This window comes from Acidianus brierleyi, assembly GCF_003201835.2.
In the GTDB taxonomy this organism is placed as follows: domain Archaea; phylum Thermoproteota; class Thermoprotei_A; order Sulfolobales; family Sulfolobaceae; genus Aramenus; species Aramenus brierleyi.
The window spans coordinates 2,853,374-2,947,244 of record NZ_CP029289.2; the positions used below are offsets into that span (position 1 = coordinate 2,853,374).

Consider the following 93,871-nt stretch of genomic DNA (forward strand, 5'->3'; position numbering starts at 1 on the left):
GATGTATAGGTGAATAAACGGCCTCAATAGTAATATGATCTATATCTATATCCTTTATTAATTTCTGTAGATTCTTATCAATTATTTTAAAAGTTCCTAAATTATTTCGAAATATTCTAGCTTTATCATTTATATTTTCAGGACCGTCTAAACTAACTACAATATCAAACTTATTTTTATTTAAAAATTTTATTATCTTATCATTAACTAAGGTTAAATTAGTTATTATAATATATTTAGGTAAGTACTTAATTTTATTATTTTCTTTTAACTCTTTAAAGTAATTTACGACTTTTTCAATCAACTTAAAATTGAGTATAGGTTCTCCTCCAAAAAATTTTACTAATAATCTAGAATCATTATAATTGTATTTATTAATAATTTCGTCTATTGCTTTCTTAGTATCTTCGAAATTCATATTTTCTAATTTACTATAACTATAATGACCTGCTGACGCGAAGCAATATCTACATGCTAGATTGCAATCACTGGATACATTAAGTGTTATTTCTGTAATATATACGATAGAAGTATTCAAAAAATCTAATTTAATATCTTTTGTTAGATAATAAAAAAGCTTAGTAGCTTCTTTAGTCCTAAACTTAGGCATTACTCTATGCACCTAAATTATAGTTATCCTTACCCCCATCCGCATAGTCCAATACTGCATTTGATTAACGATTCTATATTCTCTTGAGGCAATATAGCCCTTAGTTCATTTAATCTTTTTTCTCTTTTTGATTCTAATATGTTTATACTCATTTTTTCTCCCTTATTACAGTTTTCGTTAAACGTGTTTTTTTTTAACTACTGATTACCATAAACGTTTTTCATTAGTAACATTATTATTGATTAAGTTAGATTAAACATTTTTATAATTTCTATCTTATTTTAATGAAGACTATAAAATTAATTATAATTTAAGATACGATAAATTACTAGCAATCCGTATTTATAAAGACCATTTTGAATATATTAAAACAGGTATCTAGTCCTATTTTGATTTTATTTTGATTAATGCCGAATGGAATCTCTTAAGGATATAATCTTCAAAATTTCATTTAGAAAATATTTCAAAATTTTAAAATTTATTTATATAATTTAGTTTTTATTTATAATACTTAAATATGATAATATAACCCATACGTCTATAGCTGAAATTCCCCACGCCTCAATAGTTGCAGCAGAAGGCCATGGAACTACTATTGCTACTAAAGTAGCAATTATGAATAAGAGTATCATAGAAATACCTAGTTTCTTTATCTTCATTAATAGTCCTATTCCATACGTTAAAATTGCTATGTCAAATTGAATGAAAAACCATGTGGAAACAAAAACATGAGGATATGTTCCCTCATGATATATTCCTATTAAGGAAAGAAAAATTGCTGCGACCATAACGAATGATGAGCCTACAATTTCCACTTTTCCTTCATTAACAATCACTAAATATATACCATATAGGAAAGTAAATATCGCAACTATTATAAGTCCATAGTTGTATAACCACGGATCTTTAGCTATAGGTCCTCCTAGATCACTAAATGCGTTTCGAGTAAAAACAAACCATGGATTAATAAATATACTAAGAAATATGACTAGCCATGCTAATATGGCAGCTATAATACCAGAGTATTTTAAGAAGTTTATATTCATATGAAGATTTTCTCTTGATTTGTATTTATACTATTCTCCACTAAATTTTGGCTCTCTCTTTTCCTTAAATGAAGATATTCCTTCTTTATGATCCTTAGTCTTCCCTAAATAGCCTTGAATTAAAGATTCGTATTCTAAGAACTCGTTAAGGTCTGAGAAAAGCACCTTATTAACAAGTTTCTTTCCTGCTACATAAGATTGGTAAGGTCCATTAACTATGTTTTCTGCTAGTTTTATAGAATCTTGAATAGGATCATCTACAACTTTGAGTAAACCCCAATTTTCAGCATCTACCGCAGTAAATTCTCCGCCTAATATTAAAAGTGGAACTGCTTTAGGGCCTAAAAATTTACTCAGGAAATAAGCTACACCAGTATCTGAAGTTAAACCGATTCTCTGAAAAGCGGTAACAAATCTTACTTCTTTTTTGGCAAATCTAAAGTCTGAGGCTAATGTTATTCCTATACAAGCTCCTGCAGTAACTCCGTTTATTGCTGCAATGTATATCTTGTCAGAGAATCTGATTTCTGTAATAATTGGATAGAAAGTCTCTCTTAGATCTTTTGTTATATCTTGAGGAATTTCATTGACGTCAGCTCCAACACAAAATCCCTTACCCTCTCCAGTAATTATAACAGCCCTAACTTTAGGGTCCGAGTTAATTTTCTTAAGAGTTGAAATAAAATCTACCCTAGCCTCAAGATTTAATGCGTTAAGTTTTTCTGGCCTATTTAGTTTAATTATTGAATATCCTTGATGATTTTCAACTATCATTTTCCCACTTTGGTTTTCTTCTTTCAATAAAAGCCTTCATTCCTTCTTTAGCACTTTCTGAAGATAAACTAACATAAAAATCTCTTCTTTCTACGTCTAACCCTTGCTGTAATGTAGTTTCTAAGGCTCTAGTTACTGCGTCTTTTGCAAGAACTATAGATAAAAGAGGCTTAGATGCTATATCCTCAGCTATCCTAAACGCTTCGTCCATTAAAGATGCGTCTGGAACTACTTTAGCTACCAAACCCATTTTTTCTGCTTCCCAAGCAGAAATTAATTTTCCTGTTAATACCATTTCCATAGCCTTGTATTTTCCTATAGTTCTAGTTAATCTTTGAGTACCTCCTGCTCCAGGTATTATGCCTAGATTTATTTCTGGCTGCCCAAGTTTTGCACTTTCTGAAGCTATTATGATATCGCATGCCATAGCTAATTCTAGCCCTCCTCCCGCAGTTATTCCGTTTAATGCTGCAATTATAGGTTTTTTGAAACTTCTCATTCTATCCCATAATGGCATATGTCCTTTCATTATTATGTCATTTAATGGCGTTTCATACATTTCTTTGACGTCAGCGCCTGCTGAAAATGCTCTCCCATTGCCAGTTATTATTACTACCTTATTTTTGCTATCTTCTATTTTATTGAAAGCATCGACAAGTTCGTTCACCATCTTAAAATTAATTGCATTAAGCTTATCTGGTCTATTAAGCCTTAATATCCCTATTTTTCCCTTATCTTCAAACTGGATAGTTTCGTACATTTTTCATTCACCTTCAAATATAGGAATATAATGAAAGTTTATATTATTTGGTACAATATTAATCATAATGAAAGTTGCAATAATAGGAGTAGGGAATTCAAAATTTGGTAAAAGAGACGATGTAAGCGTTCAAGAGTTAGCCTGGGAATCTATAAGAGAAGCTTTTAACGATGCGGGAATAACTCAAAAAGACATAGACTATACTGTTGTTGGAAGCACCGCTTACAGAGGGGTTGAACTTTATCCTGCTCCACTAGTTGCGGAATATTCAGGGATTACCAATGTTCCTATGAGAGTAGAGGCTATGTGTGCTACTGGATTAGCTGCGGCTCTCTCTGCATATACTGCTGTAGCGTCGGGATTAGCAGATATAGCTATGGCAGTGGGAGTAGACAAAATGACTGAAGTAGATACTGCAACTTCATTGGCAATAGGAGGAAGAGGAGGAAATTATCAATGGGAATATAATTTTTACGGCACAACTTTCCCTACATACTATGCTCTCTACGCTACTCGTCACATGGCTGTTTATGGTACTACTGAAGAACAAATGGCGATGGTTGCAGTTAAAGCTCATGAAAATGCTTCGTTGAATCCTAAGGCTCATTTTCAAAAGAAGGTCAGTATAGAAGAAGTTCTAAAATCTAGAGTAATTTCCTGGCCTATAAAGCTTCTGGATTCGTCCCCAATAACAGATGGCTCTGCTACAGCAATATTTGCATCAGAATCTAAAGTTAAGGAGTTAAAAATAGAGACACCAATTTGGGTTACTGGAATAGGCTATGCTAACGACTATGCCTACGTAGCTAAAAGAGGAGAATGGACAGGATTTAAGGCTACAGTAGACGCTTCTAGACAAGCGTACAAAATGGCTAAAATATCCCCAAAAGATGTCGAAGTTGCTACTGTACACGACGCATTCACAATAGCTGAAATTATGGGATATGAAGATTTAGGATTCGTAGAAAAAGGTCAAGGAGGAAAATTTGTAGAAGAAGGTCAAAGCAAGAAAGGAGGCAAAATAGGAGTAAATCTTTATGGAGGTTTAAAAGCTAAAGGGCATCCTCTGGGAGCAACTGGTCTTTCAATGATTTACGAAATAACTAAAGAATTAAGAGATGAGTCAGGAAATTTACAGCATCCGTTAAAGAATTACATAGGTTTAGTGCATAATGTAGGTGGAACCGGACACTATGCATATGTAATGGTTATGAGGAGATGAGAAAAATGAAAATAGACGCCATACCTTTAAATCTGAATTATAAAATAAATTATCCTGATGAGTTTTTAAATAAATTGAAAGAAGGGGAAATAGTAGCTAGTAAGTGTAATAATTGTGGAGCGATATATTTTCCTCCTCAAAAAGATTGTTATAATTGCGGTAAAAGTGAGATGAGCAGTATCATATTGCCGAAAGAAGGGGAAATAATGACGTTTAGTAAAGTTGTTCAGAAGCCCCAAGGATTTGAGAAATATCCTGATTATGTTATTGGAATAATAAAAGTCGGAGACGTTAATTTGATGGCTTGGATAGTAGGAGAACCTAAAGTAGGTAAAAAAGTCAAGATAACTACCGACGGTATTAGAGTAATTGGTAAGGTGATAGAATGATAGCCTATGATGAAACTGATCCTAAATCTTTGAATTTAGATGAAATAAAGGAAGTTCAAGTATATAGATTAAGACAAGTAGTAAAGAGAGCATATGAAAATTCGCGTTATTATAGAAAAATTTTCAAAGAAAAAGGGATAACACCAGAAGATATAAGATCTCCACAAGATCTAACAAGATTGCCTTTTACTACTAAAGATAGTTTAAGAGAGAACGCTTATCCTCATGGTGGTGATTTTCTAGCAGTACCTTTCGATGAAATTGTAGGTTGGCATATGACTTCTGGAACAACTGGAATTCCTACAGTAAATGCGTATACAAGAAAAGATATAGAAACGTGGTCACAGTTAGTTGCAAGATGTTTAAGGGCAGCTGGGGTAAATAAAAACGACATAGTTATGAATATTTACGGATATGGACTTTTTACTGGAGGAATAGGACTTCATCAAGGTATACAGAGACTTGGAGCTAAGGTTATTCCATGGAGTGTTGGAAGAACCGAAGCTTTAGTAAAGGCATTAAAAGATTTCGAGGCAACTGTTATTACCGGAACTCCCTCTTATGAGTTATTAATAGCTGAAACTATGAAGAAACTTAATGTAGATCCAGATAGTTTAAAATTAAGACTAGCTATTCCGGGAGCAGAAGCCATGAACAATGAAACGCTTGAAAGAATAGAAGAAGAATTTATGCTTAAAAATAAAGGGGGAGGAGCTAGAGAAATTTACGGTCTAACAGAAGCTTTAGGACCAGGTGTAGCTCAAGAATGTCCTTATGATAATCATTATTGGATGCATATTTGGACTGATCATTATCTAGTAGAAATAATTGATCCAGATACTGGAGAAGTCCTTGATAATGGAGAAGAAGGAGAAATGGTTATTACGACGCTTACAAAAGAGGGAATGCCTTTAATACGGTATAGGACTAGGGATATAACTTCAATGATAGAAAGTGATGATGAAATTCCTTACCCTAAAATAAAAATAATAAAAGGGAGGGTAGATGATGTTATTTTCTATAAAGGTGTGAAGCTTTATCCTAATGCAATAAGCTCAGTCATAATGGGGCATCCAGAAATATATGAGTTTCAAATAGTGATAGATAGGAGAGAAAGAAACCATAGGCTACTTTTAAGAATAGAAGTTGATCAACCGTCTGATACCATAAAGAAAAAATTGATAGAGGAAATAAGGACAGTGTCTTTCGTGACTCCAGAAATAGAGTTTGTTAAGATAGGAACGTTACCTAGATTTGAAGGTAAGAGTAAAAGAGTTATTAAGCTGGAGTAAAAGTAACACTCAGCCGTTTTTCTCTTTTTATACAAATTACGAAAAATATATCTTAGGTATGCAATATCTTGTAGTTAACATTAATTTATGAGTAGACTTTATTAGGAAAATCCTTACATTTTCTCCTAGCGTTAAAAATACTTTAATGTTTTAGAAGGTAAGTTAAAAAATTATAGAAGAGCCTAAAGATCACCAATATTGAATAGAAAATCTCTAGTTTAATGTATAAAAAATTAGCTATATTTCAGACGATGAAATTTACGTAAAACTGTTATACTAGATTAATTAATACATTTAATAAGAGATTTCTATAACATAATTGTATTTTAGAGTTCTTAAAAATTTAATATAATTAAAAGATTTACAATATATTCTTTTCATTTTATTTTCTGTGAGTTTTAAGTATAGATAAGAAACTTTCTAATTCCAATAAATACTATTAACTAATACTTTTAGCTTACTTAAAAATTGAGTGAATATTTTTCATGTGTTTTTTATCTATTGTTGCAAAAATTATTGCGCCTTAATTATTACATATCGTTTCTAATTAGATAAATTGTGAAAATAATAGAAATATTTAAATTTCCAAAATCTAAAGGATTATTGGTGATAAAAATATTTAAGAAGATATTAGTTGGTTTTGATGGCTCAGAACACTCAAAAAAGGCATTAGAAACTGCAATTCTTTTAGCCAAAATACATGACGCTAAGATTAAGGTAATAGAGGCTATAGACCATCCTCCACCTGCAGTAGAGGTTTATGTAAAAGACGATATAAGGGATAGAGAAAGAATAATAAAACATAAGGAAATGATAGGAATATTATCCCAAGAGAGAGGAGTTGATATTGAGTACCAAGCTATGAGAGGAGATCCAGCTACTGTTATTTCAAAACTTGCAGAAACAGAAAACTTCGATTTGATTGTTGTCGGAAATAGAGGAATAAAGGGATTCAAAAAATTATTTATTGAAAGTGTTTCTTCAAAAGTTGTTCAAAATTCCAATAGATCCATTTTAGTTGTTAAAAACTGATTTTAAAATATCGGCACAAAATCGTCCTCATTTATATCTTTTATTTCCTCTCCAGTTATTCCTAATTCTGGCATAGCTGGCATTGAAATTCCATATCTTTTTAACGATGCTCCAACTCTTAGTACGGCTTGTCTCCAAGCTTCTTCTTTTTCTTTCTCATTAGGTATATAAAATCCTGCATTTCTTGCAATATCTTCCATTTTTTCATGCACTTCCGTGAACCATGGGGGCAATTTCCAAAAATCTTTAGGAGGTTTATAAGTTATTAATGAGAGAAATACAAATCCTGCTCGTATTTGTTTGGTAACTAACTTTCTTTTTTCCTCATTCATGTTTTTCGCACTGTCAATCATAATCAGATGAGTAAACGCGTAATGTCTTGTCTCATCAACCGCTGTATTTTTAAATACTTTGGAAAATTCTTCATTCTTTGCTCCTTTGCTCATAGTGGTAAATACAGTAGTAGCTGCGGCTTCTCCCATCATAAAGGAAGTAAATAATACATCAAACGTATACTTTTTGTATGCTTCTAGATATGCATTCCAATATCTTGAACCATTCCACCACACCCACTGAGCATTTAACATTGCTTTTCTCTCTAAATCGTCTTGTGGCTTCAGATCTAACGGAAAACCAGGAAGAGTGTTTTGTATTGATAATCCGCATACCATATTATGTCTATTTTCATCATACGTTATTGTTGTAAGAATTCCTCTCACTGCAGTATCTAAGTGAAATTCAAAAGATTTTATTACTGCATAAGCAAAAACAGGCGTTGCATTATCAAAACAAGAAAGTAAGCTAAACCAATAAGCTATAGCCATTCTTTCCTTTCTATCTAAACCAGATGCCCATTCTTTTACTTTATCCCACGATATCTGATCTTCGTCCCATTGCTCTCTTTTAGCTCTTCTATAGATCTGCCACGCTTTATCGTTATCAAAATTCCATTTTGGAGGATAAACGTTTACTTCTGGAAATTGAGGAGATTCGTTAAAATTTAAGTTAGAATACTTATCCATTGTCATCATTATATTATTTATTTTTAAACTTTATAAATCTTTATCAAGATACTTATCTTTCGTTTGATTTATTTAAATGTATATTAAAGTGTTTAAATTAAAGATTTTTTTCTATTTCTACAGGATTACTCAATTTTCCGATTTTTTCAACTTCGACTTCCATTAATCCGTTTATAGCATCAATCTTATATTCTGATGCCTCAGAAGCTTCCCTATAACCTACAGTACCGGTACTTACTATTGAAAATTTAGGAATTGTAACTATTTTAGAAAGCTCAGAAATTATCTCTTCGATAGAAAACACAAATTCGTCAGTAGTACCTTCTTGAATAACATTACCTGCATAGTAACTTCTCATTTTTAACCCTTCTATTTTCACGTCTTCCGGAGTAACTATAATAGATCCCAATGGAGCGAAGGTATCCCTGTTCTTATTTCTAAAGTGATTTCCTCTTATTAACATCTTCTTGATTTCACCGTCATTTGGATCTCTTCTCTTAGCATAATACCAATCCTTCTTAAATTCGCCTGGAGCTGTAACGTCGTTAAACACTACATAACCTAAAATATAGTCTTTAACTTGATTTTTATCTATATTCTTGGTATTTTCTTTTATTACGACACCTATTTCTACTTCTGGCCTAATACCGCTTTTAGGAGCATATATCGTATCTTTATTTCCTATTACTATTGATGGTAACTTTAAGAAGAACTTTGGTGAACCTAACATTTCTCTAGCTTCCTCTTTACTTTCTGCCCCAGTCATAATGTAAGAATTTGTAAGCGTACATATAATAGCTGAGGGAAGAAATGGTACTTGCTTTATCTCATTTATCTGATAGCTTTCCCCTTTTGGTTCAGAGAAATAATTCTCCATCTCTGTTACATAGTCACCTATGACCTCGCCTATTTTTCTCTTTCCATTTACTTCAAAATGAATAATTTTCAATCTTTTTCACCAATTTAGTTCCAATAGTTTTGAAATAATAATCATATGAGTATCCAGCTACTACCTTTTTTGGAATGAAGAATTCTAATTCATCATTTATACCTTCCCTAATATTTACTTCAGCATCGCCTTCCCAAATATCATCTATCCTTGAATCTACTTTCTCTATAGTAACCAATTCATTTATCTCTCCCTCTTTTTCTCCAGTTTTCGGGAAATATCTAATTGTGAGTGTCTTTCCGAAATTACTTAATGGAATACTACTCACTTTTTTCTTTAATGTTACTCTTAACTCAATTAATTTACTATCTCTAAGTAAATATCCACCTAATGTTAAATTTTCTTTTCTAGTGTTATATTCTGGAAGAAGTTTATTAAGCTTAGTTAAATAAATGGTGGCTAGTTTCTTAGGATATCCATTTATCCAACCCCTGACTAAAGCCCAATCCTTATCTACCCACATAAATGGAAAATATAGAAAATTCTGACCTTCGAAATTTACTTTAAGCGCAATTGCGGCTTCTTTATACTGAGTAAAGCTAGGATCTTCATACATCAAATTCCACTTGTCATTGCTAACTGTCACAAAATCCGCTAGGTATATCCATCCTTCTCCATCAGTATTAAGAAAACTTGGCAATATACCTTTCAATTTCTCATTATCAAAATATACATGTGCTCCTAAGTATTCTACGCCATAGTAATAGGGAGGTGGTGGAACTATTTGCGAATTCCCAGATTTGGAAAAAGGATGTGAATACAAGAAAATCACTTTCTCGGATCTGGCATTTGATCTAAAATATCTTTTACTAACTTTATATATTGTTCTTTCTTTTCCTTGAATACCTCAGAATACATTTGAGCCCATCTTAATGTAGGATCTCCTCTACTAAACCTATCATACTGTTCATATCTTATTCCACTTTCTGAACCTATTACATCCCACAGTAAATTAAATAGTTTAACTCTATCTAAGGCAGACAATCCTTTAGATGCCATATATTTATCTAACATTTTCCTTTCCTCTGGATTTTCAAAGTCTTTTATACCAGCAGGAATAGGAATTGATGATCCTCCAGGTATAAGTCGCAATAATTCATGAATTCTAGGTAGTGCATGCATGTTAAAGTTACTAGCAGCTATAGATATGAAAGGATTAGGTCTATATATATTAGGCAAACTTTCGCCAGCTTCTTCTGCTCCTATAAGCGCGCCTTCGTTCATAGATAGATACAATAAAATTTCGCCAAGCTTTTCCTGAACATTTATGAAGTTATTAATTCCTACAGCTTCTGCCATAGCCATGGCTAATCCTGCATAAAACTTCATCCTACAATAATGTTGAATTACAAAATGCCAATTAAACCATGTTCTTAATTGGACTTTATGCCACATAAAGTCTTCTATTTCTTCAGGTTTCTTGTAAAATATTATCCTATCCCAAGGTATTAGAACATCATCAAATATAAGTATAGAGTCAGATTCTTCAAATTTTGAACTTATGGGATATTCAAACTCACTATATTCCTTGGGATAAAATCCTCTTCTAGCTATAAACTTAACACCTTTAGTATTAGTAGGTATTGAGAAATAGATGGCATACCTAGGATCAGTATCTCTCCTAATATTTGGCATATACCAAAGCATTTCCGCATACGGACCTGCCGTACATATCATGGCGGCTCCCTTAACTATAACGCCTTCAGGAGTTTCCTTAACTACACCTACCTGAATATACGGATCTTCCCATTGAGACGGTGGCCTTGATCTATCATACATGGGCGCTACTATTGCATGGGTATAGAAATGATCTTTTGAAGTAGATTCCTTATATATGTTTATTACATTCTCCATAATTTTGTTTCCAAAAGCTTTTCCAAAATAGTCTTCAGAATGCGCATAAAATACTGTTGTCCATAAATTAAGATAGTCTGGACTCCTTCCAAAATATCCATGATAATAGTCATAAATCTTTACTAGTCCTTCTCTTAATTTTCTAAGATCTTCCTTACTTTTTGGTCTAAAAAAGCTAATACTAGTCTCTTGACCAACATCTGTGTTATAAACTCTTAATGTGTCTTCTTTCCAATGAAGATCATAATAATTAGCTACAGTTCTTATTGGTACTTTAAACGCTGGATGATCAACTAAGTCTTCAACTTTCTCTCCATTATAATACACTTCTCCATGATTTCCTTCTTTTAGACTTTTAATATAGTCTGATCCTTTTCTTATCATTTAACTCCACCCCCTTAATTTACCCGTGGCTACATCCTCCACGGGAACCCATTCCTTTAACCAAGATTCTGGTATAGGTCTTCCCCAGAAGTCGCTTCTAAACCTAAGCTGATCATAAGTCCAGGTCTTAACATTCCATTTATCTTGATCAAGAACTATATAATCTGCAGTGAAAAATTCGATTCTGTTTTTATCTAAGTCTCTGAGATATATATAGAGTCCCTGAGTTACACCGTGTCTACCTGGGCCTCTCTCAATTGAATCCCAAAGTTCGGCTGAAGCTAATATGTCAGCAGCACGTATTATATCTCTGACATCGTGAACGTAATAAGTTTCATGATGGAAACCTGGAACTTTAGAACTAGATCTGGCTATCGCAATATCGTGTGACTGGCCTATTCTAGTCATCCATATAACTGAAAGTTTACCATCCTTATCCAAGAACTGTTCTGTTTCATAAAATCCTAAGCGTTTATAGAATTCTATTTCATTTTCTAGATTTTTAACCATTAAATTTACATGAGCTAATCTAACTGGAGACACTCCCTTATGCATGTAGAACTTCATCCTAATATCGTCTACATATTCCATATTAGTATAGTATAATGTAGGAATACCCTCAGGATCATTAAATATTACTGCGTCCTCAACTCCCTCTTCTTTAAATTTTAATGCGTGTATTCCCAAGGATTCTAATTCTTCCTTTGCCTTATCTAGATCTTTTACTCTATAAGCTATATAAGCTAGCCCAGGAGAACCAGCTTTTTTCAGTATTAGACTATGATGTTGTAGCTCTTCATTACCTCTCAAATAAAGATAGTCTCCTTTTTTATCACTTTCTTTAAATCCTAGGAGGTCTTCATAAAAATAAGAAGCCTTCTCTATATCAGTAACTCTTACACATACATGTGAAAGTCTTAATACATCCATATATAAATGTTTGCAACTATATAGAAAAACAATAAATTAAACAAGTTATAGATACTTCATTACCCTAATGATCTACGATATCCTTAAATTATCTGATGAAATTATTTAAAAATAACAAAATGCTATCTAACCTTCTATTCCTACGGTAACTTAACTACTATTAGTATTTTCATTGAGAAGAAATATCTTATATTTTCTTAGACATTAAAGTGCAAGGACGTTCAATGTGATAACCATCTACAATGGGCTATATTAGATATCGTCTCTTGACCTTTAGAGTCTAGGGAAGCATAGCAAAATGATTGCAATATCATATAATGTAGCACCGTTTTGTTAAAAATATATCTAAAATTATCTTTAGGTTAAGGACTGAATAACGTTTTACTTATCTCCTCCTATGCTAACTATTTTTGCCTAATACATGATTAGTTGTAATTTTATAGCTAACTTCACTATTAAATTATAAAATATATAGATTTAAATGATAATTTCTAATAAACGCAGTTAATAACGAGAATTAGGTAAATATACAAGCTAATATGATAACATTTAAAGATTTAATAATGAATGACTTAAACTACAAAACTATATATTAAACAATATACTTAATACCGTTTTATCATGATCAGGGGTTCAAAGGGGGCGGAAGACTCCATGGAGATGGATAGCCCCCCTTTGTAAGGCTTATATACTTCTTTTTCAAATATTCTATTATGCCCGACGTAGGGTTACGCTTCAGAGCTTACGCTGACGAACAAACATTGAGGGCGTTAAAAGCCCAGTTGAGGTTATCATGTGAAGCATATAATACCCTACGTTGAGCAGATGCGTATTTTCATGAAAGAGACGGAAAAGGACTCACTAAGACGGAGTTGAGGCAACTATCCCTTGACTTGAGAAAACAGGATGAACAGTATCAACAAATATATTCCCAAACATTGCAACAGATCGCAGACAGATTCTACGACGCTAGACAGAGGTTCTTCGATGGGTTAGCACGTTACCCAAAAGAAAGCACACAAGTGGTACTCCCTAGTGTATCCCCAGTCAGGTTGGAAAATCATGAAAGTGAAGGAGATCAGGACGAAAAGCAAGAAGAACAAGAAGAAGGTAATGACGTTAAAACTGTCAAACCTAGGGATCTTCAACGTTATTGTTCATAGGGATTTCCCGCTGGAAAAAGTAAAGAGGGTAGTAATCAAGTTAACACCATCAGGGAGAGTGTACATTACTTTCGTCGTGGATCAAGAGTACCCTCAACTCCCAAAGACAAACAAAGTAGTTGCTGTGGACGTTGGTGTAGAGAAACTTCTCACTACCTCTGACGGGGAATATGTCCCCAACCAGAGGCCTTATGAGAAGGCGCTCAATAAGACAAGGAGACTTCATAAAGCTCTTTCAAGGAAGAAGTTCTTGTCACACAACTGGTTTAAGGCAAAGATTAAGCTTGCAAGGGCTTATGAGCACTTGAAGAACCTTAGGATGGACATGTATATGAAACTGGGGAAGTATTTTGCTGAGCATTATGACGTCTTGGTCATGGAGGACATTCGCGTTAAGCAAATTGTTGGTAAGTCTCTTCGAAGGCTGAGGATGAGGCTTCATGATGTTGCTTTTCATGAGCTTAGAAGTGTCATGGAGTATCAACTTGGGAAATATGGTAAGGAGATTCGTTTTGTTAATCCTGCTTTTACTTCAATGACTTGTGCTAGGTGCGGGCATGTTAAGAAGGACTTAACTTTGGCTGATCGTGTATTTGTCCTAATTGTGGTTGGACTGTAGATCGTGACTATAATGCTTCTCTCAACATCCTGAAGAGATCGGGGTCGGAACGACCCTCACTGTGGAGCTGAGACCTCTACCTTTGGCAAGCCTCGGCTATGAAGCAGGAAGCCACGTCTGTTAGGGCGTGGCAGTTCATCTTTTCTCTATCGATAATTCTCTCTATCGATAATTTGAATTAATTCGTCCTTAGTTATACTTCCATTATAGTACATTTCTATAGCATTTATAATATCGTCCGGTAAATACTTACTTGATCTACGTCTAGTTGCGAAATAGACTGGAATAATAAGTCCCCAGCCTAACACTAGTATTCCTCCTATTATTTCGCCATAGATATCGGTGATATTCATAACACCTTCAAATACTAGTTTACCCTCGATGATGGAGAAGTATAGTCCAAGAATAATAATCGCTATGAATACAGAAATTAGTATAGAGAGAAGTATTAAGATAACCCGAATTAAAGGATCTTTAATTGCATAACTCATGTTTAATCAATAGTCTATCCTAAGTAATAAGATAAAGAATCCGTTCATTCTATGAACTCGATATATCTAAAAATTATTGTTATTATACTATGATTTACTTAATCTTATTTTTATAAATCTTAATATTTCCAGAATAATTCCAATAAATATAATAATTATTGAGAAATTAATATAGGTTTTGTTATAAAATATTTTTAAACCAGTAAAAGTTACGGTAGCATTTCCCTTTCCTACTAAAGTAAAATTATTAAGAGAAATACTCTGACCTTTTGTTAAGTTTTGCAAATCTACAAATAAATCAGAAATATTGGAATAGACAGAGAAGTTTCCTTTGTTTACATAAATTTTACCTAAAGTAAACCATGGCGGAGAAGTAAAATTTGATTTTACAGTAATAGTAGTAGTGAAGGGGAAAGTTATTTCACCTAATACTAGAATCAAAATTCCTATTGATAGTAAAATTAGACCGAGTCTCATACTGAAGCACCTTTGAATGAATAATAACTTATGGCTAGAAGAATGATATCAGATAATAATAAAACAGGATAATTAAATATGCCCATAAATTCTAGACCCAAAAATAGTAAGATGATAACTACTGAAAGGAAGAAGGCTCTAAATGGTCTCTTTGTTAGAATTGTAATAATATAGGAAATATTGCATAAAAATAAGTATGATGATAAAAATTCCAGAATCCAAACTAAATTTGTATTAAAAGATGCCAGATAAAATATTATAAGAGAGGAGAATATAAAGAAAATTCCAGGCAAAATTACGTCCACAACATATGAGTAAAAGAAAACCTTTTTCCTACCTTTCATTTGTAGGAAAGTAATTATTGTACCGTCATAAAAATCTTGTCCAATACCAAAAGGTATATTTCTTAATACCAATACTACTAAGATTATTGATACTAAAGTTATTGTTAAGTTGAATACAAATTGTTGCCTAGGAAGAATAACGTTCCTCGTTGCTGGAAAAAATATGTTATAAGATAGTACTATTCCTATACTTAGAGCGAATTCCAAATCTAAATAAGTTAAAAGACCATATACTCCATATCTGTGTTTTATTAATAAGCCAACTAACCCCAACCTATTTCCCCTTGCACGCTTTTATCCAGCAAAGAATTTCTAATGTAGAATATTCTGATTCCTTCCTTGATTAACTCTGAAACTATTTCCATCAAGTTACCTCTTACTTTCAATTGGTTCCCAGAGACTTCTATAGTGAAAGATCGTAAAACCGAAACAGCTCTTTCTACATTATCTACGACAATATAGAATTCTTCTAAGAGATCTTTTCTTATCATTTTTGATACTTCGCCGTTATATCTTAATATACCATTGTTTATCCCAAGAAGATGCGTAGATATTGCTATTAATTCAGGGGCTATATGCGAAGATATTAAAATCGTAGTATTCATTTTTTTTCTTAACTTTAAAAATATATTATATACCTCAAATCTAGAAACTATATCAAGATTTGCGGTGGGTTCGTCTGCTACAATAATTTCTGGATTCTTTATGAGAGAAAATATTATTTGAACCTTTTGCCTAGTTCCAGTTGACAAATCTTTAACTTTATTCTTAATAAAATATGATAAATTGAGTTCATCCATAAGCGATATGGCATCGGAGAAGCTAGAGTTAAACTCTAAGACAGTTTCTTTTATTATATCTTCTATTGTAAGAAAAGGAGGTAAGAAAGGCTTATCTAAAATAACAGATAATTTTCTTGGTAAATATTCGCTTTTCCAAGGATCTTCACCCATCACAAGAATTTTCCCTGAAGTCCTATTTATCAATCCAGAAATTATTCTTAGCAATGTGGATTTTCCTGCACCGTTTGGACCAACAATAGCCGTTATACTACCTTCCTCTATTGAAAAACTTAAACCATGTAAAGCCTCAAAATCTCCAAACCGTTTAGTTAAATTCCTTGCCTCAATAACAATCATTGCTAAGCTATAATCTAAGATAGTATCATTAAAAATTTTTGAACATATTGAACATATATTAGTGATCTAAGACTCTTGTTTAATCATTTCCTCGTTTTCGTCAATAATCATGACCTCATCGTTAATTCTTGTATATTTAACCTTCTTAGCAGTTACAAGTAAAATGATTTTTCTCCGAGAATCGATATTATATGGCAATTTTTCTCTAGAGAAGCATTAACTTGGAAAATATATTACATATTCTTTTGACATATTTTCTATTTCTTCATCACTATAACCTAAGTTACTTAGTATTTCTCTAGTATTCTCTCCAACTTTAGGCTCTCTCTTTCCTTCCAAAGAACCTATTAATGGTAACTTAGGGATTAAAATGTTATTGAGTTTCTCCCATTCTACTAATTCAGAATTAATTAAATTTGGTATACTATTTACTTCTGAAACAGGTATATCATTCTCTCTAAGTAATTTGACTATATCATTTATCTTCATCTTGCTAAATTTATCTTGCAATATTTTATGTAAAATATCCCTATTCCCAACTCTATCAGCATTATTTTTAAACATATTATCATTTAAGAGGTTCTCCATTCCTATTGCCTTGCATAATCTAATCCATTTATTGTTATCATTTACCGCTAAGTAGAACTCTTTCCCCTCAGAACTAACAAATAGTTCGTAAGGGGACCAAAAAGGTAATTCATCCTTTCCTCCTTCAAATATTTTACCGTACTTCTGATAAGCAATTAAATAGTATCCTAACCAAGCCAGATCAGCTTGAACTATATTTATTCTGTAATGTCCAGGTTTTTTAGTTAGCAATGCCCATAGTATTGTAATTACACAGTAAGTCGATGCGTTCATGTCAGTTATTGAGGCTGGCAATCTGGCTTTACCGTTAGCTTCCATAATTCCACTTACTGCCTCAATTATTGTTCCAAAAGCAGGTGAATTTTCATACTTACCTTTAGGATATCCTTTTATTGAGCAGTATACCAATGACGGATTTACGGAAAATATTACATTATCGCTAAATCCTAATTTATCCATAGTATTGGGCGATAAGTTCTCAATAAGAACATTAGATTCTCTTATAAGTCTTAAAAGTATTTCCTTCCCCTTATTTTTCTTCAGATCTATTGCGATTGATTTTTTTCCTCTATTATTAAATAGAAACATGGAATCCCCCATAATGTCATCTATTCTAGTAGGATCTCCTTGTATAGGCTCTATCTTTATAACGTCTAAACCTAAATGAGCTAAAATTTCTCCAGCATAGGGTGCAGAAATTATATGTCCTATTTCAATTGCTCGATACATTGTATTAATAGTTATTAATAACTATTAAAAGTTTAATCAGTTAAATTTCAAAAGAAACAAAGTTTATTAAAACATTAGACCATGATATTTTTATGGAAATAGATTTAAGAGAGCTTCAATTTTCAACATATGAGGAACTGATAAACAAATTCAATTGGAATATACCGCAAAACTTTAACATAGGAGAAGCTATACTGGACAGGAACAACGAAGATAGTACCGCAATATATTATGAAGACGAAGAAGGAAATAAAGCCTCTTATACCTTTAAGGAATTAAAGTCCTTCTCTGATTCATTAATTAAATTACTTACAGAAAAAATAGGGATAAAAAAAGGAGATGTATTAGGAGTTTTCCTACAACCAAGAGTCGAGACAATATTAACAATTCTTTCAATATATAGGCTTGGAGGAATTACATTATCTATTTCTCCATTGATGGGAACTGAAGCTGTAGAATATAGGATTAAACATAGTGAGGCTAAGGCTATTGTGATGGAAGGTTCAAAAAAGGATATTAGAGAAAAATTAAATAATATTAAAATTATTCTAGTTAATGATGAAGCTAAGCGGGACAATGAAATAGAATTTGACGAAATAAAAAGAGAAGCCGGAAATTATAGTGCTGTAAAGACAAAAAGTGATGATCCGGCTCAGTTATTCTATACCTCTGGTAGCACTGGGGCTCCTAAAGGTGTACTGCATGCTCATAGATTTCTTTTAGGACATATTCCAGCATATCAGCTTTATTTCGAAATGGCACCAAAAGATAATGATGTATTTTATACTCCTGCAGATTGGGGTTGGATAGGAGCTATAGGTGACGTAATTCTTCCTAGTTTATATTTCAAGAAGCCTATTGTTGCTTATAGAAGAGAAGGAAAATTTGATCCTAGCAGTAACCTTTCAATTATGCAGAAGTATAGGGTAACATGTAGTTTTATTCCGCCTACTGCATTAAGGATAATAAGGAGGGAGATTGAACATCCTGCAAAAGAATACAATTTAAGTTTAAGGGCTATTAGCGCTGCTGGGGAAGCAGTAGGAGAAGACTTAATTAATTGGGCTATGAAAGAATTGAGTCCTAACGTAAATGAGTTTTATGGATGTACTGAGGCCAATTTAGTTACTGTAAATAATTCCCTCTGGCGTAAAATAGGTTCCTTAGGCAAACCATCAGCAGGACATAAGGTAGCGGTAATAGATGAAGACGGTAAGATAATAATTGGCAAGATTGGAGAAATAGCTGTTAAGATTAAAGATCCAGTAGTATTTTTAGGTTACTGGAAAAACCCAGAAGCTACTGAGAGAAAATTTAGAGGAGAGTGGTTCTTAATGGGAGATCTTGGAATAATGGATGAAAATGGATATATCTGGTTTAAAGGTAGAGCAGACGATGTGATTAAAGTCTCTGGCTATAGATTGGGACCGGAAGAAATAGAGAAAATAATATTACAACATCCTTCTGTGCAAGACGTCGCAGTTATAGGAAAACCAGATAAGGTAAGAGGAAATATAATTAAAGCTTTCATAGTTCTAAAACCCGGTTATCATCCTTCAAATGAATTGAAAAACCAGATACAACAGTTAGTTAAGAATAAATTAGCATCTTATGCTTATCCTAGGGAGATAGAATTCGTTAATGAGCTCCCTAGAACTGAAACAGGAAAATTAAAAAGATTTGAATTGAGAAAAAAAGAAGAAATAAGATCTTAGTCTAGCTTTATTCCTACCTTATCTGGAGGAGATAACAGTACAATAATTCCTCCAATTATAGCAGCTAAAACGTCAAATGCAGATATACCAATAACTGGATTGTTAAACAAGATTCCTAGAGCAGTTACTATGTAAGGTGCAAAAGACGAAAATGCTACACCTAAATTTATGGAAAAGGCTATATACGAATACCTAACATTCGTTGATATATTTTCTGATAGCCATGCAGGAAATAGCGAATATTGAAATGCAAATAGAAAACCTAATAATAACCCTGCAAATATTGCGAAAACATACGATCCACTGTATAATAAATATACCATAGGATAAACTAAAATACCTATTATGAAGCCCGTTATTGCTATTAACTTTTTTCTAGCCTTAGTAACGTCACTTAGATATCCAGTTAATGGAGAAAGAAATAACCAAATTAAATTAGTAGCTAGTACAACATCATCTATTTCGTACGCTGTTAAATCTGTGTGAAGTTCCAAAAATGTAGGCATGTAGGCTATAATTCCGTAATAAATTGATCCACTAGCAAAAAGAACTATTGTTGCAATAATTACTAGCTTCCAATATTTTTTAAAAACAGTAATTATAGGAACTTTTTCTGGCTTATTGGCTACTTTAGATAACCATTCTACACTTTCACCCACTTTCCATCTCACAGTTAAAGCTATTATTAGAGGTATCGCACCAAACCAGAACATAATTCTCCAGCCTAAAGTTCCGAAGGCATTACCAGGAGCTAGGCTTAACGCTACTTCATTAGCTATTACTGCGAATATTAGGCCTAAAGCGGCTCCTCCTTGTTGAATTCCGCCAAATAGTCCCCTAAGACCGTCTGGAGAAAATTCTGAAACCAAAGTCATTCCTCCACCCCATTCTCCGGCTAAAAAGAAACCTTGCAGCATTCTTAACAATACTAATAACGCAGTAGCCAATACACCTATTTGATAGTAAGTAGGTAAAAATCCCATCATAATAGTGCCTATGCCCATGCCTAATAACGAAATAAACCATAACCTTTTCCTCCCTATTTTATCTCCAAAATGTCCGAAAAATAGGCCACCTATAGGTCTAGCAAAATAGCCTATTACTATGGTTAATAGGAAAAGCAGTAAACTCGCTATTCTACTCGACGAAGGGAAAAATAGCGGTGCTATTGTATTAGCCACATATAAATAAACTACTAAATCAAATAGCTCAAATCCCCATCCTAAATTGGCAGATAATGCAACCTTTAATGCAGTATTCTTATCTTTTCCACCATTATTTGCCATATCAATATAAGTAAAGAGATCTTATTAATAAATATTATTATATTATACTTTACGTAATACCTTTAATAAAATATCTGATTAAAATATTCAATAAATATCTTAGTTTAAAGCCTCAAAATCTCCAAACCGTTTAGTTAAATTCCTTGCCTCAATAACAATCATTGCTAAGCTATAATCTAAGATAGTATCATTAAAAATTTTTGAACATATTATCTTGCTTAATAGAGTTCATATCTTGTACCTCTTGACTTATTTCACTTAAACCTATTTGCGGAATTTAAACTGCTTAAAATAATAGAAAAATATATTTTCTTAAATATAATATAGATAACGATGTTATCCTTTGACAAAATATAAATAACGGTATATTATATCATTTTTATGCATAAAATGCATGGCAAACAAGTATACCTTGCTATCATAATTTCCATAATAGTAATATTGACAATAATTTACTATCCAGAAATCAATATTATAGTACAACAAAACGTTACGCTACCTAACTTCATAAAAATCTTCCTATACTCAAATGGAAAGCTAATAACAAATGGAAGTATAACAGTATTCGTATTCTACCCAACAGAACAAGGTACAGTATTTAAAAGAATATTCAATTCCTCACGACAAGAATACTATCAATTTCCTGTAAAAGATTTATTAAATTGGGCAAAAAATTGGTTAGCATATGATACTCAACACCGTACTTTAATATATCCTTCAATAATAGTTTTTGCATCTTATAGTATAAAAAATGAAACAACAATAGAAACATTAACGCAATCATTTTCTACATCATTAAACATTTCACAAATAATTAGAGGAATAGGAGGAAGAGATATACAAGTAATATTCAATCATCCAATAATAAAATATATCAAAACTAAAGATTTACAACAAAAAATAGACGTTGACACTACTACAATAACTACTACAATAACATCAACTATCAGACCAGGATACGAAACTATAACACTTAATCCTCATATACTAGGATGGTATCCTAGCAATTCATCAGTAGGTCCAATATCAATAGGAACAATAATAGGACCGACAAATATTACCGAATATCGTGCAAGTCTTTTTGAGGAGATAATTAATAAAGTAACGTCCTCAGAGAACGTTGGATTTTACATTTCTCAACCGCTATTAAAGCAACTTCCAGTAAGGGTTACTCTTCCAGGTCCCTCTTTAACGCTATACGATACTAACGACCTAGTAAAGTCTTATAATACTACTCCAATAGGTTCCAGTACTCCTTACGACGTTGGGCAATTATACATTATCGGTCAAGTAGCTTGGGTTAATTGGACTGAAATTTGTTATTATCCAAAGTTCGGTATAGAGCATGTTAATCATTTCATTCAAGTTATAATGACGTCAGTAGTAGCAGAGGAAAATGGTGACGCTTTTGCACCAAAAATAGATTCCCATTGCGTATATTCTATTTGTAATTCGTATAATGATTTGCCTAGAAACTCTTATTCATATTCTAAATCTTCTGTTCGCATTAAGGGAGGTGGTGGAGGCTTAGGGCTCATTGCTCCTGTTTACTTTAATAATTTAACTAACATTGGGTCTTCAAGTAATTTTCAACCATTCAGGTATGATACTCTTAATATTATTGGTGTTAATAACGACTATCAGATTGGAGTTAACGTTGGTGCTTTACTTTCTATTGCAATGCCAGAAGCTTCGCCAGAATTACTCGCTACTCTCGGCATGGTCAATATAGGAGTTACTTGGGAAAATAGTCAACTTTCGTTAACCCAAGCTACTGTATGTGCAGATAATTCCCTTATTACACCTCTCAATGTTTATTACTCAAATTATAGTGCTTTGTATTACATTAATGGTCAATATTATATTATACCTGATAATGTTTATTATTTGAATTATAGTTAATATTTATTGTGCATGAGCAATAATATAGTTCTTAAGAATTGGAGTTAGAGTTACCCATTACGATAATATTTTTATCTCACAAGATAATAAGGAGATTAGGGTGTTACAAGCAATTAGTGTATCAAAACGATATCATAAAGATTACGTGCTAAAAAATATTAACTTAACGTTAAATTCAGGAGATAAAGTTGGTATAGTTGGTTTGCACAATTCTGGTAAGACTGTACTTATGAAATTATTAGCAGGTGATGAAAAACCGTCTTCTGGGAAGATCCTCATAGATGGAAATAAGCTAGATAAAAGAAAGATTGCATATATTCCTCAAATTCCTCTCTTTGATCCTATACTTAAAGCTAAAGATATAATAAGGTATGTAGGTGATGAGGAATACTTGGAAAAAGTAAATATAGATAAGGAAAAAAAGATAAAAAACATGTCCCTTGGAGAAAAGAAGCGATTGTCACTAGCTTTGTCTTTATCGTTTTCGCCAGAGTATCTTTTAATCGATGATATCACGATGGACGAAGAGTCAAAAGAATTTTTTCTAGATTTTATTAGAAAATTTCACGGAGGAGTAGCAGTTTCTTACCATAATTTGAAGGACGTATGGGAAGTTATAGATAAGATTATAATACTCTCTAAAGGATCTATATCATTTATAGGGAAAAAAGATGATATAAAATTCAAAATAATTAAGATAAGAAATTCAGCCGATGTTCTAAGATTTTTTACTAAATACTATATGAAAGAAGGAGAGTATGTAGAAATATGGGAAGAATTTAGTGATAATAGCGTAGAAGAAAAACTAAAGGCTTTAGGAATAAATTACGATACCATAGAGGCTTCTCCAGATGAGATTTTTCTCCGTTTTTTCGCTTGAAATTAAAAGACTGTTTTCACTATTTTTTCTTATAGCAATCTCTATATTAGTTGCTGTAAGTCTTGCTCAGTTACATTCTCCATCATTTAATATAGTTGGAGTAATTGCATGCTCTTCTGATGGCGTAGAAATAGTTGGATACGGATTTAACTTTGACGGACAAGGAGTTCCATTAACAGTAAATATTTCTATAGACGGTATACAAAAAACTGTAGTGAGCAATAATGGTACTTTTTTAACTTTTATTCCAATTTTTTTCCCAAATGGATCTAATATTACAATACATATTCATTCAAACAATGAAACCTACGTTATATCTAAAATATTATCAAATAACTTTACGACATTTGCGGAAACTTCAATAGATTATTCAAAACTCGAATATAATAATATTTCTATGGTTTATGTTAAAGGGATTACTGTTATTGCTGCTTCTCCTTCAATAAAATATGTTTATGTAAATGGAGAAAAAATGAACGTGAATTCAAACATATTTACTGTAGGTTCAGATAACGTTAAACCTCCATTTGGAAAAATGGATAACTTAAAAGATTCTCAGATAATTGGAAAAAATATATATTATATTTTATCTATTATTGGAACTAACATGGGTCTTGTTTCAATTATCGCATACTTCTATTTATCAGTATTTCCCCGTAGGCAATTGGATTTAATATTTAGAGTTGCTGGAGTTAGCAAAATTTATTTGAGTAAGCTGTTTTCGATGTTAATATTAACACTCTTGATATCGTTACCTTCAATAGCTATTTTCGCTGAGATTAAAGGGATATTTTTATCTTCAATAACACCATATTTGTTTATTATGATCATGTACTCTTTGGCAGTTTACGGTATTTCTCCTTTAATGAAAAGCAAGGAATTAGTATACACCACCGTTATAATTGCTGCATATTTATTAAATTTGGTATTTTATAATGCTGAAATTTTAAGTACAGTAGCCTTAATACTTCCGTTGATAGGCTTCATTAAACTATGGTGGGGGCACAAGTGAACAAGCTATCACTACTTATCATGGTAATATTTATATTATCAATAACAACTTACGTTCAAGGTCAATCAACAGAAATTCAATCGTCTGGTGCTGAAGATACAACCACTATCCATTACTCTATTATCACTCAAATAACATACGTTCCACTAAATAATACTTACGCCGTAATAGTTGAGAAGTATCTAAATAACGGAACGATTATAACAATATATGAAAACGGAAATTCTATTAGTTTATATTGTGAAAATATAAGTATTGGAAATATAACACACATAACGTTTCCTCAATTTAAATACGTATCAAATGCATCATCTATGGTTATTAATATTCACACTAAATTATTCGAATATAACCTACCTCCTATAGGAATATTTGTATATAAAGACTATATTATTGTAGAATTTTCACCATATTCTAGTTATTTTAAGTTCTATGTATTTAACTCTAAATTAATTGAGATAAATCAATTTACACTATTTACAAAAAATAATATAAAAAACGAGGGAATACTAGGAATATCTGGAAAATATCTTCTATATTATAAAGGGAAAATAACTTATAAGAATATTACGATAGAGGGAAATAATACAGGAAGTTTCTTAAATTCATTACTTTTACCACAAATAATATTTTTTACAACTAAAAACACTACATCCCTAATAGCAACTATCCCAGAAATATCAAACATAACTGTCTATATGTATAATTTGTTAAATGGAAATATTGAAAATAATATATACTTAAGAAATGTTACTATCTACGAGTATCCATCCCTTGTCTTAGTACATAATATCTCTGCTATTACTGCTAATGGAGTTTTTTTATATACTAGCCAAGAACTAATTCCTGCTATTGTTCAAGGAGTAATGTCTGTTAATGGAGAAACATTAAATTGTACATTAACTACATCTCTTTCAGATTTTATATATAAGGAAAAAATATTAGATTTAGAAACGTTATGCTACAATAATTTCAGTATTGTAAATAAGAGATTTTACGTTGTAAATCTTTATAACGGTAAAGTTAACTTGTCTCCAAAATATAATATATTAGAACAAATTATATATTGTAATGATTTAATAGTAGTAAAAAAGAATATTATTTACTTTTTCCCATTTAGCATTTATAAAAATACATATTTATATACACCTAATTTTACGTTTTTAGGAAAAACTAGCTTCATCCCAGCACAACCTATAAACACTATTTTTATAAATATGCCTCCTTCTTATATGGTACCTTATATTGTACCAAGAATATCGCAAATATTTTCGTCTTATAATCCTGAAACAAATTATATCTACTATCATGGATATATTTACTTAAGTAATTACTTAGATACGCTAATTATACATAATAATCGATCTATTCAATTAAATAATACTATGTTATATTTCTTTGGAAAGCCTATATTAATTGAGAAGGAATTAGGAGGATACAAAGTAATGGAACTTAACGGAGACAAAATCTTAAAATACGTATATGTGAAGGCAAACAATTTTTCTACATGGAATACAATTACAATCAATAAAGGAGAGATTATAAATCAGAATGAAAATAGTACTACAAATGTTACTTATTTTACAGATACTGTATTTTTAGGAGTAGGAGATTTTATAATATTTCACGACAATAACACGAATATATTACTTGAACTGTCTAATCTAACCGCTATTAATTTATTTAACACTAACCTTATAGGAGTTTATAAAACGAATCTTATTTTAGTTAACGAAAAGAATCTTCAATTAGCTAATAACTATAGTCTCACTAATAATTTAATCTATAATAATATTAACATTAATATTAAAACATTTTCAGATTTGACAAATTATTCATTATTTCTAATTCCTCTATCAGTGGCAATTATTATTATAGGACTTTTAAGGCTAAGGAAAATATTATGATATGAAATACTCATTTTCACTTTTTTCTCCCTTCTTCCGTCTTTCTTCTTCCATTTTTCTTAATTCGTTTCTCCTTATCTTACCGCTAATAGTTTTAGGTAACTCTGGAACAAATTCTATTATTCTAGGCGCTTTATACACCATTAGGAGTTTTTTGACGTGATTAGAGAGTTCTAAGGCTAATTCGTACGATGGTTTATATCCTTCTTTCAATACTACAAAAGCCTTTACAATTTGCCACCTATTAGGATCTGGAGATCCAACAACTGCTGCCTCAGCTACAGCTGGATGCTCTAGGAGAGCGCTTTCAACTTCGAATGGACCTACTCTATAATCTGAAGTTTTTATTATATCGTCAGCCCTTCCTACAAAATACCATCCTTTTTCAGTATAAAATGCCTTGTCTCCAGTATAGTAGTAGCCGTTTCTAAATGAAGCTTTATTTTTCTCATTGTCCGAATAACCCTTAAAAAGTCCTATAGGCCTTCTATCTAATTTGACTGCTATATGACCTACTAACCCTTCCTTCACTTCTTTACCTTCGTCATCCAATAATCTAACATCATACATGGGGGAAGGTTTTCCCATAGAACCTGGTTCGCTAGTATCCCAAGGAAAGTTCCCTATCATTGCAGTAGTTTCAGTTTGGCCGTAGAAATCTCTTATAGTCTTGCCAAATTTATCTTTCCATATTTTTATTACTTCAGGATTCAAAGGTTCTCCCGCAGACACAACTTCTCTTAATTTATCAAATTTATAATCCAGTTTTAATGTTATAAATTGTCTCCATGCAGTTGGAGGAGCACAAAAGGTATTTACTCCAAAACTTTCAATAGTATCTAAATATTTTTTAGGATCTAATTTACCGGAATAATTTATACCTAAAACAGTAGCTCCCATTATAAACGGAGAAAAGAACGAACTCCAGGCAAATTTAGCCCAACCAGGTGCACTTAGGTTAGCATGTATATCGTTGCTCTTAATGCCTATAAAAGACGCAGTAGATAAAGATCCTACTGGATAACTAACTGCTGTATGTATTACCCTCTTAGGTAAACCTGTAGTTCCAGAGGTAAAGTAATTCAAAATTTCATCATCAGGATAAGTAAGTTCTGGATATGCACTATCACTTTCGTCTAAAATGGAATCATAACTTATCCAACCTCCTTTTTTACCTATTACTATCTTTAAAGTGTCCACATTAATCTTTGTAGCACTAACTTCGTCTGCAATTATTGCTTTCGGTCTTAGGTCTTTGAATCTATAATTAAGCTCGTATTCTGTTAAGTTAATTGCTGTAGGAACACCTATGAATCCTCCTTTAATTACTGCCAATAATGAAATCCATTGCTCTGGAATTATAGGAGTCATTATATATACTGGATCTCCCTTTTTTAAACCTTCTTTTCTAAGAAAATTCAATAATTTATTAGTTTGAAGAGACAAATCTCTATAAGTTAATTTCTTTTCCTCGTTCTTATCCATATCCACCCAAATTAACGCAGTCTTTTCCTCAGTCTTTTCGAAGACTTCTGATACCCAATTAAAGTACTTCGGATTAAAGTTGTTTGCCTCACTAAGTATGGAATATATCTTTCCTATATCTCTTTCATTCATCGCTTTCCTAAACTCGTCGAAAAGATGTATCATAATATAAAATTGATTAATCATATAAATAAGCTTTTTTTAATAATTTATCAAATTAATTAAAATTAACTTTAAATATCTTCATAAAATTATCTCTCATAATTCCACTATCATAACCTAAAGAGGAAATTACCATTTTTGCATGACCTAATAATGTTTGACCCTTATAATTGGGAAAATCACTTCCATAAATAACCCTATCCCTAATTTCCTTTATGCCAGGTAAATAAGAAAGTATTTTTAATGGAGGTATCGATGAAATTTCAAGATATACGTTTGCATAATTTCTTGCCATGAAATAGGCGTTAGAGGTCCATAAAGGCCTTCCAGAATGGGCTAAAACTATTTTTAATCTAGGAAAATCCTTAATAACATCATCAATATATATGGGATCGCCGTATTTATTTCTGGACATCGATGTATTGCTTGTACCCGTATGAAAAACAATGGGTAATTTCATGTCTTCTGCAAAAGAATATATAATTTCAAGATTTTTCAAATTCCCTTCTTCTTGTCTATAGGCATTAGGCTTAAAATAATGATGAACTGGATGAAGCTTTATTCCAATTATGCCCTTAGAATATTGATTTTCCAATTCTTTCTTAACATCTATATTACAATTTGGATTTATAGTTCCCATCTGTAAATATACTGAACTAGTTTTCCTCAATTTAAGCTGAGAATAAAATCCATCGGTGCAGGATTTATTCCCACAAGGGAAAGAAGGAATTAATACTATATAATCAAGCTCTATTTCCTCATCAGCAATTATTACTTTTGGTTCATTTTCTAATCCTATACTTTTAAGAAAGTCGTAACAGTGCGAAGGCATATTTCCCATACCTAAATGAACATGAGAGTCAATAACATGATACATAGTAATCACTTCCTAATCTTCTATAGACTAAAACTCATTGCGTCTAAGAATTAAATATTTAACGTGTAAACTTTAATATTATTAATATATTTCTCTTTTTATGGATTACCGTTTAAGGACTTATATTATAGGGAATGGTTTCGGATCTTTTGGAATGCCATTAATGGATATGACATTATTATGGTTATTATACGAAATATTGAAAAATCCTATACTTTATATTCCAATTGCATCTGCTAGACCTATAGCCATTATTTTATTTTCTTCAATTTCTGGTTATATTTCAGATAAACTTGATAGAAGAATTATATTATTGGTATTTGGACTTTTGAATAGAATATTTGTAATAGCTACATTAATTTCCATTATTTTCAACCAACCTATACTTTCTATAGTATTTTTCTTAATAAGAACTATAGGTCAAGTTAATACTCAATTGGCAGGTTCTGCGGCGTTTTTGCAAATATTACCCAAAGATTACGTCCAAAGGGGAATGTTTTTTAATAGACTAGTAAAAGAGAGTTTAACAATAATAGGAATATTAATATGGCCTTTCGTTTTTTATAATATTGGCGGATTAGTAGCCGTAATAGGAGTAGTAGTTTCATTAATTAGGTCTATTAATTCAAATAAGAATAGATCTAGGCGGTAGAGGAAAAGAAATTCACTTTAGAGACGGTTTCATAGAATATTTAAAAAAGAAGAACATATTCTTCATAAGTATAGTAACTGCAATAACTCAAGGTGCTTTATCAATGGTTTATCTATATCCAGCAGCTTTAATTCAGATAATGCACGGTACTACTTTTCAATATACTATAGTTCAAATAGGATTTTATGGTTCATGGTTAGTAGGTAGTTGGATAATGATGAAATACAAAAGTCCAGTTAAGATAATTATTACTTCAATGTTCCTTAACTTTCTAGTATTTATTCTTCTAATTCCATTTAATCCATGGTTAATAGCACTTAGTGTAGCTTCAGTAGGTTTAGGAGACTCTATCCATGAATTATTATGGATTAAAATCTTCAGAACCGCCTCTGAAAAACTTCTCGGAAGTGTTTATGGCGTAGATGAATTTGTAACTAACTTATTCAGATTAGGTTACGATTCTATTGCGGGATATTTCTATACTGTAGATTTTACTATAGTACCTATAATTGGATTATTGACAATAACCGCCGTGAGTATTTCTTATGCGTTTTCAAAAAGTTGGAGAATAAAAATATGAGTAATTGCTAATTATTAATATGCTCTTAAACGTGATATTAATTTTTTTGTATTAAGAATGAATTCCACTAAAATAGAAATTAAAAATATAAATATATTCAGATTATTGTAGTTCGTCATCTAAGTAATCTAAATAAAATTCAATTAATTTTCTTTCTGCAGCTCTTAAATGATATAGAAAAGTTATTTTACTTATATTTAATTTTTTAGCCAATTCCTCAGCGTCCATTATTCTAGGATAATCCAAATACCCATTACTTAGGGCATATCTTAATACTTTCAATTGAGATGAAGATAATTGAGGAATAAGTCTTGGACAATCCTTTATTTTTACGTCAACTATTTTACCCATGGAACTGAGTCCATTTATTATCTCATTAACCTTATTTTTAGTTGTAATAAAATCCCAGGTCTCCTTACCATTTCCTATCATATTCCCTAGGAAAAGAACTTCATTATCATAAAGGTAACCAGCTATCGAATCTTTATAAGTATTAAGAAAATCCACAAGTATTGTAGAATCAACAGAATGTATATGATTTATTTTCTTTATACTATCATAATTTTTCATTTTAAGAACTTCTTTCCTTAAACCTTTAGGAACTATAATTCTTGATCTTAAATATCCCTTTTCTGGATATACATTATAATTTATAGTATATATATCCCTAAGACTCGGTAAATTTGTCCAACAACCTTCATGAATAATCGTAACTTTAACTCTGTTTAAAAGATTCATATAATAATATACTGTAATATTTATAAAATATTTTTCGTATAAATTTCTAATTAAACATAAAAAAAATTTTTATATTCTAAATTTCATGGAGAAATCTCGTCCAATCTCTTTCCTGTAGTCATAAATCCTAATGCTAAGGCTATTATAGCGGCAATAACTAGAAAGCTAGCTATAACTACAAAAAGATCGAGAACAGGCAGAATTGTTGCAAGTATAGTTACTCCTACTACACCTAATCCTCCACCTAAATGTCCTAAACCGTCATTAAGTGCAAAACCACTTGTTCTAGCCCTTGTTGGAAAACTTTCCATAGTCCATGTATAGGCTATTGGAATCCATACATTAAAACCAAAGAAAAGAATTATAGCGCCTATAATATCTATAAACATGTTAGGAGTTAATGCTACTATCATTCCTCCAAACACAGTAAGTAATGCCCCGATTCCTAACCATATCTTTCTAGAAAAATGATCGCCGAAAATTGACGCGATGGGACCAACCAAGATAAAACCAATTACTCCCATAGCTGATATAATACCTGCTTCTGATACTCCATAACCTTCTGCAGTTAAAAGGGAAGTAAGACCTGAAGCAATACTATATACAGTAGTATAAGCTAAAAACCACATTGGAAGTAGAACAGCTAGTCTTTTCAGATACAATTTATTTGTCAATATCTCAGAGTAGGGTACAGATACTGATTTAGTAATTTGTGGTAAGACATTAGGAAGTGGAGGTAATTTCAAGCCTTTGCTAGTTACTTTTTCTTCCATTTTCTTTACAATATTTTCAGCATCAGATAATCTACCTTTAGAAATTAACCATCTTGGAGATTCTGGTAAATTAATCCTTAGAATTATACCAATAAAGGCCAATAATGCTCCTATAGCATACATTATTCTCCATCCTGCTGAGGCGAAAATTCCAGAAGCTCCTAATGCTATTGGCAGACCGTTTGGAAAAGGAGCTGGAGGAGTAGTTAAAAGGAGCCCAACCCATATCCCTAGGAATGCCCCTATGGTCGAGAAAATAAAAACTAAAGAAACATATCGGGCTCTATATTTAGTAGGAGCTACTTCTCCAATGTATGTATTTACTATAGCTAAATCTGCACCTATTCCTATTCCGGTTATTACCCTAGCTGCGAGAAAACTTAAGTAATTGAATGCTACTGCATTAAATGCTGAACCTATGGCTGTTATTAGCATTGTTATCACTAGCATGTCTCGCCTTCCTATTTTATCGGATAATGGAGATAAGGATAACGAACCTATTACATAACCTATTAGGTTCCCTAAAACTACTGGCCCCAATAGCGGTGCTGCTTGAGATGGAGTTACATGGAAAAGTGTTACAGCTGTTTGTACAAAACTTACATTTATATTGAAAATATCGAAAAAAGTAAATAATTCTCCTATTCCTATTATCCCTAAAAATATATAATTTAGTGCCCAGGTAGGAATTCTATCCATTCTTGCTATGATCTCTCCTGCTTTTAATTCACTTTCAGTCATAAAATTATGGTAAATATACGGGATTAAATAGAGAATATTAAACTAGTTAAAAAACTTAAGTTAATGATTCTTAGGTAAATTTACAGCTATAGTTTTTACATCAAAAAATCAGGATAATTCCTTTATTTTTTCTTCTATTTCACTATATGGTGGTTCTTTTCCAGGATCGTCTGATACCCATTTATAAGCTACTTTACCATCTTTGTCAATTATAAATACCGATCTTTTAGCTAATATATAACCTTTTAGATTAGGAAATTCCCAATCAATTCCTAGCTTTCTTACTGCCTCTCTATTGTAGTCACTTAAAATAGGGAAATTGATCTTATTATAGTCTTTGAAAGCTTTATTGCTAAATGGAGGGTCGACACTAACTCCTAAGACTACCGCGTTTATATCATTAAATTTTGCTAGGGAATCTCTAAACGTACACATTTCTTTTGTACATACTGAAGTAAATGCGGCAGGATAAAAAGCTAATACTACAACTTTTCCCTTAAAATCTGATATTTTAACTTTTTTCAAATCGGTATCTACTAATTCTAAATCAGGTATTTTTTCGCCTATTTCTACCATGATTATATAATAAGAAAGAGAAGCTATTTAAACTAAAGTATAATTTTATATAAACTTTATAAGTTTGTCATAACATTTTTATTAGATTATATTATTTAAAAAACTAAAACTGCCTTAGAATCAGAGCTTTTAAAAGCAAACTCTGAGACTCCACTAATCTTTACATTAGGTAAAAGATCACTTTCATAAATACCCTTTACCTTCATACCGAATTCGCAAGCAGCTAATTCCACTTCGCTTTCACCTAATTCTAGCAAATTGTCAATATAGTATTTTAATGGTTTAGCGTTCTGAAGTACTAATTTTTCCGATTCCTTCGTTACTCCCTTCAATGCATCCATTGTAAAGAACATGTATACCTTACTTCCAGCAGACACATACCCTATTGCAGTAATGAAACCCATATACAATTTTTCTAAATCTCCAGATATCATAAAGAAAGAATATTGGTCAGACAACGTTTTTCACCCTTACATATTTTACTAACGAATACCAAAACCACATTAGGCATGAACATACTGAAGCGTAACCAGCTAACCTAATAGGAATATTTCCGCCTATTATTGTGTTTCCTAGGAGAAATAGCACTATTATCTCAACAGCTATAACTATTGGAGAAACAACGTCTACAATACCATATGTTGGTTTAACGTTTTCCAATTGCTGAACAATTTTAACTAAATTATACCAAAATACTGATAATCCAGCAAATACTAGGAAATAACATATCCATAATGTAGCAGTTAAATAACCTTCTAATTGTTGAGGTACAACATAGACGGCATAATTACCGTGTGATAAGGCTATACTGTCTGAATTTACTAAGTATATTTTACTAAATTCATACCAACCTATTGCAAATAATGATAGGATTATTGGAGCTAAAAGTTTTCTTATATATACTGATTGCATCATTATAACCTCTCTTGTACTTTTACTGCAAGATACACTCCACCTAGCATACCAAACAAGAATATTATTCCGTCATACCCTATTTGCGCAAAGTTGGTCCACATTAAGCCTACATTGCAGCCTAATGCCATTCTTACGCCTATACCAACTAGAATTCCTCCTATAAATCCTATAAGGAGTCTTTTTCTTTCCTTAGGGATCCTTATCTTAAAGTCTCCACTAAGGTAAGATGAGAAGAAGGCTCCAACACATAGCATTACTACCATTAGCGTACTAGTGTCTACAATGGGTAAAGAATCGTTAAACCAAGGAGTAGTTATAAATAGATTTTGTCCAGCCATCATCATTATGTATTCAAAAAACCTGCCACCGTCTGAAGAAGTTATTACTAAGTAATTAAAAGTATAACCTGCACCAACAATGAAGACTAATAACATGTCCAAAGCTAGGATTACTGTCGTAAGGTTAGTTCCATAGGGTTTCTTTAGTAGTATAAGGTCTTTGGCTTCTTGACTCAGTTTAATTTTATTAGGAACAGAAGTTGGAGAAGGTAAATTTCCTCCTCCAAAAGATTTTACTGCAGATATTTTTGGTGCTAATGAGAAAAATGAACCAGAAGCTTTGTTCCATTTTTTCTTAGTATAATGCTGAAGATATAATCCTATACCTATTAATGGAAGAGAATAGATCAACGTAGTAACAAGAACTGAAGAATCTGAGACGTTATGAAAGAGTAAATAAGGTATATATTCAATGTAACCTCCTGACGTAGTGGACAAAATCCCTTTCTCCATTGTATAAAGCTGGAAAGGCCAAATTCCAATTGCAAATATGTAAGTACCTATCATCATACCAAATAATTCTATCCAGTTTTGTACGTAGCCTGAAGCTGCTCTATAAAGCATTGAAAGATTACATCCACCAGCTAACGCAGCTCCAAAACCGAAAATAAATGAGCCAACTAAAATATACCAACCGCCAAAGTAATTAAAATAATACTGATCGCTAGCAGGTATTATACCCAAACCTACCAATAGCCCAGCACCTAGAGCTGAAAGCCCAAAGAGTATCAATAGAGCACCGAATCTTTCAAAACTTCTAACGGTAAATATGGATGTCATTGCATTGACGAAACAGTAGTTTCCTCTTTGGGCAGACCAACCTAATATAAATCCAGAAAGACCAAAAACGGAAAAAACAATTGGCCAGCTATAGGAAAAAACTGGCTGTAATACCATAGCTGGCATTAACTCACCTTCATTATTCGAAACTTATATACTTCCCCATCCTTTAATATCTCAAATGGATACCCATGGGATTTACATAATGATGGTAACGTTACATCTACTGCTGGTTGATGATCCGTTAACACTTCTAAAATTTGACCAGTCTTCATTTTTTTGAGCTTTTTACTAGCCATCATTTCTGGAACTGGACAAGATTCCCCTCTTACATCAAGAGTTTCGTCTGGATTTCTTGTTTTTAGTTCCTCACTCATTTTTTACGCACCTATTCTAATAAACGAAAATTATTATATTTAAGACTTAACTCTTTATAAACCCTTTATAAAATTTTTCATAAATATTCTAAATAAAATAATATAAGTAAAATATTAACTTTCTATCTCCTGATTATGTAGATAGAGACTTCGCCACGTTCTGTTCTTTCTGAGCTGCATCCGAAGTAATTTAAGACTCTTACCACGTCAGCTTCTTGCGAGCTACCTTTTTCTACTATTATTTCCAAAATATCGCCTCTATTCATTTTTTTCAATTTTGAATATACAAGCATTTGTGGAACTGAGCAGCAAAGTCCTGTAAGATCTAACTTTGTCTGCATATTTTTCATTTAATACTTTAAGTTATAATCTTTTGCTTAATTATAAAAAAGATTAAATATATCATTATAAAATATCTTATGTGAGATGCTAGCTAAACTTAAGATAGAAAGCTTTGAACCATTACTTAATTTGGAAAAATTTGGAAGAATTTATTTATTGAAAGATGTTAAAAAACTTGATTATGGCTATTTGGCTAAATTGAGATGGGTTAAGAATGATTTTGAAGTTCTAATTAGAGTTAAAAGTAATACGATGGAAATAATAGACGAAAATGGAAAATTTTCAATTTTAATATGTTTCGAGAATAGAAATGCAGAAGTAACACTTAAATGTAGTTCTATTCATAAAATGCTATTTACTCCCCTTGCATGGAAAATAGTAAAAAATCTCGAGAGTTATTCGGAATATATTTCAAAAATTTCTTTAAAAACGTCAACTTACTCGAACTCATCTATTCTCGAATTATTTAGAACAAAACCTACAGTAACACTAGACTTGAGAGGAGTCACTTGCCCTATTCCTGAGATAGAATCAAAAAAGGCTATTCTACAGGCAAAACCATTTGATGCTATAGAAGTTTTAGTAGATCATCCTGCAGCTATATTATACACATTGCCGGAAGTTGCTAAATCTTTCAATTGCAGATATGAGATTATAAATAGAGGAGACTATGCATCTTTCGTATTTATAATAGGAAGAAAAGAGCATGAGGAGAATTTGAATTTAAATGAGATAAATAATATCATAAGAGATGAGAGAGAAATTGCCAAATTATATATTTATTTTGATAAAATAATAAAAGAATTAAAGATAGAAAAATTTTCTCCGGATATGTTATATGGTGAGGGTTTAACGTTAATAGTAGCATCACCAGAAGGAAGAGGATGGCTACTTACAGCGCTAGTTGAGAATGAAAAATTAATTTCTGCAAGATTAGACTTAGGAAATACGAAACTTTATGATTATGATGCAGTTAATGTTATAACTGATTTTAATGGTCTAATGAATGTTTATTATTTAAAGCATTAAAATTTATAAATAGCATTTTCTTAAAATATTACTATGCAAGATCAATGTGGTTGCGTAATAGAAAGAAAATATGCCTCTGATTTTCTTACAAGAAGAATATTCAATATCAATAAAATTCCTAAAGGATTTTCCAAGATAGGAGAGACCGTTGTAGACGGCCGAAAGATTGAACTCTTCTACAATAAGAATGACAATTTTCCTTTAAGATATAAAAGTACAGAATGTCCAATTTCAATAATAACGCTTGAAGTACTTTGCGAAGAATTTTACAATTCAAGGGAATTAACTACTGAAAGTGCTTTGTCCGCATTAAAGAAAGTTAAGGGGTTAACAATTAATAATATATCTAAAAATATAGCTGAAGAAGTAGTGAAAATAATTGAAAAGAGTGGCATATATAGTTGAGTCATCATTAGGAAATTACATTTTAGGACAAATGATAGTTCCTCAAATAGAAGAAGATAGACATAGTGTTGAAGTAAAGGGAATGTTCTTTATAGATAATAACGTATATCTTCTAATGAAAGGAAATCCTTTAGCTGAAAGATTGGCCAAGTTAAATAAAGAAAAAGGAATATATTTACAGGCATGCGACCAATGTGTGTATATGAGAAATTTAGAAGGAGCCCTAATAGACGAGGCAAAAATAGGCTGTTTTCCAGACTTTTATAAAGCAATAATTAACGAAGTTGACTTTATTATAACTATATAAATTAAGTATTACATAAAAGAAAAGAAGGGTTTAAAAAGAGATTAGATTTTTATACGTAATTTAAGTAAGCAAATTTATGAATTATAAATTAATCCTTTTGGCTGGATTTGTAGTAATTCTTGCAATAGGTTTTGGTGCATCATATCTTATGTTAAGAACGCCATCTACAACTACCAGTACCACTACTCCCATCTCTGTACCACCTTCAACATCAAGTAAGATTAACAATGATTTTTATTTTCTAGTATTTACGCAAAAAGGAATATCAATGGTCATAAATCCCTTCTCTACTTCAGCTAGCTTCTTAGGGTTCCAACATGTAGCCAATATCTCATTAAGTGTGCCATCTCAAGTATTCTACTGGGAACAATTACCTTATAATTCAATGGTGAAATTAGGGCAAAATATGTTTATGCCTTTAAATAACGGTACAGTATATGCTGTAAATTCGTCTACAATGAAAATAGTAAAAACGTTCGAAGTCGGAAATTCCACTGGATTTATAGGAGTAGCGTATTCGCCAAATATGCAGTACGTAGCAATAGCTGATGGTCCATCAGGCATAGTAGAAGTCATAAATACACAAACATTACAAGTAGTATGGAAGGATACTTTCGTTTCACCTACAGGGAGAACATATTACCCATGCGACGTAAGATGGGATCCCAATGGACAGTTTTTATTAGTTCCTATGAGATTTAATAATAGTATAGACGAAATTAGTTCTTCAAATGGACAAGTAATCAAAGTATTAGCTTCTTCTCCTGGATCAGAACCATACATGTTAAGTCCTAATATTCAAGGAAATATGTTAGCTGTAGAATTCTCAGGAAATAATTCAGTAGGTTTCTATTCTCTTCCAAATTTAGTCCTACAAGGAATAGTCAAAATGCCGTCAAACTTAGTACCGCAAAGGGGAGTATTTACTCCAAATGGACAATATTACTTAGAAGCTCCTGGTAATGCTAACGACGTAGTAATTATCTCTACGTCTAACTTCAGTGTAGTAAAAACTATAGCGTTGCCTTCTACTGCTGCGCCAGGACTTAGCGAAATTCAACTAACCCCTGGTGGAAGCTATGCATATACTGTTATTCATGGTAATGTTAAAACAGGAGGAATGATAGTTCTAATATCCTTAAGTTCTATGAGCATAGCTTATGAGGTTCCTCTTACTACCGCTCCTGCAGTAGTAGTTCCACTACAGACTAACGCAGGAACGTATTTAGTAGATAATGTATTATTGCCACCAGTGACTGGACTACATTGTTAGGTGAAAAAATGAAGGTAATTAATCCTCTTTTTTACTTTTTCATTTTTCTTTATGCTACTGTGATTGTCCCTATAGTAGTGAATGGTTTTCGTATAGTAAGTCTATGGTATAGCCCACTTTCAGATACTGGTCAGATTTCGTTTATCTCTCCATTTCTTACTTTTATCGTATTTATTTTCTTATTTTCAATATCAGTAGGTTATATTCTATATAAAAGGAAGAATAATAGATTCATACTAGTTAGAGGACCTATGAGAATAAGAAGTGTAATAAAAGCTATAATTAAGGATAGAATAGGAAGATTATTAGTTATAATATATTCAGTTTTATATATAATCTCATACATGATTACTTCAGGGATCTTACTTGTTCCTGGAATAAATATAGATTCGTATTTCGTTAAATTGACTATAATTACCTATGAAGGAAGTGGAATTCAAGTACTCAGACTAGGAAGTCTCTATTTTATTACAAATTACTTTATGCTTCTATTTGGCATATTGATAGATGCTCTCTTAACTATTTCACTTATCCTGTCATATTATATAGTTTCATTAATTTACGTATCTTACAACATATACTCATTTTCAGTTCCTAAAAGCTTTAGACTTTACGGAATGAGCACAGTAGGAGGATTTCTGACAGCTTCTGTGCCTTCTCTTGGAACTATAGCGGGAATATGTTGTTTAACACCTACTGCGCTAAATTCTCTCCTCTACTTAGCGTCAGGATCACTTCCTCTAACTAAAGGCATAGCATGGAAGTATGGAACATTCATATTAGGCGCATGGACTGGAGGAGTATTACAGATATTAAGTCTTGCATCTCCCATAATATTAGGAAGTATAATTACTGGAATTTCCATTTATTATATTTATTTAGTTTCTAAGAGAATTAATAAGGTGATGATAAGTGAGTAGAATTAATCAAAACAATTTCTGGACAGTTGTTCTTAGATTAATTACAGCATCAATATGGATAAACGCAGGAGTTTTTGGAAAACTTCTTAATTCTGGATTTTTAAATCCCAACTCTAACGCGTATGTGGGATTTACTATTTTATATTTCTCTCAAGGATCGCCAATAAGAGGTTTCTTATATGCAGTAGCTTTTCCTCATCCAATATTAACTGGAATCCTTGTAATGATAGGAGAGATATCATTTGGTATACTTCTTTTTTTAGGCTTAGGAGTTAGGTTAGCTTCTACTGCAGCCTTTTATACTAATCTTATATACTTCCTTTCTGCAGCATGGACTGGAGCTGAAGAGTATGGTATAAATCTTCTTATGATGACTATAGATCTTTATTTCATAATTTATGGTTCAAATTATTTCTCTATAGACTCAATAATTAGAAAGAAAACATCTATAATGGATAATAAAAAGATATGGATTACAGTTGCAACGTTAATATATCTAGGTGTAATATTTTTCCTATATATAAAAGGGTTATAGTTAATATTCATTTTATATATTCATTAAATTATGGAAATTTATAAATCCCTGATAAGCTTTCATATAAGGAAAAACTATAGTGAATTTAGGTATAATTCTTGTTTTTGTTGTTGAAATTTAAAAATTTATATTTTTATTTAGAAAACTGATATAAAAAGCTATATTAGTCTATTGATTAGCATTATTTGCCTTATATATTATCGCATAATAAGATTATTAAAAATATAGAAAATTATAAAAAATATTTGAGAATATTTTAGCAAAAACTAATATTAATTAGAGGTATGTTTATATATGTGGGAAATAATATGGGTAAATATGAAGAGAGAATTGATAATTACTATGGATGAAAGAGGCAGAGTTACCATACCTAAAGAAATTAGAGAAAAAATTAAGACTAAAAAATTAAGACTAAAAATTGAAGGGGATAAGATAATTTTGGAACCTGTAAATCCTGATATTGAAAAGTATTATGGAATATTTAAAAACAACGTAGGCAATGTAGATATTGATGAAGTTTTAGAAAAATCGCTTACTGAAGTGTTAAAAAATGACTGCTAGATATTTTGATGTTAATGTCTTAGTATATTATTTAACTGGAGACAAAACTTATGGTCCTATAGCCAAACAGTGGTTACGCGAAACTGATGAAAAATACACGTCGTGTATAACACCTTTCTTGATAGCAGTTATATTAGGTAGGTTAAACAATAAACATTTGCGAGATTATAATTTCGTTAAGGATATACTTAATGTATTAGAATATATAGGTATAGAATATTTGAATCTTCCTCCTTGGGATAGAATTATCGAAGTTATGAACAAGTATAAAATAGATCTTGAAGACGCAATACATGTAGCTATAGCTACTGAAAACAAACTAGAAATAGTGAGTAATGATGAGGAGTTAAAGAAGAAAGTAAATGCTATCTTTTAAAATATATTACTCTAAAACTAATTTATACATAATTATAAATAATATCAATATAAAATCACTTAGAGAATATCTAAACTAAGATAAAAGCATAAATTAAATATACGTCCAAAATAAATATAAAAATTTCAATTATTAGATAATTCGCAAAAATAATAGAATCTTATAATAGCCTTATTTATAGTATAGTAAAGTAAAACTTAATATAAGTAAAGTTGATAAACGATATGGATAAAAATGGAGCTAAAACATGAAATTAGGTCAAATTTCAATATAAACGAGAACACTGAATTTTCAGAGGTAGCAAATTACAAGGATGGAATACTAATGAGTATCCTTGATACGTTAACCTTCAATACTGATAACTCTAGAATAGGGATTTCTGTTTCAAGAGATGAAAACAATAATTTGAAACTTACAGTATTTAATATAATAAAGGATATTAAACAGGAAGGCAAAATAACTGAAAGAGAAGCAATTTCATTCATTATCGATACTCAAGGAAGAAGGATTACATATACTGAAGCAACATTTAAAAATCCTAAAAACCAATCTGTCCCTAAGAGTATTGAAGAAAAATTAGAAAACGTAGATAAGATAATTGAAAAATCTATGAGTGAAAGAGAAAATTATATGAAAAGCCTATTTAACGAAATCAAAATCAATACAAAGGTGTTTAACATTGACACCGGCTCAGAGGAAAATATTGGAATTAACAAAGAAGCCTAAATCATTTTCAGAACTAAAAAAGGATACGGGTTTGACTGATGGAGGACTATACAAGGCTCTTCAATCTCTAGAAAAAAATGGATATATTACAAAGACTGATTTAGGCTACTTGATAACTACTAAAGGAATTAAAATAATAGAAGAAAAGAAAATGTTTACACAAGGAGGTATTACAATTATATATGAAGGTATATCTGAAGAGAAAGTAAAGGAAATATATAAAATACTAAGCAATGAGAACAATTTTTATATTCATGCTTTTAGAGAAAGTGATCATGAATTAGATAAAATTTTAAGCCTATCAATTCTAATTCCAGAATTATTTGATAATAAATAGAAAATTTTCTAAATAATATTTTTAAGTATAACTATAGCATGAATAATTTTTTATCTTAACAAGGGGTTCAAAGGGGGCGGAAGACTCCATCCGTAAGGGTGGAGATGGGTAGCCCCCTTTGTAAAACTTATATACTTCTTTTTCAAATATTCTATTATGTCCGACGTAGGGTTACGCTTCAGAGCATACACTGACGAACAAACATTGAGGGCGTTAAAAGCCCAGTTGAGGTTAGCGTCAGAAGTGTACAACACTCTACGTTGGGCAGACATCTATTTTCATGAAAGAGATGGAAAAGGACTCACTAAGACGGAGTTGAGGCAACTAGCTCTCGATCTGAGAAAACAGGATGAACAATATCAACATCTATATTCCCAAACACTGCAGCAGATTGCAGACAGATTCTACGACGCTAGACAGAGGTTCTTCGATGGGTTAGCACGTTACCCCAGGGAGAAGAAAGCACATAAGTGGTACTCCCTCGTCTACCCTCAATCAGGTTGGAAAGTCTTGAAGGTGAGAGAAATAAGGACGAAGAGCAAGAAGAACAAGAAGAAGGTAATAACGCTTCAGCTGTCAAACCTAGGGATCTTCAACGTCGTTGTCCATAGGGACTTCCCGCTGGAAAAAGTAAAGAGGGTAGTAATCAAGTTAACATCATCAGGGAGAGTGTACATTACTTTCGTTGTGGATCAAGAGTATCCTCAACTCCCCAAGACAAACAAAGTTGTTGCTGTGGACGTTGGTGTAGAGAAACTTCTCACTACCTCTGACGGGGAATACGTCCCCAACCAGAGACCTTATGAGAAGGCACTCAACAAGATGAAGAGGCTTCATAAAGCTCTCTCACGGAAGAAGTTCTTGTCACACAACTGGTTTAAGGCAAAGATTCGTCTAGCGAGGGCTCACGAACACTTGAAGAACCTTAGGATGGACATGTACATGAAACTCGGTAAGTATTTTGCTGAGCATTATGATGTTCTCGTAATGGAGGATATTCACGTTAAGCAAATTGTTGGTAAGTCTCTCAGAAGGCTTAGGATGAGGTTACACGATGTTGCTTTTCATGAGCTTAGGAGTATCATGGAGTATCAACTTGGGAAGTATGGTAAGAAACTCACTCTAGTGGATCCTGCTTTTACTTCAATGACTTGTGCTAGGTGCGGACATGTTAAGAAAGATTTGACGTTGGCTGATCGTGTGTTTGTCTGTCCCAAGTGCGGTTGGGTCGCTGATCGTGATTATAATGCTTCCCTCAACATCCTAAGAAGATCGGGGTCGGAACGACCCTTAGTGCCTGTGGAGCTGAGACCTCTACCTTTGGCAAGCCTCGGCTTTGAAGCAGGAAGCTCCGTCCGTTAGGGCAGGGTAGTTCACTCCTTAATTTTAAGTAAGAGTACATTAGGTGATGAAATATTTTTCTCTTAATAGTTTTTTAGTATAAAAAGTTAAATCTGTTTAATAAGATGAGGGTATTACTAAACAATTTAAATAGATTATATTTAAATCCCAAATATTACATTCAATAAAAAACTAAAAAAACTTTTTATGTTTGGATAACTAATAGTAAATTATGGAAGAACAGATAAGTAAAGAACAGATAAATAACGATAAATGGCATAACATTAAATGCTGTTATAGACTCAGCGAAACTGAGATTTCTTGTTTTATAAAATTACTAGAATTAAATAGACCAGTAACTTCTATAGAATTAGCAGGGCTCATGAAATTTAGTAAGACTACTGTTGAAACTGCATTAAGGAAATTAACTGACGTGGGACTAGTGACTAGACAAAAATTAGAGGGAGCAAGAATAGGGAGACCAAAATACGTATATTCGCTACCAGAATATATATGGGGGAAAATAGAAAAAGATCTTAATAAATGCGGAGAAGCTATGAAAAACACGAAGCTATAATTTTTTAATATCCTATTTTTTAATATTATCGGTGATTTTTTGAATAATAAGATATTATATGAGAAGGAGAATAATATATCCTGGATAATATTTAACAGAGAAGATAAGCTTAATGCTTTAGATTTCGATACGTGGTCACAATTGAGAGATTCATTAATAAAAGCAGATAATGATGATACTAACGTTATAGTATTAACTGGTAAAGGTAGAGCATTTAGTGCAGGCGACGATATATATTCAATGTACAACTTAAGCAATCCACAAGAATCTGAACTATTTTTTGAAAACTTATTTGCTGCTATAGATGCCATATTAAATTTATCTAAACCACTAATCTCTGCTGTTAACGGCTTAGCATATGGAGGAGGCTGTGAAATTCTTCTACTCTCTGATATAGTAATAGCTGTTAACGATGCTAAGTTTTCCATATCTGAGGGAAAATTAGGCTTAATCCCCCCAATGGCCTCTGCAATAGGATATAAAGCTCTAGGTAGAAGGATAATGAGATTATTATTAACCGCTGAGGAAATAGATGCTAAAGAAGCTAAGGAAATAGGTATAGTAGATTATATAGTCCCTAAAGAAGAACTTAACTCTAAAATTTTAGAAATAGTCAAATTAATTAATAATTTAGATAAAAATTCCATCAAATCAATAAAAAATTGGACAAGAATAGATAGAAAAATGATTGAAAAAGCTGTTAGAGAACTTTCGTTTATGTGTCTTACTTCACCAGCTAAGGAAAGAATGAGAAAATTTATAGAAAAAAGAAATAAATTAACTTAGAAGACTGTTCCAGAAAGAAAGCTCATAGGCCTGAATAGTCTTAGCAATTTCTAAATATCTTCCTTTATATCTTGAAATGATCTTTTCTGCTGAGGTTTCATCCACTTTAGATTCTGCAAATAACTCAAGGAACCTTGTATCTATCCTTCCTTTAAAAACTTCTGATAGTTTTTTACAATTTTTACTCCATATTGGAAGATTTACTACTAATGCTAAAACTTGTTCTCCTGGATTTGCGTAATTTGCTAACCAAGCCAAATAATGAGTATACGCTACAGCATAGGGTATAGGCTCTACATTTTTATTAGCTACTTCTCTTAAAATTTTCAGACCTTCATAATCTCCTTCCATGGCTTGCATAAAGAAATCTAACTCATCTTGATTTATGGCCCTGCTAAACATTATCGATATAGATCTAACGTCGTGGTTAACTATATACCATTGTTGCGAATATAAGAGTTCTATTTTTTCTACAGGAATCTTACCTTCTTCTGAAAGAGATATAAATTTATGATTCAAAATTTTTTCATTAATGTCTTTTATCTCATTTCTAATTTCTTCAAGCATATAAGTTATAGGAAATAAGCTCTTATAAATTAATTTATAACTTTCTAATATTGTATAATTATAAAAAAATTAATAACTTGATTCTTCTGCCATAAGAAGAGTTATAGTATTCATAACATCCCTCATTGAAACTACTCCTATATCCTTATTGCATTCTCTTACCACTAAATGCCTTACTTTATTAAGAGACATCAGATCCAATGCCTCATATATATCTTTACTTGAGTCAATTCTTATGATGTTTTTTGTAGCCAAATCAATTGCAGGCTCTGAACAACTTTTTCCATCCGCAACAGCTCGGGTTATATCTCTTTCAGTAATTATACCTATTATTTTATCTCCGTCCATAATTAAAACAGAACTAACATTATTTTCCTTCATTTTGAGTGCAGCGTCTCGTATGGAAGAATCTTTACTAATAGTAACTAAACTTTTAGGCATAATTTGCTTTATATTCATTAATATAATATACTGACAGCATAATTAAAAAATTTATATTACTTATATCATCCATATCTTAGGGCAATACCTAATCCGTATCTAGGATATTTCCATATTATATTGTTAAATGGACAAGCAATTTTACACGCTCCACATTCTACACAATTCTCATACGAAATCACTATTTTTCCTTCAACCCAAGAGTAAACGTTGGCTGGACAGACAGTAATACACGGTTGAGGAACTCCGTATTTTAATTCACATTCTTTGCATTTATTTTGATCTTTGATTTCTAAATGCGATACATCGTCCCTCTTATATCTTAATGTGTATAATTTTTCCTCTACTTTCAAGCTATTCCACCCCATAATAATAAAACATGTTTCAAAAGTGTAGGTATAATTTCCTTATATTGAGTAAGTTCTGAAAGATCTCCTGAAGCCCAAGATTCTGCAATATTTGTTAGGAATTCATCATAAACCGAAAGATAACCTTTACCTAAAAGTTCTTTAACTAAAGGTCTAAGTTTAGATATTTCTCTTATCTCCTTAACATTCATAAGTTCAAGCGCAAATTTTCTGCAGTCCCAGTTTTCTACCGATGCCTTACCTGCAAGACTTCCAGAGATTATCGCAGGGCCTATTCCATTAAAAACTAAAGGATTTATAAGGCCTATAGCATCACCGGAAGAATATATTCCATCCATACACGATTTCCATTCTGGAAATCCTTGCTCAGGAATTATTTTTGCCGAATATTCCCTAAGCGATCCTCCCTTAACTAATTCGTTAATCCCAAACTTCTTTTCAAATGAATCCAAGACCTCGTAAGGTCTCATTTTTTTGTCTATTAGAGTCTGCATAGGAACACCTACTCCTATAGAAACTGAATCTTTATACACATAAAGGAAACCTGCATATGGTACTGGATCACTAGCTATAACTCTCCAGGATTCTCCTTCAGTATCTCCTTGCAGTTGAAAACGTTTATTTACCTCGTCTTTGCCTAATGTATAAACTTCTTTTACAGCCTGCACAGTGTTAGTTGGGGAAAATTCTGGTCTTATACCTATATTCATTGAAACTAGCGCATTGGCACCTTCTGCTAGAACTACTTTATCTCCTTCTATCTCTCCTCTATCAGTTATTACCCTATAATATTCTCCTTCCTTTTTAATTCCAAGCGCAGTAGTTTTGGTAATTAATAAAGTTCCCGCGTTTTCAGCTTGTTGTGAAAGGTATTTATCAAACTTTAGCCTACTGACGTTAAGTAGTTTAGTTTTTGGATACGTGTCAATTCTTATATCACCCTTTTCTGATGATAATAATAATCTCACTCTCTTAACCTCTCTTTCAAATGGAACTCCGTTTACGTCGAATACCTTAGCTACTTCTGACAATCTAACCATAGCTCCAGATACGTTTTTAGAACCAGGTTCTGGACCTCTTTCCAGCGTAAGTACTTTCATTCCTGCTTTTGCCGCAGTTAATGATGCAGCGCTTCCAGAAGGTCCTGCTCCTACTACAATTACATCAAATTTCATTTTCCCAACCTCTTTATGAGTTCTGGAACCACCTCAAATAGATCTCCAATAACTCCATAATCACAGTTATTAAATATAGGAGCTTCAGGATCAATATTTATAGCGATGATTTTTCTAGCTCCTGAGATTCCTACTAAATGTTGCACTGCTCCAGAAATTCCTAAAGCTATGTATAGTTTTGGCCTTATAGTATTACCAGTTTGTCCAACTTGCCTATCCTTTGGATACCAACCCATATCTGCAAGTGGCTTACTTACACCAACTACGCCTCCCAACACGTCTGCCAATTCTTCTGCTATTTTTATATTCTCGGGACTTTTTATTCCTCTACCTACACCTATTACTATATCAGATTCCGTAAGAACATTTCTTTTTTCCTTCCTCCTATAATCTAGTATTTTGTATCTAGAAAACTCATCATCTAATTTTTCTTCTACTATTTCTCCTTTTTTATGATTATGAATAGGTTTGAATACTCCAGATCTTACTGTCATCATAACAGGTCTATGATTAGGACATATTATAGTAGACATTTCTTTTCCTCCGAAATCTGGTCTAGTTGCGTAAAGTATTCCCTTACTATCCACGTCGAAACTAGTACAATCGGCTATCAAACCTGTGTTAATTTCAATAGCGCTAGTAGATGCTAATTCTCTGGAACTCTTTGTACCGGGGAAAAATATTGCCTCTGGTTTATATTTCTTTGCCACTATGGATAGAGCTCTTGTATATATATCATTATCATATCTTTTAACATTGGATTTGACTAAATATACTTTATCAGCGCCATATTCAAAAGCATCCTCAACTAGATTATCCGCTCCTATAATTACTGCTGATAAAGTAGTTGAAAGTAAATCGGCAATCCTTCTTGCCTCACTCATAATCTCCCAAGACGTTTCGTTCGGTTCTTCGTTTATATGATCAACATAGACCCAAAGCTCTCCATTAACTTTAGCTACTGGTTCTGGTTTTTTATATTCAATTTTCTCTTGTGTTTGAGAAAGTGAAATCTTTATTTTTTCTGTTAGCCATTCTGCAGCACCTTTAGGATCTTTTTCTTTATATAATTCTGGATTTCTAGTCTTTGGCGGAGGATGGACTTTTATAACTTTAGTAGGAGAACCAGCTAAACCTATTTTATTAGGCTCAGCCCCTATATCGTCCTTAGTTAACTTATGAATCTTTGCAGATCTGGACTTTATAATGCTTAATATGTCTGGTTGTCTAGGAGTATTAATATCTTCATTAACAGTTATGGTAGCAGGAAGAGGAACCTCTACAGTTTCTTCGTCAAATTCAGTTGATCTTATTACACTTAGAGTATTATTTTCTTTATCCACCCTTTCAACTTTACTTACATATCCAACAATTGGAATTCCGAGCCATTTTGCAGTTTGTGGTCCAACTTGTTCTGTTTCTCCATCCACAGCCCTCCTTCCGAAAATATATAGATCGGCATCACCTATTTTCTTTATTGCTTTAAAGACTGTATATGAAGTAGCCCAAGTATCTGCTCCTGCCATAGCTCTATCAGTTATAAGATAAGTTTCGTCAGCTCCCATAGCTATAGCTTCTCTTAAGGATATTTCTGCTTGCGGTGGACCCATTGTTATGACAATGACTTCTCCGCCATATCTTTCTTTGAGCCTAACAGCTTCTTCAATAGCATGAAGATCTGGAGGGTTTATTACTGCCGGAACACCTTCCCTGACCAAGGTATTAGTTACTGGATCCACTCTTAGATCGTCGGCATCTGGAACTTGTTTAATTGAGACTATTATTCGAACCATAATCCCTGTTTATAATTAAGAATTCATTGTATATAAACTCAATTTCAGTATTTTATATTTTAAAACGTAGTCTTCAAACTTTGTTATAACATTCATAAATATTATAAAAAATTTTCTTATGAAATTTGAGAAATATTCACAAATAGATATTTAAGCTCAAAAATCAAAAGTGTATTTATGAATACCGAAATATTTTCTTTAGATAAAATAAAAAGACTTTCAGAAGAAGCAAGAAATAATCCAGAAAGGTTCTGGGCGCATAAAACAAAATATATAGACTGGTTCAAAAAGCCAAGAACAATACTTGAGGGAAAACCACCTAATGATAGATGGTTTGTTGATGGATTATTGAATATATCTTATAACGCAGTAGATAGACACTATAAAACAAACCCAGAAAATGTAGCATTTTATTGGATAAATGAAAAAGGAGAAACAAGAACAATATCCTATAGAGATCTTTATTGTGAAGTAAATAGGGCAGCTTACGTGCTGAAAGAGCTCGGTATAAAAAGAGGTGATTCCGTTTCCTTACTCATGCCAAGTATACCAGAGGCATTGTACTTCTCGTTGGCAGTACATAGATTAGGAGCAGTTTTGGTAATACACTATCTAGGTCTTAGTGAAGATACCTTAGCCTACAGATTAAAAGACAGCAAATCAAGAATAATGATATTAGCCTCTTCCTCTTTGAGGAATGGAAAAGAGATTAACATAAAAAAAATGTTTGACAATGTATTAGAAAAATTCAATGTACCAATAGAAAAAGTTTTAGTGATAAAAAGAGGCGAAGTTGAAACAACTAATAGAGACTTGATTTACAATGATGTAAGGCCTAAAGGTAGAGTATATATAGAACCTGAAGCAGTAGAGTCTAATGAGCCAGCCACTATATATTATACTTCTGGAACTACAGGGAGACCTAAAGGTCTATATCATTCAAATGGAGGATATATAATAGCATTGAATTGGGCATTTGATTCATTACTAGGACCTAAAAAAGGGGACGTATGGTGGACTATTTCTGAATTAGGATGGCCAGTATGGCCTATGGCAAATCTCTATACTATACCTATAATGGGGTTAACTGGAGTTCTATTCGAAGGTTATATAGGCTACCAACCCGATCTCTTTTCTAGAATAGTAGAACGATTCGGAGTTAATTTAGTATGGAGTTCTACAACTACGCTTTATACTTTGAAAAGCCTTGGAGAAGAATCTATAAATTCTGGAGATGTCTCCAGCTTAAGAATTATTTTAAACACTGGAGAACCTTTAAACACAGGAGCTAGAAAGTGGCTTAGAGAGCAATTAAAAGATGTATATATAGCCGACGCATATTGGATGACAGAACACTTATTGCCAATAGCCGCAACGCCTGCTGGATTAGGCGAAATACCATACAAAGAAGGATCTGCTGGTATAGTATTCCCTGGATCTAGCTTTAACATTGTCGATGATGATGGAAATCCCTTACCTCCAAGGAAAAAAGGATATATTGTACTCAATTCTGTAAATCCGGCTATGGCAAAAATGGTAAATGATACTAATAACGAGAAAATGACAAAAACGTACTGGTCTAGATTCCCTGGATATTTCTACACTGGCGATTACGGATATGTCGATGAGGATGGGTATTTATATGTAGTAGGTAGAGCAGATGATATAATTACAAAAGAAGGAGAAAGAGTTGGTACTATGGAAATAGAAAGCATTGTAGCTAATCATCCATCAGTTGCTGAAGCCTCGGCTATAGGATATACTGATAATGATGGAACTACAAAAATATTAGTTTTAGCTGTTCCTAGAGCTGGATTCGAAAGAAGCGAAAGACTTGAACAGGATATTAAAACATTTCTAAGAAATTCTGGAATTTTTGTAGATAATGTTATTCTAGTCTCTAGATTACCTAAGACAAAAAGCGGTAAGATAATGAGAAGATTAATAAGATCAATAATTAAAAACGAGGAAATAGGAGATATATCAACTTTAGATAATCCTGACATACTATACGAGCTAAGAAATTCTCTTTCTAAAAAGTAAATATTTAGGTTTTTATGATCTCTTAAATTTTTTCTCAGAGAGGCTATCAAACCATATTTTAATCTAGCGCTAGATTTAGAATTTATCATGATTAGGGCGTTCAGTAATAAATATTTTGGTTGAACTTCAAGCATAATGTCAACTAAGATTGCCACGTGTACCTTTCAATCCACGTGGCGATTTGGGGAGGATCACTTAGGCTCATAAGGCTTATTATTATACCAAACACTCCAAACTATTCTAGCCAATTTCCTGGCTAAAGCAGTGTACAACTTCTTTCCCTTCAACTTTTCCTTATGGTTCTCGTAAAATTCTAGTAATGTAGGATTACGAGAGTAATTCATCTCAGCGAGGAAGTAGAACAAGCTGCGCAAGTACTTATTACCCTTCTTCGATATTCCCTTACTTACAGTAGCTTTACCGCTCCTCTCATTGGGTCTAAACCACAGTAGGCTACGAAGGACTCAGGGTTAGGAAAGCGTTTAATGTCTCCAACAATGCCTATTATTATCCAGAAAGTTTTCCTATTCCCGGTATAGTTAATAGAACGTGATTTTCAGACTGTGATTGTATCATTTTCTCTACTTCTTTTATTTTCTCGCTTGTTTCCAGTAGTGCTTTAGATAATACTTCGATTTCTTCAAGTACGATCTTTGTGTACTCTAAGTTGTATAATTGTATTTTGAAGTTTCCTTTAGAGAATTCTTCAAGCATTTCCTTGCTTATTTTTTCCTCGTCACTGACTAGGAATAGTGCTCTTTTTACCCTGTTCTTGTACTTTACTTCAAGGTCTTTTAGGAAGATATATAGTGTTACTAGTTCTTTCAATGGGTTGTAGTTGTACTCCTTTGCCTTGTTTGCCATGTTTATTAGTTTTTGTGCGTCGTAAAAATCTGTTTTCTTTCCTCTCAAGTCCTTCTCCTTCCATAGTATATTTGGGCTTACTTGTAGTATCTTGATCCCTTTTTCCTTGAAGTATTGACATGGTTTTATTGAGTATGCTCCTGTCGGTTCGACCACTATTGTGTTTAGTTTCACTTTTAGTATTTCTTCATAACCCTTCTTGTTGTTCTCGTAGACCCTCCCCTCACTCGATACTAGATGATCTTTTGATATGTCTATTCCTAGGATCCCTACCTCTTTATCACACCTATATCCGTGCATATTATCACAATGTTCAGTCCGATGGTAGGGGTTTGTCACGCCCCCGTTCGAAGACTTTGCTTCAGTCAAAGGGTCGACCATGTTTCCCAGTTGGAGAGTATTACTCTCCCCAACTAATTAATCTATATAGGGTTCAAAGGGGCTGAAGACTCCATCCGTGGAGATGGATAGGCTCCACATGCTTTGCCTCTAACATGGCTAGGCGATAGCTTGAAGAGCCGAAGGAACTACTTGATTGGGGTCAACTTGAGGGCCTTCACCACCTCCTCCCCTATACCTAGTCTTCTTAGTCTCACCCTTGTATTCCCCATCCTTGAGTACGTGATAAACTATCCTACATATCTTGTTGGCCAAGGCTAATGTAGCCTTTTTGGAATTGCTTGTCCTCTTCAACAAGGCTTGATAGAAGCCATTAAATTGGACCGTGTTCTTAGCGGACCTTGCAACAAGGAATAGAACGCGGGATAAGTGCTTATTCCCCTTGATGAGACCGTTGTGAAATTCGGTCTTCCCGCTCTGCTTAGTCCAGAAACTCCAGCATAAGAAGCAGCTTGTTTCGAAGACTCAAACCTGCTCACGTCTCCAAGCTCAGCGTAAATTGTGGCTGCAGAGATTGGGCCTATTCCGGGTATCTTAGTCACTACTGCTTCCTCGGGTAGGAACTTCATTATCTCGTTCTCCACTTCCTTGATTTGTTCTTCTATAATGTTCAGTAGGTCCAGGAGTTGTTTTAGGATGAACGCTTCTATTCTAGTTAATTTTCTTCCCAATAATTTGGAGTACTCCTTGATCTCTTCGTCAGTTAGCTTCTCCTCATTTAGTTTTCTCACTATTTCCTTTGTCTTCTTTTCGAAGGTAGCTTGTATCCTGCTGTTTCTAGAACTTTCCTTATCTCGTTCTTTACTTGTGTCTTTCTCTCTACTAGTCCTTCTCTGTGTCTTGACATTTCTCTTAGTTCTTGCATTTCTCCCGTTGGTACGATCCTTTTACTGTGCCTGCAGCGTAGGCTATTGCGAGTCTTATGGAGTCGTTCTTGTCTGTCTTCTTGCCTAGGACTTCAACTGTTTGGACAGGGTTTATCACGTTTACTTTTAGTCCCTTGTCTCTCAGTACGTTGTATACGTGGTAGAAGTATACTCCTGTTGCTTCCATTATTCCTTCTTCGTATCCTTCTAGGAATTTTATAAGTTCTTTGAGTCCTTCCTCGTTGTATTTGAATTCTCTCGTATCAGCTTCTTTTACTGTGTTGTTGTTTATTTCCATCTTGGTTGCAACAAGTCTTGATTCCCCCACATCTATTGCAAATACTTTAGGCTTTATCTTCCTTTCCATGTGTAATACTCTTTTTCTAATTCTTGAATTTTTCTATAATACGCGTTGTATTGTTAATTTTGTTAGGAGATAGTGCGAACTAACTATGAGAACGTCCCCTTAAATTTTTGCACACTCCTACTCGGGATATTGTCCCACATGTTAGATCGCGGGGGACGTATAGCCAGCCTACCCCATGGGGTTTTATCCCCATGTTCACTTTCGGCTTGTGTTATTTTCTTGTTCTCTTTATAAAAGTTTTACTCTTGTAAGGCTTGTCTTCTTGTTTAGGAGTGTTGTTCGTGAAAATCGCCGTAGGAGTTCACAAAACTCCGACTAATTTGAGACCTAGGGAAATTCGACTAGACCACACAATAATATTCAGGACAACTTTTTCATTATCTTTTATAAGATTAAATAATATTTATATAAATATTCTAAATTTAATATTAGGTTTTTAGTAAAGGAATCAAGAACAATTTACTCTAAGATATAAGGAGTTTAAAATTTATGTATTTTCCTAAGGACATAGGTTTCGAAAATAAGAACTGGCTTTAAGATCTTGTTATGGAATAATTTTTTAACAGACAAGATAAAAATTAGATTCAATTATTACAAGGCGAAAAAATGGAAGAGAAGAAGATAAGTATATTGAAATACGCTACCATAATATCGATCTTCATAATTATACCTCTGATTGTACTATCATTTTTAGTATATTTTCTTGCGTTATACTTTACTAAATCGTCTACAATATCTTCAGAAGTCACTACAGTAACTACAATACCTATTCTTTTGGGAGGAATATCAGCAATGAGATGGTATATGGAAAAAAACGAATTAATATCACCATTTCATAAAAATATTGTAGTCTATAATCTAGATTCTAACGATAATGTGGAAATACCAGAAGAGCTAATTAGAACTTATGAAACTAGAATGCTATACTTTCTTGAAAATAATTTATATAATGAATATTTGAAAACTCTCAGTTTTGTAGTAAGTTTCTATCTTAAGAACGCTATTGTTAATAACGACGTTCGTAGCTTTTTGAAGGCTAAGGATCTTATAAAAAAGGGAGACTGCATAGTTAAAGAAAAGAAGATAAAAAATAATGTTATAGAATTATTTCAATTAGTGAGAAAAAAAGTCGAAGATTATAGTAAAAAATTCGAATAACTTTTAATGTTTTAAATTCTCCTTAAGAGGCTCTTGAGACGTTTCTTCTAAAGGTACCATATTAGTATCGTAACCTTTCACAAACCACATAAATGATCCTCCTGCACCAAGTAACCATAGTATTAAATTAAAAATTACAAATTGTATTTCAGAAAAAGAGCTAGTAAGTTGTATAGATGCAGCATAAGAAAGCATTGGAGCAACTCTTACTAAACCTATATAAAACGCTCTGGCTTTTATTGGCATTAACGTAGGTTCGAAAATTGTCCTTACAGCCCAACCGAATTCGCTAAAGAACATATTTGCAGTTAATAAAGCATAGAAAATTCCTATAGAAAACGGAATAATTGAAGTGACTAAAAATAGAATAGGAATCATAGTCAATGTTCCACCAGAGAATGCTGCTAATGCAAACTTTCTTGATCCTAATCTTCCTGCTATCATTGCAGCTATAAATCCAGCAACTGACGCACCTAAGTTTGCTACAAATATTATTAGGTCAACCGTTGCTCCTTTAAAATAATAATCTGCTATTATGTAAGCCATTAACCCATAGGTTAGATATTGGGATACGCTTATTATAACTAGAAACAAAAATCGCGTTAGAAATGATGTCTTTTTAGGAACATGCCATATTCCACTAACGTTCTTTGGTACAAAAAACTTCTTAGCTTCTTTTTCTGCATCTTTTTCTTTACCTGCTTTAACTAGCCATCTTACACTTTCTGGTGTCATATATCTCATTACTAGTGCTATACCTACAAGAACTATAGCTAGTAATCCTAGAGTTCTTAGCTCAATTAGATAGGAATCTGAAAGCGAGTAGGTAAAATATGAAATTAAAGCAGCAACCATAGCACCTACATTGTCAAAGTTAGGTAGAAGAACTAACATTGATTCTCTCAATTTCAATGGCATAGTTTCTGCAGCATACGATAAAGACGTTGGAACTTCTCCTTCTATTCCAAAATCGGCAAGTATTATTCCTAAGACTATTATGGCTAAGAACGTAATAGATGAGGACGATATTAATGAGGCAGAAGCTAGACTAGAAGTAATAAAAATTATTAATGAACCGGTTCCATAAAGGCCCATAGTTATAAAGAAAGTTCCTCTTCTTCCTAGTTTCATATCTGAAAGAGCAGAAATACCTAAGTCTCCAGCCAGTTGAGCTAAGATAGGGATTATAAGGAACCATACAGCATTTACCGATGGATAAAATATTGGTGCAATACTTGCTATAACCCCCCACATGAAAAAGCCTATTAGCAAAGATGAGAATAATGACCAGTGAGCTTTTGACCATTTCGAGAAATCTACGTCTTTTATTGAATCATCCATATTTTTATCTAATTATTAATAGCTTATAAACTTAGTTATAGGATTTTTAGATGCTAGAATATATTTTTGATTTTATATAGAAAATAAGATATAAACTAATAATTTAGATAAAATGATATATAAGTTATAACATTCCATTAATTTAGCTATACAAAGCATTTAAATTTCCTCTTTGATACTGTAAAGATTTGATTAACTTCGAAAAATTCATTTATAAATTACATTAATAATGATTCAATAATATTCATAATAGGATAGATTTTTTTCTTTTCATTCGCACTATATTTATGCCTTTAGATCCGCAAATTAAGGAAATGCTCAACAAAATATCTTTACCTAAAATAGATTTATCCAAGATCTCTATAGAGGATTTTAGAAAATCTTCTAATCAACTTTTTAATGATCCTATTCAAGAGCCTATAGGTAAAACTCAAGATATGGAAATAAATGGAAGCAATGGCAAAATAAGAATTAGAATATATTTCCCTACTGAATACAAGAAAAAATATCCAATTATTATGTACTATCATGGCGGAGGATTTGTTTTTGGAAACATAGAAACACACGACAATATATGCCGACTACTTTCAAATATGTCAGGTTTCGCAGTAATATCAGTGGATTATAGACTGGCTCCAGAATATAAGTTTCCTACTGCAGTAATAGATTCCTACGATGCTGTAAGATGGGTAGCTGATAACGGGGATAAATTAGATCTAGATACATCAAAAATTGCTGTGGCAGGAGATAGCGCAGGAGGAAATATCTCTGCATCAATTAGCTTAATGGATAGAGATAAGGGAGAAAATATAATAAAATATCAAGCTTTAATTTATCCTGCAACGAATATGGTAGATAATTCCCCTTCTATAAATGAATTTGGAGAAGGATATTTTCTTACTTATGAATTGATGAGATTCTTCGGATTGTCGTATTTTAAAGAAGCCAAGGACGCTCTAAATCCCTACGCATCGCCTATATTTGGTAATTTAGATAAGCTACCTCCTTCCATAGTAATAACCGCAGAATACGATCCGTTGAGAGATCAAGGAGAATTATATTCCTATTTATTAAGAAAAAATGGCAATATATCTACATGCACCAGATATAAAGGAATGATACATGGATTCTTGAGCTTTTATAGATACGTAGATGCAGGAAAAGACGCTATGGCACAAATCGCTGGAGTACTTCGTTATAAGCTATAAAGAGAACGCTAATCATTCAAATTTGTCTAATGAATTCATTATGTAATTCTCTGAAACCTTTTTTAGTATAAAACGACGTAGAGATGATGTTCTTTGATGGAAATAATGCAAGAATTACACTAATATCATTTTTCTTCAATTCTGAATATAAGTAATCTAATAATTTTTCTCCGACATTTCTCCTTCTATATGCGGGATATACATAAATTTCTTGAATTATACCGACCTTTTCAGGAATGTAAAAATCTCTGTTAGCTATTACTACTCTAGCACTTCCTATTACCTTTCCGTTTTCTTCAGCCACTGCTAGTATAACGTTATCCTTTTTGAAATCTTCTTTCAATATTTTTTGGATCTTTTCTTCTAAATTGTCCGGAACTTGAAGTAATGGATCAAATTCACTATTTAGTCTATACATCCTTGAAAACATATCTACCAAATAATCTATTTCTTCTTCTTTTGCTCTTCGCACATTCATATTGAACACCTAAAACTAAATAACTTTATAATATAATTAATTTTTACTAACATAGTTTAGATAGGATTCGTTATTATAGTTAAATATTTATGGAACAGATTTTTTCTCTTCTTTTACAATACTGCATGAGAGTATAGACTTACTGTAATTACTTACATGATTAGTAGCCAACATTATTAAATCTCTTATCTCTTTACCATTAATGGAATAATATGAGAATTTTCCATCTCTCCTTGTTTTTACTATACCACAATTCTTGAGACATGCTAAATGATGAGATATAGACGATTGTGATTTACCTAGTTCCTGAGATATTTCTTGCACACTTTTTTCTCCGTTTAATAATAAGAATACTATCTGCAGTCGTGTCTTATCTGACAGAGCTTGAAACAGAAATTCTAGCTCGTTTAACAGAGATTCCATATTTTTCATATAATATTTTGTTATAAGAGTTAATATATCTTATAGAATATCATATGAACATTTGTTCATATGAATTTATATATAGGGATCCAATATATGTTTATGTGAACAAAAATGAAAATGCGTATAGGTATTAAAGACGAGGGACTAAAATGTGAACACTGTGGAGCTCCGATAACTGAGGAAGATATGTACATAAGGGAAATAAACGGAACTAAACACTATTTCTGTTGTTCTCATTGTGCCGATGCATATGAGAGGGAAAAATAATGGAAGAATTGACAATTATAGGATATGGAGCAGCAGGATTTGCTGCAACAATAAGGGCTAATGAACTAGGAATAACTCCAACACTTATAGGATATGGTCCCTTAGGAGGAACATGCGTAAACGTAGGTTGTGTTCCTTCAAAAAAAGTTTTACGAATCGGTGAAGAATATTATTTAGGAAAGAAAAGATGTAAGTGTAATGAAGATTTTTTGGAGGCATTCAAAGAAGAGAAGAAACTAGTTGAGGAAATGAGAAAAGCTAAATATGAAGATGTGCTTTCTTCATATGACGTAAAATTAATTGAAGGAAAAGCTCATTTTTTATCACCTAATTCAATCAAAATAGGAGATAAGATAATCGAATCTAAAAAGTTTATTATATCTACTGGTTCGTCACCTTTTATTCCAGAAATAAAGGGATTAAAGGAATTAGGTTACTGGACTAACGTAGAAGCTCTAAATCCTGATAGGAAAATTGATTCTTTAGTAATAATAGGAGGTAGAGCCCAAGCTTTAGAATTTTCTCAAATGTATAAAAGATTAGGAGTTGACGTAGCTATATTACAAAGAAGCAAAACACTAATTCCTGATTGGGAACCAGAAATCGCATTAGAAATGAAAAAGATATTAGAAGAAGAAGGTATCATTGTAGTTACTGATGTCAAAATAAAGGAAGTTAAAAAGGGAAATAACAAAGTAATTATAACAGATAAGGGAGAAATAGAAGCAGATGAGATACTTATAGCGACTGGAAGAAAACCTAATACAGACCTAAATTTAGAAGTAGCGGGTGTAAAAATTGGTAATAATGGAGGAATACTAGTAAATGAAGAACTTATGACATCTAATCCAAATATTTACGCAGCAGGCGATGTAGTAGGTGGACCAATGCTAGAGGCATTAGCTGGTAAGGAAGGTTCAGTTGCCGCAGAAAATGCAATTCTTGGATCTCACAAAAAAATAGATATGTTAAGTGTACCACAAGCTATATTTACTCAACCAAATGCTGCTAAAGTAGGATTAACTAGTTTTGAGGCAAAAAATTTTGATAGTAGAATAGTAAAAATGAAAGATGTAGCGAAAGCAAACATTATTGACAGTAAGGGTTTGATAAAAATGATTATTGACAAGAACAATAAAAAGATTCTAGGCGTTCATATATTAAGTGATAACGCAGCAGAAGTTATAAATGAAGCAGCATTGAGCATAAAGATGAGGGCAACAGTGGACGATATAATAGATACTGTTCATGTATTTCCAACAATGAGTGAATCGTTAAAGCTTACCGCTCTATCTTTCAATAGAGATATAACTAAAATGAGCTGCTGTGTGGATTAACTTCTAATCTTTTTCTCTATCAATGGAATAATAACAGCAATGATAGGAGGTATTATACTATCGTAAAAATATATGCCATGAAAAGTTGTAATTGAACTATAAATTCCGTATATCATCAGCCCACCATTAATGATAGATAATAAATAACCTATTCCTTTTTTATAGAATGAAAATAGTATTGATGGGATAAACAAACTGATAAATAACGCAGTATCAGAAGGGGCTATGGTACTCAAGTAAAATATGTTATAATTTAATAAGCTTAATACTGATAGAAGTACTATAGAGCTAGGAAGAATATATGAAGATATGGATCTAGTTATTCCAATAAAATCAAATAAATTACGTAATGCAGTATATTCTGCTAAAATTAAAGAAAAATCTCCTATAGACGATAATTCCAAAATTATCCTTGGAGGAATAAAGAAATCTCCTATTATTAGAAGGGCCGCAGATATGCTAAAACCGTAAATTACTACGTTAGCATATTTCTTATCTCCATCAATATAAGCGATTAAAGTTATACATGCAAGAAGAATTGAAGATGAAAGAATGTTTATAAAAAGAGAGTTAAAAGGTTCTGGTTTTAGATTTACTGAAAATCTCCACATTATGGGTAATGAAAGCAATACTTGTATAACTGCTGTTCCTATTAATGCAAAATAGACTAAACCGCTGAACACTAAAATTGACGCTGCAATTGGTAGTACTATAGTTAAAGTATCTGCTATAGTATTAGGTAAGTTAAGAATATAAAAATCAATATAGTCTATAGTATATATAATATAAAGAAAATAACTTAAAATCCATGTATATAATTGCATCTTACCTAGAAGTGTGGAAATCTTTTTTGAATAACTATAAAATCCTCCTTTTGTCCACTCTATTTGTAAATAATAATATACCATCATTGTTAAAGCAATCATAGGTAATAAGGAAAGTATCGAAGTAAGTGGGTTCTCATGCGTCATAGCTAGGATTAAAGGAGCAGCTGAGTTTATAGCAAAACCAAGTAGTATTGCTCTACTCTTTATCACAAACGAAGATGATAACATTCTAGTTAAAAACTTTTGCCATATTTTAGAAAATAGAAATAAGAACTTAATAGGAAAATTAACTAATTTTAATTAATATTCTACCATTTCTTGAAGGATCAAACAATGCCTTCAACGCATCTTGACCTTGATCTAGAGAATAAGTTTTCCATATCTTAACCTTACAGTCCTCACATATATTTAGAATTTCAATTAAATCAAGTCTTCTACCTCCAGTAGTTCCAATAATCGTCACGTGATTACTATATATTTGAGAGAGATTTAATTTAACGTCAGATCCAGTGATTCCTCCGAAAAATACAATCCTCCCAGTTACCCCTAAAGATTGAAGACTAGAATCCCATACAGAAGATCCCACGGAATTTACAACAACGTCCGCCATTCTACCTTTTGTTATCCTTGAAATCTCTTCTCTTACGTTATCATAACCTATAATATAGTTAGCACCAAAATCTTTTAGCCATTCTTTTTTACTTACTGCAATAACTATTGCACCCATTTTTTTAGCAAATTGAACCGCAAATTGGCCAGTGTTCCCAGAAGCGCCGAATATTACTACAGTATCCGTAGCTTTAACCTCGGCAGTCTTTAATGCGTGATATGCAGTAAGTGCGGAAACTGGAATACTTGTAGCTAATTCATCACTCATGTAATCTGGGACTTTAAAAACGTTCTTATCAGGTACTGTTAGATATTCCGCATAACCTCCATTAGTTATTACACTCATTATGCCCCCATTTCTGCATAGCATCTCCATTGATGATAAACACATATCACAAGTTCCGTCAAAAATTCTATTATATACTATTACTCTATCTCCGCTCCTTACGTTTTTTACATGCTCTCCGATCATGTCGACTTCTCCATAAACTTCGGCTCCAGCTATATGAGGCATGGGTTTTACTGGAAGAGCATTAACCACAAAATAATCTATAGGATTCACTCCTGCCATCTTTACTTTTATTCTAACATCGTGAGCTCCTACTTCAGGCTTTGGAACATCTGCTACTTTAAGATTATCTATTCCACTTTTTTCAAACAATAAGGCTTTCATTATATAATATTTCTATTGAATATTAAAAAAATTAACTTAATATAAGTAAAGTTACTTACTTTCTCTCTATTTTTTACCTACAAAGAATGTTCTACCGTCCTTCAGAACTATTTTAAGGCATTTTTCACCAGGATGAATATTGTAGTAGGAAGTTTTACCATCTATTGTAGTCCCTGCCAATATTACTCCTTTTTGCGAGAAGTTCATAAAAGCTCGGCATATTTCGTCTGGAGGAGAAGCTTCTTCCATTTTTACTATCTGATCCTTCATTATTCTTATTGGGGGAGAGAGATTTGGCATCTCTATTATTATCTCTTTTTCTGTTTCCTTTAGTCCCATATATATTTGTGTAATAAACTATACTAATAAATTTTTCTAAAATAAGCATTAGATTTACTTCCATAACTATTTTTCAAAGAATCTTTAATATAAACGTTCTTATCTCAAGATATAGTAAAGAAATATTAAAAAATAAAAAAAGTTTAAACTCTTTGATCTGGCGGTAGTTCCTCGTACTTCTTATATACTAAATACCAAGATTTAGCATTAGGTAGTTTCATTCTTAACTCTGCCTCGTTAAGTGTTGTAGCAGTAGGAACTATAACGTCGTCTCCTGGTTGCCAATCTACCGGTAAAGATACTTTTGCCTTATAGTTGACTATAGCGGCTTTAGTTATTCTCAGTAACTCATCTATCTTTCTGCCATACTCTATTGGATAATATGCCATGAATCTTATAGTACCTTCAGGGTTAACAAGGAATACTGCTCTAATTGTAACGCCAGAAGCTTCATCGACAATGTCTAGAAGCCTTGCCAGTTTTTTATCCGGGTCTGCAATTAACGGGAATGGGACTTTAATTCCAAACCTATTCTCAATATCGCTTAACCATGCAATATGAGAATAAATACTATCAACACTCATTCCTATTAGTTCTACATTAAGTTTCTTAAATTCTTCATAGGCCTTAGAAAAAGCTACAAATTCGGTAGTGCATACTGGAGTAAAATCTGCTGGATGAGCAAACAGAAATAACCATTTTCCCTTTCCAAAAACATCTTTATAAAAATCTATTGGACCTAGAGTAGTTAATACTTGTGTATCAGGGAATTTTTGATATAGCTTCATTTTCTCACTATAACATATCTTGAAGTTGTGATTAAAAACAAATTTATTTGTGCAATTTTTGCATAGTTCATATAAAACCTTCGGTATATAATATATAGTATACTTCCTAGGTAAATGCAAGTGAAAAATTTTTAGATGTACATACATATTGGGTAATAATAGAAAAATACATTTTAAAAGTAAATCTTAAAACCTAAATTCAATAACTTATCATTATGTATAATCATAAATTCCTTAGACTTCCTTGTTCCGCAAAACTAGTTTATAAAATCTTGGAAATAAAACAGTCAGCTACTTTCCAAGAAATAAAAAGTGAGACTGGATTACCAGATAGGACAATTAGAGAGGCTATAAAAAAATTAAAGGAGGAAGGTTTAATAAAAACAGGAATATGCCTGGATGATACAAGATCTAGAGTATATATCATATCTGAATGTTTAAAAATAGAATAGCTAAGTATAATTAAAATATTTTTGTTATATATAAAGATATTAAATATAATATAAAGGTTCACTAAGGTTAAATTATTCTACCGAATTTAGTGTTATGGATTTCGAATTTTCTGAGGAAGAAACTCTATTTAGAGAAGAGATAAGAGAGTATCTAACTAAAAACTTAAGGCCTATGGTTCCTAAGATAGACGAAAGTGGTATACCCAGATCTTTTGTAAAAGATGCGTCAAAATTAGGTATATGGGCAATGCCAGTATCTAAAGATGTTGGAGGACAAGAAGCTTCCTTCATTATGTCATCAATAGCTGCTGAAGAAATAGCAAGAGCTGACTTTAGTATGGCAACAGTAGTTATGTTCTTATTAGAAAGTGGGTGGGGCTATGTTTTAGATAAATATGGATCTAAAAGTATTAGAGAAGAAGTGTTACCTAGAGTTACATCAGGAGATTGGTTCTTAGGAATTGCATCGACAGAACCTTCTGGAGGAAGCGATATTGGAAATATAAAGACAAGAGCAATAAGAGAAAATGATAAATATGTAATAAATGGAGAAAAATCCTATATTAGTGGAGTACTAGAAGCTAAAGATTGGGGAGGAGGTCATTTAACGTTAGTTAGAACGTCTCCTAATGGAAATAAAGGAATTTCAATGATTTACGTTCCAATAAATGAAGAAGGAATTGAAATCGCTAAGATAAATAATATGGGTAGAATGGGCATATCATCTGCCATTATAAGATACAATAATGTAAAAATTCCAGCAAAAAATATAGTAGGTGAAGAAAATAAAGGATTCTATCAAGCAATGGATGGTTTTAACCATGCTAGGGTTCTAGTTTCTGCTGCTTGTATAGGCGCATCAGAAGCTATTTTTGATATTGGAATAGAGTATCTAAAAAATAGAGAAGCATTTGGAAAGAAATTGAAAGATTTCCAATCCATAGCTTTTGAAGCAGCAGATTTGAAGACAAGAATTGAAATGGCACGATTGCTAACATACAAAGCAGCATGGGCTTTAGATCACGAGGAAAAATATAAATCAGAAATACCTTCCTTGGTTGCTATGACAAAAATGGTTGGACCTCAAGTGGCTTTTGATGTGGTAAAATCAGTAATGATGTGGATGGGAGCTTACGGATATTCAAAAGATGCATTAATAGAAATTGCTTTTAGAGGAATAGTATCTTATATTGTAGGGGCAGAAGGAGCATTAAACATTATGAGAATTATTATCTCTAAGGGAATTTTTGGATAGTTCTTTTGATGCGTCTTTTATTGCTTTTATTATATTAATGTATCCAGTACATCTACAAATATTCTTTATAGAATTCTTCATTATTTCGTTATCAGCACTTTGATCTATGTTATTTAGATAATCATAAACAGTCATCATAAATCCATGAGTGCAATATCCGCACTGCATTGCATAATTTTCTAAGAAGGATTTCTGAATATAACCCGGATCATTCAGACCTTTTATGGTTCTTATATCTTTATTTAACACTTGAATTGCTAGAATATTACATGATTTTATAGCTTTACCATTTACTATAACAGTACATGCACCACATTTTCCTTCGTCACAACCTCTTTTAACTTCAGTAAATCCATTATTTCTCAAAAAATCTAAAAGTAGGGTTCTACCTTCTACATTTCCAGTTATCTCTTCGTTATTGACTTTTAATTTTATGCTATATATGTCCTGCGCTTTAATACTTTCTCCAGTTTTCCAGGTTATGGCTATATCCCTTTGAGGAACTCTGATTTCATTATTACCTCTTAACGTTTCCATTAACAAATTTCTCACTAACCTAATTCTATAATCCTTAGAGGCATGAATATCATTTAAAACATCTAGGCTAACACTATCAATAAGTTTTTTTGTAAAATTATCCAAATCAATTTTTCTAATATCCGAAATTTTATTTCCTATTAATTCATCTTTAAATAGCACTGGTTTTGAGAATACTCCTCCAATAGCTATCCTAGAAGAAACTATTTTTTCTTCATTATCGATCTTAAAGGATACTGCGACTAGAGCTTCTGGATATGCAGAACCACCTCTTTTTATAACTCCAAAGTTAGTTACTCTTTCGTCATTTGGTATTATTATTGACTCCAATATCTCTCCTTCATTTAGCTCAGTAGAATATGGTCCCTTAACAAAATCCTCTAGCTTTATTTGTTTCCTGCATTTTCCAACAATAGAAACTTCTGCATCAAGTGTTAATAACACAGGGAAATAATTTCCTGAGGGATCTGCATAAGAAATTGATCCTCCTATAGTTCCCCTATTTCTTACCTGTAGATCACCTATAGTCCATGCTGCCTTAGTCAACGATGGAAACTTTTCTTGAAGAGTCTTGTTTAACGCTATCTCATTGTGAGTTAATAATGCTCCTATCCTTATAGAATCTCCAAGTTTGATGTATCTTAATTCCTGTAATTCGTTTAAATCTATTACCTCATCTATATCTACGACTCTAAGCTTAAGCATAGGAATAAGACTTTGTCCTCCAGCTATAGGTTTAGCCCTTGTGTTCTCTTGAAGTAAATCTATAGCGTCAGTTATTGACAAAGGTCTTTCATATTTGAAACTTTTCGGTATTCCGAGAGCGAACACCATTAATCACCTTTTATAATTTTCATGATTTTTTCAGGGGATATGGGAATTTGAGTTATTCTCTTGCCTATAGCATTGGAAATAGCATTAAGTATTGTAGATGGAACTCCCATTATAGGACCTTCTCCGGCCCCAAAAGCTTTTGACGGTAAATAATCGGTTATTGTTTCAAAATGTTTAATTTCAACATCAATTCCAAGGGCTTCTGAAAAAGTAGGAGTCTCATATGAATCAAAAGTAGTCACAATTGGATTTCCGTTATCATCATAAGCAATTTTTTCGTACAAAGCCATATCAATTCCGTGAAAGAGACTGCCTAAAACTTGGCCTTCAAGAAGTTCTTTTTTTAAAATCTTACCTACATCATGAATTATTATGAATTTCTCAATTTTGACGTCATAAGTTAAAGGATCTATCTTTACAATTGCCATCTGAGCTTGAATACCATAAGCTAAAGAGGAGTTTATCCTGTCGTTATCTGGAGGTCTCAAAAACGGAGAGCTATAATACATTACAACTGATAGATTTCCTTGAGCAGAATAAGGATCCCAATGAAATGCGGAAGCTAATGTTTTAAGGTCTACTACTTTACTAGGATTTTGAATATCAGAAAATTTGCCTTCAGAAAAACTTACATCTTTGGCTTCAAGGTATTTTTTAGCAATATCCTTAAGTCTATTCTTTAGTTCTTCAGATGCTTTAATTACTGCACTCATAACTATTGGAGCAAATCTACTTGAATAACTTCCACTAGACAGTGTCCATGGAATAGAAGTGTCTATTCTAACTTCAACCTTTATTTTCTCAGGGTCTATACAAAATTCTCTGGCTACCGTCTCAGCTATAACTGTCTCATGTCCTAGGCCCTCATTTGTACCGTTTACAAATACGCTAATTGTACCGTCATAGTTAACACTCATTATTACGTAATCGCCTGAAGCTGAATGAGTATGCCTTCGCTTTGATCCTTCTACAGAAAGATCGACATAACCTAAATTTGTGCCACTAGGTTCAACAAATACAGATATACCTATACCAACATAGGGCTCTTTTTTAAATTTTCTATATTCTTCTTCAAGAGTGTTAATGACTCTCTCATAATCCTGCTTTGGATAAAGACCGCCAGTTGAAGTTTCGTAAAAATAATCATTACCAATTTTTTTATCAAATACTTTAATCAAATTTCTTTTCCTTATTTCTAAAGGATCCATCTTTAACTCGTCAGCTAACTTATCTACTGCAGTTTCCAATGCGAAATAGAACTGCGGAGCTCCATATCCTCTATTTAGTCCAGTAGGTGATTTATTTGTTAAAACGACAACATATTCTGCTTGAATATTTCTTATGTCATATGCGCCATTCAGATTACCTTGAACTCTAAATAATGCTCCAGGCTCTGGAGGTCTAGGATAAGCACCTACGTCCTCATAAAATTTGTATTTTATACCTTTAATTTTACCAGTTCTATCGCTAGCTAATTCTACATAACCTTCTCTATCTCCACTTGCGGAACTAGAGATAAAATTCTCAGTTCTACTCTCGATCCATCTTATTGGATGTCCAGAAAGTATTGATGCAGCAGCTGCTATCGTCATATATGGATATAATGAATATTTTATACCAAAGCTACCTCCTATATCTCTAGGAGTAAGAAGCCTAATTTGATTCTCTGGAATCCCTAATGCTCTGCTAATAAAATGGACTTGTAACATTGGGCCTTGAAAATTTGCAATAATATTAAGTAAATCAGATTTGTAAGCTAGAATTCCATAAGTTTCCAATGGTGCTGAAGAATGGCGTGCTATTTTGAAATCATTTCTTATTATAATATTATTTGAAAATGTCTCTTCCACATCTCCAAAAGTCATTTTTCTTGACATTGCAATATTACTCCCTAGCTCCTCATGAATTAATGCCTTCTTTTCTAAAGCGTCTTGTATATTGATCACAGGGATAATTGGCTCCAAATCTGCATTAACATATTCAAGTAAATCAATGGCCTTATAATAATCTCTTGAAAGAACTATAGCTAGAGGTTCTCCTACAAATCTAACTTTCTTATTCGCTACAGGATAATAATTTATAGGAGAATTTAGGGCTAATGGGAAAGGATTCTTTATTATTCTTAAAAGATCAGTATTAGTGAAAGCTATTCCCCCATGATTAAAGACTTCGCTTACGTCAACTTTTTTAATAATACCATGAGGCAAATAACTTCTATAAATTGCCATGTACATTGTCCCAGGAGGATTAGGAATATCGGAAATATATTCCCCAGATCCATTTACTGCCCTCAATCCTTCAATGTAATGGGTAGACATTTATATATAAAATAGTTAAACAGCCTTAAAAAGAAACATAAACATTTATTACAAAAAAATTATATTAAAATTATTCTAACCGATAGCTATATTTGCTCTTTGATAGTGCCAACATAAAGATTCCTATAAGCAATATGATTGTTGGAGCATAAAGACGTGGTTCTGGGGCAAAATAGTCTAGGTAATTAGTAAATATTGCCAAATAATACATAATAATGGAAAGGACTGTCAGAACAATGCCTCCAACTAACCAAGATTTAATGAATGTATACTTAACAAACAACTCTTCCCAATCAGCTTTTTTGGTATCTACCAATACAGCTTCGTTCTTCATAAAGGCTAGACTCTTTTGTGATCCAAACATTGCAAATCCATTAATCTTTGAAAATCCTAGCTCCTTTGCTTCTTCGTTTCCCTTTTGTATATTATTTCTAAGAATTTCTGCAACATCCTTTGCATTTTCTATATCTGATTCTTTAACGTTTCCTTGGTTATCCACTTTTACGTGACCTAGATAGCCTTTTATCTTCATACGCTGATCACCCCCTTTTCTAATTCCTTAACAACTTTTGACCAATTAGTCTTAACTGCGTCAACTAGAATTATTGTATTATTTAAATATGCTATTCCAAGATTATCTAATATCATTGCGAATCCCATAAAAGATCCAAGACCTATTTTTCGTGATTCTTCTTCTCCTATTCTCATGTTTTCCATTAAGATATTCAATAATTTTTCAGAATTTAGTTTTAGATCTTGCCCATACACCTTTGTAATCGTACTTCCGGAAATTTTGTAAACACCTATTAATCCTGGTATATCTTCATATGACATTATTCATCAATATATATATTTGTATGAATTAGTTTATAAATGTTTTCTTAGAAAGTTTAGAGTTATATAAAAAATAATTTTTTATTTTTAGTATAAAAAAATTTTTAAGTTAGAAGATCATTGCATTGTAGCTTTATAGTATTATTAGCTATTTTAAAATATAAAATCTAAATAAGATATAAAAATAAAATAGTATTTGATCATGTTACTCTAAATAGTAAGATGGAAAAACGCGATAAATATTGAAAACAAGTTAACATAATTGCTTAAATTGTTATCTTATTGATCATATATTATTTTATATTTAATCGTTGTATCCAAATGGATCTACCTACAATATCTTTCACACTAAGAAGCAATACATTATCATTGCTTACCACTATAGCATGTCTATTGTTCTTCTCTATTATCCAGGGTATAAGGCTATTTAATTCGTCGTCTGCTCTAAATATTTTTACGTCAAATCTCCCCTCTATGAAATCATCAAAGTTCTTATCTTGCGCTATCATTTTTATAGCGTCTCTATAAGTGAATATACCTAATTTATTAGATTTTTTAAGAATCAAGGCTCTCATTCGATTTTTCATCATAATATCAATAGCCTCCCTTAATGTTAGTGTATAATCTAGGACATCCACACTTTCAGCTATATTCAATAATTTAATTTTATTATTTGCTTGAATATATGTATATCTGTCATCTTTAATTATACTACTCCTGGCATTAGCTCTTAATATATCTCTAAAAGAAATCATACCTACAATTCTGTCATTCGAAACAACAGGTAAATGCGAAATTTGATAATAAGTCATCGTTTCTAATGCTTTATAAATTTCACATAGACCGTCTATACAAATAGCTTCTTTAGCTATATACTTTAGTTCCTTATTTAGGTCGTCTGAACTAAGGATATCTGATTCTGTCACTATAGAATTATTTACTATTAAGGAAGCTATATTATGAGATACCATTATTTTTGCTCCTTCCCTTATAGTATGATCTTCTTCTACAGTTATTACTGGAGATCGCATAAATCGCTTAACTCTAGAGATTACTATCTTAGCCCTTAATAACGGATCCATATAATTTATCACAGAAATACAGTTGTAAGGACAAGATCTTTCACATGCCATACATCCCGTGCAATCATTTGGATCTATCACTTCAGCGATATTAGTAAAATTATTAATTTGTATACATTTAGCTAATGCACATGCTCTTTGACACATATAGCAGCCTACGCATCTATCTACGTCTATTATAACGTTTGGCACATAATTATCGTTACATTTGATTATCATGTTTTCACCTAAAATGGCGGATCGGCGTTGAGCGGATTATATATTAAATTCCCAAGATACTTATTGTAGAAAGGATAAATTGAACTGTCTGGTGAACTCATCCAGTATGTTATTAATATAAACAGTAATGAAATAATAGCATCACAGACTAGATAATAGGATAGTGGTATTCCATCTTTCTTTGACAATTCTTTTGATATCCTAAAAGATAACCATGAGCCGAAGATTAGTACAGCTTCCATAACTATTAAAACCCACCATTCCGCTGTAGCGCTACTAGGATGACTACCTAAACGTTCCAGGAAAGTATACCAAATGCCATGATAACTTTTAACATCTAAATAAGGAACTTCATTAAATATTAGTAAAGCTCCACCTAGTAATTTTGGTAAATTCCTTGCAAGTATACTTGAAGCAAAGATAGGTATCATGGAATACGAAACTGAAGTTAATATAGCCTTAGATGGAACATCGTCATTTTTCCTTATATTAGATACAATATATACGATAATAAGGGGAACAGATGTTAAAATTATATAATCCAGTGGCATAGGATATCCGTATGTAGTAAATCCATACTTGGAGATACCTGGTGTTAAAATTCGTGCTATGTCATTCCAACCAGTAGCGTAACTAAGCCATTTGTCTATCATTGTATATAAAGGAAGCGCATTAAAAAATTGAAAGAATACCACACCAGTTAAAATAAGTACAGATAACGCTATATCTAGCCTTTTCCTATTATTACCTATAACATCATCAATCCAAGGGAATCTCTTAACTTTCCAGTCTATATTATCATGAGGACATGCTCTATAACAGTCTGATGCTAAACCACAAAACGGAGATGTTTCTACACTACCAGGGGAAGCAAACCATGGGCATCCAAAATGTTTATCGTTTCCTTTCATACAATCTTTAGTACTACAAGATTTGCAAACTTCTTTATCTTTAGCTCTAAAAGTACCTAATGGAGATATCATAGTATTTACTGCCAATGGCGCGCTTAATGGACACAAGGTTCTACAAAATGTTCTATCTTGAAAAATTAATGCTATAGCTAATTCTAGTAATGCTATATAAATCAAAACCACTGAGGTCAGCTCAGGAATACCTGGACCACCGATATTATAAAACTCTTCCACCCATGTTAAAACTGAAAATCCAATAGCAGAATAAAGTATAGTAGAATATTTTATAGGCCATCGTAAATTTAGACCTAATTTCTTAGAACTCTTTCTCCATAAATGCATTCTTTGAATCCATTCAGCTTGTCCGCTAAATGGACATGTCTGGCACCACATTCTACCATTAGCCAACCATGTTAATAGCCATAACAAGGGAAACCAAAATAACCAGCTAATATCTGGGGCAAAGTTAACTAAACTTAGCCCAACTGAGTTGAGTTTTTGATAACCAATTATTCCTATAACCATCACTATATAAAAAACGATGAAACTAGGCATTATTATGGCACTATGTATCCAGTTTTTCTTAAATATTTTAGACAGAAAACCCTCTAATATAGATGGCTTATGCGAACAAATATTTTCCTGATATTTAGCATAATTTAGTTTATAATTTACATATATCCAAGAATTTGTATTTCCCTTATGAATAAAATCTATAAAAAAATTAATAAACAGTATTGTACCCAATGTTGTAAAAATAAGAATATTAGATTCTACAAATAATATATTTCTACTTAAAATCGAAATAAAAGTAGTTATACCAGAAATTACAAAAAGAATTGCAGTTAAAAAATTAAATCTCTTTTCATTAATTTTTATTCTATACGTATTTTTTATCTGAGTATTATACTCTTCCACGTTCTCACCCTGTTTATAATTATAGATTTTTATATGTATTTACACATAGCAAAATACTTTTGTTTATATTGTATAAAAAATTATCTTCAATTTGTACAATTAAATAGATATACACAAAAAAACTAATTATTATAAAAAGTTTTTAATAATTAGATTATAGGTTTCTACATTATCTTAAAAAAGTAGCCAATAGTCACTATATCTAATAATTAAAATACTTTGATATGCTACGAACCAAAAGATAACCTAAGTACAAAGAGACTCCTACTGCTATGAATAGAATCAAATAAAAGAGAATACCATTCTTAATATAAAGTATATCAAATAAATATATAAATACAAAAATAAACACAATTTCCACACTATACACTAAACTTCTAAAGCCTTCTGTTGTCATTAATCTCGCCTCATTTTTCCTGAAAATATTACAACTAGATATGGTATAGATTCAAAACTTAAAATTATTCCATAGGGATTAAGCACAAAGGATTCTAAAACTCCAGTAAATATTGAATATAATGTAATAATAAATATTAATCTTAATTCTATTTTGGAGATTGAATAGAGATTTAATGATTCTACAATATCGTTTTCTGCAATTCCTAATAATACAAGAGTCATTACACCAGCCAAAACCAGAGAAAATGCCATTAAGCCAAAAATAGCATAAATTTCAAGCATATCCACTTTGCCTCATTTTCTCTCTAAAACTCTGGTAATATGTTAGCATTGACTGAGTCAATGTAGGTCTTATTGATTTAATTGCGTTCTCAAGATCTTCTTGAGTTAATTTAGGTTTTTCAGCTGTAATCATACCTCTTCTAATAGCTAAAAGTACTGCTCTATTAACTATACCATTTATATCTGCAGGCGTATAGAAATTTGTTGCCTTAGCTAAATAATCATAGTCAATTTTATCGTCATGTATATGTTTAGAAATAAGATGCAAAAACAAAGCTTTCCTACCGTTTAAATCAGGAGGAGGTACATAAATCAATTTCTCTAATCTACCAGGCCTAAGAAGCGCTGGATCTAAAATATCTGGTCTATTGGTAGCAGAAATTACTGTAACTCTCTCATTTCTTTTACTTATACCGTCCATTTCCGTAAGAAGTTGACTTACAATCCTTTCCGTAACTCTATTAGGATCTGTCCCTCTAGCTACTGCAAGTGAATCTATTTCATCAAAAAAGACAATTGTAGGAGAAGCTTGTCTCGCCTTCTTAAATACCTCTCTTACGGCTCTCTCACTCTCTCCAACCCACATGTTTAAAAGTTCTGGTCCATTAACTGCTATAAAATTAGCACCACTCTCATGAGCTACCGCTCTTGCTAAGAGTGTTTTACCGGTTCCAGGAGGACCATAAAGAAGAATACCACTAGGTATCTCAGCCTTCATATATTCATATAATTCTGGTTTCTTTAATGGCCATTCTACTACTTCTTTAAGTTCTAACTTTACATCATCTAATCCTATAACGTCTTCCCACGTGGTGTTAGGTATTTCAATTCTAAATTCCCTTAACGCCGAAGGCTGAATTCTCTTCATAGCGTCAGTAAAATCTGACATGGTAACTAAGATATCTTCATAATTTGATGTTCTTTTTAATGCGTCTAAAGCTGCTTCTCTTACTAAAGCCTCTAAATCTGCTCCAACGAATCCATGAGTTATTTCCGCTATTTTTTCCAGATCAACGTCACTAGATAATTTTAATCTTCTGGTATGAATTTTGAGAATTTCTAATCTTTCCTTTTTGCCAGGTACTGGAATCTCTATCTCTCTATCAAATCTACCTGGACGTCTTAAAGCTGGATCAATTGCGTTGGGCCTATTTGTAGCACCTATTATTAAAATTCCGCTCCTTGACGTCACTCCATCCATTAATGTTAGCAATTGCGCTACTATCCTTCTATCAGCTTCTGACGCTGCGGAATCTCTACTCGGAGCTATTGCGTCTATTTCGTCTATAAAAACTATAGACGGCGAATCTTTGGTAGCCTGTTCAAAAATTTCCCTTAATTTTTTTTCGCTTTCACCATAATACTTTGAAGCAATTTCTGGTCCACTTATGTAAAAGAAATTAGCCATCACCGAATTAGCTAACGCTTTAGCCAGCAATGTTTTACCAGTTCCTGGAGGACCATAAAGAAGAACACCCTTAGGAGCTCTAAGCCCGAAGAGTCTTGGAATTTCAGGTTTTAATAAAGAAATCTCTGCTATTTCCATTAATGTCTGTATTTGCTCTAATAGTCCTCCAACGTCCTCTAAAGTCACATATGGTATATCCTTTTGAGCTATCTTAACACTAGAATAAGCTATATTAATTGAAGTCTCGCCTCCTATAATTCCTACTTCTGCTTGTGGAGACAATGATACAACGACGAATTCACCTTCCTTAGTAAAAATAGGTAAACGCTTCATCACCGGTTTTCCCCTCAGCTCAAGGCTAATTTTTCTTTCATCATATTGCTTTTGAACTGATGGAGCTAAAGTGATTGAATTTAATTGAATATAATTTGCTTTTTTAAAAGTAATTTTTTCTCCATTTCTAACTCCTAACCATCTTAAATCATCTTCTGAAACTACTATTCCCCGTTCGTTCTCCCTATTTTCTTGAACAGTAAAAGGAGCAATTTTATCACCATAAATTATTATTATATCACCAGGCAATATCTTACATTCTGTCATCAATCCGTTATCTAGAAACGCTAAATATCTCTGTTTTATCTTTCTATTTCCAGAGATCGTAGCTATATGTAAATCTCCACTCATACTATAAAATTAGAACAAAAGCTTTTTAGATTTTCCTTCTAAGATTATTAAACATATAAAAAAATTATAATAAAAAATTATTTGACTTTTCCCAAATCATTATTTATCTTAGTTTCTGAAGAAAGATTTATTTTTTCGTCATTGTTGGCAGCTTTAATATTACTCATAGAAACTCCTGACGCTGAACCTTCAGAAGAGGCAGTTCTACCGTTTTCAGTAACTAATCTTATCATTCCGTCTGCCGGTAGTGCTATTGGCATCTCTTCCTCTTTATATCCTTCTCTTCTCATACCTAATCTTTCTAGAGCTATAGTCTGAACAGCCCACATTGGCAAATCAGTTTGTTTAATTTTTTGGCCATATAACAATGTAAGAATTAAGTTATATGCGAATATTATTGTTGCAAATCCTGCTAACCATCCACCAATCATAGCTAATTGATAATAGACCTCATAAAATGCTGGCCATGCTACCTCTCTTCTTATTGCGCCGTAAAATCCACCTATTGCAAAAGCAGTAACAAGCATTCCCATTCCTGCTTCCCATCCCCAGAAATGTAACCAACCTAATCTTTCACTATACCATTTTCTTCCCCATAGATCTGGCCCTACAACATATAATGCTCCTAGAAGCCCTCCTACAGAATATAAAGCTAACATTATGTGGAAATGACTAGGTAACCATAAGGTATTATGAACAGTAGGATCGACACTGGGCGTTGGTTGTGTAGGTTCCGCCTGTATTCCGCCTATTATATTCCATACTGCAGCAGCAAAAATAAATGCAAGCCCTACATCCCACTTTAATTTTCTTGGATCGCCTAAGGTTATGAAGAAGAGTAACCATAATGCCGCAAAAGGTATTGCTATTAATGCCGTTGAGGTTTGGGCAAAAATATCTCTAAGCACTAAAGGCCAAGGATCATCTACTAGATGATGAACGTAAACGCTAGCTCCTAAAACGAATAATACTGGTATAAGCCATCTCGCAAATCTCACGCTATATACTGGTCTTTTTGCGTAAAGAGGAATTATAGCTATTATAGCTCCAGTTAACGTATATGGTGCAAAATATACTAATGGATGATCTGCAAACCAGAATAATCCTTTCCATATTTCAGCATTAGGTACGCCAAATATATAGACTCCTAAACCTCCTATAGGAGATAATAAACTCCATATAGTATCAATGAATACAGAGATATTTGCTAATGCCATCATTATCATATCCATTACTATAAACCCTATAGCAGTGGGTACTAATTTACCCTGTACTCTACCCAAAAATGATGTACCTAATACCGATACCATTTCCATCCATTCGCCTACTACCATCGCAGCATATCCAATATACCAGGTAGGAGAAGCTCTTAACGGATTTAAGAAAGTAAACAGATATTGATTTTCAACTCCGCCTAAATTCATCATAAATAGTCCAATTGTCGCTATCCATAAGCCTGCATTAGCTATTTTAGGCCATTTAATTAGTCTGGATCCATTAAGAGCTGGTATCATGTAGAATGACACTGCAAAAACTGTGGAAAATACTGCACCAAATATCATATCCATGACGTGATTAGTCATGGCTTGGAAGTAATATTGTGGAGATACTACTACTGGCACGCCAGTAGAAGTTAAACCTGCTTGACTTCTTAAAAATAACGCAAAAGCTCCTCCTACAAAAAGCCATACTACAGCGAACAAAATATTCTTTAATGCTAGCATTTTATACTCTTCCGTATAAAATACTTTTACAATAGCTGATCTTTTGCTTTCCCTATCTTTAACTTCTTCATATTCCTGAGCCCATTCAGATAATTTTTCGAGATCTCGCCTTCTAATCTCTTCTCTAGATGCCATACTATCATACTTTTATAAAAATCCGATATTTAAAGTTTAATCTCTAATAAGGTAAAAAAATATTCATTAAAATTAAAAAAATGATTCTTTTATTTAGATACTTTCTTACTTTTTAAAATCTATTTCACAATATGATCTATTTCTCCTTAAAGTGAATATAAGAGTCAAAAATAATGCTACATCTGCAGAAAATGATATAATTAATTGATTAGATAGACTAAAAAGAAGAGAAGCACCTAAAGAGGCTGATATAAGTCCTAACACATATGTAGATAGGAAACACGCAGGGCATATACCAAGCGCTCCCAAACTTAATGCATAAGCGTTTTTCCTATAATTTGATGATGCTCTAATCAGAGAAATTAAATAGCCTCCTATTAGTGATACGGCAATCATTTGCATAAATTCTAAAGGATCAATGTAAATGCCTATATATGGAGGAAAATAAAGCAGAACTGAAGGATCCATCATAGGCATCCCGAACATAAATAAATAAACGTGTGGATAAGGGAATCCGCTTACATTGAAATGTATTATTCCACCTAATACGGATATTAACAAACCATAAATTGTTGAAAAGATCGCATAATCTTTTCTATTAATTTTAGGTAATGTGAATTTAGATTTTATTGACTCATAAATTCCATACCCAACAGCTACAGATCCAAATAACATAACAAGTGTAGAGGTTATAGTCATTGTTACTAAGAAGTTATAATCAAAACCATTATAATCTACAAAGTAACCCTCGTGAGTTATAAAAAACAGTATTTGTAAAATTATAGCGAAAGATCCTATTAATATCCATTTAATTCCTGAAAATTCAGTAGTTGGAGAAAATCTTATTCTAGAAAAGTTTATTTCAGACATAGAATCTCTTAAATATTGCAAGTAGTATATCCCAGCAAACCATGCAATCGGAGTTCCTGCTATCCATGTAAATATCCACAATTGATAGAGTTCTCCAGGAGAAAAATTGAAGAAAGGTAATGGATAACCCAGAATAAGCGATATTGGTCCGGGCATTATCATAGTCCAAGCTATAACATGCATAATACCCAATTTTACCCATTTCTTCATATCCTTTAATCCTAAACTCCCAAAAAATCCAGTTAATAGAGAAACTGGAATAAGTAGAAAAGAGCTGTAAAATATATCGTAAAATGATATAATTAGGACAGTTAACGTAATAGATACATAGAATAGAACCTTTGACTTACTACTTAAAAGAGTACCTATAATTCCTCCTGCAAGTATATCTAAAATTATCTTTAAAAGAGAGAAAGAAACAGATGTTGGAAGTATAATTGAGATAAAAATTAGTATAGCGCCCATAAAAATTTTCCTATAACTATCTAGATTTATTGATAATGGTTTTCTATTATTTATTTCGTTATATAGCACATAAGTAGAAAAAGATAGAAGAAATATTGCTAATAATACTAAAGTTTCTGATAATCTATCCATGAATGATATTGAAAATAAAAATGGTAATGATGAAGTGGCAGAACCTATTAATGCAGTAAAAAGCTCGCATGAACATGAGAGCGATGTCGCTATTAAGCCTAATGAACCTACTATTCCTTTCTTAGCTCCAGTTTTTAAAAATCTATAATATATTAAATAAAGTACAACATTAGTAGACACTAATAGTGAAAGAATAAAAGAAATTGAAAGGGAAATAGGCGTTATTGCCCACGTAAAAAAAGGTGTAGTTACAGACAGAAATGGACCCCATAATGGAAAAGGCATTTGCGAAGGATTCACAGGCGGAGAAGTACTTAATATTAAATCAACCGGAGTAATTATATGTACAAATAATAATAATCTATCAGCATACTGAAAGAAAATAAAATAAATGGAAAAAATAGCTAAAAAAATATATTTATATGGCTTTTGCTTTAATATATCTATTATTTCCATGTCATTCCCCGCTTTCTTGCTTAGCTACTTGAAGCGGATCTACTTGCGGATCTTTATCTGCCTTTATTATAAGTAATATGAACCATATTGGATATATTAATGCCATCAGTAAAAAACCGAAAAGCCATAGATCCGCCTCACTTTCGAAGATAGCCATTTACATCACTTAAAAGAAAATAAAGAAATAATCATTAAAAAATCTATCTTAAAAAAGTTTTGACTTAAAAGAGATTTAAATCTTTTAACCATTTTACCATATAGAACGTTGAAGGTGCAAATGCCATTGCGAATAGAAAATACGCTGTATCAACGAACTGTGTAGTGCTGTATGCTGGGTACAAATTAGTTTCGTAATATGTACCCATCTCTAAATATATTTCCGCCATAGAGGCCATCATACTAAAAATAGTAAACATCGAAATACTTTTCCATACATTAGTCATTCCATACCACCCTATTCCTCCTATAATACCAGCAATTATAAACGATAAAATTTGCAAAAATCTGATGCTACTACTAATTACTGACATGTCAAACGGCCCTGGAAAATACCAATAGCACGTTAAGCTTCCTGCTATCCCCCATGCTAAAACTAGTCCTCTAGTAGTGAAATTAAATGATAACAATGATTTCGCAATTCCTTTTAAAAACATGTAGTCGGCCAACCATATTCCTATTAAACCTGCTCCCCACACTAACATCATATCAAAAGAAACTCTAATTATCTCTAGAATATTGGCTAAATATAGAGAAAAAGGATTTATTGACGCTATAATCATTGCAAACCCTATAAATAAATAGGGCTTCTTATCTTTCAATTCCATAACCCCAGTAGTAAACCTCCTACTACAAGTATTAGCCCAGATATTGGCACCAATGCTACTAAGGTATCGTCTTCGTATAGTGAGTAAGGTAATGTGAATACTAACATTAAATCTGCTATCCACATTGAAACTCCTATTGCTGCTATTACAGAACCTAAGACCCTCCTAGCAAATTTTACTCCAGCCATATTCTCAATAGTTTCTTTTTTACTATGATTTAAAAATTTTTCGATAGTTTAGATCTTTGAAGTATTTAACTTTGCATTATAATTTATAATATTAGTACTTTTATAGTGTAAATATTAGGACTAGCGATTCATGGAATTTTCTTTTTCTTTTCTAATTCTTGCCTCCATAAAAAGAACACGATAAAAGTATACCATAGATATAGCAATTCCTAATCCAAAAAATATATTTATATTAAAAAGTATTGGAATTAGTGTTATTATTAAAATAGCATACAAAATTTTCCATATTAACTTAGATTTCATAATACCATATATAGTTAAGAAAATATCTATTGCTAACGTCGAATATATCCATACGTTAAAATTTAAGACAGTAGGAGGAAATGCTGCAATACCTATAAGAGGTATCACATAATATACGTAATCTCCTATTTGATTGGAATTCACTATACCTATTACGAGAGTAAATAGCATTTCGACCATCATTGGGTAAAAAAACCATATGCTATTAAGTGATGTGGTCATATCTTCTGTTATAGAAGAGAAATAACTCTTACCGAACTCAGCTAATGAAAAAGTAGTTCCCATAAGAGCTTCATTTAACACAAGTAACGATGCCAACGAATATAATATCTTGGATGAAAGTATAACTTGCTTTGAGAGATTTTCTGCTACAGAAAAGAAAAATGCCAAAATAATTATCATTGATATCATATTTATTGCTACAGCAATACCTAAAGTTACATTAGAAGGAGAATATAGATAAATTATGGCTCCAACCAACATTAATGCCATCATAATGAGAATAAAATACGAAAAAAACAAGTGAATATATGTATTTAGTTTATTTTCAATATAATAAATAGTGCCTATAATAGCAGTAACCATTACAGATGCTAAAAACACTAATAGCAATAAAGATACCATAAATATATCTTTAATTACCCCTAGATTAAAATCTAACTTATAGTTACTGAAAAGAAATTTCCATTAGTGAATAATATAGTATAAGTACCTGGCGAAAGATGTATGGGTATAAGAAGTGTGTCCTCCCCTATATATATTTCAGAAGAATTAACATATGCCGTGGTTACATCACCGTTATTTAATACAACAGATTCCTTAATAAAGATATAACGCACCTCATAAGTGTTAGTAGAGTTTTGAACGTATGTAATACCCAGTTTCTCCTGGTCTATATTATTTATAACAAGCATTACACCAGTTACATTACGTTTAAATAAGCTAAGATTACTTTGATTGTATATCATAACGGAATAGTTACCGTAAGATTCTTTATATATTGGAATTTGAGAGGTTGGAGAGAAAATTGAGGAAATAACGGGATAAGAAACCATAATAATCCCAATTATCACTATAATTGTTAATAAAAAAAATACTATCTTATTCATTTTTTTAACGCGCCTCCAATCATAATCAGTGCTAGTCCTACTATAGACAACATTATTCCCAGATAGTCAGTACTACTATAAGAAAACGCAAATGCTGCAGGATTCACCATAAATCCGTACCCATATATTACCATCACTATGATAGAGACAGCATCTATCACTGCACCGGCCAATATTAATCCCCACATTTTTACGTTCATATCAAAATATTCGTTTTAACTATTACTTATAAATTTTTCTTGACTATAATTAAGCGCTACCAGTATCGAAATTAATTAGTAAACAATATGAATTATACCGTATTATTATAAAATATTTAAATTATGATATTAATACTAATTATATGTAAATCAGAATTCAATAATAATGTAATATAAGATAATTGTAATATGCAAATTTACAATTCAATCAGTAATAAGGAGTTTACCCATATAAAACACTATATCTAATTTTAATAGACATATTACATCAACGTTAGTAGTTCCAGTAAGTCTTTGTCCTATTATCTCTCATTTGCACTCTTTAATGGCTAAGAACTTTCATAGGAGTACTAGTTATCTAGACAAAATGACGAGAGATACTTATATTCTAATAAGCTTTTAATCATAATGATAAATATCTAAGAAATAGATTTGTTTGAAAATAGTAATGTATAAAATCCGAGTACTAGAATCTTTAATAAAATAGTAATAACATTATTAATGGTAGGATTAAAAACATCGCTATTTCTTGTAATATAGTATATCAATATTTCTAATTATACTGATTTACGCCATATCGTAATTTGAGAAAGTCTATACAGTCTAAATATGCAATAAAAACTTTCTTTAATATATCATTAAAATTAATATATTAAACAAAACGTAATAAAGTATAAATTATTTATGACATTTTTAAAGAATGTTATACAACTCTGTTAAAGTAAATAAGTCTTAATTTATAATTAACAATTACTAGTACATGGGTATTTACAGATTCTATATCATATTAATTTTTCATCTATTAGAAAATTGTTATGTAATTAAAAAATGTTAAATCTTTTATTATTTAATAATAAAGTTATATGGATAGTTATTGCAACAAACGTAAAACTTTTAAATAAATTTTACAATCACATATTACAGTGAAAAAGAAGTGAAGAGAGGAACTGTTATAGCTCTATTCTTCATCTTAGTTATAGTTGCAGCTCTTTCTTTAGAAATTCAATATAGTTCATATGACTATATAGGCTATAATCCACATAATAATGCTGGAGAAGGTGTAGTACACGCAGCCTATTCAAACGCATTAGGATCATATAAGGGACCATATGTAATAATTTATGTTACAGGACAACAATGGCATTGGGATTTTGGTCCTCATGATAAAGTATGGACAAACTTAACAGTAGTACCAGTAGACGAGCCAGTATTATTTATAATACATAGCGTAGATGTATTTCACGAGTTCTTTATACAATCAGCGGCAAGCAATTTCTCGCTAGGATTTAATTTTGGTGCAGAAGCAGTACCAGGGTACTACTCATATATAGTTCTTGTATTTCCTAAACCTGGCTATTATCATGTAGCTTGTGCTGAGTACTGTGGAACTGCTGGAGTTGGATTAGGGCATTCATGGCTTGTTGGAACAATTTTAGCTACTCCTAATGCCACATTAGCAAAAGAGATAACTGGCGGTGTATTGCCTCAAGGTACATGGGATCCATACGTAGTTAATGGGACGGTGTGAAAAATGGCTAAAACACTTATTTATATAACAGGAATTCTTATAATAATTGGAATTTTATTGATGGCATTCGGAACAACAAAGTATGTTTACCCTAGAGAACAATTTTCTATTAATGGAATGTATGAAATTACTGGAAATACAACACCTAATTATTTCATCAACTTTTTTGGTTTAGCAATATTTCTTTTTGGAATTGGAGGGCTTTTATCTTATTTTGAAATAAATAAGAAAGGTGTAAAATCAAATAATAAGGGTGATATAAATGGCTAATGGATATATGAAAATATTTGTATTAGGATTAATAATAGTATTAGCTATATTAGCAGCCACATATGGAGCAGATTATGCTCTAAATTCCGCTTCACAAGCAACAAGCACAGTAACTGCATACTATGTACCTAATGCAGAACCAAATCTCGGTGACCCTGGTTCAGAACTATTCTGGAGCACGATACCTTGGACTACTGTACCATTAGTTCCAACGATACCTGTTCCTGGAGGAGCATCAGGACATACACAGTTCGTTTATGTTAAAGCTGCCTGGACGTATATAAATGGTACGCCATACATATTTATACTAATGAAGGCTAGAAATCATGGATTTATCTCTTGGAATGCATGTCCTGAAAGAACCCCAGATGGGCAGTTATGGCAACCATTCTCTCCAGTTCATACAGGCTGGTGGGTAGTTAATGTATCATACTCAAGCACTAATCAATCTTTAGCTTCTGTATATTATATACCTCAAAGCGAGCAAATACAATATCCGCCTGGATACAATCTTGGAAATCCCATTCAGATAATAGTTTTAAATGAAAGTGGACATCTAGTAGGGGAAATACTTAATGCGATTAATCCTCAGGGTGTTCCGCTGAATAAAGGACAGCCAATCATAATAAAATCTTTATACCTTAATTATAGTGGGCATATTATAACTGCACTTAGCCAATTCTTAGCTATGGGCTTAAACGATACAACATGGTCTCAATCAGCATACAACGAATTCTATCCAGAAGATACTGCAGAATATGTATCACTATTTTATAATTCTACTTATACTTATCCAGAAAGATTTGCAATACTATGGTCTTTAGGTGGAGTGCCTAGTGACTGGTATCAAGTAGCGTATACACCTCACATGATGCCTGGAACATCAGGGGCAATTTCTGCGGGTCAAGATGAGTTATGGATACTAAATAATAACCCAAGAGCTAACAATACTCAAGATTTCGGATACCCTGGCAACACATTATTTAGTAGAAATTCCACTCCTCCATACTATCATTATCCACAGTATAAGGATCCCCTTAATTTAGGCTATTTAGAAAACCAAGGCTTAATAGCTGATGCTTATGTTAATGGTTCATCGATATATTATATTGGAGGTATGCCATTCATAGGATTTCCATCTATTAACAATCCTCATTATAACGCATGGGATCTCATGAATGGTTTATATAACAGCTCACAACTATGGGATCCATCAATAGTCGCTACTGGACTAAAGTATGTACATACACAGACTGGCGTATATTGGTATGCTGAATTCGTTAGAACTTTTACAACTATGGGTGTATCTGGAGGACAAGGAATGTCGCATTATCAAGTTCAATTATACCCTGGACATAGCTACCACGTAGCTTTTGCAGTCTTCCAAGGAGGTGCTGGAGAATCAGTAGACTTCAAATCTATATCATTCTGGTATACTATATATATACAACCGGCTCCAGGAAGCTCCTCTATGCTCGTACCCGCAATATTTATTATAAACAGTATTGCAGCTCCGATAATATTTATAACATTTTTCAATAAATTCAATATTATAAAGGAATTAGATGCTATGTCCATAAAACTGAGTCAAAACATAATAAAAATATTAAAGGTGAATAGAAGTGAAAATAGATAGAGATATTAAGTTAATTCATTTTTTATATTTATATATTTTTGCTCAGTTTTTTGAATTATTTTTCAATAGAGAATTTTTAGTTTCCGTCTTACCTTTTGGGCTTGCCGGAATTTCTGTAACTAAAATTGAGCCTTATTTAAAGGCTTTTTATATAATTGGAGGGACAGCCTACACTCTCATGCTTATTCTTCAACCCATACTTCTTATTTTAGTTATAATAAAAGTGAAAAATAATCTAAGTAGAGGATTATTATCTGCTATTCTATATTTGACTTTACTTGCTGATGCTATACATATAGCTTACGGAGTCAATAACACAACACTTCAAATACCCGCTATATTTTCGATAATATATGCTATACTATTGGCAATAACTCCATTATATCTTATGATAAGACAAAATAAGAAGATACTGTTGGCAATATTTATACCAGACGTATTGGCCTATTGCTTCTTGATTTCAACATGGTTAACTAATGCCCTAGGAAATTCTTCCATAGGTATAGTATCTGGATATAGTGGATTTCTTATGGCGTATGCAGTATTATTCTCCGGAATAGCTTTTATCACATATTCTATACTAAAGAAAATTAATTTAATTAAGATCCTTCCATTCATGACTGTAGGACTTTTTGTAGCTATAGCGTCCGCATTTAATTTAATTCCAGGTTGGGATTTTGCTATAGGAGTTACTTTCCCATATATATTTGGTATTTTAGGCATTAGAGACTGGATGCCACCAATATTTTTCCTTATAGCAGCTATTACATTCGGTTGTGCAATAGAAATGAGAAAAATAGATAAACCGTTAGCTTTGTCAGTACTATCAATCTTAGCTTCCACATTAATTTTTGATTCAGTTCCAATAACTACGTATTTAATAGCTCCTTTAGTTGGTACAACGTTCTTATATTTGATTCAAACAAATAAGGTAGAGACTCTCAAGAAATAAAAATTTTAATTTATTTTTCTTTTTTATTTTGTATAATATTAATTTAGGTTCATGGCTAGTAGTTTATAAAATCGCCATGTTATAGTATTCTATGCAGATATTTACACTACCATGTTATACTTACTTAGACTCTAAAATCCAAGGAAACGATCTGATATATTTGATGCAGATTATTGACCTATTATGGAACTTTACACTTTAAGGTTCAAGAAAGTATAAGATAATAATGAAGTATATCATAAAATATTTTAGATTTACATCTTATCAGTTAGACTTAAAATAAATAGATAAAATTACTAATAATATATACATATCTTAAATCTTGAAATTATGTTTTGACTACCTAAACTCTATATTAAAAACTTTTTAACAATATAAATAATTTTAATAATAGATTATTCAATTATCCCATTTTCACTTTCAATTAACTATAGGATTAGATGTTGTAGCATTACTATGGTGCTATTTATCATAAAAGCATAGAAATTTAGGTATATATTTAAGAATGGCACTATCGTTCATTATGAAATACGAATATTGCCAATATGACTCAAGTGAATCATTTATAAAATACTGCTGAAATCTTCATTTCTATTATTTTATGTATTAAACTATGTTTAAATGTATAGCAGATATATATAAAATGATTACACTAATATAGAATATATATATTATTTATATTTAATTTGTAATAAACATGATATAGAATGATTAGTTTTTTAATATTTGTGATAAGATTATATAATATTATTTGAGAATACCAGTATATTATTTCGTATTATACATATACGTAGCTTAATGTTTAGTTTAAACAGTAAAATTATATTGTTTAATATCAAGTAACTTTCAATTGCCAGAGCAGATGGATCTTGCTCTAGATGTGATTTTATATTTCTTGCTCTATCTCTCATTGTTCATAAAGTTCACAGTTGCGCTCTATAATAAATTACTATTAATTTTTAAACACTTCAAAACTCAATAACCTAAGGTAAGTATGACATTAGAAAGAGAAAATAATAACATCTACCTAATATGACAGTATATTAAAATAATCTAATAATTTTTTAGGACTCAAAAATCTTATCAACTTAATTATATTAGTAAAAAAATTAATTTCTTGAGCTTAAAGGTATAAAATCTCTTTTTATGGGTCCAACATAAAGTGCTCTTGGCCTTATTAGTCTATGTTGATCTTCTACATATTCTATTATATGCGCAAGCCAACCTAACACTCTAGATAACGCGAATAGTGAAGTAAACATGTATACTGGAAATCCTATCGAATAAAATACTATTCCAGAATAAAAGTCAGTATTTGGATAGATCTTTTTCTCACCAAAATTCTTTATTCCAATATCTTCTAAACGCTCTGCTATATCTAGAATTTTCTTAGATTCAGGAGTTCTAGCTAATTCCTCTGCATATCTCTTAAATAGTTTCGCTCTTGGATCATACGTTTTATAAACTCTATGTCCAAATCCCATTAGTCTCTTCTTTTCTTTAATCACATTTTCGTTAAACCATTCCTCCACGTTTGATGGATCCTTTATCTCTAGGAATTGAGAAAATGCTGCTTCAGCTGCTCCACCATGGAGAGGACCTTTAAGGGCAGCTAGTGCTGAGACGATGCATGAATACATATCTGATAATGTAGATGATGTTACTAGCGCTGCTGTAGTAGATGCTGGAACTTCGTGATCAGTATAAAGTATTAGTGCGGCATTCATAGCATCAACTTCTTCTTCTGAAGGTTCTCTTGAAAATGTGGCTCTTAGGAAGCTTTTTGCATAGCTTTCTGATGGTTCTGGAATTTCTGGTTTTTGTCCTTCTTTTAATCTATATACATTAGCTACTATAGTGGACGCTTTTGCTATTATTTCAAGGGCTCTTTCCTTATTTTCTCCTTTTTTCCAAGGATAATTATAGTAGGAAGCTAATGCACTAAACGCGGTTTCCATCATAGCTATAGCGTCTGCATCATGAGGTAGTTCTTCCATAATACGAATTACTGGAGGTGGAACGTTATAACTCTCGTTTATTCTTTCTTTAACCTTCTTTAACTGCTCTGAGTTTGGAAGATCACCATAAAGCATTAGGTGAATAACTTCTTCAAAACTACAATTTCTTACTAGATCTTCTATATTATAGCCTCCGTATCTTAATATTCCTTTTTCTCCATCAATATAAGTCAATGATGTAGCTTTTATAAATACGTTTTCTAGACCTCTACTTATTTCACTCATCTTTAATCACTTCCTACGAATTCTTCCTCAGAGATGGAAGAAAGCGCCTTTAAAACATGAGATTCTCTTATCATGTCCCTCATAGATATAACGCCCTTAAATTTACCTTCAGTATCTAAAACTATGAGATGCCTTATGTTATGCTTTGACATTTTCTCTGCTGCTACGTAAATACTATCTTCCTCGGTTACTGTTATTAGATTTCCTACTGTTCCCAATTTTTCAACAGGTTCATTAATAGATAATCCCTTAGCGAGGGCTCTAATAATGTCTCTTTCTGTAATAATTCCCACAACATTTCCATGATCAGTAATAATAACTGACCCCATGTTTAGTGAAGCCATAGTTTTTACTGCATCTAATGTTGAAGTTCCTTTCTCTATTGTTACAGGTGACCTACTTATTAAATCTTTTACTTTACTTGTCATAATATGTATTATACATTTCGATAATTATAAAAGTTTCTCAAGTTCTTTATCTAACTTTTCATAGAATGAATAATTTATAATGTCATATTGCTCTTTCCTTGTCATCATCTTCTCCATTAACGATCTTTGGCTTCCCTCATTTTTCAAAATCTCTAGTGCGTCTTTCATTGCTTTGGCTGCTACTCTAAAAATAGTAACTGGGAATATAACATATCTGTATCCCATGGATTTAAATTCCTCTGCAGAAATTAAAGGGGTTTTACCAAATTCTGTCATATTTGCCAATAATGGAGCTTTAACTTCTTTAGAAAATCTTTCAAACTCTTCTTTCGAATGAAGAGCTTCTGGAAAAATTATATCTGCTCCAGCTTCTACGTATTCCTTAGCCCTTTCTATAGCGTCTTCTATACTAATTACATCCCGTGAGTCTACTCTCGCAATTATTAAAGCGTTTTTCCTTGCTTTTAATGCAGCCTTTATCTTAGATAACATAGTATCTTTATCTACCACTTCTTTACCATCTAAATGTCCGCATTTTTTTGGCATTTTCTGATCTTCTATTTGTATAGCATCTGCTCCAGAACTTTCCAAGATTTTTACTGTTCTATATACATTTATAGCCTCGCCAAATCCAGTATCTGCATCAACTATCATTGGTATACTAGATACTTCCCTTATCTTTCTTACCATATAGGACAACTCGTCAAGGCTTATTAACCCAATGTCAGGAATTCCAAATGATGATGTCAATGCTCCACCAGATAAATATACTGCCTTAAAACCAACTTTTTCAGCTAATAACGCAGTAAAAGGATTAAAAACTCCAGGAACTATCATGAAATCTTCTTTAAGGATTGACAATTTCTTCCACCTTCATATTATCAATTTCCCATAACTTACTTATTTGCTTTTCATTCATGCCGAGTTTTATTGCTTTTTCTTCAACTTCCTTATCTGTCATTGGATTGTTATAATATCCTCTTGGCGACCTAATTTCCTTTTCAAATCTTCCTTTATCGGTTATAATAATCAATTTTATGGGTAATTCTCTAGGATAGACTTTAGTGTATTCCTCTTTTTCCATGACTTCTATCTTGTCCATCAATTCTCTAATTTGATTATCGCCAATCATTGAATAGTTCTCTAACCACATTTTTTTAGTTAGAAGAGTTGAGGCTACTATAAATGGTAAACTGTGATCTGCTGTTTCTTTATTATCAGGATTCCATTTTTCTTTATCAGCTAAGATTGAAACTCCTGCTTCATAAGTTTGAATATATATTTTCCTGATTTCGCCTTGATATTCTATACTTAAAGCAGCTTCTACTGCGGCCTCACCGTGATATTCTACTGGATATTTCTTTAAACTTGTCTCAAGAATTTTCGACGTACTCATTCTTTCAAAATTTGAGATATCTATATCAGCTATTAATTTGAATCCCATGTTTCCAGAGAAAGGATTTACTGGTCCAGTAAATCCTTTACTAGCTAAAAGCGTTGAGAATACTGCATTTCTTACAGCTTCTGCTGCAGCTCCTGCTTTCCACATTGATAATTTACCACTACGCGTCTGCCTTAAAGCTATATGAGGAATTAAAGCTATTGAAATAGCGTTATATATAGCCTCTTTTTTCAAATTAAGAAGTTTGCTTGCGGCAGCAGTTGCAGCAACTTCTAGAAAATTAACATGATCAAATCCTCTCTTTCTTAATGATGTAGAATCGCATAATCTTGTCCCTATTTCATATCCAACAACTATTGATAAGATAATATCTTTACCGAGTTTTCCTTTACCTAACGCAAGTAAACCTCCTATCATATCACTAGGATGTAAGGGCTCTAAGGATAGATACGTATCGTTAAAATCTAGGTATCTTATTAATAGGGTATTATAAAACGAAGCAATATCTGGAGAAGCATTTCCTCCCCATAATAACAGAAAGTCTCCAGGATAACTGGGGAGTAGAGTCCTTACTATCTTTGCTGGTTCTGAGTTAATTGACGCTTTAGCTACTGCTAAAGAGTCTATTATTCTTCTTTTAGCCTCATGAATTTCCTTTTCTTTTAAGTCGTCATAATTTACAGACGACACATATTCGGCTAAAATTTCTGCTAGCTCCATAATATTGGTTTAGAAACAATCCAATATAAACTTTATAAGAAAAGTTTAAATAAATTCTTGAATATATTTATCATGTGAAATTATGACTAAGATAGCCTTCGTTGGGCTAGGAAAAATAGGTCAAACAATAACTTACTCTTCAGTAATAGACGGAATATTTGAAGAAGTAATGTTATATGATATAATACCAGAATTACCTGAAAAATTCGAACATGAATTAAGACATGCGTTTGCTACTAAAAGTATTAAAACCGAAATTATTTCTTCCAATAATATAGACGATATAGCTGGTGCAGATATTGTAGTAATAACTGCTGGAAAACCAAGAAAACCAGGAATGAGTAGAAGGGATTTGTTTAAGGATAACGCAAAAATAATGATTGATCTAGCTAGCAAGTTACCTAGTAAAAATCCAGGTGCAATATACGTAATGGTAACTAATCCAGTAGATATGATGGCATCTGTATTTGCTAAATATTCTAAGGAAATGACTATAAGCACTGGAGATCAAGTAGAGACAATGAGAATGAGATCTTTTATAGCAAAGAAACTTCATGTGCCAGTTAACGAAGTTAATGGATACGTAGGAGGAGAACATGGTGAAGACGCTGTAGTTTTATGGAGTACTGTATCAGTTAAAGGAAAACCAATAGACCAGTTTAATATAGATAAAGAAGAGGTCTCTAATTACGTTAAGCAGATTGCAGGAGAAATAATTAGAGTAATGGGCGGAACAACTTGGGGTCCAGGGACAATTATAGGTGACGTGATAAGAGCTATAGCATTAAATGAGAATAAGTTAATGAGCATAGCAACTCCCAGAGTCTTTGAAGGGGAAATAATTCATATAAGTGTACCAGTAATTGTTGGTAGAACAATAGGACCTTCCATAGAGTCATTACTAGATGAAAAAGATAAATGGCACCTAACTACTGCAACTAAAGACTTTTACGATGTATATAAGGAAATGCTTAGCTCTCTAGGAGAAGTTACATTATCTAAGTAATTTTTACTGTGATATACTCATTATATGCTAATTATTTTTTATTTTATATAAAAACTACTTTTAATTTAAGTACTAGATCAGTTTGTGAATACAGACATTATCAGTGAACTACTCCGCCCTAACGGGCGTGGCTTCCTGCTTCAAAGCCGAGGCTTGCCAAAGGTAGAGGTCTCAGCTCCACAGGCACTAAGGGTCGTTCCGACCCCGAGCACTAATGTGAACCCACAGTATCCCAATATGGGACTGTTGAATGGAGCAGAGGCGTACCACATAGACCCTCGCTTTAACCAAGGCGTCTCAGTGACGCTTACTCCGTCAGTGACTGCCATTAAGAGAATATTTGAAAAATACGTATTTAAATGTAACTACAAAGGGGGCTCCTACGGTGATTTTCACGAACAACACTCCTAAACAAGAAGACAAGCTTTACAAGAGTGAGACTAAGAAGACTAGGTATAGGAGAGGAGGTGGTGAAGGCCCTCAAGTTAACCCCAATCAAGTAGTTCCTTCGGCTCTTCAAGCTATCGCCTAGCCATGTTAGAGGCAAAGCATGTGGAGCCTATCCATCTCCACCCTTACGGATGGAGTCTTCCACCCCCTTTGAACCCTATATAGATTAATTAGTTGGGGAGAGTAATACTCTCCAACTGGGAAACATGGTCGACCCTTTGACTGAAGCAAAGTCTTCGAACGGGGGCGTGACAAACCCCTACCATCGGACTGAACATTGTGATAATATGCACGGATATAGGTGTGATAAAGAGGTAGGGATCCTAGGAATAGACATATCAAAAGATCATGTGACGAGTGAGGGGAGGGTCTACGAGAACAACAAGAAGGGTTATGAAGAAATACTAAAAGTGAAACTAAACACAATAGTGGTCGAACCGACAGGAGCATACTCAATAAAACCATGTCAATACTTCAAGGAAAAAGGGATCAAGATACTACAAGTAAGCCCAAATATACTATGGAAGGAGAAGGACTTGAGAGGAAAACAGATTTTTACTACAAAAACTAGTAAACATGGCAAACAAGGCAAAGGAGTACAACTACAACCCATTGAAAGAACTAGTAACACTATACGTCTTCCTAAAAGTTGAAAGTAAAGTACAAGAACAGGGTAAAAAGAGCACTATTCCTAAGTGACGAGGAAAAATAAGCAAGGAAATTGAAGAATTCTCTAAAGGAAACTTCAAAATACAATTATACAACTTGGAACAAAGATCGTACTTGAAGAAATCGAAGTATTATCTAAAGCACTACTGGAAACAAGCGAGAAAATAAAAGAAGTAGAGAAAATGATACAATCACAGTCTGAAAATCACGTTCTATTAACTATACCGGGAATAGGAAAACTTTCTGGATAATAATAGGCATTGTTGGAGACATTAAACGCTTTCCTAACCCTGAGTCCTTCGTAGCCTACTGCGGTTTAGACCCAATGAGAGGAGCGGTAAAGCTACTGTAAGTAAGGGAATATCGAAGAAGGGTAATAAGTACTTGCGCAGCTTGTTCTACTTCCTCGCTGAGATGAATTACTCTCGTAATCCTACATTACTAGAATTTTACGAGAACCATAAGGAAAAGTTGAAGGGAAAGAAGTTGTACACTGCTTTAGCCAGGAAATTGGCTAGAATAATTTGGAGTGTTTGGTATAATAATAAGCCTTATGAGCCTAAGTGATCCTCCCCAAATCACCACGTGGATTGAAAGGTACACGTGGCAATCTTAGTTGACATTATGCTTGAAGTTCAACCGAAATATTTATTACTGAACGCCCCTTGT

95 protein-coding genes and 4 pseudogenes (1 of these 99 only partly in view) are annotated in these 93,871 nt (G+C 32.4%); 39 read left to right on the top strand and 60 right to left on the bottom strand.

Annotation, left to right across the window (positions count from 1 at the left end; genetic code table 11):
• The 5 genes from DFR85_RS31195 to DFR85_RS31210 form a co-directional block, all read right to left on the bottom strand.
• On the bottom strand, positions 1-610 hold the 5' portion of the coding sequence (locus DFR85_RS31195) for a radical SAM/SPASM domain-containing protein (RefSeq protein WP_110271633.1). It extends 713 nt beyond the left edge of the window; 610 of the gene's 1,323 nt are visible here — the first part of the coding sequence; it begins with the start codon at positions 608-610; its stop codon lies beyond the left edge, outside the window.
• Positions 611-639: 29 nt separating this feature from the next.
• Positions 640-762, bottom strand: a complete 123-nt coding sequence (locus tag DFR85_RS32185) for a hypothetical protein (RefSeq protein ID WP_281351048.1) — start codon at positions 760-762, stop codon at positions 640-642.
• A 339-nt stretch (positions 763-1,101) separates the two neighbouring features.
• Entirely contained in the window at positions 1,102-1,656 is a 555-nt protein-coding gene (locus tag DFR85_RS31200; RefSeq protein WP_168367229.1) for a DUF998 domain-containing protein, read from the bottom strand.
• Positions 1,657-1,686: 30 nt separating this feature from the next.
• Positions 1,687-2,430 carry an enoyl-CoA hydratase-related protein gene (locus DFR85_RS31205; RefSeq protein WP_110271634.1) on the bottom strand — a complete coding sequence of 248 codons (744 nt, stop codon included), beginning with the start codon at positions 2,428-2,430 and terminating at the stop codon, positions 1,687-1,689.
• Positions 2,420-3,190: an enoyl-CoA hydratase/isomerase family protein gene (locus tag DFR85_RS31210; RefSeq protein ID WP_110271635.1), complete on the bottom strand. Its 771-nt coding sequence runs from the start codon at positions 3,188-3,190 to the stop codon at positions 2,420-2,422. Before DFR85_RS31210 ends, DFR85_RS31205 begins: the two co-directional genes overlap by 11 nt.
• A 67-nt stretch (positions 3,191-3,257) precedes the next feature.
• Here DFR85_RS31210 and DFR85_RS31215 point away from each other — a divergent pair, with 67 nt between their 5' ends.
• The 4 genes from DFR85_RS31215 (at position 3,258) to DFR85_RS31230 (ending at position 7,125) form a co-directional block, all read left to right on the top strand.
• Positions 3,258-4,412: a thiolase domain-containing protein gene (locus DFR85_RS31215; protein WP_432417917.1), complete on the top strand. Its 1,155-nt coding sequence runs from the start codon at positions 3,258-3,260 to the stop codon at positions 4,410-4,412.
• A 5-nt stretch (positions 4,413-4,417) separates the two neighbouring features.
• Positions 4,418-4,801: a Zn-ribbon domain-containing OB-fold protein gene (locus DFR85_RS31220; RefSeq protein WP_110271958.1), complete on the top strand. Its 384-nt coding sequence runs from the start codon at positions 4,418-4,420 to the stop codon at positions 4,799-4,801.
• A complete protein-coding gene (locus DFR85_RS31225) occupies positions 4,798-6,093 on the top strand; it encodes a phenylacetate--CoA ligase family protein (RefSeq protein ID WP_110271637.1) in 1,296 nt (431 codons plus the stop codon). Before DFR85_RS31220 ends, DFR85_RS31225 begins: the two co-directional genes overlap by 4 nt.
• Before the next feature lie 606 nt (positions 6,094-6,699).
• Positions 6,700-7,125: a universal stress protein gene (locus tag DFR85_RS31230; protein WP_246252942.1), complete on the top strand. Its 426-nt coding sequence runs from the start codon at positions 6,700-6,702 to the stop codon at positions 7,123-7,125.
• Positions 7,126-7,127: 2 nt separating this feature from the next.
• Here DFR85_RS31230 and DFR85_RS31235 read toward each other — a convergent pair whose 3' ends face one another.
• From DFR85_RS31235 to hpaD, 5 genes are all read right to left on the bottom strand, one after another.
• Positions 7,128-8,156, bottom strand: a complete 1,029-nt coding sequence (locus DFR85_RS31235) for an aminobenzoate oxygenase (RefSeq protein WP_110271638.1) — start codon at positions 8,154-8,156, stop codon at positions 7,128-7,130.
• 88 nt (positions 8,157-8,244) lie between these two features.
• Entirely contained in the window at positions 8,245-9,096 is an 852-nt protein-coding gene (locus tag DFR85_RS31240) for a fumarylacetoacetate hydrolase family protein (RefSeq protein WP_246252943.1), read from the bottom strand.
• Complete coding sequence (locus DFR85_RS31245) at positions 9,077-9,868, bottom strand: acetoacetate decarboxylase family protein (RefSeq protein ID WP_110271639.1); 792 nt, start codon at positions 9,866-9,868, stop codon at positions 9,077-9,079. The genes DFR85_RS31240 and DFR85_RS31245 overlap by 20 nt, the downstream gene beginning before the upstream one ends.
• Positions 9,865-11,334 carry a 4-hydroxyphenylacetate 3-hydroxylase family protein gene (locus DFR85_RS31250; RefSeq protein WP_110271640.1) on the bottom strand — a complete coding sequence of 490 codons (1,470 nt, stop codon included), beginning with the start codon at positions 11,332-11,334 and terminating at the stop codon, positions 9,865-9,867. Before DFR85_RS31250 ends, DFR85_RS31245 begins: the two co-directional genes overlap by 4 nt.
• Positions 11,335-12,264, bottom strand: a complete 930-nt coding sequence (gene hpaD, locus DFR85_RS31255) for a 3,4-dihydroxyphenylacetate 2,3-dioxygenase (RefSeq protein WP_110271641.1) — start codon at positions 12,262-12,264, stop codon at positions 11,335-11,337.
• Positions 12,265-12,977: 713 nt separating this feature from the next.
• Between hpaD and DFR85_RS31260 the strand changes: the two are divergent.
• A pseudogene (locus DFR85_RS31260) lies at positions 12,978-14,170 on the top strand (RNA-guided endonuclease InsQ/TnpB family protein).
• Positions 14,171-14,192: 22 nt separating this feature from the next.
• Here DFR85_RS31260 and DFR85_RS31265 read toward each other — a convergent pair.
• The 5 genes from DFR85_RS31265 to DFR85_RS31285 all read right to left on the bottom strand — a co-directional run bounded on the left by DFR85_RS31265 (position 14,193) and on the right by DFR85_RS31285 (position 17,814).
• Positions 14,193-14,399 (bottom strand): hypothetical protein, encoded by a 207-nt coding sequence (locus tag DFR85_RS31265; RefSeq protein WP_110271961.1) that lies wholly within the window; start codon positions 14,397-14,399, stop codon positions 14,193-14,195.
• A 225-nt stretch (positions 14,400-14,624) separates the two neighbouring features.
• Positions 14,625-15,014, bottom strand: coding sequence for a hypothetical protein (locus DFR85_RS31270; RefSeq protein WP_110271642.1), 390 nt, complete (start codon positions 15,012-15,014; stop codon positions 14,625-14,627).
• Positions 15,011-15,631 (bottom strand): hypothetical protein, encoded by a 621-nt coding sequence (locus DFR85_RS31275; RefSeq protein WP_110271643.1) that lies wholly within the window; start codon positions 15,629-15,631, stop codon positions 15,011-15,013. The genes DFR85_RS31270 and DFR85_RS31275 overlap by 4 nt, the downstream gene beginning before the upstream one ends.
• Complete coding sequence (locus DFR85_RS31280; RefSeq protein ID WP_110271644.1) at positions 15,622-16,497, bottom strand: ABC transporter ATP-binding protein; 876 nt, start codon at positions 16,495-16,497, stop codon at positions 15,622-15,624. Before DFR85_RS31280 ends, DFR85_RS31275 begins: the two co-directional genes overlap by 10 nt.
• 216 nt (positions 16,498-16,713) lie before the next feature.
• Positions 16,714-17,814, bottom strand: a complete 1,101-nt coding sequence (locus DFR85_RS31285; protein ID WP_110271645.1) for a CaiB/BaiF CoA transferase family protein — start codon at positions 17,812-17,814, stop codon at positions 16,714-16,716.
• A 92-nt stretch (positions 17,815-17,906) separates the two neighbouring features.
• On the opposite strand from DFR85_RS31285, the gene DFR85_RS31290 reads away from it, so the two are divergent.
• Entirely contained in the window at positions 17,907-19,529 is a 1,623-nt protein-coding gene (locus DFR85_RS31290; RefSeq protein ID WP_110271646.1) for an AMP-binding protein, read from the top strand.
• On the opposite strand, the gene DFR85_RS31295 is transcribed toward DFR85_RS31290, so the two are convergent.
• Complete coding sequence (locus tag DFR85_RS31295; RefSeq protein WP_110271647.1) at positions 19,526-20,815, bottom strand: MFS transporter; 1,290 nt, start codon at positions 20,813-20,815, stop codon at positions 19,526-19,528. The genes DFR85_RS31290 and DFR85_RS31295 overlap by 4 nt on opposite strands.
• 381 nt (positions 20,816-21,196) lie before the next feature.
• Here DFR85_RS31295 and DFR85_RS31300 point away from each other — a divergent pair, with 381 nt between their 5' ends.
• The 4 genes from DFR85_RS31300 to DFR85_RS31315 all read left to right on the top strand — a co-directional run bounded on the left by DFR85_RS31300 (position 21,197) and on the right by DFR85_RS31315 (position 26,516).
• Positions 21,197-22,717: a hypothetical protein gene (locus tag DFR85_RS31300; RefSeq protein ID WP_246252944.1), complete on the top strand. Its 1,521-nt coding sequence runs from the start codon at positions 21,197-21,199 to the stop codon at positions 22,715-22,717.
• A 100-nt stretch (positions 22,718-22,817) separates the two neighbouring features.
• The gene (locus DFR85_RS31305; RefSeq protein ID WP_110271648.1) at positions 22,818-23,597 is read left to right on the top strand and encodes an ATP-binding cassette domain-containing protein; all 780 of its coding nucleotides are present in this window, start codon (positions 22,818-22,820) and stop codon (positions 23,595-23,597) included.
• Positions 23,569-24,609, top strand: a complete 1,041-nt coding sequence (locus DFR85_RS31310) for a hypothetical protein (RefSeq protein WP_110271649.1) — start codon at positions 23,569-23,571, stop codon at positions 24,607-24,609. Before DFR85_RS31305 ends, DFR85_RS31310 begins: the two co-directional genes overlap by 29 nt.
• On the top strand, positions 24,606-26,516 hold the full coding sequence (locus DFR85_RS31315) for a hypothetical protein (protein ID WP_162582892.1): 1,911 nt from the start codon (positions 24,606-24,608) through the stop codon (positions 26,514-26,516). Before DFR85_RS31310 ends, DFR85_RS31315 begins: the two co-directional genes overlap by 4 nt.
• Here DFR85_RS31315 and DFR85_RS31320 read toward each other — a convergent pair.
• Both DFR85_RS31320 and DFR85_RS31325 read right to left on the bottom strand, forming a co-directional pair.
• Positions 26,511-28,166: an acyl--CoA ligase gene (locus tag DFR85_RS31320; protein ID WP_210433923.1), complete on the bottom strand. Its 1,656-nt coding sequence runs from the start codon at positions 28,164-28,166 to the stop codon at positions 26,511-26,513. The two genes, DFR85_RS31315 and DFR85_RS31320, sit on opposite strands and share 6 nt — an antisense overlap.
• A 52-nt stretch (positions 28,167-28,218) precedes the next feature.
• Positions 28,219-29,040, bottom strand: coding sequence for an amidohydrolase family protein (locus DFR85_RS31325; protein ID WP_110271652.1), 822 nt, complete (start codon positions 29,038-29,040; stop codon positions 28,219-28,221).
• Between the two features lie 100 nt (positions 29,041-29,140).
• On the opposite strand from DFR85_RS31325, the gene DFR85_RS31330 reads away from it, so the two are divergent.
• Both DFR85_RS31330 and DFR85_RS31335 read left to right on the top strand, forming a co-directional pair.
• On the top strand, positions 29,141-29,692 hold the full coding sequence (locus DFR85_RS31330; RefSeq protein ID WP_110271653.1) for an MFS transporter: 552 nt from the start codon (positions 29,141-29,143) through the stop codon (positions 29,690-29,692).
• Positions 29,693-29,795: 103 nt separating this feature from the next.
• A complete protein-coding gene (locus DFR85_RS31335) occupies positions 29,796-30,272 on the top strand; it encodes a hypothetical protein (RefSeq protein ID WP_110271654.1) in 477 nt (158 codons plus the stop codon).
• Positions 30,273-30,374: 102 nt separating this feature from the next.
• Here DFR85_RS31335 and DFR85_RS31340 read toward each other — a convergent pair whose 3' ends face one another.
• From DFR85_RS31340 to DFR85_RS31375, 8 genes are all read right to left on the bottom strand, one after another.
• Positions 30,375-31,010: a helix-turn-helix domain-containing protein gene (locus tag DFR85_RS31340; RefSeq protein ID WP_110271655.1), complete on the bottom strand. Its 636-nt coding sequence runs from the start codon at positions 31,008-31,010 to the stop codon at positions 30,375-30,377.
• A gap of 83 nt (positions 31,011-31,093) precedes the next feature.
• Complete coding sequence (locus DFR85_RS31345; protein WP_110271656.1) at positions 31,094-32,524, bottom strand: MFS transporter; 1,431 nt, start codon at positions 32,522-32,524, stop codon at positions 31,094-31,096.
• Between the two features lie 108 nt (positions 32,525-32,632).
• Positions 32,633-33,100, bottom strand: a complete 468-nt coding sequence (locus DFR85_RS31350) for a peroxiredoxin (protein WP_110271657.1) — start codon at positions 33,098-33,100, stop codon at positions 32,633-32,635.
• A gap of 95 nt (positions 33,101-33,195) precedes the next feature.
• On the bottom strand, positions 33,196-33,558 hold the full coding sequence (locus DFR85_RS31355; protein WP_110271658.1) for a DsrE family protein: 363 nt from the start codon (positions 33,556-33,558) through the stop codon (positions 33,196-33,198).
• Positions 33,551-34,012 (bottom strand): hypothetical protein, encoded by a 462-nt coding sequence (locus DFR85_RS32365; protein ID WP_432417918.1) that lies wholly within the window; start codon positions 34,010-34,012, stop codon positions 33,551-33,553. Before DFR85_RS32365 ends, DFR85_RS31355 begins: the two co-directional genes overlap by 8 nt.
• A gap of 2 nt (positions 34,013-34,014) precedes the next feature.
• Positions 34,015-35,259: a YeeE/YedE family protein gene (locus tag DFR85_RS31365; protein WP_110271659.1), complete on the bottom strand. Its 1,245-nt coding sequence runs from the start codon at positions 35,257-35,259 to the stop codon at positions 34,015-34,017.
• Positions 35,259-35,510 (bottom strand): sulfurtransferase TusA family protein, encoded by a 252-nt coding sequence (locus DFR85_RS31370; protein WP_110271660.1) that lies wholly within the window; start codon positions 35,508-35,510, stop codon positions 35,259-35,261. The genes DFR85_RS31365 and DFR85_RS31370 overlap by 1 nt, the downstream gene beginning before the upstream one ends.
• Positions 35,511-35,632: 122 nt before the next feature.
• Positions 35,633-35,851 (bottom strand): sulfurtransferase TusA family protein, encoded by a 219-nt coding sequence (locus DFR85_RS31375; protein ID WP_162582894.1) that lies wholly within the window; start codon positions 35,849-35,851, stop codon positions 35,633-35,635.
• Between the two features lie 85 nt (positions 35,852-35,936).
• Here DFR85_RS31375 and DFR85_RS31380 point away from each other — a divergent pair, with 85 nt between their 5' ends.
• The 13 genes from DFR85_RS31380 to DFR85_RS31440 all read left to right on the top strand — a co-directional run bounded on the left by DFR85_RS31380 (position 35,937) and on the right by DFR85_RS31440 (position 45,025).
• Complete coding sequence (locus tag DFR85_RS31380; RefSeq protein ID WP_110271662.1) at positions 35,937-36,881, top strand: sulfurtransferase TusA family protein; 945 nt, start codon at positions 35,937-35,939, stop codon at positions 36,879-36,881.
• A gap of 33 nt (positions 36,882-36,914) precedes the next feature.
• On the top strand, positions 36,915-37,286 hold the full coding sequence (locus tag DFR85_RS31385; protein WP_110271663.1) for a hypothetical protein: 372 nt from the start codon (positions 36,915-36,917) through the stop codon (positions 37,284-37,286).
• Entirely contained in the window at positions 37,261-37,593 is a 333-nt protein-coding gene (locus tag DFR85_RS31390) for a DsrE-related protein (protein ID WP_110271664.1), read from the top strand. The genes DFR85_RS31385 and DFR85_RS31390 overlap by 26 nt, the downstream gene beginning before the upstream one ends.
• Before the next feature lie 76 nt (positions 37,594-37,669).
• A complete protein-coding gene (locus DFR85_RS31395) occupies positions 37,670-38,866 on the top strand; it encodes a YncE family protein (protein ID WP_110271665.1) in 1,197 nt (398 codons plus the stop codon).
• Between the two features lie 8 nt (positions 38,867-38,874).
• On the top strand, positions 38,875-39,786 hold the full coding sequence (locus tag DFR85_RS31400; RefSeq protein WP_110271963.1) for a hypothetical protein: 912 nt from the start codon (positions 38,875-38,877) through the stop codon (positions 39,784-39,786).
• Positions 39,779-40,321: a TQO small subunit DoxD gene (locus DFR85_RS31405; protein WP_110271666.1), complete on the top strand. Its 543-nt coding sequence runs from the start codon at positions 39,779-39,781 to the stop codon at positions 40,319-40,321. The genes DFR85_RS31400 and DFR85_RS31405 overlap by 8 nt, the downstream gene beginning before the upstream one ends.
• 294 nt (positions 40,322-40,615) lie before the next feature.
• Positions 40,616-40,882 carry an AbrB/MazE/SpoVT family DNA-binding domain-containing protein gene (locus DFR85_RS31410; RefSeq protein WP_246252945.1) on the top strand — a complete coding sequence of 89 codons (267 nt, stop codon included), beginning with the start codon at positions 40,616-40,618 and terminating at the stop codon, positions 40,880-40,882.
• Entirely contained in the window at positions 40,872-41,258 is a 387-nt protein-coding gene (locus DFR85_RS31415) for a type II toxin-antitoxin system VapC family toxin (RefSeq protein WP_110271667.1), read from the top strand. Before DFR85_RS31410 ends, DFR85_RS31415 begins: the two co-directional genes overlap by 11 nt.
• A 234-nt stretch (positions 41,259-41,492) precedes the next feature.
• Positions 41,493-41,984: a hypothetical protein gene (locus tag DFR85_RS31420; protein ID WP_110271668.1), complete on the top strand. Its 492-nt coding sequence runs from the start codon at positions 41,493-41,495 to the stop codon at positions 41,982-41,984.
• Positions 41,938-42,321, top strand: a complete 384-nt coding sequence (locus DFR85_RS31425) for a winged helix-turn-helix domain-containing protein (protein ID WP_168367230.1) — start codon at positions 41,938-41,940, stop codon at positions 42,319-42,321. Before DFR85_RS31420 ends, DFR85_RS31425 begins: the two co-directional genes overlap by 47 nt.
• A gap of 156 nt (positions 42,322-42,477) precedes the next feature.
• Positions 42,478-43,683 (top strand): RNA-guided endonuclease InsQ/TnpB family protein, encoded by a 1,206-nt coding sequence (locus tag DFR85_RS31430; RefSeq protein WP_110271670.1) that lies wholly within the window; start codon positions 42,478-42,480, stop codon positions 43,681-43,683.
• 211 nt (positions 43,684-43,894) lie between these two features.
• A complete protein-coding gene (lrs14, locus tag DFR85_RS31435) occupies positions 43,895-44,239 on the top strand; it encodes an Lrs14 family HTH-type transcriptional regulator (RefSeq protein ID WP_110271671.1) in 345 nt (114 codons plus the stop codon).
• A gap of 39 nt (positions 44,240-44,278) precedes the next feature.
• Complete coding sequence (locus tag DFR85_RS31440) at positions 44,279-45,025, top strand: enoyl-CoA hydratase/isomerase family protein (protein WP_246252946.1); 747 nt, start codon at positions 44,279-44,281, stop codon at positions 45,023-45,025.
• Here the strand turns inward: DFR85_RS31440 and DFR85_RS31445 are convergent.
• The 5 genes from DFR85_RS31445 to DFR85_RS31465 all read right to left on the bottom strand — a co-directional run bounded on the left by DFR85_RS31445 (position 45,017) and on the right by DFR85_RS31465 (position 49,369).
• Entirely contained in the window at positions 45,017-45,592 is a 576-nt protein-coding gene (locus DFR85_RS31445) for a thiaminase II/PqqC family protein (protein ID WP_110271672.1), read from the bottom strand. The genes DFR85_RS31440 and DFR85_RS31445 overlap by 9 nt on opposite strands.
• 69 nt (positions 45,593-45,661) lie before the next feature.
• The gene (locus DFR85_RS31450; protein ID WP_110271673.1) at positions 45,662-46,051 is read right to left on the bottom strand and encodes a CBS domain-containing protein; all 390 of its coding nucleotides are present in this window, start codon (positions 46,049-46,051) and stop codon (positions 45,662-45,664) included.
• A 47-nt stretch (positions 46,052-46,098) separates the two neighbouring features.
• Complete coding sequence (locus DFR85_RS31455) at positions 46,099-46,386, bottom strand: ferredoxin family protein (RefSeq protein ID WP_110271674.1); 288 nt, start codon at positions 46,384-46,386, stop codon at positions 46,099-46,101.
• Entirely contained in the window at positions 46,383-47,576 is a 1,194-nt protein-coding gene (locus DFR85_RS31460; RefSeq protein ID WP_110271675.1) for an NAD(P)/FAD-dependent oxidoreductase, read from the bottom strand. The genes DFR85_RS31455 and DFR85_RS31460 overlap by 4 nt, the downstream gene beginning before the upstream one ends.
• Positions 47,573-49,369 carry an FAD-binding protein gene (locus tag DFR85_RS31465; protein WP_110271676.1) on the bottom strand — a complete coding sequence of 599 codons (1,797 nt, stop codon included), beginning with the start codon at positions 49,367-49,369 and terminating at the stop codon, positions 47,573-47,575. The genes DFR85_RS31460 and DFR85_RS31465 overlap by 4 nt, the downstream gene beginning before the upstream one ends.
• Positions 49,370-49,546: 177 nt before the next feature.
• Here DFR85_RS31465 and DFR85_RS31470 point away from each other — a divergent pair, with 177 nt between their 5' ends.
• Positions 49,547-51,412 (top strand): AMP-binding protein, encoded by a 1,866-nt coding sequence (locus DFR85_RS31470; protein WP_110271677.1) that lies wholly within the window; start codon positions 49,547-49,549, stop codon positions 51,410-51,412.
• A gap of 191 nt (positions 51,413-51,603) precedes the next feature.
• Here the strand turns inward: DFR85_RS31470 and DFR85_RS31475 are convergent.
• Both DFR85_RS31475 and DFR85_RS32370 read right to left on the bottom strand, forming a co-directional pair.
• Positions 51,604-52,657, bottom strand: a pseudogene (locus DFR85_RS31475) (IS110 family RNA-guided transposase).
• 117 nt (positions 52,658-52,774) lie between these two features.
• Positions 52,775-53,908, bottom strand: a pseudogene (locus tag DFR85_RS32370) (IS110 family RNA-guided transposase).
• Positions 53,909-54,514: 606 nt separating this feature from the next.
• Between DFR85_RS32370 and DFR85_RS31485 the strand changes: the two are divergent.
• The gene (locus tag DFR85_RS31485; RefSeq protein WP_110271678.1) at positions 54,515-55,066 is read left to right on the top strand and encodes a hypothetical protein; all 552 of its coding nucleotides are present in this window, start codon (positions 54,515-54,517) and stop codon (positions 55,064-55,066) included.
• A gap of 3 nt (positions 55,067-55,069) precedes the next feature.
• Here DFR85_RS31485 and DFR85_RS31490 read toward each other — a convergent pair whose 3' ends face one another.
• Positions 55,070-56,407, bottom strand: a complete 1,338-nt coding sequence (locus DFR85_RS31490; RefSeq protein WP_110271679.1) for an MFS transporter — start codon at positions 56,405-56,407, stop codon at positions 55,070-55,072.
• 281 nt (positions 56,408-56,688) lie between these two features.
• Between DFR85_RS31490 and DFR85_RS31495 the strand changes: the two genes are divergently transcribed.
• Positions 56,689-57,615 carry an alpha/beta hydrolase gene (locus DFR85_RS31495; protein WP_281351099.1) on the top strand — a complete coding sequence of 309 codons (927 nt, stop codon included), beginning with the start codon at positions 56,689-56,691 and terminating at the stop codon, positions 57,613-57,615.
• Between the two features lie 16 nt (positions 57,616-57,631).
• On the opposite strand, the gene DFR85_RS31500 is transcribed toward DFR85_RS31495, so the two are convergent.
• A complete protein-coding gene (locus tag DFR85_RS31500) occupies positions 57,632-58,093 on the bottom strand; it encodes a GNAT family N-acetyltransferase (protein ID WP_110271681.1) in 462 nt (153 codons plus the stop codon).
• Positions 58,094-58,180: 87 nt separating this feature from the next.
• Entirely contained in the window at positions 58,181-58,516 is a 336-nt protein-coding gene (locus DFR85_RS31505; protein ID WP_110271966.1) for an ArsR/SmtB family transcription factor, read from the bottom strand.
• A gap of 114 nt (positions 58,517-58,630) precedes the next feature.
• On the opposite strand from DFR85_RS31505, the gene DFR85_RS31510 reads away from it, so the two are divergent.
• Together DFR85_RS31510 and merA are read left to right on the top strand one after the other, a co-directional pair.
• A complete protein-coding gene (locus tag DFR85_RS31510) occupies positions 58,631-58,786 on the top strand; it encodes a heavy metal translocating P-type ATPase metal-binding domain-containing protein (RefSeq protein ID WP_246252949.1) in 156 nt (51 codons plus the stop codon).
• Complete coding sequence (gene merA, locus DFR85_RS31515; protein WP_110271682.1) at positions 58,786-60,123, top strand: mercury(II) reductase; 1,338 nt, start codon at positions 58,786-58,788, stop codon at positions 60,121-60,123. Before DFR85_RS31510 ends, merA begins: the two co-directional genes overlap by 1 nt.
• Here merA and DFR85_RS31520 read toward each other — a convergent pair.
• From DFR85_RS31520 to DFR85_RS31535, 4 genes are all read right to left on the bottom strand, one after another.
• Entirely contained in the window at positions 60,120-61,160 is a 1,041-nt protein-coding gene (locus tag DFR85_RS31520) for a hypothetical protein (protein ID WP_110271683.1), read from the bottom strand. The two genes, merA and DFR85_RS31520, sit on opposite strands and share 4 nt — an antisense overlap.
• A 76-nt stretch (positions 61,161-61,236) precedes the next feature.
• Positions 61,237-62,232, bottom strand: a complete 996-nt coding sequence (locus DFR85_RS31525; RefSeq protein WP_110271684.1) for an alcohol dehydrogenase catalytic domain-containing protein — start codon at positions 62,230-62,232, stop codon at positions 61,237-61,239.
• A 66-nt stretch (positions 62,233-62,298) separates the two neighbouring features.
• Positions 62,299-62,571, bottom strand: a complete 273-nt coding sequence (locus tag DFR85_RS31530; RefSeq protein WP_110271685.1) for a hypothetical protein — start codon at positions 62,569-62,571, stop codon at positions 62,299-62,301.
• A gap of 143 nt (positions 62,572-62,714) precedes the next feature.
• Complete coding sequence (locus tag DFR85_RS31535; protein ID WP_110271686.1) at positions 62,715-63,359, bottom strand: peroxiredoxin; 645 nt, start codon at positions 63,357-63,359, stop codon at positions 62,715-62,717.
• Between the two features lie 215 nt (positions 63,360-63,574).
• Here DFR85_RS31535 and DFR85_RS31540 point away from each other — a divergent pair, with 215 nt between their 5' ends.
• Both DFR85_RS31540 and DFR85_RS31545 read left to right on the top strand, forming a co-directional pair.
• Positions 63,575-63,811, top strand: a complete 237-nt coding sequence (locus DFR85_RS31540) for a helix-turn-helix domain-containing protein (RefSeq protein ID WP_110271687.1) — start codon at positions 63,575-63,577, stop codon at positions 63,809-63,811.
• Positions 63,812-63,905: 94 nt separating this feature from the next.
• Positions 63,906-65,066 carry an acyl-CoA dehydrogenase family protein gene (locus DFR85_RS31545; protein WP_110271688.1) on the top strand — a complete coding sequence of 387 codons (1,161 nt, stop codon included), beginning with the start codon at positions 63,906-63,908 and terminating at the stop codon, positions 65,064-65,066.
• Here DFR85_RS31545 and DFR85_RS31550 read toward each other — a convergent pair.
• The 16 genes from DFR85_RS31550 to DFR85_RS31625 all read right to left on the bottom strand — a co-directional run bounded on the left by DFR85_RS31550 (position 65,022) and on the right by DFR85_RS31625 (position 81,898).
• A complete protein-coding gene (locus tag DFR85_RS31550; RefSeq protein ID WP_110271689.1) occupies positions 65,022-66,437 on the bottom strand; it encodes an FAD binding domain-containing protein in 1,416 nt (471 codons plus the stop codon). The genes DFR85_RS31545 and DFR85_RS31550 overlap by 45 nt on opposite strands.
• Positions 66,437-68,755 carry a xanthine dehydrogenase family protein molybdopterin-binding subunit gene (locus DFR85_RS31555; protein WP_110271690.1) on the bottom strand — a complete coding sequence of 773 codons (2,319 nt, stop codon included), beginning with the start codon at positions 68,753-68,755 and terminating at the stop codon, positions 66,437-66,439. Before DFR85_RS31555 ends, DFR85_RS31550 begins: the two co-directional genes overlap by 1 nt.
• Positions 68,756-68,825: 70 nt before the next feature.
• Positions 68,826-69,287 (bottom strand): DUF2173 family protein, encoded by a 462-nt coding sequence (locus tag DFR85_RS31560; RefSeq protein ID WP_110271691.1) that lies wholly within the window; start codon positions 69,285-69,287, stop codon positions 68,826-68,828.
• Positions 69,284-69,589 carry a hypothetical protein gene (locus DFR85_RS31565; protein WP_110271692.1) on the bottom strand — a complete coding sequence of 102 codons (306 nt, stop codon included), beginning with the start codon at positions 69,587-69,589 and terminating at the stop codon, positions 69,284-69,286. The genes DFR85_RS31560 and DFR85_RS31565 overlap by 4 nt, the downstream gene beginning before the upstream one ends.
• A 293-nt stretch (positions 69,590-69,882) precedes the next feature.
• A complete protein-coding gene (locus DFR85_RS31570) occupies positions 69,883-70,890 on the bottom strand; it encodes a CBS domain-containing protein (RefSeq protein WP_110271693.1) in 1,008 nt (335 codons plus the stop codon).
• Between the two features lie 8 nt (positions 70,891-70,898).
• On the bottom strand, positions 70,899-72,719 hold the full coding sequence (locus tag DFR85_RS31575) for a 4Fe-4S binding protein (RefSeq protein WP_110271694.1): 1,821 nt from the start codon (positions 72,717-72,719) through the stop codon (positions 70,899-70,901).
• A 396-nt stretch (positions 72,720-73,115) separates the two neighbouring features.
• Entirely contained in the window at positions 73,116-73,400 is a 285-nt protein-coding gene (locus DFR85_RS31580) for a hypothetical protein (protein WP_110271695.1), read from the bottom strand.
• Positions 73,393-75,492, bottom strand: a complete 2,100-nt coding sequence (locus DFR85_RS31585) for an AAA family ATPase (protein ID WP_110271696.1) — start codon at positions 75,490-75,492, stop codon at positions 73,393-73,395. Before DFR85_RS31585 ends, DFR85_RS31580 begins: the two co-directional genes overlap by 8 nt.
• A 77-nt stretch (positions 75,493-75,569) precedes the next feature.
• Positions 75,570-77,351: a cbb3-type cytochrome c oxidase subunit I gene (locus DFR85_RS31590; protein WP_110271697.1), complete on the bottom strand. Its 1,782-nt coding sequence runs from the start codon at positions 77,349-77,351 to the stop codon at positions 75,570-75,572.
• Between the two features lie 105 nt (positions 77,352-77,456).
• On the bottom strand, positions 77,457-79,274 hold the full coding sequence (locus tag DFR85_RS31595; RefSeq protein WP_110271698.1) for a hypothetical protein: 1,818 nt from the start codon (positions 79,272-79,274) through the stop codon (positions 77,457-77,459).
• A 1-nt stretch (position 79,275) separates the two neighbouring features.
• Entirely contained in the window at positions 79,276-79,431 is a 156-nt protein-coding gene (locus DFR85_RS31600; protein WP_162582896.1) for a hypothetical protein, read from the bottom strand.
• A gap of 64 nt (positions 79,432-79,495) precedes the next feature.
• Positions 79,496-80,098, bottom strand: a complete 603-nt coding sequence (locus DFR85_RS31605) for a DUF1404 family protein (protein WP_110271699.1) — start codon at positions 80,096-80,098, stop codon at positions 79,496-79,498.
• Positions 80,089-80,286 (bottom strand): SepZ protein, encoded by a 198-nt coding sequence (locus DFR85_RS31610; protein ID WP_110271700.1) that lies wholly within the window; start codon positions 80,284-80,286, stop codon positions 80,089-80,091. The genes DFR85_RS31605 and DFR85_RS31610 overlap by 10 nt, the downstream gene beginning before the upstream one ends.
• A gap of 120 nt (positions 80,287-80,406) precedes the next feature.
• Entirely contained in the window at positions 80,407-81,213 is an 807-nt protein-coding gene (locus DFR85_RS31615) for a hypothetical protein (RefSeq protein ID WP_110271701.1), read from the bottom strand.
• Between the two features lie 32 nt (positions 81,214-81,245).
• Positions 81,246-81,698 (bottom strand): hypothetical protein, encoded by a 453-nt coding sequence (locus tag DFR85_RS31620; RefSeq protein WP_168367231.1) that lies wholly within the window; start codon positions 81,696-81,698, stop codon positions 81,246-81,248.
• Positions 81,695-81,898 (bottom strand): hypothetical protein, encoded by a 204-nt coding sequence (locus DFR85_RS31625; protein WP_110271703.1) that lies wholly within the window; start codon positions 81,896-81,898, stop codon positions 81,695-81,697. The genes DFR85_RS31620 and DFR85_RS31625 overlap by 4 nt, the downstream gene beginning before the upstream one ends.
• Positions 81,899-82,832: 934 nt before the next feature.
• Between DFR85_RS31625 and DFR85_RS31630 the strand changes: the two genes are divergently transcribed.
• Genes DFR85_RS31630 through DFR85_RS31645 form a run of 4 tightly spaced genes read left to right on the top strand, consistent with a single transcriptional unit; the run spans position 82,833 to position 86,284 of the window.
• Complete coding sequence (locus tag DFR85_RS31630) at positions 82,833-83,426, top strand: cupredoxin domain-containing protein (RefSeq protein ID WP_110271704.1); 594 nt, start codon at positions 82,833-82,835, stop codon at positions 83,424-83,426.
• A 3-nt stretch (positions 83,427-83,429) separates the two neighbouring features.
• On the top strand, positions 83,430-83,696 hold the full coding sequence (locus tag DFR85_RS31635; protein ID WP_110271705.1) for a hypothetical protein: 267 nt from the start codon (positions 83,430-83,432) through the stop codon (positions 83,694-83,696).
• Entirely contained in the window at positions 83,689-85,332 is a 1,644-nt protein-coding gene (locus DFR85_RS31640; protein WP_210433924.1) for a DOMON domain-containing protein, read from the top strand. The genes DFR85_RS31635 and DFR85_RS31640 overlap by 8 nt, the downstream gene beginning before the upstream one ends.
• Complete coding sequence (locus DFR85_RS31645) at positions 85,319-86,284, top strand: hypothetical protein (protein WP_110271706.1); 966 nt, start codon at positions 85,319-85,321, stop codon at positions 86,282-86,284. Before DFR85_RS31640 ends, DFR85_RS31645 begins: the two co-directional genes overlap by 14 nt.
• A gap of 1,109 nt (positions 86,285-87,393) precedes the next feature.
• Here the strand turns inward: DFR85_RS31645 and gltA are convergent.
• Genes gltA through DFR85_RS31665 form a run of 4 tightly spaced genes read right to left on the bottom strand, consistent with a single transcriptional unit; the run spans position 87,394 to position 91,077 of the window.
• Entirely contained in the window at positions 87,394-88,527 is a 1,134-nt protein-coding gene (gene gltA, locus DFR85_RS31650) for a citrate synthase (RefSeq protein ID WP_110271707.1), read from the bottom strand.
• 2 nt (positions 88,528-88,529) lie between these two features.
• The gene (locus tag DFR85_RS31655) at positions 88,530-88,955 is read right to left on the bottom strand and encodes a CBS domain-containing protein (protein WP_110271708.1); all 426 of its coding nucleotides are present in this window, start codon (positions 88,953-88,955) and stop codon (positions 88,530-88,532) included.
• Positions 88,956-88,979: 24 nt separating this feature from the next.
• A complete protein-coding gene (prpB, locus tag DFR85_RS31660) occupies positions 88,980-89,792 on the bottom strand; it encodes a methylisocitrate lyase (protein ID WP_246253090.1) in 813 nt (270 codons plus the stop codon).
• A 10-nt stretch (positions 89,793-89,802) separates the two neighbouring features.
• Positions 89,803-91,077: an MmgE/PrpD family protein gene (locus DFR85_RS31665; RefSeq protein ID WP_110271710.1), complete on the bottom strand. Its 1,275-nt coding sequence runs from the start codon at positions 91,075-91,077 to the stop codon at positions 89,803-89,805.
• Between the two features lie 82 nt (positions 91,078-91,159).
• On the opposite strand from DFR85_RS31665, the gene DFR85_RS31670 reads away from it, so the two are divergent.
• The 3 genes and pseudogenes from DFR85_RS31670 to DFR85_RS31680 all read left to right on the top strand — a co-directional run bounded on the left by DFR85_RS31670 (position 91,160) and on the right by DFR85_RS31680 (position 93,769).
• Positions 91,160-92,083: a lactate/malate dehydrogenase family protein gene (locus DFR85_RS31670; protein ID WP_110271711.1), complete on the top strand. Its 924-nt coding sequence runs from the start codon at positions 91,160-91,162 to the stop codon at positions 92,081-92,083.
• A gap of 385 nt (positions 92,084-92,468) precedes the next feature.
• Entirely contained in the window at positions 92,469-92,615 is a 147-nt protein-coding gene (locus DFR85_RS31675; RefSeq protein ID WP_162582900.1) for a hypothetical protein, read from the top strand.
• A 124-nt stretch (positions 92,616-92,739) separates the two neighbouring features.
• Positions 92,740-93,769, top strand: a pseudogene (locus DFR85_RS31680) (transposase).
• Positions 93,770-93,871: the final 102 nt, after the last annotated feature.

Excerpts from the sequence above, each read along its gene's own strand:
- DFR85_RS32185 (WP_281351048.1), bottom strand. The coding sequence starts at position 762 with ATGAGTATAAACATATTAGAATCAAAAAGAGAAAAAAGATTAAATGAA.
- DFR85_RS31200 (WP_168367229.1), bottom strand. The coding sequence starts at position 1,656 with ATGAATATAAACTTCTTAAAATACTCTGGTATTATAGCTGCCATATTA.
- DFR85_RS31205 (WP_110271634.1), bottom strand. The coding sequence starts at position 2,430 with ATGATAGTTGAAAATCATCAAGGATATTCAATAATTAAACTAAATAGG.
- DFR85_RS31210 (WP_110271635.1), bottom strand. The coding sequence starts at position 3,190 with ATGTACGAAACTATCCAGTTTGAAGATAAGGGAAAAATAGGGATATTA.
- DFR85_RS31215 (WP_432417917.1), top strand. The coding sequence starts at position 3,258 with ATGAAAGTTGCAATAATAGGAGTAGGGAATTCAAAATTTGGTAAAAGA.
- DFR85_RS31220 (WP_110271958.1), top strand. The coding sequence starts at position 4,418 with ATGAAAATAGACGCCATACCTTTAAATCTGAATTATAAAATAAATTAT.
- DFR85_RS31225 (WP_110271637.1), top strand. The coding sequence starts at position 4,798 with ATGATAGCCTATGATGAAACTGATCCTAAATCTTTGAATTTAGATGAA.
- DFR85_RS31235 (WP_110271638.1), bottom strand. The coding sequence starts at position 8,156 with ATGATGACAATGGATAAGTATTCTAACTTAAATTTTAACGAATCTCCT.
- DFR85_RS31250 (WP_110271640.1), bottom strand. The coding sequence starts at position 11,334 with ATGATAAGAAAAGGATCAGACTATATTAAAAGTCTAAAAGAAGGAAAT.
- hpaD (WP_110271641.1), bottom strand. The coding sequence starts at position 12,264 with ATGGATGTATTAAGACTTTCACATGTATGTGTAAGAGTTACTGATATA.
- DFR85_RS31265 (WP_110271961.1), bottom strand. The coding sequence starts at position 14,399 with ATGAATATCACCGATATCTATGGCGAAATAATAGGAGGAATACTAGTG.
- DFR85_RS31270 (WP_110271642.1), bottom strand. The coding sequence starts at position 15,014 with ATGAGACTCGGTCTAATTTTACTATCAATAGGAATTTTGATTCTAGTA.
- DFR85_RS31280 (WP_110271644.1), bottom strand. The coding sequence starts at position 16,497 with ATGATTGTTATTGAGGCAAGGAATTTAACTAAACGGTTTGGAGATTTT.
- DFR85_RS31285 (WP_110271645.1), bottom strand. The coding sequence starts at position 17,814 with ATGTATCGAGCAATTGAAATAGGACATATAATTTCTGCACCCTATGCT.
- DFR85_RS31290 (WP_110271646.1), top strand. The coding sequence starts at position 17,907 with ATGGAAATAGATTTAAGAGAGCTTCAATTTTCAACATATGAGGAACTG.
- DFR85_RS31295 (WP_110271647.1), bottom strand. The coding sequence starts at position 20,815 with ATGGCAAATAATGGTGGAAAAGATAAGAATACTGCATTAAAGGTTGCA.
- DFR85_RS31300 (WP_246252944.1), top strand. The coding sequence starts at position 21,197 with ATGCATAAAATGCATGGCAAACAAGTATACCTTGCTATCATAATTTCC.
- DFR85_RS31310 (WP_110271649.1), top strand. The coding sequence starts at position 23,569 with ATGAGATTTTTCTCCGTTTTTTCGCTTGAAATTAAAAGACTGTTTTCA.
- DFR85_RS31320 (WP_210433923.1), bottom strand. The coding sequence starts at position 28,166 with ATGATACATCTTTTCGACGAGTTTAGGAAAGCGATGAATGAAAGAGAT.
- DFR85_RS31325 (WP_110271652.1), bottom strand. The coding sequence starts at position 29,040 with ATGTATCATGTTATTGACTCTCATGTTCATTTAGGTATGGGAAATATG.
- DFR85_RS31330 (WP_110271653.1), top strand. The coding sequence starts at position 29,141 with ATGGATTACCGTTTAAGGACTTATATTATAGGGAATGGTTTCGGATCT.
- DFR85_RS31335 (WP_110271654.1), top strand. The coding sequence starts at position 29,796 with ATGGTTTATCTATATCCAGCAGCTTTAATTCAGATAATGCACGGTACT.
- DFR85_RS31340 (WP_110271655.1), bottom strand. The coding sequence starts at position 31,010 with ATGAATCTTTTAAACAGAGTTAAAGTTACGATTATTCATGAAGGTTGT.
- DFR85_RS31345 (WP_110271656.1), bottom strand. The coding sequence starts at position 32,524 with ATGACTGAAAGTGAATTAAAAGCAGGAGAGATCATAGCAAGAATGGAT.
- DFR85_RS31350 (WP_110271657.1), bottom strand. The coding sequence starts at position 33,100 with ATGGTAGAAATAGGCGAAAAAATACCTGATTTAGAATTAGTAGATACC.
- DFR85_RS32365 (WP_432417918.1), bottom strand. The coding sequence starts at position 34,012 with ATGCAATCAGTATATATAAGAAAACTTTTAGCTCCAATAATCCTATCA.
- DFR85_RS31365 (WP_110271659.1), bottom strand. The coding sequence starts at position 35,259 with ATGCCAGCTATGGTATTACAGCCAGTTTTTTCCTATAGCTGGCCAATT.
- DFR85_RS31370 (WP_110271660.1), bottom strand. The coding sequence starts at position 35,510 with ATGAGTGAGGAACTAAAAACAAGAAATCCAGACGAAACTCTTGATGTA.
- DFR85_RS31375 (WP_162582894.1), bottom strand. The coding sequence starts at position 35,851 with ATGCAGACAAAGTTAGATCTTACAGGACTTTGCTGCTCAGTTCCACAA.
- DFR85_RS31380 (WP_110271662.1), top strand. The coding sequence starts at position 35,937 with ATGCTAGCTAAACTTAAGATAGAAAGCTTTGAACCATTACTTAATTTG.
- DFR85_RS31385 (WP_110271663.1), top strand. The coding sequence starts at position 36,915 with ATGCAAGATCAATGTGGTTGCGTAATAGAAAGAAAATATGCCTCTGAT.
- DFR85_RS31395 (WP_110271665.1), top strand. The coding sequence starts at position 37,670 with ATGAATTATAAATTAATCCTTTTGGCTGGATTTGTAGTAATTCTTGCA.
- DFR85_RS31400 (WP_110271963.1), top strand. The coding sequence starts at position 38,875 with ATGAAGGTAATTAATCCTCTTTTTTACTTTTTCATTTTTCTTTATGCT.
- DFR85_RS31410 (WP_246252945.1), top strand. The coding sequence starts at position 40,616 with ATGTGGGAAATAATATGGGTAAATATGAAGAGAGAATTGATAATTACT.
- DFR85_RS31415 (WP_110271667.1), top strand. The coding sequence starts at position 40,872 with ATGACTGCTAGATATTTTGATGTTAATGTCTTAGTATATTATTTAACT.
- DFR85_RS31420 (WP_110271668.1), top strand. The coding sequence starts at position 41,493 with ATGGAGCTAAAACATGAAATTAGGTCAAATTTCAATATAAACGAGAAC.
- DFR85_RS31430 (WP_110271670.1), top strand. The coding sequence starts at position 42,478 with ATGTCCGACGTAGGGTTACGCTTCAGAGCATACACTGACGAACAAACA.
- lrs14 (WP_110271671.1), top strand. The coding sequence starts at position 43,895 with ATGGAAGAACAGATAAGTAAAGAACAGATAAATAACGATAAATGGCAT.
- DFR85_RS31445 (WP_110271672.1), bottom strand. The coding sequence starts at position 45,592 with ATGCTTGAAGAAATTAGAAATGAGATAAAAGACATTAATGAAAAAATT.
- DFR85_RS31450 (WP_110271673.1), bottom strand. The coding sequence starts at position 46,051 with ATGAATATAAAGCAAATTATGCCTAAAAGTTTAGTTACTATTAGTAAA.
- DFR85_RS31460 (WP_110271675.1), bottom strand. The coding sequence starts at position 47,576 with ATGAAATTTGATGTAATTGTAGTAGGAGCAGGACCTTCTGGAAGCGCT.
- DFR85_RS31465 (WP_110271676.1), bottom strand. The coding sequence starts at position 49,369 with ATGGTTCGAATAATAGTCTCAATTAAACAAGTTCCAGATGCCGACGAT.
- DFR85_RS31470 (WP_110271677.1), top strand. The coding sequence starts at position 49,547 with ATGAATACCGAAATATTTTCTTTAGATAAAATAAAAAGACTTTCAGAA.
- DFR85_RS31485 (WP_110271678.1), top strand. The coding sequence starts at position 54,515 with ATGGAAGAGAAGAAGATAAGTATATTGAAATACGCTACCATAATATCG.
- DFR85_RS31490 (WP_110271679.1), bottom strand. The coding sequence starts at position 56,407 with ATGGATGATTCAATAAAAGACGTAGATTTCTCGAAATGGTCAAAAGCT.
- DFR85_RS31500 (WP_110271681.1), bottom strand. The coding sequence starts at position 58,093 with ATGAATGTGCGAAGAGCAAAAGAAGAAGAAATAGATTATTTGGTAGAT.
- DFR85_RS31505 (WP_110271966.1), bottom strand. The coding sequence starts at position 58,516 with ATGGAATCTCTGTTAAACGAGCTAGAATTTCTGTTTCAAGCTCTGTCA.
- DFR85_RS31510 (WP_246252949.1), top strand. The coding sequence starts at position 58,631 with ATGAAAATGCGTATAGGTATTAAAGACGAGGGACTAAAATGTGAACAC.
- merA (WP_110271682.1), top strand. The coding sequence starts at position 58,786 with ATGGAAGAATTGACAATTATAGGATATGGAGCAGCAGGATTTGCTGCA.
- DFR85_RS31525 (WP_110271684.1), bottom strand. The coding sequence starts at position 62,232 with ATGAAAGCCTTATTGTTTGAAAAAAGTGGAATAGATAATCTTAAAGTA.
- DFR85_RS31530 (WP_110271685.1), bottom strand. The coding sequence starts at position 62,571 with ATGGGACTAAAGGAAACAGAAAAAGAGATAATAATAGAGATGCCAAAT.
- DFR85_RS31535 (WP_110271686.1), bottom strand. The coding sequence starts at position 63,359 with ATGAAGCTATATCAAAAATTCCCTGATACACAAGTATTAACTACTCTA.
- DFR85_RS31540 (WP_110271687.1), top strand. The coding sequence starts at position 63,575 with ATGTATAATCATAAATTCCTTAGACTTCCTTGTTCCGCAAAACTAGTT.
- DFR85_RS31545 (WP_110271688.1), top strand. The coding sequence starts at position 63,906 with ATGGATTTCGAATTTTCTGAGGAAGAAACTCTATTTAGAGAAGAGATA.
- DFR85_RS31550 (WP_110271689.1), bottom strand. The coding sequence starts at position 66,437 with ATGGTGTTCGCTCTCGGAATACCGAAAAGTTTCAAATATGAAAGACCT.
- DFR85_RS31555 (WP_110271690.1), bottom strand. The coding sequence starts at position 68,755 with ATGTCTACCCATTACATTGAAGGATTGAGGGCAGTAAATGGATCTGGG.
- DFR85_RS31560 (WP_110271691.1), bottom strand. The coding sequence starts at position 69,287 with ATGAAGATAAAAGGCTATCTAGGTCACGTAAAAGTGGATAACCAAGGA.
- DFR85_RS31565 (WP_110271692.1), bottom strand. The coding sequence starts at position 69,589 with ATGTCATATGAAGATATACCAGGATTAATAGGTGTTTACAAAATTTCC.
- DFR85_RS31570 (WP_110271693.1), bottom strand. The coding sequence starts at position 70,890 with ATGATAATCAAATGTAACGATAATTATGTGCCAAACGTTATAATAGAC.
- DFR85_RS31580 (WP_110271695.1), bottom strand. The coding sequence starts at position 73,400 with ATGCTTGAAATTTATGCTATTTTTGGCTTAATGGCATTTTCTCTGGTT.
- DFR85_RS31585 (WP_110271696.1), bottom strand. The coding sequence starts at position 75,492 with ATGAGTGGAGATTTACATATAGCTACGATCTCTGGAAATAGAAAGATA.
- DFR85_RS31590 (WP_110271697.1), bottom strand. The coding sequence starts at position 77,351 with ATGGCATCTAGAGAAGAGATTAGAAGGCGAGATCTCGAAAAATTATCT.
- DFR85_RS31595 (WP_110271698.1), bottom strand. The coding sequence starts at position 79,274 with ATGGAAATAATAGATATATTAAAGCAAAAGCCATATAAATATATTTTT.
- DFR85_RS31600 (WP_162582896.1), bottom strand. The coding sequence starts at position 79,431 with ATGGCTATCTTCGAAAGTGAGGCGGATCTATGGCTTTTCGGTTTTTTA.
- DFR85_RS31605 (WP_110271699.1), bottom strand. The coding sequence starts at position 80,098 with ATGGAATTGAAAGATAAGAAGCCCTATTTATTTATAGGGTTTGCAATG.
- DFR85_RS31610 (WP_110271700.1), bottom strand. The coding sequence starts at position 80,286 with ATGGCTGGAGTAAAATTTGCTAGGAGGGTCTTAGGTTCTGTAATAGCA.
- DFR85_RS31615 (WP_110271701.1), bottom strand. The coding sequence starts at position 81,213 with ATGGTATCTTTATTGCTATTAGTGTTTTTAGCATCTGTAATGGTTACT.
- DFR85_RS31620 (WP_168367231.1), bottom strand. The coding sequence starts at position 81,698 with ATGAATAAGATAGTATTTTTTTTATTAACAATTATAGTGATAATTGGG.
- DFR85_RS31625 (WP_110271703.1), bottom strand. The coding sequence starts at position 81,898 with ATGAACGTAAAAATGTGGGGATTAATATTGGCCGGTGCAGTGATAGAT.
- DFR85_RS31635 (WP_110271705.1), top strand. The coding sequence starts at position 83,430 with ATGGCTAAAACACTTATTTATATAACAGGAATTCTTATAATAATTGGA.
- DFR85_RS31640 (WP_210433924.1), top strand. The coding sequence starts at position 83,689 with ATGGCTAATGGATATATGAAAATATTTGTATTAGGATTAATAATAGTA.
- gltA (WP_110271707.1), bottom strand. The coding sequence starts at position 88,527 with ATGAGTGAAATAAGTAGAGGTCTAGAAAACGTATTTATAAAAGCTACA.
- DFR85_RS31655 (WP_110271708.1), bottom strand. The coding sequence starts at position 88,955 with ATGACAAGTAAAGTAAAAGATTTAATAAGTAGGTCACCTGTAACAATA.
- prpB (WP_246253090.1), bottom strand. The coding sequence starts at position 89,792 with ATGATAGTTCCTGGAGTTTTTAATCCTTTTACTGCGTTATTAGCTGAA.
- DFR85_RS31665 (WP_110271710.1), bottom strand. The coding sequence starts at position 91,077 with ATGGAGCTAGCAGAAATTTTAGCCGAATATGTGTCGTCTGTAAATTAT.
- DFR85_RS31670 (WP_110271711.1), top strand. The coding sequence starts at position 91,160 with ATGACTAAGATAGCCTTCGTTGGGCTAGGAAAAATAGGTCAAACAATA.